Source organism: Bradyrhizobium sp. 199 (assembly GCF_023073355.1).
Classification (GTDB): domain Bacteria; phylum Pseudomonadota; class Alphaproteobacteria; order Rhizobiales; family Xanthobacteraceae; genus Bradyrhizobium.
On record NZ_JADPJI010000008.1, the window covers coordinates 623,480 to 736,768 of the forward strand.

General features: G+C 63.0%; 106 protein-coding genes and 2 pseudogenes (1 of these 108 running past the window's edge). 41 read left to right on the top strand and 67 right to left on the bottom strand.

The window, feature by feature from the left end; all coding sequences use genetic code 11:
* On the top strand, window positions 1-101 hold the final stretch of the coding sequence (locus IVB28_RS25390; protein ID WP_247529810.1) for a TonB-dependent receptor. It extends 2,269 nt beyond the left edge of the window; only the last 101 of its 2,370 coding nucleotides appear in the window; the start codon falls outside the window, past its left edge; its stop codon occupies window positions 99-101.
* A gap of 200 nt (window positions 102-301) precedes the next feature.
* Here the strand turns inward: IVB28_RS25390 and IVB28_RS25395 are convergent, their stop codons facing one another.
* From IVB28_RS25395 to IVB28_RS25410, 4 genes are all read right to left on the bottom strand, one after another.
* The gene (locus IVB28_RS25395) at window positions 302-817 is read right to left on the bottom strand and encodes an N-acetyltransferase (RefSeq protein ID WP_247529812.1); all 516 of its coding nucleotides are present in this window, start codon (window positions 815-817) and stop codon (window positions 302-304) included.
* Window positions 818-873: 56 nt separating this feature from the next.
* Complete coding sequence (locus IVB28_RS25400; protein WP_247529814.1) at window positions 874-1,809, bottom strand: glycosyltransferase family 2 protein; 936 nt, start codon at window positions 1,807-1,809, stop codon at window positions 874-876.
* Window positions 1,806-2,957, bottom strand: a complete 1,152-nt coding sequence (locus tag IVB28_RS25405; protein WP_247529815.1) for a hypothetical protein — start codon at window positions 2,955-2,957, stop codon at window positions 1,806-1,808. The genes IVB28_RS25400 and IVB28_RS25405 overlap by 4 nt, the downstream gene beginning before the upstream one ends.
* 148 nt (window positions 2,958-3,105) lie before the next feature.
* A complete protein-coding gene (locus tag IVB28_RS25410; RefSeq protein WP_247529816.1) occupies window positions 3,106-3,597 on the bottom strand; it encodes an NUDIX domain-containing protein in 492 nt (163 codons plus the stop codon).
* 89 nt (window positions 3,598-3,686) lie between these two features.
* Here IVB28_RS25410 and IVB28_RS25415 point away from each other — a divergent pair, with 89 nt between their 5' ends.
* A complete protein-coding gene (locus IVB28_RS25415; protein WP_247529817.1) occupies window positions 3,687-4,568 on the top strand; it encodes a metallophosphoesterase in 882 nt (293 codons plus the stop codon).
* Between the two features lie 221 nt (window positions 4,569-4,789).
* Here IVB28_RS25415 and IVB28_RS25420 read toward each other — a convergent pair whose 3' ends face one another.
* From IVB28_RS25420 to IVB28_RS25430, 3 genes are all read right to left on the bottom strand, one after another.
* Window positions 4,790-5,344: a hypothetical protein gene (locus IVB28_RS25420; RefSeq protein ID WP_247529818.1), complete on the bottom strand. Its 555-nt coding sequence runs from the start codon at window positions 5,342-5,344 to the stop codon at window positions 4,790-4,792.
* 183 nt (window positions 5,345-5,527) lie between these two features.
* A complete protein-coding gene (locus IVB28_RS25425; RefSeq protein WP_018323282.1) occupies window positions 5,528-5,737 on the bottom strand; it encodes a hypothetical protein in 210 nt (69 codons plus the stop codon).
* Between the two features lie 30 nt (window positions 5,738-5,767).
* Window positions 5,768-7,402: an isocitrate lyase gene (locus IVB28_RS25430; protein ID WP_247529819.1), complete on the bottom strand. Its 1,635-nt coding sequence runs from the start codon at window positions 7,400-7,402 to the stop codon at window positions 5,768-5,770.
* Between the two features lie 225 nt (window positions 7,403-7,627).
* On the opposite strand from IVB28_RS25430, the gene IVB28_RS25435 reads away from it, so the two are divergent.
* From IVB28_RS25435 to IVB28_RS25450, 4 genes are all read left to right on the top strand, one after another.
* Window positions 7,628-9,073: a short-chain fatty acyl-CoA regulator family protein gene (locus IVB28_RS25435; RefSeq protein ID WP_247529820.1), complete on the top strand. Its 1,446-nt coding sequence runs from the start codon at window positions 7,628-7,630 to the stop codon at window positions 9,071-9,073.
* A 132-nt stretch (window positions 9,074-9,205) separates the two neighbouring features.
* The gene (locus IVB28_RS25440; protein ID WP_247529821.1) at window positions 9,206-9,442 is read left to right on the top strand and encodes a hypothetical protein; all 237 of its coding nucleotides are present in this window, start codon (window positions 9,206-9,208) and stop codon (window positions 9,440-9,442) included.
* A gap of 227 nt (window positions 9,443-9,669) precedes the next feature.
* The gene (locus IVB28_RS25445) at window positions 9,670-10,470 is read left to right on the top strand and encodes a hypothetical protein (RefSeq protein WP_247529822.1); all 801 of its coding nucleotides are present in this window, start codon (window positions 9,670-9,672) and stop codon (window positions 10,468-10,470) included.
* A gap of 176 nt (window positions 10,471-10,646) precedes the next feature.
* A complete protein-coding gene (locus tag IVB28_RS25450) occupies window positions 10,647-11,000 on the top strand; it encodes a hypothetical protein (RefSeq protein WP_247529825.1) in 354 nt (117 codons plus the stop codon).
* 237 nt (window positions 11,001-11,237) lie between these two features.
* Here the strand turns inward: IVB28_RS25450 and IVB28_RS25455 are convergent, their stop codons facing one another.
* Window positions 11,238-11,879: a tetratricopeptide repeat protein gene (locus IVB28_RS25455; protein WP_247529828.1), complete on the bottom strand. Its 642-nt coding sequence runs from the start codon at window positions 11,877-11,879 to the stop codon at window positions 11,238-11,240.
* Window positions 11,880-12,016: 137 nt separating this feature from the next.
* Window positions 12,017-12,976 carry a zinc metalloprotease HtpX gene (gene htpX / locus IVB28_RS25460; RefSeq protein ID WP_247529830.1) on the bottom strand — a complete coding sequence of 320 codons (960 nt, stop codon included), beginning with the start codon at window positions 12,974-12,976 and terminating at the stop codon, window positions 12,017-12,019.
* Window positions 12,977-13,162: 186 nt separating this feature from the next.
* Between htpX and IVB28_RS25465 the strand changes: the two genes are divergently transcribed.
* The 3 genes from IVB28_RS25465 to IVB28_RS25475 all read left to right on the top strand — a co-directional run bounded on the left by IVB28_RS25465 (window position 13,163) and on the right by IVB28_RS25475 (window position 16,358).
* Entirely contained in the window at window positions 13,163-14,464 is a 1,302-nt protein-coding gene (locus tag IVB28_RS25465; RefSeq protein WP_247529832.1) for a lytic murein transglycosylase, read from the top strand.
* Between the two features lie 109 nt (window positions 14,465-14,573).
* Window positions 14,574-15,077, top strand: a complete 504-nt coding sequence (locus IVB28_RS25470; protein WP_247529833.1) for a DUF1993 domain-containing protein — start codon at window positions 14,574-14,576, stop codon at window positions 15,075-15,077.
* 177 nt (window positions 15,078-15,254) lie between these two features.
* Window positions 15,255-16,358, top strand: a complete 1,104-nt coding sequence (locus IVB28_RS25475; protein WP_247529834.1) for an alkene reductase — start codon at window positions 15,255-15,257, stop codon at window positions 16,356-16,358.
* 193 nt (window positions 16,359-16,551) lie between these two features.
* Here IVB28_RS25475 and IVB28_RS25480 read toward each other — a convergent pair whose 3' ends face one another.
* The 7 genes from IVB28_RS25480 to glpD all read right to left on the bottom strand — a co-directional run bounded on the left by IVB28_RS25480 (window position 16,552) and on the right by glpD (window position 24,193).
* Complete coding sequence (locus tag IVB28_RS25480) at window positions 16,552-18,294, bottom strand: ABC transporter substrate-binding protein (RefSeq protein WP_247530168.1); 1,743 nt, start codon at window positions 18,292-18,294, stop codon at window positions 16,552-16,554.
* A gap of 129 nt (window positions 18,295-18,423) precedes the next feature.
* On the bottom strand, window positions 18,424-18,753 hold the full coding sequence (locus tag IVB28_RS25485) for a DUF2160 domain-containing protein (protein ID WP_247529835.1): 330 nt from the start codon (window positions 18,751-18,753) through the stop codon (window positions 18,424-18,426).
* Window positions 18,754-18,763: 10 nt separating this feature from the next.
* Window positions 18,764-19,570: a carbohydrate ABC transporter permease gene (locus IVB28_RS25490; RefSeq protein WP_194406557.1), complete on the bottom strand. Its 807-nt coding sequence runs from the start codon at window positions 19,568-19,570 to the stop codon at window positions 18,764-18,766.
* On the bottom strand, window positions 19,570-20,472 hold the full coding sequence (locus IVB28_RS25495) for a sugar ABC transporter permease (RefSeq protein WP_247529837.1): 903 nt from the start codon (window positions 20,470-20,472) through the stop codon (window positions 19,570-19,572). Before IVB28_RS25495 ends, IVB28_RS25490 begins: the two co-directional genes overlap by 1 nt.
* Window positions 20,472-21,557, bottom strand: a complete 1,086-nt coding sequence (locus IVB28_RS25500; protein ID WP_247529839.1) for an ABC transporter ATP-binding protein — start codon at window positions 21,555-21,557, stop codon at window positions 20,472-20,474. Before IVB28_RS25500 ends, IVB28_RS25495 begins: the two co-directional genes overlap by 1 nt.
* 12 nt (window positions 21,558-21,569) lie before the next feature.
* Window positions 21,570-22,646, bottom strand: a complete 1,077-nt coding sequence (locus IVB28_RS25505) for an ABC transporter ATP-binding protein (RefSeq protein WP_247529841.1) — start codon at window positions 22,644-22,646, stop codon at window positions 21,570-21,572.
* On the bottom strand, window positions 22,643-24,193 hold the full coding sequence (glpD, locus tag IVB28_RS25510; protein WP_247529843.1) for a glycerol-3-phosphate dehydrogenase: 1,551 nt from the start codon (window positions 24,191-24,193) through the stop codon (window positions 22,643-22,645). The genes IVB28_RS25505 and glpD overlap by 4 nt, the downstream gene beginning before the upstream one ends.
* 231 nt (window positions 24,194-24,424) lie before the next feature.
* On the opposite strand from glpD, the gene IVB28_RS25515 reads away from it, so the two are divergent.
* Window positions 24,425-24,709, top strand: coding sequence for a type II toxin-antitoxin system Phd/YefM family antitoxin (locus IVB28_RS25515; protein WP_247529844.1), 285 nt, complete (start codon window positions 24,425-24,427; stop codon window positions 24,707-24,709).
* A complete protein-coding gene (locus IVB28_RS25520; RefSeq protein WP_247529845.1) occupies window positions 24,706-25,131 on the top strand; it encodes a type II toxin-antitoxin system VapC family toxin in 426 nt (141 codons plus the stop codon). The genes IVB28_RS25515 and IVB28_RS25520 overlap by 4 nt, the downstream gene beginning before the upstream one ends.
* Before the next feature lie 3 nt (window positions 25,132-25,134).
* Here the strand turns inward: IVB28_RS25520 and IVB28_RS25525 are convergent, their stop codons facing one another.
* A complete protein-coding gene (locus IVB28_RS25525) occupies window positions 25,135-25,983 on the bottom strand; it encodes a DeoR/GlpR family DNA-binding transcription regulator (RefSeq protein ID WP_247529846.1) in 849 nt (282 codons plus the stop codon).
* An 89-nt stretch (window positions 25,984-26,072) separates the two neighbouring features.
* Window positions 26,073-26,759, bottom strand: a complete 687-nt coding sequence (locus IVB28_RS25530) for an HAD-IA family hydrolase (protein ID WP_247529847.1) — start codon at window positions 26,757-26,759, stop codon at window positions 26,073-26,075.
* A 154-nt stretch (window positions 26,760-26,913) separates the two neighbouring features.
* On the opposite strand from IVB28_RS25530, the gene IVB28_RS25535 reads away from it, so the two are divergent.
* Window positions 26,914-27,366, top strand: coding sequence for a nuclear transport factor 2 family protein (locus IVB28_RS25535; protein ID WP_247559169.1), 453 nt, complete (start codon window positions 26,914-26,916; stop codon window positions 27,364-27,366).
* A gap of 144 nt (window positions 27,367-27,510) precedes the next feature.
* Here IVB28_RS25535 and IVB28_RS25540 read toward each other — a convergent pair whose 3' ends face one another.
* The 10 genes from IVB28_RS25540 to IVB28_RS25585 all read right to left on the bottom strand — a co-directional run bounded on the left by IVB28_RS25540 (window position 27,511) and on the right by IVB28_RS25585 (window position 41,657).
* A complete protein-coding gene (locus IVB28_RS25540; protein WP_247529849.1) occupies window positions 27,511-27,702 on the bottom strand; it encodes a hypothetical protein in 192 nt (63 codons plus the stop codon).
* 226 nt (window positions 27,703-27,928) lie between these two features.
* A complete protein-coding gene (locus tag IVB28_RS25545; RefSeq protein WP_247529850.1) occupies window positions 27,929-28,339 on the bottom strand; it encodes an acyl-CoA thioesterase in 411 nt (136 codons plus the stop codon).
* A gap of 7 nt (window positions 28,340-28,346) precedes the next feature.
* Window positions 28,347-30,443 (bottom strand): 3-hydroxyacyl-CoA dehydrogenase NAD-binding domain-containing protein, encoded by a 2,097-nt coding sequence (locus tag IVB28_RS25550; protein ID WP_247529851.1) that lies wholly within the window; start codon window positions 30,441-30,443, stop codon window positions 28,347-28,349.
* A gap of 2 nt (window positions 30,444-30,445) precedes the next feature.
* Window positions 30,446-31,729, bottom strand: a complete 1,284-nt coding sequence (locus tag IVB28_RS25555) for an acetyl-CoA C-acetyltransferase (RefSeq protein ID WP_247529852.1) — start codon at window positions 31,727-31,729, stop codon at window positions 30,446-30,448.
* The gene (locus IVB28_RS25560) at window positions 31,729-33,996 is read right to left on the bottom strand and encodes an acyl-CoA dehydrogenase (RefSeq protein ID WP_247529854.1); all 2,268 of its coding nucleotides are present in this window, start codon (window positions 33,994-33,996) and stop codon (window positions 31,729-31,731) included. Before IVB28_RS25560 ends, IVB28_RS25555 begins: the two co-directional genes overlap by 1 nt.
* A 177-nt stretch (window positions 33,997-34,173) precedes the next feature.
* Window positions 34,174-34,797, bottom strand: a complete 624-nt coding sequence (locus tag IVB28_RS25565) for a flavin reductase family protein (RefSeq protein WP_247529855.1) — start codon at window positions 34,795-34,797, stop codon at window positions 34,174-34,176.
* 137 nt (window positions 34,798-34,934) lie between these two features.
* Window positions 34,935-35,534, bottom strand: coding sequence for a TetR family transcriptional regulator (locus IVB28_RS25570; RefSeq protein WP_247529856.1), 600 nt, complete (start codon window positions 35,532-35,534; stop codon window positions 34,935-34,937).
* A gap of 34 nt (window positions 35,535-35,568) precedes the next feature.
* The gene (locus IVB28_RS25575; protein ID WP_247529857.1) at window positions 35,569-38,706 is read right to left on the bottom strand and encodes an efflux RND transporter permease subunit; all 3,138 of its coding nucleotides are present in this window, start codon (window positions 38,704-38,706) and stop codon (window positions 35,569-35,571) included.
* A 266-nt stretch (window positions 38,707-38,972) separates the two neighbouring features.
* The gene (locus IVB28_RS25580) at window positions 38,973-40,079 is read right to left on the bottom strand and encodes an efflux RND transporter periplasmic adaptor subunit (protein ID WP_247529858.1); all 1,107 of its coding nucleotides are present in this window, start codon (window positions 40,077-40,079) and stop codon (window positions 38,973-38,975) included.
* Between the two features lie 234 nt (window positions 40,080-40,313).
* Window positions 40,314-41,657 (bottom strand): MFS transporter, encoded by a 1,344-nt coding sequence (locus tag IVB28_RS25585; protein WP_247529859.1) that lies wholly within the window; start codon window positions 41,655-41,657, stop codon window positions 40,314-40,316.
* A gap of 78 nt (window positions 41,658-41,735) precedes the next feature.
* Here IVB28_RS25585 and IVB28_RS25590 point away from each other — a divergent pair, with 78 nt between their 5' ends.
* Window positions 41,736-42,182 (top strand): DUF2809 domain-containing protein, encoded by a 447-nt coding sequence (locus IVB28_RS25590; RefSeq protein ID WP_247529860.1) that lies wholly within the window; start codon window positions 41,736-41,738, stop codon window positions 42,180-42,182.
* An 84-nt stretch (window positions 42,183-42,266) separates the two neighbouring features.
* On the opposite strand, the gene IVB28_RS25595 is transcribed toward IVB28_RS25590, so the two are convergent.
* The 3 genes from IVB28_RS25595 to IVB28_RS25605 form a co-directional block, all read right to left on the bottom strand.
* Window positions 42,267-43,433, bottom strand: coding sequence for a crosslink repair DNA glycosylase YcaQ family protein (locus IVB28_RS25595; RefSeq protein WP_247529861.1), 1,167 nt, complete (start codon window positions 43,431-43,433; stop codon window positions 42,267-42,269).
* A gap of 102 nt (window positions 43,434-43,535) precedes the next feature.
* Entirely contained in the window at window positions 43,536-43,781 is a 246-nt protein-coding gene (locus IVB28_RS25600) for a hypothetical protein (RefSeq protein WP_247529862.1), read from the bottom strand.
* Window positions 43,782-43,899: 118 nt separating this feature from the next.
* Entirely contained in the window at window positions 43,900-44,136 is a 237-nt protein-coding gene (locus tag IVB28_RS25605) for a hypothetical protein (RefSeq protein ID WP_247529863.1), read from the bottom strand.
* Window positions 44,137-44,690: 554 nt separating this feature from the next.
* Between IVB28_RS25605 and IVB28_RS25610 the strand changes: the two genes are divergently transcribed.
* Complete coding sequence (locus IVB28_RS25610) at window positions 44,691-45,332, top strand: OmpA family protein (RefSeq protein WP_247529865.1); 642 nt, start codon at window positions 44,691-44,693, stop codon at window positions 45,330-45,332.
* 48 nt (window positions 45,333-45,380) lie between these two features.
* On the opposite strand, the gene IVB28_RS25615 is transcribed toward IVB28_RS25610, so the two are convergent.
* Window positions 45,381-46,811 (bottom strand): glycosyltransferase family 39 protein, encoded by a 1,431-nt coding sequence (locus IVB28_RS25615; protein WP_247530169.1) that lies wholly within the window; start codon window positions 46,809-46,811, stop codon window positions 45,381-45,383.
* Between the two features lie 51 nt (window positions 46,812-46,862).
* Here IVB28_RS25615 and IVB28_RS25620 point away from each other — a divergent pair, with 51 nt between their 5' ends.
* Both IVB28_RS25620 and IVB28_RS25625 read left to right on the top strand, forming a co-directional pair.
* Window positions 46,863-47,564, top strand: a complete 702-nt coding sequence (locus IVB28_RS25620) for a FecR family protein (protein WP_247529866.1) — start codon at window positions 46,863-46,865, stop codon at window positions 47,562-47,564.
* 2 nt (window positions 47,565-47,566) lie between these two features.
* A complete protein-coding gene (locus tag IVB28_RS25625; protein WP_247529869.1) occupies window positions 47,567-48,727 on the top strand; it encodes a hypothetical protein in 1,161 nt (386 codons plus the stop codon).
* Window positions 48,728-48,869: 142 nt separating this feature from the next.
* On the opposite strand, the gene IVB28_RS25630 is transcribed toward IVB28_RS25625, so the two are convergent.
* The 3 genes from IVB28_RS25630 to IVB28_RS25640 form a co-directional block, all read right to left on the bottom strand.
* Complete coding sequence (locus IVB28_RS25630) at window positions 48,870-49,358, bottom strand: VOC family protein (protein WP_247529871.1); 489 nt, start codon at window positions 49,356-49,358, stop codon at window positions 48,870-48,872.
* A 38-nt stretch (window positions 49,359-49,396) separates the two neighbouring features.
* Window positions 49,397-49,825, bottom strand: a complete 429-nt coding sequence (locus IVB28_RS25635) for a VOC family protein (RefSeq protein ID WP_247529874.1) — start codon at window positions 49,823-49,825, stop codon at window positions 49,397-49,399.
* Between the two features lie 128 nt (window positions 49,826-49,953).
* Window positions 49,954-50,460, bottom strand: a complete 507-nt coding sequence (locus IVB28_RS25640; protein ID WP_247529875.1) for a cupin domain-containing protein — start codon at window positions 50,458-50,460, stop codon at window positions 49,954-49,956.
* A 128-nt stretch (window positions 50,461-50,588) separates the two neighbouring features.
* On the opposite strand from IVB28_RS25640, the gene IVB28_RS25645 reads away from it, so the two are divergent.
* Complete coding sequence (locus tag IVB28_RS25645; protein WP_247529876.1) at window positions 50,589-50,807, top strand: CsbD family protein; 219 nt, start codon at window positions 50,589-50,591, stop codon at window positions 50,805-50,807.
* Between the two features lie 182 nt (window positions 50,808-50,989).
* Here the strand turns inward: IVB28_RS25645 and IVB28_RS25650 are convergent, their stop codons facing one another.
* Together IVB28_RS25650 and ggt are read right to left on the bottom strand one after the other, a co-directional pair.
* Window positions 50,990-51,454, bottom strand: a complete 465-nt coding sequence (locus IVB28_RS25650) for an FKBP-type peptidyl-prolyl cis-trans isomerase (protein ID WP_247529877.1) — start codon at window positions 51,452-51,454, stop codon at window positions 50,990-50,992.
* Window positions 51,455-51,525: 71 nt separating this feature from the next.
* Entirely contained in the window at window positions 51,526-53,112 is a 1,587-nt protein-coding gene (gene ggt / locus IVB28_RS25655) for a gamma-glutamyltransferase (RefSeq protein ID WP_247529878.1), read from the bottom strand.
* 199 nt (window positions 53,113-53,311) lie between these two features.
* Here ggt and IVB28_RS25660 point away from each other — a divergent pair, with 199 nt between their 5' ends.
* Both IVB28_RS25660 and IVB28_RS25665 read left to right on the top strand, forming a co-directional pair.
* Window positions 53,312-54,094 (top strand): rhodanese-related sulfurtransferase, encoded by a 783-nt coding sequence (locus IVB28_RS25660; protein ID WP_247529879.1) that lies wholly within the window; start codon window positions 53,312-53,314, stop codon window positions 54,092-54,094.
* On the top strand, window positions 54,084-54,302 hold the full coding sequence (locus IVB28_RS25665; protein WP_247529880.1) for a SlyX family protein: 219 nt from the start codon (window positions 54,084-54,086) through the stop codon (window positions 54,300-54,302). The genes IVB28_RS25660 and IVB28_RS25665 overlap by 11 nt, the downstream gene beginning before the upstream one ends.
* A gap of 7 nt (window positions 54,303-54,309) precedes the next feature.
* On the opposite strand, the gene IVB28_RS25670 is transcribed toward IVB28_RS25665, so the two are convergent.
* Window positions 54,310-56,214: a diguanylate cyclase gene (locus tag IVB28_RS25670; RefSeq protein ID WP_247529881.1), complete on the bottom strand. Its 1,905-nt coding sequence runs from the start codon at window positions 56,212-56,214 to the stop codon at window positions 54,310-54,312.
* 171 nt (window positions 56,215-56,385) lie between these two features.
* Window positions 56,386-56,601: a hypothetical protein gene (locus IVB28_RS25675; protein ID WP_247529882.1), complete on the bottom strand. Its 216-nt coding sequence runs from the start codon at window positions 56,599-56,601 to the stop codon at window positions 56,386-56,388.
* A gap of 107 nt (window positions 56,602-56,708) precedes the next feature.
* Here IVB28_RS25675 and hemE point away from each other — a divergent pair, with 107 nt between their 5' ends.
* Complete coding sequence (gene hemE / locus IVB28_RS25680) at window positions 56,709-57,743, top strand: uroporphyrinogen decarboxylase (protein WP_247529883.1); 1,035 nt, start codon at window positions 56,709-56,711, stop codon at window positions 57,741-57,743.
* 175 nt (window positions 57,744-57,918) lie between these two features.
* On the opposite strand, the gene hemC is transcribed toward hemE, so the two are convergent.
* From hemC to IVB28_RS25695, 3 genes are read right to left on the bottom strand one after another with little or no spacing between them, the layout of a single operon-like run.
* Window positions 57,919-58,899, bottom strand: coding sequence for a hydroxymethylbilane synthase (hemC, locus tag IVB28_RS25685; protein ID WP_247529884.1), 981 nt, complete (start codon window positions 58,897-58,899; stop codon window positions 57,919-57,921).
* Between the two features lie 25 nt (window positions 58,900-58,924).
* A complete protein-coding gene (locus IVB28_RS25690) occupies window positions 58,925-60,550 on the bottom strand; it encodes a choline dehydrogenase (protein ID WP_247529885.1) in 1,626 nt (541 codons plus the stop codon).
* 54 nt (window positions 60,551-60,604) lie between these two features.
* Window positions 60,605-61,195: a TetR/AcrR family transcriptional regulator gene (locus IVB28_RS25695; RefSeq protein ID WP_247529886.1), complete on the bottom strand. Its 591-nt coding sequence runs from the start codon at window positions 61,193-61,195 to the stop codon at window positions 60,605-60,607.
* 99 nt (window positions 61,196-61,294) lie between these two features.
* On the opposite strand from IVB28_RS25695, the gene IVB28_RS25700 reads away from it, so the two are divergent.
* Window positions 61,295-61,660 carry a nuclear transport factor 2 family protein gene (locus IVB28_RS25700; protein ID WP_247529887.1) on the top strand — a complete coding sequence of 122 codons (366 nt, stop codon included), beginning with the start codon at window positions 61,295-61,297 and terminating at the stop codon, window positions 61,658-61,660.
* 125 nt (window positions 61,661-61,785) lie between these two features.
* Here IVB28_RS25700 and IVB28_RS25705 read toward each other — a convergent pair whose 3' ends face one another.
* The 4 genes from IVB28_RS25705 to pgm all read right to left on the bottom strand — a co-directional run bounded on the left by IVB28_RS25705 (window position 61,786) and on the right by pgm (window position 66,525).
* Window positions 61,786-62,766, bottom strand: a complete 981-nt coding sequence (locus IVB28_RS25705) for a PDR/VanB family oxidoreductase (RefSeq protein WP_247529888.1) — start codon at window positions 62,764-62,766, stop codon at window positions 61,786-61,788.
* Window positions 62,767-62,777: 11 nt separating this feature from the next.
* Window positions 62,778-63,530, bottom strand: coding sequence for a GntR family transcriptional regulator (locus IVB28_RS25710; protein ID WP_247529889.1), 753 nt, complete (start codon window positions 63,528-63,530; stop codon window positions 62,778-62,780).
* A 3-nt stretch (window positions 63,531-63,533) separates the two neighbouring features.
* Window positions 63,534-64,595 (bottom strand): aromatic ring-hydroxylating dioxygenase subunit alpha, encoded by a 1,062-nt coding sequence (locus IVB28_RS25715; protein ID WP_247529890.1) that lies wholly within the window; start codon window positions 64,593-64,595, stop codon window positions 63,534-63,536.
* 283 nt (window positions 64,596-64,878) lie between these two features.
* Entirely contained in the window at window positions 64,879-66,525 is a 1,647-nt protein-coding gene (pgm, locus tag IVB28_RS25720; RefSeq protein ID WP_247529891.1) for a phosphoglucomutase (alpha-D-glucose-1,6-bisphosphate-dependent), read from the bottom strand.
* A 145-nt stretch (window positions 66,526-66,670) separates the two neighbouring features.
* On the opposite strand from pgm, the gene IVB28_RS25725 reads away from it, so the two are divergent.
* A complete protein-coding gene (locus IVB28_RS25725) occupies window positions 66,671-67,816 on the top strand; it encodes an alpha/beta hydrolase (protein ID WP_247529892.1) in 1,146 nt (381 codons plus the stop codon).
* A 134-nt stretch (window positions 67,817-67,950) separates the two neighbouring features.
* Window positions 67,951-68,676: a transglycosylase SLT domain-containing protein gene (locus IVB28_RS25730; RefSeq protein WP_247529893.1), complete on the top strand. Its 726-nt coding sequence runs from the start codon at window positions 67,951-67,953 to the stop codon at window positions 68,674-68,676.
* Between the two features lie 42 nt (window positions 68,677-68,718).
* Here the strand turns inward: IVB28_RS25730 and IVB28_RS25735 are convergent.
* Window positions 68,719-68,848: pseudogene (locus IVB28_RS25735) on the bottom strand (DNA-binding response regulator); the annotation flags it as partial.
* Window positions 68,849-69,037: 189 nt separating this feature from the next.
* Between IVB28_RS25735 and IVB28_RS25740 the strand changes: the two are divergent.
* Window positions 69,038-70,180, top strand: coding sequence for an acyltransferase (locus IVB28_RS25740; RefSeq protein WP_247529894.1), 1,143 nt, complete (start codon window positions 69,038-69,040; stop codon window positions 70,178-70,180).
* Window positions 70,181-70,271: 91 nt separating this feature from the next.
* On the top strand, window positions 70,272-71,120 hold the full coding sequence (locus IVB28_RS25745; RefSeq protein ID WP_247529895.1) for an MBL fold metallo-hydrolase: 849 nt from the start codon (window positions 70,272-70,274) through the stop codon (window positions 71,118-71,120).
* Window positions 71,121-71,147: 27 nt separating this feature from the next.
* Here the strand turns inward: IVB28_RS25745 and IVB28_RS25750 are convergent, their stop codons facing one another.
* Complete coding sequence (locus IVB28_RS25750) at window positions 71,148-72,023, bottom strand: aldose 1-epimerase family protein (protein WP_247529896.1); 876 nt, start codon at window positions 72,021-72,023, stop codon at window positions 71,148-71,150.
* A gap of 181 nt (window positions 72,024-72,204) precedes the next feature.
* Between IVB28_RS25750 and IVB28_RS25755 the strand changes: the two genes are divergently transcribed.
* From IVB28_RS25755 to IVB28_RS25785, 7 genes are all read left to right on the top strand, one after another.
* Window positions 72,205-73,308 carry a glycosyltransferase family 1 protein gene (locus tag IVB28_RS25755; RefSeq protein WP_247529897.1) on the top strand — a complete coding sequence of 368 codons (1,104 nt, stop codon included), beginning with the start codon at window positions 72,205-72,207 and terminating at the stop codon, window positions 73,306-73,308.
* A gap of 209 nt (window positions 73,309-73,517) precedes the next feature.
* Window positions 73,518-74,696: a glycosyltransferase gene (locus IVB28_RS25760; protein WP_247529898.1), complete on the top strand. Its 1,179-nt coding sequence runs from the start codon at window positions 73,518-73,520 to the stop codon at window positions 74,694-74,696.
* Window positions 74,696-76,033, top strand: a complete 1,338-nt coding sequence (locus tag IVB28_RS25765; protein ID WP_247529899.1) for a hypothetical protein — start codon at window positions 74,696-74,698, stop codon at window positions 76,031-76,033. The genes IVB28_RS25760 and IVB28_RS25765 overlap by 1 nt, the downstream gene beginning before the upstream one ends.
* Before the next feature lie 33 nt (window positions 76,034-76,066).
* Complete coding sequence (locus tag IVB28_RS25770) at window positions 76,067-77,344, top strand: glycosyltransferase family 4 protein (RefSeq protein ID WP_247529900.1); 1,278 nt, start codon at window positions 76,067-76,069, stop codon at window positions 77,342-77,344.
* Window positions 77,341-78,732: a hypothetical protein gene (locus IVB28_RS25775; protein ID WP_247529901.1), complete on the top strand. Its 1,392-nt coding sequence runs from the start codon at window positions 77,341-77,343 to the stop codon at window positions 78,730-78,732. Before IVB28_RS25770 ends, IVB28_RS25775 begins: the two co-directional genes overlap by 4 nt.
* 511 nt (window positions 78,733-79,243) lie before the next feature.
* The gene (locus tag IVB28_RS25780; RefSeq protein WP_247529903.1) at window positions 79,244-83,152 is read left to right on the top strand and encodes an RHS repeat protein; all 3,909 of its coding nucleotides are present in this window, start codon (window positions 79,244-79,246) and stop codon (window positions 83,150-83,152) included.
* Between the two features lie 198 nt (window positions 83,153-83,350).
* Window positions 83,351-84,532: an acyltransferase gene (locus IVB28_RS25785; protein WP_247529905.1), complete on the top strand. Its 1,182-nt coding sequence runs from the start codon at window positions 83,351-83,353 to the stop codon at window positions 84,530-84,532.
* Between the two features lie 29 nt (window positions 84,533-84,561).
* Here IVB28_RS25785 and IVB28_RS25790 read toward each other — a convergent pair whose 3' ends face one another.
* Window positions 84,562-86,019 carry a lipopolysaccharide biosynthesis protein gene (locus tag IVB28_RS25790; protein ID WP_247529906.1) on the bottom strand — a complete coding sequence of 486 codons (1,458 nt, stop codon included), beginning with the start codon at window positions 86,017-86,019 and terminating at the stop codon, window positions 84,562-84,564.
* Between the two features lie 124 nt (window positions 86,020-86,143).
* On the opposite strand from IVB28_RS25790, the gene IVB28_RS25795 reads away from it, so the two are divergent.
* Together IVB28_RS25795 and IVB28_RS25800 are read left to right on the top strand one after the other, a co-directional pair.
* On the top strand, window positions 86,144-86,977 hold the full coding sequence (locus tag IVB28_RS25795) for a polysaccharide pyruvyl transferase family protein (RefSeq protein ID WP_247529907.1): 834 nt from the start codon (window positions 86,144-86,146) through the stop codon (window positions 86,975-86,977).
* A gap of 1 nt (window position 86,978) precedes the next feature.
* Window positions 86,979-88,094, top strand: coding sequence for a glycosyltransferase (locus tag IVB28_RS25800; protein WP_247529908.1), 1,116 nt, complete (start codon window positions 86,979-86,981; stop codon window positions 88,092-88,094).
* Window positions 88,095-88,113: 19 nt separating this feature from the next.
* Here the strand turns inward: IVB28_RS25800 and IVB28_RS25805 are convergent, their stop codons facing one another.
* The 4 genes from IVB28_RS25805 to IVB28_RS25820 are packed head-to-tail and all read right to left on the bottom strand — an operon-like array spanning window position 88,114 to window position 92,862.
* Entirely contained in the window at window positions 88,114-89,202 is a 1,089-nt protein-coding gene (locus IVB28_RS25805) for an acyltransferase (protein WP_247529909.1), read from the bottom strand.
* Window positions 89,199-90,305 carry an acyltransferase gene (locus IVB28_RS25810; protein ID WP_247529910.1) on the bottom strand — a complete coding sequence of 369 codons (1,107 nt, stop codon included), beginning with the start codon at window positions 90,303-90,305 and terminating at the stop codon, window positions 89,199-89,201. Before IVB28_RS25810 ends, IVB28_RS25805 begins: the two co-directional genes overlap by 4 nt.
* A gap of 9 nt (window positions 90,306-90,314) precedes the next feature.
* Window positions 90,315-91,652 (bottom strand): hypothetical protein, encoded by a 1,338-nt coding sequence (locus tag IVB28_RS25815; RefSeq protein WP_247529911.1) that lies wholly within the window; start codon window positions 91,650-91,652, stop codon window positions 90,315-90,317.
* A gap of 7 nt (window positions 91,653-91,659) precedes the next feature.
* Entirely contained in the window at window positions 91,660-92,862 is a 1,203-nt protein-coding gene (locus tag IVB28_RS25820; RefSeq protein WP_247529912.1) for an acyltransferase, read from the bottom strand.
* 611 nt (window positions 92,863-93,473) lie between these two features.
* Here IVB28_RS25820 and IVB28_RS25825 point away from each other — a divergent pair.
* The 3 genes from IVB28_RS25825 (at window position 93,474) to IVB28_RS25835 (ending at window position 96,962) form a co-directional block, all read left to right on the top strand.
* Window positions 93,474-94,040, top strand: a complete 567-nt coding sequence (locus IVB28_RS25825) for a hypothetical protein (protein ID WP_247529913.1) — start codon at window positions 93,474-93,476, stop codon at window positions 94,038-94,040.
* Between the two features lie 31 nt (window positions 94,041-94,071).
* Entirely contained in the window at window positions 94,072-96,303 is a 2,232-nt protein-coding gene (locus IVB28_RS25830; RefSeq protein WP_247529914.1) for a Wzz/FepE/Etk N-terminal domain-containing protein, read from the top strand.
* A gap of 386 nt (window positions 96,304-96,689) precedes the next feature.
* Window positions 96,690-96,962 carry a hypothetical protein gene (locus tag IVB28_RS25835; protein ID WP_247529915.1) on the top strand — a complete coding sequence of 91 codons (273 nt, stop codon included), beginning with the start codon at window positions 96,690-96,692 and terminating at the stop codon, window positions 96,960-96,962.
* 58 nt (window positions 96,963-97,020) lie between these two features.
* Here the strand turns inward: IVB28_RS25835 and IVB28_RS25840 are convergent, their stop codons facing one another.
* On the bottom strand, window positions 97,021-98,448 hold the full coding sequence (locus IVB28_RS25840; protein ID WP_346730770.1) for an undecaprenyl-phosphate glucose phosphotransferase: 1,428 nt from the start codon (window positions 98,446-98,448) through the stop codon (window positions 97,021-97,023).
* Window positions 98,449-99,058: 610 nt separating this feature from the next.
* Here IVB28_RS25840 and IVB28_RS25845 point away from each other — a divergent pair.
* A complete protein-coding gene (locus IVB28_RS25845; protein ID WP_247530170.1) occupies window positions 99,059-99,796 on the top strand; it encodes a metallophosphoesterase in 738 nt (245 codons plus the stop codon).
* Between the two features lie 84 nt (window positions 99,797-99,880).
* On the opposite strand, the gene IVB28_RS25850 is transcribed toward IVB28_RS25845, so the two are convergent.
* Window positions 99,881-100,147, bottom strand: coding sequence for a hypothetical protein (locus IVB28_RS25850; protein ID WP_247529918.1), 267 nt, complete (start codon window positions 100,145-100,147; stop codon window positions 99,881-99,883).
* 536 nt (window positions 100,148-100,683) lie between these two features.
* Here IVB28_RS25850 and IVB28_RS25855 point away from each other — a divergent pair.
* Window positions 100,684-101,013 (top strand): hypothetical protein, encoded by a 330-nt coding sequence (locus IVB28_RS25855; protein ID WP_247529920.1) that lies wholly within the window; start codon window positions 100,684-100,686, stop codon window positions 101,011-101,013.
* A gap of 312 nt (window positions 101,014-101,325) precedes the next feature.
* Here the strand turns inward: IVB28_RS25855 and IVB28_RS25860 are convergent, their stop codons facing one another.
* On the bottom strand, window positions 101,326-101,559 hold the full coding sequence (locus IVB28_RS25860; protein ID WP_247529921.1) for a hypothetical protein: 234 nt from the start codon (window positions 101,557-101,559) through the stop codon (window positions 101,326-101,328).
* Here IVB28_RS25860 and IVB28_RS25865 point away from each other — a divergent pair.
* Window positions 101,540-101,821, top strand: a complete 282-nt coding sequence (locus IVB28_RS25865) for a hypothetical protein (protein ID WP_247529922.1) — start codon at window positions 101,540-101,542, stop codon at window positions 101,819-101,821. The genes IVB28_RS25860 and IVB28_RS25865 overlap by 20 nt on opposite strands.
* Window positions 101,822-102,070: 249 nt before the next feature.
* Here IVB28_RS25865 and IVB28_RS25870 read toward each other — a convergent pair whose 3' ends face one another.
* From IVB28_RS25870 to IVB28_RS25900, 7 genes are all read right to left on the bottom strand, one after another.
* On the bottom strand, window positions 102,071-104,506 hold the full coding sequence (locus tag IVB28_RS25870; protein WP_247529923.1) for a phytanoyl-CoA dioxygenase family protein: 2,436 nt from the start codon (window positions 104,504-104,506) through the stop codon (window positions 102,071-102,073).
* A gap of 689 nt (window positions 104,507-105,195) precedes the next feature.
* A complete protein-coding gene (locus IVB28_RS25875) occupies window positions 105,196-105,615 on the bottom strand; it encodes a DUF5681 domain-containing protein (RefSeq protein WP_247529924.1) in 420 nt (139 codons plus the stop codon).
* Window positions 105,616-105,918: 303 nt separating this feature from the next.
* The gene (locus IVB28_RS25880) at window positions 105,919-106,626 is read right to left on the bottom strand and encodes a uracil-DNA glycosylase family protein (RefSeq protein ID WP_247529925.1); all 708 of its coding nucleotides are present in this window, start codon (window positions 106,624-106,626) and stop codon (window positions 105,919-105,921) included.
* Between the two features lie 162 nt (window positions 106,627-106,788).
* Window positions 106,789-108,099 (bottom strand): DNA methyltransferase, encoded by a 1,311-nt coding sequence (locus tag IVB28_RS25885; RefSeq protein ID WP_247529926.1) that lies wholly within the window; start codon window positions 108,097-108,099, stop codon window positions 106,789-106,791.
* 106 nt (window positions 108,100-108,205) lie between these two features.
* Window positions 108,206-108,718 carry a tautomerase family protein gene (locus tag IVB28_RS25890; protein ID WP_247529927.1) on the bottom strand — a complete coding sequence of 171 codons (513 nt, stop codon included), beginning with the start codon at window positions 108,716-108,718 and terminating at the stop codon, window positions 108,206-108,208.
* Between the two features lie 21 nt (window positions 108,719-108,739).
* Window positions 108,740-109,309 carry a hypothetical protein gene (locus IVB28_RS25895; RefSeq protein ID WP_247529928.1) on the bottom strand — a complete coding sequence of 190 codons (570 nt, stop codon included), beginning with the start codon at window positions 109,307-109,309 and terminating at the stop codon, window positions 108,740-108,742.
* A 514-nt stretch (window positions 109,310-109,823) separates the two neighbouring features.
* Entirely contained in the window at window positions 109,824-110,339 is a 516-nt protein-coding gene (locus IVB28_RS25900) for a hypothetical protein (protein ID WP_247529929.1), read from the bottom strand.
* Between the two features lie 181 nt (window positions 110,340-110,520).
* Here IVB28_RS25900 and IVB28_RS25905 point away from each other — a divergent pair, with 181 nt between their 5' ends.
* A complete protein-coding gene (locus tag IVB28_RS25905; protein WP_247529930.1) occupies window positions 110,521-110,766 on the top strand; it encodes a helix-turn-helix transcriptional regulator in 246 nt (81 codons plus the stop codon).
* Window positions 110,767-110,828: 62 nt separating this feature from the next.
* On the opposite strand, the gene IVB28_RS25910 is transcribed toward IVB28_RS25905, so the two are convergent.
* The 4 genes and pseudogenes from IVB28_RS25910 to IVB28_RS25925 all read right to left on the bottom strand — a co-directional run bounded on the left by IVB28_RS25910 (window position 110,829) and on the right by IVB28_RS25925 (window position 113,087).
* Window positions 110,829-111,395, bottom strand: a complete 567-nt coding sequence (locus IVB28_RS25910; RefSeq protein ID WP_247529931.1) for a calcium-binding protein — start codon at window positions 111,393-111,395, stop codon at window positions 110,829-110,831.
* Window positions 111,396-111,423: 28 nt separating this feature from the next.
* Window positions 111,424-111,645, bottom strand: a pseudogene (locus IVB28_RS25915) (ABC transporter transmembrane domain-containing protein); the annotation flags it as partial.
* A gap of 230 nt (window positions 111,646-111,875) precedes the next feature.
* Window positions 111,876-112,493: a cysteine peptidase family C39 domain-containing protein gene (locus tag IVB28_RS25920; protein ID WP_346730765.1), complete on the bottom strand. Its 618-nt coding sequence runs from the start codon at window positions 112,491-112,493 to the stop codon at window positions 111,876-111,878.
* A gap of 393 nt (window positions 112,494-112,886) precedes the next feature.
* Entirely contained in the window at window positions 112,887-113,087 is a 201-nt protein-coding gene (locus tag IVB28_RS25925; RefSeq protein ID WP_247529932.1) for a hypothetical protein, read from the bottom strand.
* Window positions 113,088-113,289: the final 202 nt, after the last annotated feature.

Below are 113,289 nucleotides of genomic sequence, written 5' to 3' on the forward strand. Positions count from 1 at the left end.
ATCTCCTCAACGAGAACATCCGCAACTCGGTGTCCTACACCAAGGACGAAGTGTTGATGCCCGGCATCGGCGTGCGGGCGTTTGCGAACTTCAAGTTCTGAGGGTGAGTCGGTCGGGGCCTGCGGCCCGGACCTACCATGTCATTGCGAGGAGCGTTTGCGACGAAGCAATCCAGACGGTCACTGCGGCAAGATTCTGGATTGCTTCGCTTCCGCCGTCGCTCTTCGAGCTATGGCGGACAAGCCGCTCGCAATGACGGCGTATGAGGCGGCGCTCTCGTACTCTTCATGCAGAGTCGTAGCTAATTTCTCGCCTTGCTCCAGTCGGGGCCCACCGGGCCCGACACGCCCTCGAAGGCGCCGTCGACGAGCTCGAACACCAGGATGCGGGCGGCATCGACCGGGCCCGGCATGGTGACGCGGCCCTTGGGGACCGGCTTGAAGCCGACACGGCTGTAATAGGGCTCGTCGCCGACCAGCAGCACCAGATGGTGGCCTTTCGCCTTCGCGTCCTTGAGCGCGCGTTCCATCAACAGACGGCCGACACCGCGGCCGCGAAACGGCGGCTCGACCGTGAGCGGCCCGAGCAGCAGGGCCGGCGTCTCGCCGACCAGCACCGGCAATTGCCTGACCGAGCCGACCAGCAGCGTGCCGACACGGGCGGTGAAAGACAATTCGAGCAGATGGTCGACGTGCTCGCGAATCCGGTAGGCGCTGAGCACGAAGCGGCCGGGACCGAAGGTGCGTTCATGCAGCCGCTCGATCGACTGGGCGTCGCCTGCGGCCTCGGGAAGGATGGTCAGTGAGAGATCGGTCATGTCAATTCGCGGGATAGCACCTGAACGCAGCGCGGTCCATCGGGCAGCGAAGGCGTTCAGCTCCTTTTCAAGGTCGGTTGGGACAGATAGGCGAGCATCTTCATTTCCCGCCGCCCTCGAGTCACGGTGTCGAGCACGAGTCCCGACGACAGCGCGAGCAGGGCCATGATCATCAGTCCCATCGACAGCACCGCGGTGGGCAGGCGCGGCACGAGGCCGGTCTCGATGAAGGTGATCACGATCGGGATCGCGAGGATCACCGAGGCCAGCGCCAGCAGGATTCCGATCACCGTGAAGAAGCGCAACGGCCGCTCCGAACGATAGAGCTTCAGCATGGTGCCAAGGATGCGAAACCCGTCGCGCCAGGTGTTGAGCTTCGAGAATGAGCCTTCGGGACGCGCGTAATAGGGGGTCTCGATCTCGGCAACCGGCAGTGACAATTCCAGCGCATAGACCGCGAGCTCGGTCTCGATCTCGAAGCCGTCGGAGAGGACCGGGAAGGATTTGACGAAGCGGCGTGAGAACACCCGGTAGCCGGACAGGATGTCCTTGAACGTGTGACCGAAGGTCGATGCCAGGAAACCGGTCAGCATACGATTGCCGGTGCGGTGGCCGAGCCGGTAGGCGGCCTGGACCTGATCGACGCGAAGGCCGACCACCATGTCCAGATGATCATCGAGCAGCCTGTCGATCATGCGCGGCGCGCTCGGCGCATCGTAGGTGGCATCGCCGTCGACCAGCACGTAGACGTCGGCTTCCACGTCGGCGAACATGCGACGCACGACGTGGCCCTTGCCCTGCCGCCGCTCGCTGCGCACGGTCGCGCCCGCCTCGCGCGCGACCGCCGCGGTACGGTCACGCGAATTGTTGTCGTAGACATAGATCTCGGCCGACGGGAGCGCCTTGCGGAAATCGGTAACGACGGTCGCGATCGCCGCTTCCTCATTGTAACAGGGCACCAGCACCGCGATGCGAGGTTGCGTTGAGGTCATCGCGACGGCACTCCGAGGCTTGCCGGCTCACGCGTGAGCGGCGCGGCCTGCCGGGCCTGCTCCGGCTGCATCAGCCAGGCGAACGAGACGCTCCACAGCGAGAGCATCGCGATCGGCACGATGTAATAGGGCGTGAAGATCGGGTGGCTCAGGAAGAACACGAGGTTGACGACGAGATTGCCGGTGACGACAAGCGCCACCTGCCGCGCGCTCCCCTCGCCCACCCGCAACAGCCGGACCGTAGAGCCGATCGCCAGCACAATCAGCACGAACTGCATGTCGTGCAGATACTGGCCGAGCACGGCGGGATCGAAGGCCGGCGCGACCACGTCGGCGCTGCCATAGGTGGTGGCCAGCGGACTGCCGGCGTTGACGGCCTGCGCCATCAATGTCGGCGTCACGCCGACGAGCGCACCAACACCGAAGGCGAGGCCCTGTAGGAAGTCCGCGAGCGTCCGTGACCGCAGGAACGCGATCGCCAGGAACAAGCAATAACCAGCCATCAGCAGCGCGTTCGGCAACCTGCAACTGACGGACGCACCGAGCAGCAGGCCAATCAGCGCGATCAGCAGCACGCTGCGTTTGCGCCTCGTCAGCCACAGCGCGGTCAGAAATCCCGCGACAGCGCACAGCGCCATGCTCGGCGCGATCGAATAGCTCGCCTTCGCCGGATTGATCATGAGATAGATCGCCAGCGCGCCGAACAGGCCCGCGCCCACGGTCGATGGCAGCGTGCGCGCCATGAAGATGCCTGCTAGCGCGAGGCCGCAGACGATCAGGCTGGCGGCAATGTAAAGCGATACCACCTGATGGCCTTCCGTAAACAGCGCCAGCAGGAAGCCGGTGCCCGGCGGATATTGTATGACGAGCTTGCCGCCCGGCATGGGAGTGTGGCACGGCCAACGAGCCGGGTCGCTCCACTCGGCGTACGAAATTTCCCTCCACTTGCCTTTGGCATAATCATCGTAATCGAGCGCGGCATTGGTGTTGAGCCCACCGATGCCGAGGCGCTGGAACAGATGCGCCTGCCGGAGATAGCAGATGTCGTCATAGACGCCGCGCGCCTCGTTCCAGCGCGACATCGTGGCGATGTTGCTGGCGAGGATCGCGAGGCAAATCAGACCGAAGGCGAATTTGGCGATCTTCATCCGGTGTCCGTGGCGGCCCTTTCGGGCTGCTTACTAAAGCGCGATGCGGTTTGGATGAATCGCCATCGCACTTTAGGTGTTGTTTAAGCATGATCTTTCGGAAAACCGCTGCGCACTTTTCCGGATCATGCTTTAGCACAGGCCGCCCTCAGCGCCACGTCGCAATCAGGGGCCGGCCGTCGAGTACTTCCGCGATCCGCAGCCGCGTACCGCGCGTGGTGCCTTCCGGAAGCCGCGTGGTCGCGAAGAACCCGCATTCGACGATCTCGCGGTTGGGCTCGGGCAGGCGCTCCTGCCTGAACTGCCTGACCACATAGACCGCGACGTGGTCGCGCCGGGAGACGTGGCTGTTAAGGAAGATGCCGTGCAGCGAGGCAGCTCCGGTGAGGTCGATATTGCCCTCCTCCTTGAGCTCGCGCCGCATCGCCTGCTCCATGGTCTCGCCATGGTCGACGCCGCCGCCGGGCAGGTACCAGCCGCTGACGTAGCTGTGCCTGACCAGAAACACGCGGTTCTCGGCGTCCAGCACCACGGCGCGGACGCCGAGTGTCATGCCGCGGACGAGGAGGAAGTAGGCGTGGAAGAATCGCCGCAGCAGCGGCTCGAATTTCCTGCGAACGCTATTCAGACGATCTTCCATCAGGCTTCCTCAAAGCCGCTGTCCGGGCCCGCTTGCACGTTGCCTGCGACCTTGCCATTACAGTGGAGCAATAGCGAGGCAATCGCGCCATGGCCCCTTTCACGCTCGCCCATCTGTCCGACCCACATCTGCCGCCCTTGCCGAAGCCGCGGCCGATCGAGCTCGCGGGCAAGCGCGTGCTCGGCTATGTCAACTGGACGCGCAACCGCCACAAGTACCAGCGCCGCGAAGTGCTCGACGCGCTGGTCGCCGACATGAAGGCACAGGCGCCCGACCACATCGCAGTGACGGGCGATCTCGTCAACCTGGCGCTGGAAGCGGAGTTCGCTCCTGCCCGCGCCTGGCTCGACAGCGTCGGCCCGCCCGACCGGGTCACTACGATTCCCGGCAATCACGACGCCTACGTCCGCGCCACCTCGCATCGCTTCGGCGAGACGTTTGGCCCCTATCTTGCGGGCGATGACGGCAGCATCGGTTTTCCCTCGGTGCGCCGGCGCGGGCCGCTCGCGCTGATCAGCCTGTCGACAGCGGTGCCGACCCCGCCGCTGATGGCGACGGGCACGCTCGGGCGCGATCAGCTCGCCTCGCTCGCAGCAGTGCTCGAACGGCTCGCGACTGAAGACGTCTTCCGCGTACTGCTGGTGCATCATCCCCTGAAGTCCGACGCGCGGCAGAAACGGATGACAGATTCGGCCGCGCTGCTGGCGCTGCTCAAGCGCCACGGCGTCGAGTTGATCCTGCACGGGCACGACCACATCCATTCGACGATGTGGTTCGATGGCCCGAACGGCAACATTCCCGCGCTCGGCGTGCCCTCGGCCTCCGCGCTCGCGCACGGGCGCTACCCCGCGGCGGCGTATAATCTGTTCACGATCGAGAAGCACAATGCCGGCTGGCGCTGTGAGCAGACGGTGCGGAGCCTGGGAGCCGGATTTCAGATCGGGCAGATCAAGCATGTGAGCTTGATCTAAAGCGCGATGCGATTAGGATGAATCGCCATCGCGCTTCAGGTTGTTGTTTAAGCATGATCTTTTCGGAAATCCGCTGCGCACTTTTCCGGATCATGCTTTAGACCCGCTGTCATTCGGGGCATGCGAAGCATGAACCCGGAATCCATCGCGCCGCAGTACGTGCTGATGAAGGGATTCCGGACTCGCGCTTCGCGCGTCCCGGAATGACAGCCGAGCAAGCCTCACCAGCTCCGCAGGGCCGCAAGCACGGCGACCCCGAACAAGGCGGCGGCACCGAGGACGAAGCCGAACACGAACGGCCACACGCGCGAGCGTCGCCGCGGCGGCGCGATCACGGCCTTCGGTTCAGGCGCGACCACCATCGCGTGCTCGCGCTCGACCATGCGGCGCGCGACATAGTCGGTGACGGCTTCGACGATCACGGCGGTGTCGTGCGATTCGGCCAGCACGATGCGGCCGAAGCGGGTGTCCTGGACGAAGCGGTACATCCGCTTGTCGCGCCCCATTACGATGTGGGCGACGACGTCGATCCACAGCCTCGGCGTATCGCCCTGGCTGATGCCGCGGTCGAACAGGTCGACCTTATCAGGCACCTGCGCGAACAGCGGATCGAGTGCGTCGTTGAGGATCTCGAGCCGCGCCACCTCGGCGTCCCTGAGATCGACCACGACGCCGGTCCGGTCGGCGGCCTCGATCCGCGCGCGCAGCAGCGCATCGCGCAGCCGCACCGGGCGCGGCTGGCCGGGATGGATCCCGCTGGTTTCGGGCTCTGACATTGTCGGCCTTGTCCTCGACTATCCGCCATTAACCTATCAGCAACCAAACCCTCCGCAAAGGCCTACAATTCCAGATACTTACGGCGCCCACAGCCGTTTGACCTGTGCCAAAAACAGACGATCCCACCCAGGCAGAGCCTGGATGGGACCATCCGTCCTTGGACGTCTTCTTAATTCAGGGCGTCAGGCCGAGACCCGTGACGGCTCTTCCACGATCGAGAAGCGGACGCCGGCCTTGTGACGGTTCTCTTCCGAGACCGTGCGCCAGGCATCCTCGGCCTCCTTGCGGGTCTTGAACGGACCCTGCACCTGGGCCGAGCCTTCCACGAGCTTGTGGAAATTCATCGAACCGAACTCGCCGCCGATCACCCAGAAATTGCTGCCTTTGGTCATTGTCAGTCTCCTGTTTCGGTGCGTGCTGCGTTAGCCGAACTGGTTCATCGTATTGTGGGCTCCGCCCGCCTTCAGGGCAGCTTCGCCCGCGAAGTACTCCTTGTGGTCGTCACCGATGTCGGAGCCGGCCATGTTCTGATGCTTGGCGCAGGCGATGCCCTGACGGATCTCGGCGCGCTGCACGTTCTTGACGTAGCCGAGCATGCCCTGCTCGCCGAAATATTCCTTCGCCAGATTGTCGGTCGAGAGCGCCGCCGTGTGATAGGTCGGCAACGTGATCAGGTGATGGAAGATGCCGGCACGCTTGGCTGAATCGGCCTGGAAGGTGCGGATGCGCTCGTCGGCTTCCTGCGCCAGCGGCGTATCGTCGTATTCCGGCTTCATCAGTTCGGCACGGTTGTACTGGCTGACGTCCTTGCCCGCCTCCTTCATCGCGTCGTAGACCTGCCAACGGAAGTTAAGCGTCCAGTTGAAGGAGGGCGAGTTGTTGTAGGCAAGCTTGGCGTTCGGGACCACCTTGCGGATCCGGTCGACCATCTTGGCGATCTGCTCGATATGCGGCTTCTCGGTCTCGATCCAGAGCAGGTCGGCGCCGTTCTGCAGCGAGGTGATGCAGTCCAGCACGCAGCGGTCTTCGCCGGTGCCCGGGCGGAACTGGTAGAGGTTGGAGGGCAGCCGCTTCGGACGCATCATCTTGCCGTTGCGGCTGATGATGACGTCGCCGTTACGGGCGTTCTCCGCCGTCACTTCGTCGCAATCGAGGAAGCTGTTGTACTGGTCGCCGAGGTCGCCGGGCTTGTGGCTGACCGCGATCTGCTGCGTCAGGCCGGCGCCGAGCGAATCGGTGCGGGTCACGACGACGCCGTCTTCGACCCCGAGCTCGAGGAAGGCGTGGCGGCAGGCGCGGATCTTGGCGAGGAAGACGTCGTGCGGCACGGTGACCTTGCCGTCCTGGTGGCCGCACTGCTTCTCGTCCGAGACCTGATTCTCGATCTGGAGCGCGCAGGCGCCCGCCTCGATCATCTTCTTGGCGAGCAGATAAGTCGCCTCGGCGTTGCCGAAGCCGGCGTCGATGTCGGCGATGACAGGCACCACGTGGGTCTGGAAGTTGTCGATCTTCGCGATCAGCTCCTTCTCACGGGTCTTGTCGCCTTCCTTGCGCGCCTTGTCGAGCAGACGGAAGATGTCGTTGAGCTCACGCGAGTCCGCCTGACGCAGGAAGGTGTAGAGCTCCTCGATCAGCGCCGGCACCGAGGTCTTCTCGTGCATCGACTGGTCGGGCAGCGGGCCGAACTCGGAGCGCAGCGCGGCGATCATCCAGCCCGAAAGGTACAGATAGGTGCGATCGGTCCTGCCGCCGAAGTGCTTCTTGACCGAGATCAGCTTCTGCTGGGCGATGAAGCCATGCCAGCAGCCCAGCGACTGGGTGTACTTGGTCGGGTCGTTGTCATAGGCAGCCATGTCGGCCCGCATCAGCGCCGCGGTGTAGCGGGCGACGTCGAGACCGGTCCTGAAGCGGTTCTGCAGGCGCATGCGTGCGACGGCCTCAGCCGACACGCCGTTCCAGGTCGGCTGGGTCTCAAGGAGCGCCTGGGCGGCCTTGACCTCGTCCTGATACGAACCCGGGCCCTGAAGGGTGCTGATGCCGCGCGGCTGGTAGTTCATGTGCCAAATCCTTTTCGCCAAACGATGGACGGGCCATCGACAATCTTGACAGTGCATTGCGATATGCGTGTCAGGAGATAAACGCGAAAACAGAAACTTCGTATAGATGGCTTGTTTGAGATTGGTGATGTCATGTAATACTAGGACATGTCTTATTGTTATGTTGTAAATCTTGTAAATTATAGGTCAGTTAAACTGTCCTTTTGAGCGCGCGGAGATCTGAGCATGCCCTCGAATTCCGGCAAGAAACTCTTCGTGGGCCCGCGGTTCCGGAGGATTCGGCAGCAATTGGGCCTGTCGCAGACCCAGATCGCCGAGGGGCTCGGAATCTCGCCGAGCTACGTCAACCTGATAGAGCGCAACCAGCGGCCGGTGACGGCGCAGATCCTGCTGCGGCTGGCGGAGACCTACGACCTCGATTTGCGCGACCTTGCCACTGCCGACGAGGACCGGTTCTTCGCCGAGCTCAACGAGATCTTCTCCGATCCGCTGTTTCGCCAGATCGACGTTCCCAAGCAGGAGCTGCGCGATCTCGCCGAACTCTGCCCCGGCGTCACCCATGCGCTGCAGCGGCTCTACGCCGCCTATACCGAGGCCCGCCAAGGCGAGACGCTGGCGGCGGCCCAAATGGCCGACCGCGACGTCGGCACGCGCTTCGAGGCCAATCCGGTCGAGCGCGTGCGCGAGCTGATCGAGGCCAACCGCAATTTTTTTCCGGAGCTCGATCAGGCCGCGGAAAATCTTCGCGACGAGTTGAACGTCCCGGCCGAGGGACTCTATGCAGCGCTCGCGGCGCGGCTGCGTGAAAAACATTCGATCCAGACCCGCATCATGCCTGTCGACGTGATGCGTGAGACGCTCCGGCGGTTCGACCGCCATCGCCGCCAGCTGCTGATCTCCGAGCTGGTCGATCCGCCCGGCCGCGCCTTCCAGCTCGCCTTCCAACTTGGCTTGGGTGAATGCGCGCAAGCCCTGGAAACCATCATCGGCCGTGCGGGACCGCTCGACGACACACCGCGCCGCCTGTTCCGCATCACGCTCGGCAACTACTTTGCGGCTGCCGTGATGATGCCCTACCCAGCGTTCCTGGCGGCTGCCGAAGCGCTCAATTACGACATCCATCTGCTGGCGCAGCGCTTCAATTCCGGCTTCGAGCAGGTCTGTCACCGGCTCACCACCCTGCAGCGGCCGAACGCGCGCGGCATCCCGTTCTTCCTCTTGCGCGTCGACAATGCCGGCAACGTCTCGAAGCGGTTTTCGTCGGGCACGTTCCCGTTCTCGAAATTCGGCGGCACCTGTCCCTTGTGGAACGTGCACTCGACCTTCAACACGCCGGATCGCCTGCTCAAGCAGGTAATCGAGCTGCCCGACGGCACGCGCTATTTCTCGATCGCGCAGATGGTGCGCCGCCCGGTCGCGCCGCACCCGCTGCCGCAGCCGCGCTTCGCCATCGGACTCGGCTGCGAGATCCGGCACGCCGCGCGCCTGACCTATGCCGCCGGCATGGACCTCGAGAAAACCGAGGGCACGCCGATCGGCGTCAATTGCCGCCTCTGCGAGCGCGAAAACTGCGCCCAGCGCGCCGAGCCACCGATCACGCGCACGCTGATCCTGGACGAGACGACGCGGCGGGTGTCGAGCTTCGCGTTCTCGAATGCGCGGGAGCTGTGAGGCGGCAATCATTTGCCAGCACGCTTGCGGTGCAGAGAGCATGAGTGATGGCCGGCACAGTTGTTCCCTGTTGCCTGATACATGGTTGCGTCCAGGCCGGCTGCATCGGGCAGCCGCAAGGGGAATACGGACATGAAGACCGTCACACTTTTGATCTGCTCCGCTCTGGTCGCCGTCGCGTCACTCGGCGGCTCTGCCCAACTCACACACGCCGCCGCCGGGAGTCTCGATTGGCTGGGCAATGACAATTACGTGCGCTGTCTGAAATATGTCAGCGCGCTGTCCCGTGGCGACGCCGCGGCCTATGACCGCGGGCGCAGGGCCTGCAATCGCCAATACTATCCCGGCCATCCGGGCTATGACTACTGAGCCGGTCAAGGCTGTGACCGAGGCCGCGCGACCCGCGGCCTCTTCGCAGGAGCGCTTCTCCGCCCGCGGAGGCAAGCCTCGTGGTTAACCTCGCCCTAATCCGCGCGCGCGATCTGCAACCAACGATTAAGCACGCCTCAACATCGGTGCCTTAGTCTTGCCCCACTCACTTTTCGCAAAGGCAGGTGACCTATTCTGCCGGCCGAAGTGACATCAGGGGGTTCATCATGCGCATTGCGTTGCTGCTGACGGCGACCATCCTCGGCGCGCTCTTCGCCAGTCCATCCCATGCCGGATCGCTCGATGCCGGCGCGGCGCAGTCGCTACCGCCGGGCTTCCAGAGCTACCGCGGCTACATGTTCGACCTGTCGGAGAATTCCGACCGCAAGGACGTCGAGAAGCTCACCGACAATCTGAAGCAGCAGATCGATCTCGTCGAAGGCGCCGGCCTCTCGCCACGCGTGCTGCGCTTCTTCCATACCGTGCCGATCGTCGCGAGCGAGCTCGCCTGCCTCGACGAAGGTGCCGCAACCGCATGCTACGGCCGGGTTACGCCGGAGATTCAGCGCACCGCGCCGCGGACGCTCACGGTGTGGGACCCGAACAAGCAGCGCTGGACCAATCCGAACGCGGTCGACCTCGCGGTCGATTCCGGGCTCGGCGTGATCATGCTGCGCCCGGACATGATGCGCTACGAGAAGGAGGCCGTGCTGCTGCACGAGCTGCTGCACGCCTATCACGCCCGACTGCTGCCCGACGGCTATGCCAACAAGGGCGTGATCGCCTACTACGCCCTTGCCAAGTCCAAGGATCTTCTTCCCAAGGACTCCTATGCGATGAAGAATCCGATGGAGTTCTTTGCCGTGACCGCCAGCATATTCCTGGCCGGAAAGAGCGAATTCCACGATCCGAAGTCGCGCGAGACGCTCAAGGAGAAGATGCCGGACTATTACAAATATCTGGTCGGCGTGTTCGGCTTCGACCCCGAGCCGGCTGCGGCCAACGGCCCGGTTGCCTCACTGAAGTGAGGCGGACGTAAACCTGCTTTAAGCCGAACCGGCCAAAGAGCCGCGCGAAATGCGCGGCTTTTTTTGTTTTGCAGTCTGGAAGCTGCGGATGACGCCCCGGCGGGAATTGCCAAGGCAGGGCCCGATCTGCATAGTCCCGCCGCATCGATACCGTTTTTCGAAGAGGATAGAACAACATGGCGGACACCGACCTGGATGTCGTGATCCGGCAACTGGCCAGACAGCTGCATACGGGCCTGATGACCCGCGCCAAGGAGCGGCGGGATCGCTTCAACGGCCTTGCGGCCAAGGCCAGAGGCAAGGAGACCGCCGGCCGCTTCAAGATGATGGCCAAAGCCACCATGGAGCAGGCCACCGCCGCCGCCAAGCGCCTCCAGATGTCCGCTGACAACGTCGCCGACAGCTACGCGCGGTCCATGCGGATTGCCGCCAGCACGCCCGTTGCGGTGAAGGTGGAAAAGAAGGCGAAGGAAAAGCCGGAGAAGAAGGCGGCGAAGGCAAAGAAGACCAACGCCAAGAAGGCGAAGTAGTCGCGGCGTTCTTCGTTCTCCCCTTCCGGAAGAAGGTGGCGCGAAGCACCGGATGAGGGTCTCTATCCCCGACGACAGTATCCGCAGGTGGGCAAAGCCCAGCGTGCCCACCACTTCTGTCGCCGTATTGGATAGATTCCAAGCTCGCGGAGAGATACCCCGTTTCGCCGCTAGTCTAGCGGCGAGCCCCTCGCTCACAAGATGAGCGGGAAACAGGGCCGAAGCGACACGAGAATCTCATTGTCTCGGCGCGGCGATCCGGGTCGGCTCGGCGCTCGCGAGCTCGGCGAGCTTTGCGCGCGCCGCCTCGCGCGCGCGGCCGTCCTTGCCCGCGGGCAGCGCCAGCGCCGCCTCGAAATCGGCGCGCGCGTCGTCGGCTTGGCCGCGGGCGAGGAGCGCCAGGCCACGGTCGAGGCGGACCACGGCATCCCTGGGATCGAGGCGGATCGCCGTGTTGTAACTCAGGATGGCGCGATCGAGATCACCGGTGGCGGCGAGCGCGAGACCACGCTGGTGATAGGGCGCAGCGACTTTGGGATCATGGGCGATCGCCTCGTCATAGTCGGCGATGGCGAGCGCGAGGTCGCCGTTCCGACGACGCGCGAGCGCGCGCTCGCGATAGAGCGAGGCGCGGTTGGGATTGAGGTGAATGGCCTCGTCGAAATCTGCTATCGCCCGCTTGAAGTCGCCATGGCGCAGCGCGATTCGTCCGCGCCCCTCATAGGCAAAGGCGATCAGCGAGCCGCGCAGCGGCGAGAAGCCGATCACGGCCGAGCAGATGTCGGGATCGTCCTCGTCACCGCAATTGACGACCATGTGTGTGGACAGGCCGACAAGGACGCATATGACGATCAGCAATGGTAAGGCAGTTCTGGTCATCTTCGACGGTGGCCGGCATTGGGCCGGCCACGCATCCCCTTTCGAAGAATTGGTCTCGCCGGGGTGTTAGCACCGGCTCCGGCGATCCAATGTGCGCCAGGTCACAAAGCCGGAGGCAAAATCCAGCCGGCTTCGCGTCAGCCCCAAGGGCCACGTGAAGGACCAGGTGAAGGGCCGCGTGAAGACGAGCGGCCCCACGGGCCCCGAGGCGGATAGTTCTCGTTGGCTCCGACCGACGGGGCCGCCTGCGTGCCGAGCTCAGCCGCGAGCTCGCGCAGCGCGGCGATGCGGTTCTGTGTCGAAGGATGGGTGGCGAACAGATTGTCCACACCGTGGCCCGACAACGGATTGATGATGAACATGTGCGCGGTCGCGGGATTTCGCTCGGCCCCATAATTCGGCACCTGATGCGCGGCGCCCTCGATCTTCACCAGCGCGGAGGCCAGCCACATCGGTTGTCCCGCGATACGCGCACCGAGATTGTCCGCGGCATATTCACGGGTACGGCTGATCGCCATCTGCACCAGCATGGCGCCCAGCGGCGCGAGGATCATCAGCAGGATCGAGCCGACGATGCCCGGACCGTTGTTGTTGTCGCGATTGCCGCCGAAGAACATGCCGAACTGCGCCAGCATCGAGATCGCGCCCGCGATGGTCGCAGTGATGGTCATCAACAGCGTGTCGTGATGCTTGATATGCGCGAGCTCATGCGCGATCACGCCGGCGAGCTCCTCGCGGCTGAGTTGGTTCATCAGGCCCGTCGTGACCGCGACTGCGGCATTTTCCGGGTTTCGTCCGGTCGCGAATGCGTTGGGCTGCGGCTCATCCATCAGGAACACCCGCGGCATCGGCAAGCCCGCGCGGCCCGCAAGCTCGGCGACGAGTCCGACCAGTTCCGGTGCGCTTCTGCGATCGACTTCATGGGCGCCGTACATCGAGAGCACCATGCGGTCGGAGTTCCAGTAGGTGAATAGATTGGTCGCAGCGGCAATGACCAGCGCGATCATGGCGCCGGAAGCACCACCGATCAGATAGCCGACGCCCATGAACAGGGCGGTGAGGCCTGCGAGCAGCATTGCGGTACGAAAATAGTTCATGGCCGTCTCCTGGGCCGGCCGCGGCAGGCTGGAAGCGCCAGCAGGCCGGCAGACATGAGGTAGGAATGACCCCCGCCCGCGTGCAAGGTTTCAAGGTGCGTCGCGGAGCCGCGGCACTGGCTTGCGCACCATACTTCCATTAAACTTCGGCCAGAATCCAAGCGTCCCCTCCCCGCCGGAAACTCCATGCTCAAGACCCGATTTGCGATCGCGGCCATCGCTTTGGTTGTGCTATCCGCTCCCGCCTCCGCCCAGCTCCAGCCGCCGCCCGCCAGGCCCGCTGCCCCCAAGGCGATCGCGCCCTCGCCGCGCGCGGCCTCGTGCCATAATGGCGCGAGCTTCGATCGCTTCCTGGCCGACGTGAAGGGCCAGGCGGTCGCGGCCGGCGTGTCGCAGCGGACGATCATGGAGGCCTCGCCCTATCTCCTCTACGACCAGGGCATCGTCAACCGGGACCGCGGCCAGCGCGTGTTCGGCCAGCTCTTCACCGAATTCGCCGGCCGTATGGCCGCGCCCTATCGGATGCAGAACGGCCAGCAGCACATCAAGCAATACGCTGCCGCATTCGCGCGCGCCGAGAAGGAATATGGCGTGCCGCCGGCCGTGATCGCCGCGTTCTGGGGGTTGGAGAGCGATTTCGGCGCCAACATGGGCAATCTGCCGACGCTGAAATCGCTGGTGTCGCTCGCCTACGACTGCCGACGCTCCGAGATGTTCGTGGGCGAGACCATCGCGGCGCTCAAGATCATCGACCGCGGCGATTTGCATCCCGACGAGATGATCGGCTCCTGGGCCGGCGAGCTCGGGCAGACGCAATTCCTGCCTGTACATTACGTCAACTACGCCGTCGACTATGACGGCGACGGGCGACGCGACCTTTTGCGCTCGCCGGCCGACGTGATCGGCTCGACCGCGAACTACATCGCCAATGGCTTGAAATGGCGGCGCGGCGAGCCGTGGCTGGAAGAGATCAAGGTGCCGCCAAACCTGCCCTGGGATAAGACCGATCTCACGGTGCGCGAGCCGCGCGCGACATGGGCGCAACTCGGGATCACCTATCCCGACGGCCGTCCCTTGCCGAACGACAATCTCGCGGCATCCGTGCTGCTGCCGATGGGGCGCTTTGGGCCGGCCTTCATGGCCTATCCGAATTTCGCGGCCTACACCGAGTGGAATAACTCGCTGATCTATTCGACCACCGCGGGCTATCTCGCCTCGCGCATTGCGGGTGCCGCGCCAATGCGCAAGCCGGCGGCGCCGGTGGCGCAATTGCCATTCAACGAGTTGAAAGAATTGCAACAGCTGCTGGTGCGCGCCGGCTTCAATGTCGGCAAGGTCGACGGCGTGCTGGGGCAGCAGAGCCGCGCGGCCGTCAAGGCGATGCAGATCAAGTTCGGCCTGCCGGCAGATTCCTGGCCGACCGCGGAGCTGCTGGCGCGCATGCGCGGCGGCACGGCACAGGCGCAGCCCCAGGCGACGGCAAGGTAGAATTTTCGCACCGCACAAGCCGCTCCCCGCAATTGTATTTTTCCATGAGGCTCCCATGTGAGTGGCTCAGGTTTTCTCCTGAGATTTCCCATTTACAAGCGAGCATCACATGTCCTTCTACGACGCAGCAGTCCCCGCCTATTTGCAAATGCTGAACAGCGTGACCGGGCTGCTCACCAAAGCCGAAGCGCATTGCGCGGCCAAGAAGATCGAACCCGGCGTCCTGCTCGGCTCGCGCCTGTTTCCGGACATGCTGCCGCTGTCGAAGCAGGTCCAGCTTGTCAGTGATTTCGCCGCCAAGGGATGTGCCCGGCTGACCCATAGCGAAGTGCCCTCGACATCAGACACCGAGACCAGCTTTGCGGAATTGAAGCAGCGGCTGGCAAAGACGATCGACTACGTGAAGTCGTTCAAGCCCGCGCAATTCGAGGGTGCCGATACCAAAGACGTCACCTTCCCGGCCGGCCCGGATAAGTCCATCACCATGAAGGGCCAGCAATTCCTGAGCGCGTTCTCGCTGCCGAACTTCTATTTCCACGCCGCGACCGCCCACGGCATTTTGCGCCACAACGGCGTCGAGATCGGCAAGCGCGATTTCATGGGCGCGAACTGATTTGCAAAATTGCGTGGCCGTTTAGCGGAGTTCTCCTGCCGCGGCCGAAATTGCACATGAATTATGCTACGCGGCCGTGCCGCGTAGCTCGCCTGCAGTTTGCGTATGGCTCAGCTCTTGCGCCTGATGTCGCGATGCACAAGTGTTCCAGACCTCTCATCGCTGGAAACATTGCCAATGAGCCGTCCAACCAAATTGTTCGAGACCTATAAGCTTGGTCCGATCACGCTTGCGAACCGTTTCGTGATGGCGCCGCTGACGCGCAATCGCGCTTCGCCCGGCACGTTCGTGCCCAGCCCACTCGCCGCCGACTATTACGGCCAGCGCGCCTCCGCAGGGCTTCTTATCACCGAAGCGAGCCAGGTCTCGCAGCAAGGGCAAGGCTACCAGGACACCCCCGGCATCTACAGCAAGGAGCAGGTCGCTGGCTGGCGCAAGATCACCGACCGCGTGCATGAGCGTGGCGGCAAGATCTTCATCCAGCTCTGGCATGTCGGCCGTATCTCGCATGTCGATCTGCAGGCCGGTGGCGCAGCCCCGGTGGCGCCGAGCGCGATCCGCGCCAAGGGCAAGACCTTCGTGAATGGCGGCTTTGCCGATGTCTCCGAGCCACGTGCGCTCGAGCTTTCCGAGATTCCAGGAATCATCGACGACTTCAAACGCGCGACGAAGAATGCCCTCGAGGCCGGCTTCGACGGCGTCGAGATCCACGGCGCCAACGGCTACCTGCTCGAGCAGTTCGCCAAGGACGGCGCCAACAAGCGCACGGATGCCTATGGCGGCTCGATCGAGAACCGCGCGCGGCTGATGCTGGAAGTCTCCAAAGCCGTCGCGGCCGAGGCCGGCGCCGAGCGCACCGGCATCCGCATCTCGCCGGTGACGCCGGCCAACGACATCTCGGATTCCAATCCGCAGGCCCTCTACGACCACATCGTCGACGGCCTCAGCGCGCTCAAGCTGGTCTATCTCCACGTTGTCGAAGGCGCCACCGGCGGGCCGCGCGACATCGCCCCGTTCGACTACGCGTCCTTGCGCAAGGGCTTCACCGGCGCCTACATCGCCAACAACGGCTACGATTTCGATCTTGCGACCAAGGTCCTGGACGCGAACGCAGCCGATCTCATCGCCTTCGGCAAGCCCTTCATCTCCAACCCCGACCTCGTCGAGCGGCTGAAGCAGGGCGCAGCGCTGAACGAGTGGGACAAGACCACGTTCTACGGCGGCGGCGCGAAGGGCTACACGGACTATCCGACGCTGGAGACGGCTGAGGCGGCGGAGTAAGGGGTCGTGGTCGCTCCATCTCCGTCATTGCGAGGAGCAACGCGACGAAGCAATCCAGACTACCTCCGGGGAAAGACTCTGGATTGCTTCGCTTCGCTCGCATGACGGTGTGGCAACAGAATCCGCGACACAAAAGAAAAAAGGCCGGGATCGCTCCCGGCCTTTCGTTTTTTGATGTCGCTCTACGCGCCGCTTACTTCGCTTCTGCGCGCTTGGGCGGGGTGGCCGGCCACGACTTGATCAGGGTGTCATAGTCGACCGTCTCGCCCTTCGGCTTCTCGTTAGCAAGCTTGCGCTGGGGCGCGATGGTGCCGTCCTTCTCGGCCTTCGCGAACCAGTACTCCGGCTTCTCCTTCTTGTGCAGCTTCGGACCGCAGGCGCCCTGCACGTTGGACTTCTCCAGGCGCTCCATGACGGAGTCCTGAGCCGCCGCAAGGGCGTCCATCGCGGCTTGCGGCGTCTTCGCACCGGACGACGCATCGCCGATGTTCTGCCACCACAGCTGCGCGAGCTTCGGATAGTCGGGCACGTTGTTGCCGGTCGGGGTCCACTGCACGCGCGCGGGCGAGCGGTAGAACTCGATCAGGCCGCCGAGCTTCGGCGCGCGCTCGGTGAACGACTTGTCCCAGATGTCGGATTCACGGATGAAGGTGAGACCGACATGGCTCTTCTTCAGGCTCACCGACTTGGAGATGATGAACTGGAGATAGAGCCAGGCCGCCTTGCGGCGATCCGCCGGGGTCGACTTAAGCAGCGTCACGGAGCCGGCGTCCTGATAGCCGAGCTTCATGCCTTCCTTCCAGTACGCACCGTGCGGCGAGGGCGCCATACGCCATTTCGGCGTACCGTCCGCGTTCATCACGGCGATGCCCGGCTTCACCATGTCGGCGGTGAAGGCGGTGTACCAGAACATCTGCTGGGCGATGTTGCCCTGCGCCGGCACCGGACCTGCCTCGGAGAACGTCATGCCCTGGGCCTGCGGCGGTGCGTACTTCTTCAGCCAGTCGAGGTATTTGGTGATCGAGTAGACCGCAGCCGGACCGTTGGTGTCGCCACCACGTTCCACCGAGGAGCCGACCGGGCGGCAGCCTTCCATGCGGATGCCCCACTCGTCGACCGGCAGACCGTTCGGAATGCCCTTGTCACCGTTGCCGGCCATCGAGAGCCAGGCGTCGGTGAAACGCCATCCGAGCGAGGGGTCCTTCTTGCCATAGTCCATATGGCCGTAGACCTTGACGCCGTTGATCTCCTTGATGTCGTTGGTGAAGAACTCGGCAATGTCCTCATAGGCGGACCAGTTCACGGGCACGCCGAGCTCGTAGCCATACTTGGCCTTGAACTTGGCCTTGTAGTCGGCGTTGGTGAACCAGTCGTAGCGGAACCAATAGAGGTTCGCGAACTGCTGGTCGGGCAGCTGATAGAGCTTGCCGTCGGGACCGGTCGTGAACGACTTGCCGATGAAGTCGTTGACGTCGAGCATGGGATCGGTGACGTCCTTGCCCTCGCCGGTCATGTAGTCCGACAGTACGACTGTCTGGCCGTAGCGGAAGTGGGTGCCGATCAGGTCGGAGTCGTTGATCCAGCCGTCATAGACGTTCTTGCCGGACTGCATCTGGGTCTGCAACTTCTCGACGACGTCACCTTCCTGGATGAGGTCGTGCTTGAGCTTGATGCCGGTGAGCTCGGAGAACGCCTTGGCCAGCGTCTGCGCCTCATACTCGTGAGTCGTGATGGTCTCGGAGACGACGTTGATCTCCATGCCCTTGAACGGCTCGGCCGCCTTGGCGAACCACTCCAGCTCCTTCTTCTGGTCTTCCTTCGACAGCGTCGAGGGCGTGAATTCCGCGATCCACTTCTGGATCACGGCGTCGTCGGCGGCGCGCACCGGCGCCGTGACAGCGAGCGACACCGCAATAATGGCGGCGGCGCTCGACATGGTCAGAAAACTGCTCTTGGTCAATGGACCTTTCCTTCTCCTAAACTGTCGCATGTTGTTCCTCCGTTGCAGCGACAAAATATTATACAGATCCGGATTGCCCCCGGATCTGGCCGTCCCTTCGCGAGCTCAGACCGTGCGAAATATGAGCACAGCCGTCACCAGCGAAATTGCACTTGCGAGCCACAGGCGCGAGATTTCAACGCCGTCCTCGCCGATCGGCAGCGTAGCGATCGCGTCGGTGCCGAGGAAACCGATCCAGAGAAGGTGGATGACCGCCGCCGTGATCAGCGAAATGAACAGGCGGTCGCCACGCGTGGTCGGGATGCGGAGCACGCCGACGCGCTCGGCTTCGGGATAGACCGCCGCAAGCCACGTCATCACGGCAAGCGTGGAGGCGAGCGCGACGAAGAAGATTGCCGTCGGCGGGGTCCAGGCCATCCATGCGATGGGTTCCATTGATGCCTCCTTACACGCGACCGAGCGCAAAACCGCTCGCGATGTAGTTGCGGACAAACCAGATCACGAGCGCGCCCGGGATGATTGTGAGCACGCCGGCGGCTGCCAAGAGGCCCCAGTCCATGCCCGATGCCGACACCGTGCGCGTCATGATCGCGGCGATCGGCTTGGCCGACACCGAAGTCAGCGTGCGCGCGAGCAGGAGTTCGACCCACGAAAACATGAAGCAGAAGAAGGCGGCGACGCCGATGCCGCTCGCGATCAAGGGCACCAGGATCTTGATGAAGAAGCGCGGAAATGAATAGCCGTCGAGAAAGGCGGTCTCGTCGATCTCGCGCGGCACGCCGGAGACGAAGCCTTCGAGGATCCACACCGCCAGCGGAACGTTGAAGATGCAATGCGCGAGCGCAACCGCCCAAGGCGTATCAAACAGGCCGATCGCCGAATAGAGGTTGAAGAACGGCAGCGCATAGACCGCGGCCGGCGCCATGCGGTTCGACAACAGCCAGAAGAACAGATGCTTGTCGCCGAGGAAGCGGTAGCGCGAGAACGCGTAGGCCGCGGGCAGCGCCACCGAAATCGAGATGATGGTGTTGAGAACGACGTATTCCAGCGAGTTGATGTAGCCGGAATACCAGCTCTCGTCAGTGAAGATGCGCTTGTAGTGCTGGAGCGTCGGCGTGTGCGGCCACAGCGTCATCGTCGAGACGATCTCGGCGTTGGTCTTGAAGCTCATGTTGACGAGCCAGTAGATCGGCAGCAGCAGGAAGATCAGAAACAGCCCCATGATGAGGCGGCGGCCGGGGATCGAGTGCATCACGCGGCTCCTTCCTGGGGCTTCCGCTCGGCGCCCGCATTGGTCATGACGGTATAGAAGATCCAGCAGACGATCAGGATGATGAGATTGTAGACCAGCGACAGCGCCGCGGCCTTGCCGAGGTCGAACTGGCCGAGCGCGATCTTGACGAGCTCGATCGACACGAAGGTCGTGGAGTTGCCGGGTCCGCCACCGGTGACGACGAACGGCTCGGTGTAGATCATGAAGCTGTCCATGAAGCGCAGCAGCACCGCGATCAAGAGCACGCGGTTCATCTTCGGCAGCTGGATCGCCTTGAACACGGCCCAGCGCGAGGCGCCATCGATCTGGGCGGCCTGGTAATAGGCTTCGGGAATCGACTTCAGGCCGGCATAGCACAGCAGCGCAACGAGGCTGGTCCAGTGCCAGACGTCCATCACGATGACGGTGACCCAGGCATCGATCTCGTTGGACACGTAATTGTAGTCGATGCCCATGGCGTTCAGCACATAGCCGAGCAGGCCGATGTCGGGCCGTCCGAAGATCTGCCAGATCGTGCCGACCACGTTCCACGGAATCAGCAGCGGCAGCGCGAGGATGACGAGGCAGGCCGCCACCGTCCAGCCCTGGCGCGGCATCGACAAAGCGACGAGGATGCCGAGCGGCACCTCGATCGCGAGGATCACCAGGGAGAAGAACAGATTACGGCCGAGCGAGGCGAGGAAGCGGCCGCCGAGATCGGTCGAGGGATCGAGCAATTCCTTGAACCAGCCGACCCCGTTCCAGAAGAACTGATTGTTGCCGAAGGTGTCCTGCATCGAATAGTTCACCACCGTCATCAGCGGCAGCACGGCCGAGAAGGCAACGACCAGAAACACCGGCAGCACCAGGAACCAGGCTTTTTGGTTGACGATCTTGTCCATCAGGCGGCTCCCTCCACCAGAAGGCTGTCGGCATAGACGTGGACATGCGACGGATCGAATTTCAGCCCGGCCGTCCCGTCCACGCTGGCGAATCCCGCGGGCGCCCGCACCGCGAGCTTGGCATCACCGAGACGCGTCCGCGCGAAACGGATGCGGCCGAGATCGTCGATGCGCTCGATCTTCGCGGTGAGCAGACCAGGCGCAGGCGCGACGGCCTCGACGAATTCGGGACGGACGCCGATCTCGATCTTCGCGCCCGAAGGCAGGTTGCCGTAAGCGCGGTCAAGCGCGATGACGTGGCCGCCGACGTGGGCCTCACGGCCCCTCACCTCGGCCGGAATGATGTTCATGCCGGGCGAGCCGATGAAATAGCCGACGAAGGTGTGCGCCGGCTTGTCGAACAGCTCGGCCGGAGTGCCGCTTTGCACCACGCGGCCGTCGTGCATGACGACTACGGTGTCGGCGAAGGTCAGCGCCTCGGTCTGGTCGTGGGTGACGTAGATCATCGTGAGATCGAGCTCACGATGCAGCGCCTTCAGCTTGGAGCGGAGCTGCCATTTCAGCTCGGGATCAATCACCGTCAGCGGCTCGTCGAACAGCACGGCGGCGACGTCGGAACGGACGAGACCGCGGCCGAGCGAGATCTTCTGCTTGGCGTCGGCCGTGAGGCGCGTCGCCTTGCGGTTCAGATAGGGTTCGAGATCGAGCAGGCGGCCGATCTCGGCAACACGCTTGTCGACCTCGGATTTCGCGACGCCGCGGTTCTTCAGCGGAAACGCCAAATTCTGCCCCACTGTCATGGTGTCGTAAATCACCGGAAACTGAAACACCTGGGCGATGTTGCGCTTCTGGGTTGACAGCGGTGTGATGTCCTTGCCGTCGAACAAGATTTTGCCCCGCGACGGCGTGATGATGCCGGAGATGACGTTAAGCAGCGTAGTCTTGCCGCAGCCGGACGGGCCGAGCAACGCGTAGGCGCCGCCCTGCCGCCAGGTCATGGTGACAGGCTTCAGCGCAAAGCTCTCCTCCGGCGCATCATTGCCGCCGTAGGAATGGGCGAGATCGACGAGGTCAATGCGGGCCATATCGCACCTCCCTCAAGAGCTCGGCGCCGCGACCAACCGGTCGGCGGCATCGAAGACAAAAACGTCGTTGGGGTCGAGCACGGCGTCGAGCGTCTGGCCGGGCTCGAACTCGTGCACGCCGTGCAGCACCGCCACCCAGTTCGATCCGTCGCGGGTCAAATGCACAAAGCTCTCCGAACCGGTGATCTCGGTCACCGTCACCATGGCATGGAAGGCATGGCGGTCAGTCTCGCCATTGGCAAGCGCGAGCTGATGGGCGCGAAATCCGACGCGATAGGCGCCGTCCGCCAGCGAGGAATAGAGACCGGACGCCGGCGCGGCGATGCCGCCGGCATATTGCACGGAGCCGTTCTTCTTCTCGATGCCGACAAGATTCAGCGGCGGATCGGAGAACACCTGCGCCACCCGCAAGGTCTGCGGATGACGGTAAACGTTCGGCGTCTCGCCGATCTGGAGCGCCTTCCCCTCCCACATGCACACCGTGTTGCCGCCGAGCAGCAGCGCCTCGGTCGGCTCGGTGGTGGCATAGACGAAGATCGCGCCGGACGCCTCGAAGATGCGCGGCAGCTCGGTGCGCAGTTCCTCGCGGAGCTTGTAGTCGAGATTGGCGAGCGGCTCGTCGAGCAGCACGAGATCGGCGCCCTTCACCAGCGCGCGCGCCATCGCAGTTCGCTGCTGCTGGCCGCCGGAGAGCTGGAGCGGCGTGCGCTTCAGGAACGGCTCGAGCCGCAGCAGCTTCGCAGCCTCCGCCACGCGCGCTTCGATCTCGGCGCGCGGCTTGCCCTGCACCCGCAAGGGCGAGGCGATGTTCTCGTAGACCGACAGCGAAGGGTAATTGATGAACTGCTGATAAACCATGGCGACCGAGCGCTGGCGCACGTCGACGCCGGTGACGTCCTTGCCGTTGACCAGCAGCTTGCCCGATGTCGGCTTGTCCAATCCGGCGAGCAGCCGCATGATCGAGGTCTTGCCCGACAGTGTCGGCCCGAGCAGCACGTTGAGCGTGCCGCTCTCGAGCGTCAGGGAGACGTCGCGAATGTGCGGGATCCCGTCGACAGTCCGGGTCACGTGATCGAGTGTCACCGTCATGAGCGTCCTCCCGCTTCCAGCAGAGGACTTTGCTGCACGGCGTGGGTTCTGATCCAGTCGTCAAGCGCCGCGATCTCGTCGGCACTTAGCCGCAGGCCGAGCTTGGAACGGCGCCAGACCACATCTTCGGCCGTGACGGCCCATTCGTTGGCCATGAGATAGCGGACCTCGCGCTCGGTCAGCGTCGCGCCAAAGGGCTGGCCGAGATCGGCCGCCGATTTCGCGTCGCCGAGCAGCTTGACGGCCTTGGTGCCATAGGCACGGGCGAGACGTCGCGCATGCTCGTGGCTGAGGAAGGGATAACCACGCTGAAGCTCGGCGATCAGCCCGTCGATGTCGGACACGTTCATGTCTCCGCCCGGCAGCGGCCATTTGCCGGTCCAGCCCTCCCGCGCTTTTGCGCTGCGGAGATATGGCGCGAGCCGTTCCAGCGCTTCTTCGGCGAGGCGGCGATAGGTCGTGATCTTGCCGCCATAGATCGACAGCAGCGGGACACCGCCGGGCGTGTCGAGCTCGAACACGTAGTCGCGCGTCGCGGCCTTGGCTTCGCTGGCGCCGTCGTCGTAGAGCGGGCGCACGCCGGAATAGGTCCAGACCACGTCGTCCGGCGTCACAGGCTTTGCCAGATATTCACTCGCCGCCGTGCAGAGATACTGGATCTCCTCAGTCGTCGCCTTCACCTTGGCGGGATCGCCGTCATAGTCGCGATCGGTGGTGCCGATCAGCGTGAAATCGTCCTGGTACGGGATCACGAAGATGATGCGGCCGTCCGCGTTCTGGAACATGTAGGCGCGGTCGTGGTCGTAGAGCTTCCTGACCACGATATGCGAGCCCTGCACCAGCCGCACCTTGGCTTTCGCGTTGACGCCGGCGCCGCGGCCGAGCACGTCCTCGACCCAGGGGCCGCCGGCATTGACCAGCGCCTTCGCCTGGATCTGCGAGCGCTCGCCGGTCAGCGTGTTGACCATGCCGACGGTCCAGAGGCCGCCGGACTGGCGAATCTCGGTCGCGCGGGCGCGGGTGCGAATCTCTGCGCCCTTGTCGGCGGCATCCCGTGCGTTGAGCACGACAAGGCGCGCGTCGTCGACGAAGCAGTCGGAATATTCGAAGGCGCGGCTGTAGCGATTCGGGATCAGCGGCTTGCCGACCTCGTCGCGTTTGAGGTCCACCGAACGAGTCGCGGGCAAGAGGTGGCGACCGCCAATGTGGTCATACAGGAAGAGGCCGAGACGCAGCAGCCAAGCCGGCCGAAGGCCGGCATGATGCGGCAAGACGAAACGCAGGGGGCGGATAATGTGGGGCGCGATGCCCCACAGGATCTCGCGCTCGATCAGCGCCTCGCGGACCAGACGAAACTCGTAATATTCGAGATAGCGCAGGCCGCCATGCACCAGCTTGGTCGACCAGGACGACGTCCCGCTCGCCAAATCGTTCATTTCGCACAGGAAAACCGTGTTGCCGCGGCCCACCGCGTCGCGCGCGATGCCGCAGCCGTTAACACCGCCTCCGATGATGGCGAGGTCGAAAATACGCTCCAACAGACGCATCCCCCGACGACCGCCCGTTGCTTGGAGCGGTTACTTTCGTTTTTGATTAGATCACACCCAAAACCGAAAGCAAGATGAAAGAGAGGCGAAAGAAAGTGAAAGCGGAACTATTTTGAAGGCAAGGCGACCGCGGAAGAGGGAGCTTGGACGACAATTCGAGAGCCAGCAGCGTCCTTGTTTGGTCAGCATCGCAGAATTATAGTCATTATAGTCATCTTGGACTTTTGTCGCATGGCCGATCGCAATACTGCACCTGACAGACTTCCGGCTGATGACACCTGGACTTTGGCCAACGCCAAGGCGCGGTTGTCCGAGGTGATTGATCGCGCTCAAGCCGGCCCGCAGGTCATCACGCGGCACGGCAAGCCCAACGCGGTCGTCGTCTCCGCCGAGGAGTGGGCGCGCAAGACCGTACGCAAAGGCACGCTGGCCGAATTCCTGCTGGCCTCGCCGCTGCGCGGCACCGACTTTGAACTCGACCGCGTGCACGATGCCCCACGTGACGACGTGCCGTGAATCTCTTGCTCGACACCAATGTGCTGTCGGAAGTTCAGCGCCCAGCGCCTTCGCCGAAAGTTCTGGCGTGGCTGGATACGATCGATGAGGACCGTGCGTTCATCAGCGTCGCATCGATCGCCGAGCTTCGTCGCGGCATCGCGTTGCTGGAGGATGGCCGCCGGCGCGCCGCTTTGGCCGCGTGGCTTGCCCACGATCTCCCGGCGCGATTTGCCGAACGCGTCTTGCCGATCGATCACGCGGTGGCTGAGAACTGCGGTGACCTGATGGCTCAGAGCCGCAGGAGCGGCTTTGCATTGTCAGTCATGGACGGCTTCTTTGCGGCGACCGCACTTGCGCACCACCTCACCCTCGTCACGCGCAATGTAAAAGACTTTGCGGCGTTCGGCGTCCCACTGCTCAATCCGTGGGACGATGCCTAGGATCTATCTCAGCCGCACCACCGGCGCGGCTTCCGGCACTGCGTCCTGCGCTTCGGTCTGCGCATCATCGATCTCCCCCGCCTCCTTCGGCATTGCCGCCATCACCTCGATGCCCTTGCTGTGGCAGATGGTGGCGAGGCGCTCGGGCAGTTCCTGGTCGGTGACGAAGGTCTGGATCTGCGTGATGTGGGCGATGCGCACCGGCGCGCTGCGGCGCAGCTTGGTGGAATCGGCGACCAGCATCACGCTGCGAGCATTGGCGATGATGGCCTGCGCCACCTGCACCTCGCGATAGTCGAAGTCGAGCAGCGCGCCCTCCTCGTCGATCGCAGACGCGCCGATGATGGCGTAATCGACCTTGAATTGTCCGATCAGCTGCGTCGCCGTCGAGCCGACCACGGCGCCGTCGGCGCGCCGCACCGTGCCGCCGGCGACCACCACCTCGATGCGTGGATGGCGGTACAGCAGCATCGCGACGTTGAGATTGTTGGTGATGACGAGCAGATCCTCATGCGAGGTCAGCGCGCTCGCAACCTCCTCCGTCGTGGTGCCGATATTGATGAAGAGCGAGCAGCCGTTCGGAATCAGCGACGCCGCCGCAGCCCCGATCGCCTTCTTCTCGTCGGCGGCGACGAAGCGGCGCGCCTCATAGGCGAGGTTTTCCACGCCGGAGGCGATGATGGCGCCGCCATGGATGCGGGTCAGCGATCTCCGTTCGCACAGATCGTTGAGATCCTTGCGGATGGTCTGCGCCGATACCTCGAACCGGCGCGCGAGCTCCTCGACCATGACGCGGCCGGAAGCGCGCGCGATGTTGAGAATTTCGGCTTGGCGATGGGTCAATCCGGTCACGGCAACGGCCTCAATCAGAATGATGCATGGTGCGGCGGTTCGTAGCTGCGGTCAATGCGCGCGCCGATCACGGTTAACGGATGCGGCCCTTACCACGCCATGACCCGCGCGAGGCGCGCCAGCAGCGCCGGATCGTCGAAGGCGCTGGCGGAAGTGACTGCGCCGGCGCCAACAAGGTCAGCGTGGCTGAGGCTGGTCCGGATGCCGACGGTCGGAATTCCGGCCGCCGCGGCCGATTGCACGCCGGTACGGGAATCTTCGAATGCGATCGAGGCCTCTGCCTTCGCGCCGACGAAACGCAGGCCTTCCTGATAGGGCAGCGGATGCGGCTTGCCATGCGGCAGCTCGGCGCCGATCACAAGCGCCTTGAAGCGGTGCGTGATGCCAAGCCCGGAGAGTAGCAGCTCGGCGTTGAGACGCGGCGCATTGGTCACGGCAACCATGGGAATGCCGGCAGCGTCCGCCCGATCGAGCAATGCCATCAGGCCAGGGAGCGGTGCGATCTGCCCGGCCACGAGCGTTCGGAAAACCTCTTCCTTCTCATCGAGGATCAGAGCGCGCCGCTCTGGCACCTCGTCTGGCAGAAAGCGCTCGCCAATCGCGACATTGGCGAAACCCTGCAGCTCCCTGGGGAAGCGCGCGTGATCGAAGACATGGCCGTGAGGGCCGAGCACCTGGTTGAAGGCCTTCAAGTGCAGCGGGTCGGTGTCGGCCAGCGTACCGTCGATGTCGAACAGCAAAGCCCTGCCCATCGCTTCCGTTTTGGCTCCGATCATGTCCGTACTTTCCCAAATCCGCAGCGCATTGATGCGCGACACGTATCAATATGGCCTCAACCGCGCAATGACGCATGCACATGACGTCGACGTGCCACTCGACAAAGCCGCGCGCGGCTGCAACACTCGCCGCAAGATCAAAAAGGAGGAAACGATGACGATCAACCGACGCGATCTGGCTCTCTCGACTCTCGCCGTCTCGGCACTCGCGCTCACGACACCCGTGCTGGCGGCCTCGGCCGACGACGAGGCCGTGGCGAAGAAGGTCGAGGCCTTCCGCCTCGCCCAGATCGCGGCCGATCCGAAGGCGCTCGGCGCGCTGTGCTGGGACGATCTCAGCTACAGCCATTCCAGCGGCAAGGTGGAGGACAAGGCGACTTTCATCGCCAACGCCACCGACGGCAAGTCGAAATTCCTGTCGATCGAGTACAAGGACCCGACCATCAAGGTCGTCGGTCCCGCCGCGATCGTTCGCTTCCACTGGCTGGGTGAGCAGGAGATGGCGGCCGACGGGAAAAAAGTATCGACCAACCTTCACATCCTGATGAACTGGCAGAAGCAGGGCGACGAGTGGAAGCTGCTCTCAAGGGCCGCGACGAAGTTGTGATCAACGACGTCATTCCGGGACGCGCCGAAAGGCGCGAGCCCGGAATCCATCGGTCGGCAATTTCTGCAGCAAGCTAGATTCTCAGGTGCGCAATTGCGTACCACAGCTCGCGCTTCGCGCGCCCCGGAATGACGAGCGGCAGGCTTACGCCGCCTCCTTCATGTCACCATTCACCAGCTTGCGCGCGGCCCGCTCGGCTTCGCGGGCGTTGCGGAAGAGCTGGCCTTCGAGACGGTTGAAGCGGTGGGACGAGGCGAAGAAGCAATAGCCTCCGGAAGAACGAACGACGATACCTGCGGTCTGCGAATCGACTTCGATGATGTAGCTGTCCGGCATGGTCCCTGTATTCCTCAGTGCGGGCAAATAACGGAGCTCCTGCCCAATGGTTCCAAAGGGCATTTGAGGCCGTTTCCACCCCGAATCGACACGCAACTGAGTACGCCGGGACCTCATCTGTTTTATGACTGGTTTTTGGCGAAGCCGCGACGGGGATGACTCAGTCGCGCCGGGTTTCGCGGCCCTTGCCATGCATTCGTGAGATGAGCCAAAGCGTCGCGCGCGATTACGTCGCGATCGTCGCGTCGGTGGCGCGAACCGCTTGCGGGCGACCGTGTTCGTCGATCGAGACGTAGGTGAAGTTGCCGTCGGTGACGAGAAACGGATGCTCCTCGCCGCGACGCAGCGCCCATGCTTCCAGATGCACGGTAAGCGAGGTGCGGCCGACGCGGACGAGATTGGCGTAGACCGACACGAGATCGCCGACATAGACCGCTTTGCGAAAATTCATCGCCTCGATCGCAACCGTCACGGTCCGCGACTTCGCGGCCTTTGACGCAAACACGCCGCCGCCGACATCCATCTGGCTCAGCAGCCAGCCGCCGAAGATGTCGCCATTGGCGTTGGTGTCGGCAGGCATCGCCAGCGTGCGGATGCAGAGATCGCCGCTCGGGCCGGTGTTCGCCTGGTCGTTCATGCCGGTTTCACCTGAAATTGTCCCAGCCCGGATCGGGCGCAAAGCGCGCCCCGAATCGCTCAGCCAGCCCGCGCAGGGTGGATACAATGTTTTCCACGCCGCGTGTGCGGGCGTAATTCAGCGGACCACCGCGGAATGGTGCATAGCCGGTGCCGAAAATCATGGCCCCGTCGACGGCGTCGGCATCATCGACAATGCCCTCACGCAGCGCCGCGACGCAGACATTGGACATCGGCAGCACCAGGCGATCGACCATCTGGTCGGTAACGCGCGGGCCGGTCTCCGCTAGCTGCGCCTTCTCCGCCTTGCCGTTCTTCCAGGTGTAAAAGCCCTTGCCGGACTTGCGGCCGAGCTCGCCCTTGGCGACCTTGTCGCGCAACCAGGCCGGCGTCGGTGGCAGGAGATCGCCGAACTTCGTGCGCAGCATGTCGCCGACGTCGAGGCAGATGTCGAGGCCGACCTGATCGGCGAGCTCGATCGGTCCCATCGGCATGCCGAATTGCTCCGCCGCCGCGTCAATCAAGCGCTGGTCGATCTTCTCGTCCAGCATCACCATTGCCTCCAGCATGTACGGCGTCAGCGCGCGGTTGACGAGGAAGCCGGGCGAGCTCTTCACGGGCAACGGCAGGCGGTCGATCGCACCGACGAAGGCGAGCGCCTGCTTCAGCACCTGCGGGTCGCTGCCATCGTGACTGACGACTTCGACCAATTGCAGCCGCGACACCGGATTGAAGAAATGCAGGCCGACCAGCCGCTCCGGTCGCGCCAAGCCGTTGCGCAGGTCCTGAAGCGGGATGCTCGACGTGTTGGTGGCGAGGATCGCGCCCGGCTTCACCCTGGGCTCGAGCCCGGCATAGACCTTCTGCTTGAGCTCAAGCTTCTCCGGCACCGCCTCGATGATGAGATCGGCATTTCGCACGCCCTCCCCGTCCATGTCGGGGATGAGGCGATCGAGCGCGTCGCGCACTTCGGTCGGCTTGCGGATGATCTTGCCGTAGAGCTCGGCGGCTCGCGCCACCGCACCCGCGATCGGCTCCGCCTTCATGTCGGCGAGCGAGACGCGCAGCCCCTGGCCAGCTACCCAAGCCGCGATGTCGCCGCCCATGGCGCCGGCGCCGATGACATGGACGTGCTTGATGGTGTTGCCGGAGCCGGCGGCCTTCTTCATCTGTTCGCGCAGGAAGAAGACGCGGATCAGGTTCTGGGCAGTCGGCGTCACCATCAATTTGGCGAAGGAAGCCTGCTCCGCCTTCAGCATCGCGGCCTTGCTGCCGCCATGGGTCTCCCAGAGGTCGATCAGCGCGTAAGACGCGGGATAGTGCTCGCGGGACGCGGCCTTCGCCGCCTCCGAGCGCATCCGCTTCGCAAGCAGCCCGCGCACGGGTCCGAGATTCGCCGCGCGCGTCAGCAAGCCAGGCCGCGCCCGCTTCAGCCGGCCGAACAGCGCGTCCTTCACCGCGCTCCGGACATGGCGCTCCTGCGTCACGGTATCGACGAGGCCGAGCGATCTGGCTCGGCGTGCGTCGATGGTGCGGCCGGTCAGCATCAGGGACATCGACTGAGCTGGATTGACCAGCGCGGTGAAGCGCGCGGTGCCACCGAGGCCGGGATGCAGGCCCAGCATCACCTCCGGGAAGCCGAAGCGGGCGCCGTCGATGGCGATGCGCGACTGGCAGGCCAGCGCGACCTCGAGCCCACCGCCGAGGCAGAAGCCGTGGATGACCGCGACCGTCGGCAGCTTCAGGGCCTCCAGATGGTCGATCACCGCATGCGCGGCGCGGATGCGCGTCTCCACCATGTCGGGATCGGATGCGCCACGGAATTCGTTGACGTCGGCGCCGGCGATGAAGCCGGACGGTTTTGCCGAGCGGATCACGAGGCCGGCGGGACGTTCGGTCTCGATTGCCGCAAGCGCCGCGTCGAACTCCTCCATCACCTCGGAGGACAGCGTGTTGGCGCTTGTCTCCGCGCGATCGAACAAGAGCCAGGCGACGCCATCATCGTCGCGCGTCAGCTTGAAGTGCCTGTACGGCCTGTCGGGCGCGGGCGTTGGCCCGAGCGTCAGCGCGCGATCAGCGAGTGCGGTCATGATCCGGGAATCCATTGTCACACCGCCTCGACCAGCATAGCGCCGCCGAGTCCGCCACCGATGCATTCGGTGGCAATGCCGCGCCGCGTGCCCAGCCGCTTCATCGCATTGACGAGATGCAGCACGATGCGGTTGCCGGAGGTGCCGACGGGATGTCCGAGCGAGATCGCGCCGCCGTCGACGTTGAGCCTGCCACGGTCGATCTCACCGGCCGCGCCGTCGAGACCAAGGATCTCCCGGCAGAATTCGTCGTCGTTCCAGGCGGCAAGACAACCAAGCACCTGGGTGGCGAAGGCCTCGTTCAGCTCCCAGGTCTCGACGTCCTGGAGGGTAAGGCCGTTGCGCTGGAGCAGCGGCGTTACCGACATCACCGGACCGAGCCCCATGATGCCGGGATCGAGCGCCGCCCAGTTGCTGTCGACGATCGCGGCTTTCGGCGTGAGCTTGTGCTTTGCGACGGCCGCGTCGGAGGCGAGGATCACCCAGGAGGCGCCGTCGGTGATCTGCGAGGAATTGCCGGCGGTGACCTGGCCCCAGGGGCGTTCGAATACCGGCCGGAGTTTTGCGAGCGACTCTGCCGTGGAGTCCGGACGCACGCCGTCGTCATGATCGAAGAATTTTCCGTCGCGGGAGAACGCAGTCTCGACCTCGCCCTTGAGAAAACCCGCGCCTTGCGCATGCGCGAGCCGGCGATGGCTCTCAGCGGCATAGGCATCCGACTGTGCGCGGGTGATGCCGAAGAGATGGCCGACGACCTCGGCGGTCTGGCCCATGTTCAGATCGGTGATCGGATCGGTCAGCCCGCGCTCGAGGCCAATGATCGGCTTGAGGTCGCTCGGCCGCAATTTGAAGGCAGCCGCAAGCTTGGCGGCGATCCCCTTGGCGGTGGCGAGACCAGCGAACCAGCGCACACCCGAATTGGGCCAGACCAGCGGCGCGTGGCTCAGAGCCTCGGTGCCGCCGGCGAGGATCATGTCGGCATGGCCTTCGCGGATATAGCGGTAGGCGGTGTCGATCGACTGCATGCCGGAGCCGCAATTGATCTGCACGGTGAAGGCGACCATGTCCTCACCCATGCCGAGCCGGAGCGCGGCGACGCGGGCCGGATTCATCTCGTCCGCGATCACGTTGACGCAGCCGAGGATGACCTGATCGAAGCTATCGGGCGCAAACGGCTGGCGTGCCAGAAGTGGCCGTCCGCACTGCACGGCGAGATCGACCGGCGTGAACGGCCCGGGCCCCGAACGTGCCTTCAAAAACGGGGTCCGGCTGCCGTCAACGATGAATACCGGTCGCGCCATCAGCTCGCCGCCCTCTGTTCACCGAGTTCCTGGAAGAACTGATGCACGTCGCCGGTTTTCCTGTAAATCGGCGACAGCGCTTCCGGCGCAAAATCGTCGACCTCGATCACGTCAGTGACGGCTTTGCGGGCAGCAGAGAGCTGCTCACCCTCCGCCTGCGTGATCACACCCTTGCTGACCGCCTCCTCCCAATCGGGGACATTTACAGCGCGCATGCGCCTGGCGATGGCGTCCGCGGCGGCGACCAGCTTGAACGCGCGCTCCAGCCGGGCAAAGCCGCCGTCGTCGTCGACATGGGCCAGATCCGGGGTGAGGCGCTCGCGTGCCGCCGAGGGCTCCAGCACGATGCCGGCGCATTGGTGCACGACGCGGTCGGAAGGGCCGAGCACGCGGGCGCCGAACGGCTGGACCACGAGCTTGAGCAAGGCTGCGACGAAGCGGTTCGCCAGATTGGCGAGGATCTCGGCGAGCCGGTTCTCGATGGTCTTGAAGCCCGTCGCCATGCACCATTCCAGCACGGCAAAGTCTTCCTTCTGCCGACCTTCGTCCTGCCAGCGCTTCAGCGCAGCCGAGAGGAGATAAAGTTCAGACAGGATGTCGCCGAAGCGCGCCGACAGCATCTCCTTGCGCTTGAGCGCACCGCCGAGCGTCAGCAGCGCCATGTCGGCGCAGAGCGCAAAGGCGGCGGAGTAGCGCGAGAGCTGGCGATAGAATGGCGTGGCGTCACCCGCATCAGGCGCCAGGGCGAAGGCACCAAACGTCCAGCTCCGGCCGAAGGCGCGGAACAGCGTCTCGAAGCTGTGGCCGACATGCTTCCAGAAGGCTTTGTCGAATGCGGTGAGCCCGCGCTCGCGGTCGGTGTCGGCGAGCGCGTTCATCTCGTCGAGCAGGTAAGGATGCGCACGGATGGCGCCCTGCCCGAACACGATGAGATTGCGGGTCAGGATGTTGGCGCCTTCCACCGTGATACCGACCGGCACGGCGCGGTGCAGATTGCCGAGATAGTTTTGCGGCCCGTCGATCACCGCCTTGCCGCCATGGATGTCCATGGCGTCGTCGATCGCGGTGCGCATCCGCTCGGTCGCATGCAGCTTCATGATGCCGGAGATGACGGCGGGATGAACGCCGGCATTCAGCGCCGCGCAGGTCAGTCGCCGCGCTGCATCCAGCTGATAGGCGTTCGCGACGATGCGCGCGAGCGGCTCCTCGACGCCTTCGAACTTGGAGATCGAGATGCCGAACTGCTCCCGGATTCGAGCATAGGCGCCAGTGGTGCGGGCCGCATAAGCGGCGCCGGCCGCCGACAGTGACGGCAGCGAGATGCCGCGGCCGGCGGCAAGTGCGGTCATCAGCATCTTCCAGCCTTGCCCGAGGCGCTCCTTGCCGCCGATGACATAGTCGAGCGGAATGAAAACATCGCGGCCCCGGTTCGGGCCGTTCTGGAAAACCTGCATCGAGGGCAGATGGCGCTGGCCGATCTCGACGCCGGGCAAATTGGTCGGGATCAGCGCCACGGTGATGCCGAGCTCTTCCTGGCTCCCCACGAGGTGATCGGGATCATAGGCCTTGAAGGCGAGACCCAGGAGCGTCGCGACCGGGCCGAGCGTGATGTAGCGCTTATGCCAGTTGAGCCTGAGGCCGAGGACTTCGTGGCCCTCGAACTCGCCCTTGCAGATGATGCCGGTATCGACCATCGAGGCGGCGTCGGAGCCGGCTTCCGGGCTGGTGAGGCCGAAGGAGGGAATGTCGCGGCCGTCGGCGAGGCGCGGCAGCCAGCGCGCCTGCTGCTCTTTCGTGCCGAAGCGCATCAAGAGCTCGCCGGGACCGAGCGAGTTCGGCACCATCACGGTGACGGCGGCAGCGATCGACCGGGTCGAGATCTTGCGCACCACTTCCGAATGCGCATAGGGCGAGAAGCCGAGGCCGCCGAATTCCTTCGGAATGATCATGCCAAAGAATTTTTCACGTTTGACGAAATGCCAGACGTCCTGCGGCAGGTCGCGCCATTCCCAGAAGATCCTCCATTCGTCGAGCATGGCACAGAGCTCGTCGACGGGACCGCTCAGGAAGGCGTGCTCCTCGCTGGTCAGCGTCGCCTGCGGGATCTTCAGAAGCTTCGACCAGTCGGGGTTGCCGGTGAAGAGGTCGGCGTCCCACCAGACGTCGCCCGCCTCCAGCGCCTCGCGCTCGGTGTCGGACATCGCCGGCAGCACGCCGCGAGCCCAGGAGAAGATCGGCTTTGTCAGGGTGTCGCGGCGGAAGCTCATGGCTGACCTCATGCATCGGCGCGGTTGTCGGGCATTTTAGCGGAAAGCGGCCGGCGGCGGTGAACACTTCGCTGGCGAAAAGACGCGAATTGACGCGGCCGGGCGGCCGCCCAGAGGCCATAACGGCCAGAGCGTGGTGCCAGTTCCGGGAGGGGGATGGCTTCGAGGTGGCCCGGCCTAATCCGGCCGCACCATCTCGAACATGTTTTCCGGCTTGATCTCGAAATAATCACCGCTGCGGCCGGCCCGGACGATCGGGCGGGCGGCGGCGGTCTGGTAGACGCCGTCCTTGATCATGGCCTTGTCGATGTGAACGGCAACGACCTCGCCGAGCGTCAGCCAGGCGTTGGCTTCCTTGCCGTCGGCGCTCTTGAGGCGGACGATGTCGGATACCTTGCACTCGAACGCGACGGGACTCTCGCCGACGCGCGGCACGTTGACGAGCCTGCCGGGCACGGCCGTGAGGCCGGCGACCTCGAACTCGTCGACCTCAGGCCCGACGTGCGCGGCGGTCGCGTTCATATGCCTGGCTAGGTCCATGGTGGCAAGATTCCAGACGAACTCGCCGGTCTGCTGGATGTTCTCGACCGTGTCCTTCCAGTTTGTGGAGGAAAAGCCGATGATCGGCGGCACGTAAGCGAACGCATTGAAGAAGCTGTAGGGCGCAAGGTTGACGTGGCCCTTGGTGTCGCGCGACGAAATCCAGCCGATTGGCCGCGGCGCGACGATGGCGTTGAAGGGATCGTGCTTGAGGCCGTGGCCCTTGGCGGGCTCGTAGAAGTGCAGGTCTTTGTCGGTCACGCGCTTGGCTCTCCGCTGTTCGTCATTCCGGGAAGACGCGAAACGTCGGACCCGGAATCTCGAGATTCCGGGTTCGGTCATGAGGATCGCCCCGGAATGACTGCGAAGCAGCTTATAGGAGGAAACCCACCGGCCCGTCAGTGGCGCGGCGACAGACCCGCGATGACGAAATCGATCATCTGGTCGATGGTCGGGCCCGGCTTGGTGGCGCACTGGGCGATCATCTGGGGATGGAAAAAGCGCATCATCGCGGTGCAGGCGCAGAGCGCCGCCAGTTGCAGGTCCGGCGCCTCGAACTCGCCGGAGGCCACGCCTTGCGCGATCATCTGGCCGATGACCCCGGCAATGCACTCCATGTGGTTGACGCAGACGTCCCAGTCCTCCTGCATCGCGATCTCGACCATCTCGTGCAACTTGGAATCGCCGACATAACGCTCGGTGTTCATGCGATGGATGGTGGTGAGCAGTTCGCGGAAGCGCGGCAACACCGGACCGGGCGTCGCCACGATCCGCTGCGCTTCAAGTTCGACCTCGCCCATCAGCGAGCGGGCCACCGCCTGATGGATCGCCTTCTTCGATTCGAAGAAGCGATAGACATTGGCGGGGCTCATCCTGAGCTCCTTGGCGATGTCGCCGACCGTGGTCTTCTGATAGCCGATATGGCGGAACAGCCGCTCGGCCACCTCGAGGATACGGTCCCGGGTGTCGCCTTCGATTTGTTCCGAAATCAGGGCCATCAATCAGGACTCGTCCATCAGTACTTCATCTCACTTATTCAGCTGCTTCAGCAAGCGGAATAGCGTGCGGGTCATTGCTCCCATGCTGCGGCGCGGCAGGCTGCTCGGGGGTGCCCGCCTCGTCCAGGCTCTTCCGGAACCACAGCGCATAGAGGCCGGGTAGGTACAGCAGCGTCAGGAAGGTCGCGACGAACAGGCCGCCCATGATGGTGATCGCCATCGGGCCCCAGAAGGCCGAGCGCGACAGCGGGATCATGGCAAGGATCGCGGCGAGCGCCGTCAGCACCACCGGACGGGCGCGGCGGACCGTTGCCTCCACGATCGCCTCACGCCGGGTCATGCCGTGGGAGACGTCGGTCTCGATCTGGTCGACCAGGATGACCGTGTTGCGCATGATCATGCCGGCGAGCGCGATCAGGCCGAGCAGCGCCACGAAGCCGAACGGGGCATTGGCCACGTTGAGGCCAAAGGAGGCGCCGACGATGCCGAGCGGCGCGGTCAGGAACACCAGGATCAGGCGCGAGAAGCTCTGAAGCTGGATCATCAGGAGCGTCAGCATCACCATGACCATCAGCGGGAAGAGGACGAAGATCGAGGCGTTGCCCTTGGCGGATTCCTCGAACGCGCCGCCCGCCTCGATGCGGTAGGCCGGCTCGAGGTGATCGGTGATCGCCTTCAGCTTCGGCGTGATCTGGCCCGTGACGTCGGGCGCCTGCACGCCGTCGACGACGTCGGAGCGCACGGTGATGGCCATGTCGCGGTTGCGCCGCCACATGATCGGCTCCTCGTGAGAGTATTCGATCTTGGCGATCTGCTGCAGCGGCACGGCAACGCCATTGCGAGAGGTGATGGTGAGATCACCGACGCCGCCGAGATCGAGCCTCTCGGACGGAATCGCACGGGCGACCACGGCCACCTTCTCGATGCCGTCGCGGATGGTCGTAACCTGCGCGCCCGAGATCAGCATCGCGAGCGCCTGTGAGACGTCCTGCGGGGTCAGGCCCATGGCGCGGGCGCGGTCCTGGTCGACGACGAGCTTGAGGTAGGGCGATTGCTCGTTCCAGTCGAGCTGGACGTCCTTGACGCTCTTGTTCTGCCGCATGACGTCGCGCACCTGGTAGGCGATATCGCGCACCTTGTTGGCATCGGGGCCGATCACCCGGAACTGGACGGGGAATCCGACGGGCGGTCCAAAATTGAAGCGGTCGACGCGCACGCGCGCCTCGGACAAGAAGCCTTCTGCAGCCGCGCCCTCGATCTTGGCCTTGATGCGCTCGCGGGCCTCGACGCCCTTGGCGACGATGACGATCTCGGCAAAGGCCTCGTTCGGCAGCTGCGGATTGAGGCCGAGCCAGAAGCGCGGCGAGCCCTGGCCGACATAGGACGTATAGGTCTCGATGTCCTTGTCGTCCTTCAGCAGCGTCTCGGCCTTCTTCACGGACTTCTCCGTAACATTGAAGGCGGTGCCCTCGGGCAGGCGCAGCTGGAGGAACAGCTCGGGCCGCTCCGACAGCGGAAAGAACTGCTGCTGGACGTGACCGAAGCCGACCACCGAGGCGATGAAGACGCCGACCGTCGCAACCACCACCGTGATGCGGTGGTTGACGCACCATTGCACGATCGCGCGCAGGCCGCGGTACATGCGGGTCTCGTAGACCGCGTGCGGATCGTGGTTGTGGTGCACCTTGATCTCGGGCAGCAGCTTGGCGCCGATATAGGGCGTGAAGATCACCGCCACGAACCAGGAGGCGACCAGCGCGATCGCCACGATCCAGAAGATGCTGCCGGCATATTCGCCGACCGCCGAATTGGCAAAGCCGATGGGGAGGAAGCCAGCGGCCGTAACCAGCGTTCCCGTGAGCATCGGAAACGCAGTCGATTCCCAGGCAAACGACGCCGCGCGCATGCGGTCCCAGCCCTGCTCCATCTTCACCACCATCATCTCGACCGCGATGATGGCATCGTCGACGAGCAGGCCGAGCGCGATGATCAGCGCGCCGAGCGTGATGCGGTGCAGGTCAAGCGACATCATGTTCATGACGACGAAGACGATGCCGAGCACCAGCGGCACCGAGAGTGCGACCACGATGCCGGTGCGCCAGCCCAGTGCCAGGAACGAGACAAACAGCACGATGACGAGCGCTTCCATGAAGGAGTGCACGAACTCGCCGACGGCGTGCTCGACCACCTTGGGCTGGTCCGCGATCAGCTTGACATCGACGCCCTGCGGCACCGCCTTCATGAAGTCGGCCGTCGCCTTTTCGACCTCCTTGCCGAGATCGAGGATGTTGGCGCCCTTGGCGGTGACGACGCCGATGCCGATCGCGGCCTTGCCTTCCTGTCGGACGACGAAGCTCGGCGGATCGACATAGCCGTGGGTGATGGTGGCGATGTCGCCGAGGCGGAACACGCGGCCGTTGCTCTCGACCGGCGTTTCGGCGACGGCCTTGGCGCCGTCGAGCGCGCCGGTGACGCGCAGCGGCACGCGCTGCGACGAGGTCTCGACCGTACCGGCCGGCGTCACGTTGTTCTGCTTGGCGAGCGAATCGAACAGCGCCTGCGGCGTGATGCCGAGAGTGGCGAGCTTGGCGTGACTGAACTCGACGAAGATACGCTCGTCCTGATTGCCGTAGACGTCGACCTTGGTCACGCCCGGCACCTTGAGGAGGCGCTGACGAAAGCCTTCCGAGACCTTCTTGAGCTGGGCATAGTCCGCGCCGTCGCCGGTCATCATATAGAGGATGGAATCGACGTCGGAGAACTCGTCGTTGACGACGGGTCCGAGAATCCCTGCGGGCAGCTGGCCCTGCACGTCGACCAGCTTCTTGCGCAGCAGATAGAAGAGATAAGGCACGTCCTTGGGCGGGGTCGAGTCGCGGAAGGTCACCTGGAGCGCTGTGAAGGCGGGCTTGGAATAGGTCTGCACCTTCTCGAAATAGGGCAGCTCCTGGATCTTCTTCTCGATGGGGTCGGCGACCTGCGTCTGCATTTCCTGCGCGGTCGCGCCCGGCCAGATCACGGAGACGTTGACCACCTTCACCGTGAAGAACGGATCCTCGGCCCGGCCGAGCTTCTCATAGGAGAAGAAGCCGGCGACGCCGAGCATGATCATCAGGAAGAGAACCAGCGTCGGATGGCTGACGGCCCAGGCCGAAAGGTTGAAGCGCTTCATCGCTCTCTCCGAAAAAACAATCCAATTGCCAAAAAACGACAGCCACTCTGTTCAAACCATCATCGCGAGGCAGCGAAGCAATCCAGGGGGCTGGGCAGATTCTGGATCGCTTCGCCGCTTCAGCCTTCGCATTTGCGCTCGGGCCGAAACTCGCCTCGCAACGAGGGAACTCACTCTTCTCGTCATTCCGGGATGGTCCGCAGGACCAGGCCCGGAATCTCGAGATTCCGGGTTCGATGCTTCGCATCGCCCCGGAATGACGAAAGTTAAAAAGACAGCGACGACACGATCCGCACCCGCTGGCCCGGATCGAGCTTCTGCACGCCGAGGGCAACGATCTTGGCGCCCTCTTCCACGCCGTTGGTGATGACGACGTCGCCGCTCTCGTAGGACTTCACCGTCACCGGCTTCAGCGTGAGCGCACCGTTGTCATCGACGACGTAGAAGGACGGCTTGCCGCCTTCGTTGAACAGCGCCGACAGCGGCAGCCGTGCAACGCGCTCGGTCGCGGCGTCCGACAGCGTCAGAGTCGCAGTCATGCCGAGCGCGACCTTGTCGTCGGCCTCGGGCAGCGAGAACTTTGCCAGATATGTGCGCGTGGCCGGATCGGCGGCCGGCGCGATCTCGCGCAGCTTGGCCGTGTACTTCTTGCCCGGCTCGGACCACAGAGTGACGCTGGCGACGCCCGACTTGGCGCGTCCAACCAGCGTCTCAGGAATCGCGACGACCGCTTCCTTTTCGGCAAAGCGGGCGACGCGGATCGAAGCCTGGCCCGCGGCGACCACCTGGCCGGGCTCGATCAGCGTTGCGGTGACGACGCCACGGGCGTCGGCGTTGAGCGTCGCGTAGGAAAGGGAATTCTTGCTCAGTTCGAGCGCGCGCTCGGCCCGGTTCAGGCGCGCGCGGGCTTCGTCCGCGGCGGCCCGGCTCGAATCCATCTGCGCGTCCGTGGTCCAGCCCTTGGCCTTCAGGTCCTTGGCGCGCTGCTCGGCGGCGGCGGCCTGGGCCAGCACGCCGGTTGCCGCGGTCTGTTCAGCCAGCGCCTGCTCAGCCTGGAGCTTCAGGTCAATCCCGTCGAGGGTGGCGAGCGGCTGGCCGATCTCGACGGTCTGGCCGACTTCCACGAGACGCTTTGCAACTTTACCGGCGACGCGAAAACCAAGGTCGCTCTCGATCCGCGGCCTGACGGTGCCGACGAAGCTGCGCTCCGGGGTCTCGGCATCATAATGTGCGGTTGCGACCAGAACCGGCCGCGGCGGCTCGGCCTTCTGGGCGACGGTGTCATTGCACCCGGCCAGCGAAGCCGCCATCAGGGCCAGCGATACGCCTGCCATTAGCCTGGAATAGCTCGACAAAACCGACCGAACGAACATCGAAGGACACTCCTGCATCTCGAATGAGAGGAATGTCGACTAATCACTGATAAAAGTCAATAATCGTCAGTCATCAGGAATGCGTGATCGTTACCGGTGAGAAGGGTCGGGGGTGGCAGCCGATAAGGTATAATGGTAGGGTAGTGAGGCGCAGCGTGGCCACCACCTCTTCCCTTGACGGGCAATATGCGGGGCACGGAGCGAAGAGCCCCTGCCCACCCTTCGCAGAACCCTCTATCGCCCTTGGTCGGCGAACTCATGCTTGCTGTCATGACCGCCCACGAACACCAAAATGCCGGCGAGCAGCGGCAGCACCGCGAGCACGAGCAGGCCGGTGGAGGTCTGGCCGGTGGCTTCCTTCACCCAGCCGATCAGGTAAGGACCGCCGAAGCCAGCGAGATTGCCGATCGAGTTGATCAGCGCGATGCCACCGGCGGCCGCGGTGCCGGAAAGCCAGGCCGTCGGCAGAGTCCAGAACACACCGAAGCAGCAGAACACGCCGATCGCCGCGACCGTCAGCACCACCATCGTCATGGTGGGATCGGTGAGATAGCTGGAGACGGCGAGCGCGACGGCGGTGAGCAGCAGCGGCGCACCGACATGCATCACGCGCTCGCGCATGGCATCGGAGTGCCGCGCCCACAGGATCATGGCGATGGTGCCGAACAGATATGGGATCGCGGTCACGAAGCCGGTCTGCGCATTGGTCAGCCCGAACGCCTTGACGATCTGCGGCAGCCAGAACTGCATGCCGTAAAGCGCCCCGACGAACCCGAAATAGATCAGGCTGAGCGCGATCACCTTGGGCGAGGACAGCGCTTCGCCGAGCGAGAAATGCTTCACCGCCTGCTTGGCCGCGATCTCCGAATCGAGCTTGGCCTTGAGCCAGGCCTTCTGCTCGGCCGAGAGCCACCCCGCCTTCTCCGGCCTGTCGGTGAGGTAGAACCAGGTGACGATGCCGAGCAGCACGGAAGGAATGCCCTCGATGATGAAGAGCCACTGCCAGCCCCTCAGGCCCATCATGCCGTCGAGCCCGAGCAGCAGGCCGGAGACCGGTGCACCGATGACGGTCGAGACCGGCACGGCGATCGCGAAGGCCGCAAGGAAGCGGGCACGGTATTCGGCCGGATACCAGTAGGTGAGATAGAGAATGATACCGGGAAAGAAGCCGGCCTCGGCGACACCGAGCAGGAAGCGCAGGACGTAGAAGCTCGTCACGCCGCTAACGAGCGCCATCAGGGCGGAGATGATGCCCCAGGTCACCATGATGCGGGCGATCCAGCGGCTGGCGCCGAATTTCTCCAATGCCAGATTGCTCGGCACCTCGAAGATGAAATAGCCGATGAAGAAGATGCCGGCGCCCCAGGAGAAGATGAGTGGCGTGAACTTCAGGTCCGCATTCATGGTCAGCGCGGCAAAGCCGAGATTGACCCGGTCAAGATAGGAGAAGAAGTAGGCCAGCACCAGGAACGGAATCAGACGCCATGAGATGGCGCGAATCGTCGACGTCTCGATTTCGCTCTTGTTGACGTTCTTGGCACCGCCGGCGGAACCGGCATAGGTGGTGGTCTGGCTCATGGCTTCCCCCGGGTTGTTGCTTTTGTGGGCTGGTTAGCGGTTTTGAGCATCGCGGGCAGAGAGTCAATGGAGCGAGCAATGCACCGGACGCAGCCGGATAAAGCTGTTGCGCTGGTACGGACATCGCTGATCCGCGCCACCCTCGCCTTCGCGGTGATCGTCTGCGGGCTGTCGCTGCGCTGGTACGGCTTTCCACTCGGCCTGCCTGCATTCGTCGTGAAGTATGGCGGCTCGCTGTTGTGGGCCACGATGGTGTTTCTGCTGGCGGGGGTCTTGCTGCCGCAGCTGTCGCGCAACCAACTCTCGGCCATCGCGGCGGTGATTGCGGTCGTGGTCGAGTTCTCCCGCCTGGTGCACACGCCATGGCTTGATGCGTTCCGGCTGGCGACGGCCGGCGCGCTGCTGCTCGGGCGCATCTTCTCGCCGTGGAATTTGGTCGCTTACGCTGTCGGGATTGTGTTCGGCGTCTGGATCGACCGGCTCGCCGGGATGCGCGCTCTCGTAGGTTGGGCAAAGGCGCCTTAGCGCCGTGCCCACGATTTCTCTCCACGTGAGACAGGCTTGGGCACGCTTCGCTTTGCCGACCCTACCAGACCGGTGTTTTGCAACTCACTCCGCCAGCTGAAACCGCTCGAACCTATCAAGCTCGTCCTCGATCACCCGCTTGAGCTCCTTGCGCCCTGCCGTCTTCTTCCCCTGCCCGACCCAGGTCCATTTCTGCATCAGCAACCTCTTGGCCTGCCGGTCCGTCTTCAGGTCGAGCGCGGCGACGATCTCGTCGCCGACCAGCACCGGCAGCGCAAAATAGCCGAGCCTGCGTTTGGCCTTTGGCACATACGCCTCGAACAGGTGGTTGTAACCGAAGATGAGATTGGTGCGCTTGCGCTGGATGATCAGGGGATCGAAGGGCGAGAGGATGTGGACGAGATCAGGCGAGATCGCCTGACCGTTCGTCTCGAGCAAGGCCGGCGCCGCCCAATGCTCCTGCTTGCCGGCGCCATCGATCGCAACAGGCAGCAGCTCGCCGCGACGGACCCGGGAGGCGATCAGGCTCGCGACCGCCTTCTTGCGCGGCGCGTCGAGGTGGCAGATGGAATCGAGGCTCACCACGCCTTGCGAGCGCAGCGCACGGTCGAGCACATAGGCCGTGATCTCCTTCGTTGACGCGGGCTTCGGCAGCTTGTCCCAGCCGAAATGACGCGTCGTCAGTTCGTAGGTCTTGAGCATGCCCTGCCGCTCGCTGATGGTCACGGCACCGGTATAGAAGGCGAGTTGCAAGGCCCGCTTCGAAGGCTTGCGGCTCTGCCACAGATGCTCCTTCTCGGTGAGCACGTCATCCTCGATGTCGCGGATCGTCAGCGGACCGGCGCGCACCAGCCGCATCACCTTGCGCGTGTCGGCCGGCTTCACCGAGGCGAACCATTTGTGCCCCTCGCGGCGGTGCTCGCGCATCGCCGGGAGGAAGAAGCGGAAGTCGTCAGCCGGAACGTAAGAGAGCGCGTGCGTCCAATATTCGAACACGGTTTTGTCGACGCTTTGGGCGTGGCGCAGATCGGCGCGGCGATAGGACGGGATCCGGCTGAACAGGATATGATGATGGCAGCGCTCGATGACGTTGATGGTGTCGATCTGCACATAGCCGAGATGAGCGACCGCGTCGGTGACGGCCTGCGCTCCGTCGCCGAACGGCGTGCGCTGATCCAGCCGTTGGGCGTGCAGCCAGATCTGCCGGGCCTGTGTCGCGGTGATCGGAAGGGGTTTGGGCGGGCGTGACATTGCAGGAGGCAATGTAGCGGGATTCGCGGCGAGGCAAACAATAGAGACAAAGAAAACCGCGCTGCCATCTGCTGACAGCGCGGCCGGTCAACGAACGCTCAGCTATTTCGCGCTCATCTTCTGCGCCTTCATGTAGTGCTTGCAGGCACCGCGCATATTGCCTTTGCTCATCTCGGAGTTGGCTGAAGCCATTTCCTTGGCCATCCCCTGTTTGGCCGGCGAATCCACGGTTCCCATCGCGGTCAGCGACTTGCCGATCGCCTCGCCCGTACAGGGCTGCATCTTTGCTGCGGAAGCCGGCGAGGCTGCGAACGCGGCGAGCAGAACGGCCGAAAGCAAGATCTTCATCGAATGTTTCCTCCCTGAAACAGAACCGGCGCTATGCCGGCCACACGAGAACCATTCTTCAGCGACAAGTTTTCAGGGAGAAGACATTTCGTTGCTGCGCCGCAGCGCCAGCCCGCTATCAGCGTGCGGCTTTTGGGCGCTCCCCGACGCTGCCCGTGGCGACATCCGGCTCGCAGAAGGCCCTGCCGCGCCCCTCCGCCTGGCAGCGATAGACGTTGCCGGTGAGGCGGTCGACCAGCCACACATTATCGTCGGTCGGCCCTTCGATCCCGACATAGCGGGAGGTCAGCCCCGTGATCAGCGTCGACAGCAGGATCGCCACCGCAATCATGGCTGCACCGATATAGATGGGCATCGAATTCAGGAGCACTGTCCGATCCGGCGGGCCACTGCGATAGGACTGGTAATCACGCTGATAATCACTTGGCCTCGGCACTGGTCGGAACTCGGCTCCTTCATTCACGATGGCGGGCAAACATCCCGCTAGGCGTGCATCTGGCCGATTTGTTGTTCGCGAACGGGCCATGCGGCGACGGCATTGCGACGATCGGTGTGCAGAGGTTTCAGCCAAGTCTGCCCGCGCCTCGTCAAGTCGCAATCTCTGGCTGACCGCCTCCCCGCGACACCGGGGAATGGGCTCGCGCAGCTCAACGTGATTTCAATCACAGGGGCGGCCCCCGCTGCATGAACCACGCCGCGGGCAGCACGACCAATTCTGTTGGCGCGATCGGTCCCTGTTCCCGAAGCGGCCGCGAAATGCGCCGGTCCGCCGCCCGGAACGTCCGGAATGCGCTGGATGGGCCTGGAAGCGTCTGTCGCCTCCGTGACCAAGATCACATCAGGGCCTTTGAACCTGCTTTAGGCTCGCAGCATCAAATCGCTATCAGGCGTAACACCGAGGATATGACAATGACCCGTTTTGATAAGTTCTTTGGACTGAAGGCGATGACTCTCACCGCGGCGCTGTCGATGACCGCGGGCCTGGCCCTGGCCGGCGACAACAGCGTCTCCACCGACAAGATCCTGGATGCTCTGAAGCCAAAGCCGGCGACCCGCGGCCTGTCCGTCGGTCCGCAGGCCGACACGGCCGTGCAGGCCAAGGAAGCGAGCTTCCTGAACACCGTGCGCAACCGCTCCACGCGGTCGCTCTCGACCGGCGAGCGCGAGCAGATCGCCGAGCTCGCCGCGACCAAGCCGAAGATCGACCTGGAGATCCAGTTCGACTACAACTCGGCCGACATCGCCAAGACCTCGATGGCCTCGGTGCAGGCGCTCGGCAAGGCCCTGTCCGATCCGGCGCTCAAGGGCTCGACCTTCGTGGTCGCCGGCCATACCGACGCGACCGGTGGCGAAGCATACAATCAAGGGCTCTCTGAGCGGCGCGCCGACACCATCAAGAAGTATTTGGTGCAAAACTACGGCCTGAACGGCACCGATGTCGTCACCGTCGGTTACGGCGAAACCAAGCTGAAGGACGCCGCCAACGGCGCCGACCCGATCAACCGCCGCGTCCAGGTCGTGAACATGGACACCAAGACCGCGTCGAAATGACCGCAAGGTCACGAAGCACGCCGCCTGCCGCCCCGGCAGGCGGCAGTGTCATATCCAGCTCTGAAACAGCATCAGCCGGCCGAATGTCCGCATGGAAGTGCCGACGAAAGCTGCGGAAACCGGCAGCATGGTCGCAAAGCCGGCCGCGGCGACGCCGACATAGACCCACAGCAGCCAACGCGGCAGCCCCTCCCGGCGCAAAACATAGACCAGCGCGAGCGACGCCGCGGTGGCAGCCGGCAGGTAATAGTAGATGAATCCCAGTGTGCGCGGCAGCAACGCCCAGGCGAGCCACGGCCCGAAATAGAACGCCGCGATCAGGAAGGCATCCCAGCGCCGCGCCACGATGAAGTCGCGCAGCACCACAGTGAGCGCGATCAGCGCCGGCCACAGCACCAGCGGATTGCCGAGAAAGACGATCGCGGCGACGTTGTCCTCCGCGCCCTTGTCGAACAGGAACCAGACTGGACGGGCGAGCAGCGGCCAGGACGGCCACGAACTCATATAGGTGTGGCCGGCGATCGCAGTCGTCGTGTTGTCGGCGAAGATCCGGCGCTGCGCCTCGATCAGGTCCGGCAGCGACACGCCGTAGAGCGGAACGAAGGCGGCAAGGTAAGCCACGCCGGGCAAGACGGCGAAGCACAGCGCGACATGATGCAGCCTGAAGCTGGGCCAGAGGTCCGGCCGATACCAGTCGTCCGGCTTGGCGTCGGCGAACAGCGTGCGCCAGCCCTGCATCAGACGGATCACCGCGACGATGAGGATGCAGACGCCGAGCGGAAACAGGCCGCTCCATTTGCAGGCTGCGGCCAGACCGAACAGGCCGCCGGCGAGCGCGAACAGCGCCTGCGGCCGCTCTCGTCGAAAACCATGCATGAAGGCTGCGGTCGCGAGCAGACCGAAGGCGAGCGCAAAGATATCGAGCATGGCGATGCGCGCCTGCACGTACAGCATCTGGTTCGACCCCGCGATCAGCGCCGCCGCGATGGCCGGTCCTTGCGCCGAGAACAGTGCGAGGCCGCACAGATAGATCGCGACGATCGCCAATGCGCCGAACAAGGTCGCGGGATAGCGCCAGCCGAACGCATTGTCGCCGAACGCCGCGATCGAGGCCGCGATCAGCTCCTTGGCCAGCGGCGGGTGCATCGGGTTGAGCATCGGCTGCGACATGGCCGGCGCCAGCATCTGCCGCGCCGCCGGCACATAGTGCACCTCGTCGAAGACGAACTTGTCCGGCGTCGTCAGTCCGATCAGCAACGCGAGATGGGCGACCAGGAAGATCGCGACAGAAATGACTGCGCTCCGCGACATCTTTGGAACTGCGGACGGCTCAAGCGGCTGCTGTGGGGATGTTTTGCGTGGCAAATTTGCGTCACCGCGGACAAAAAAAGAGATCGCGATTTTCATTGAACGCATTCTGCCGCAACTGTCACTAAGCATAGCGCACGTCCCGCGCTGCTTGTGATAATTCCGCCACATCGCAAGCATGCGCGATCCGGTACGATCAGGGACAAATCGATCGGTTGCGAAATGAATTTGCGTTTCTGGCTTCTCCCCACCCTGTTGTTAGCCGCGTTATGTGCGGCGCCGTGCGCGCTGGCGCAGACGCGCGTCGGCGAAGCCGTCCTGATCCAGAACGAAGTGGTGCGCGTGGCCGCGACATCCACGCCGATCAGTGTCGGCGACAGCATGCTGCGCGACGAAACCGTGCGCACCGGGGCCGACAGCGCCGCGCGCTTCGTGATGGCCGACAGCACCAACCTGTCACTGGGCCCCAGCGCGACACTCAAGCTCGACCGCACCGTGTTCAACGACGAGCACAGCTATCGCGACGTCGCGATCCGCATGACCACCGGCGCATTCCGTTTCGTCACCGGACACTCCGAGAAGACGGCCTACAAGATCACGACGCCGCTCGCGACCATCGGCGTGCGCGGCACCACGCTCGACATCCTCTCGCAGCGCGGGCGCTCCGTCGTCGTGCTTCAGGACGGCGCGGCCAGCGTCTGCACGACGAGCTCTCAGTGCGTGCAACTCACTCAGCCGGGCGACACCGCGATCATCACATCGACCGGCGGCAAGGTCAGCATCACCAAGTCCAACACGCCGCCCTGGACCTTCGCCGCCAACTGTGCAGCGAGCGCCGGGTTGTGCGCGGTGAACCAGTACGCCGGTGCCTCGCCGACCATCACGCCGGCCGTCCAGGACGACGGCATGCTGTGCGGGCGCTGACGATGGTGGAGCTCTGCTTGAAGCGCTTTATCCTTGCGGGGCTTCTGACCTTGGCCGCTGCGCTTGCGTATGTCGCGTTCGATGTTCGTCCGGCCGCAGCCCAGGCGACGTGTGGATCCGAATGCGGCGAGCCGACGCCTTACCCGAGCTATTCACCGTCCCCAACGCCGACATATTCGCCGTCGCCCTCCCCCTCGCCCAGCCCCTACCCGTCATCGTCGCCGAGCCCCTATCCGTCATCCTCGCCGAGCCCGACGCCGACGCCGACCGGCGCGGATTCCAGCGGCAATTCGATCGGCGGCCTCGCCAACCAGCGCTTCAACCAGATGATCACCAACCGGGTGCTCGGCACGGTCCTGCTCGGCGTCAACGAGCAGGTCAATTGCAGCGACTGCATCAGCGCGTTCGGCTCGGCCGGCTCGTTCTCGGCCGGCATCCACGGCCGCAAAGAGCTGACGAATAATCTGTCGCTGCTCGCGGGCCTCGCCTACACGCACTACAACGAAGGCGGTTACAAAATCACGAGCGCACCGATCGGTGCGTTCGCGCTGCGCTACGACTTCACAGATTGGGGCTCCTCGCGCCCATTCTTCGATGTCGGAACGATCCTGACACCATGGGAGAAGGCGCGCTATACCCGCAGCTACAACACCAGTCTCGGTCCGGTAAGCGTGACGAGCTCGACCAACGCCTCGAACTACGCGGTCTACGGCCGCGCCGGCTGGATGAGCCGCGTGTCGCCGCGCGACGAGCTCGCAGCTTCGATCGAGGTCTGGCAGCTCTGGCAGCGCGTGTCCGGGTACAGCGACAATGCGGTGGCCTTCAATCCGTTCGACGCCACCATCGCGACCGGCACCGACCGCACCAGCCTGGTCAAGATCGGCGGCCAATGGACGCATCTCTACGGCAGCAACATCGAGGCCAACATCAATGGTGGCTGGGTGCAGTCGTTCGCGAGCCGCAGCGGCATCGTCGCCACCGTGACCGGCAACGGCGTGGTGGTGCCGACCATGGGCAACCAGGGCTGGTTCGAATATGGCGGCCGCCTGGGCTTCCGCGTACAAAAGGGCTGGGTCGTGGATCTCTTCGCCAACGGCACGCTGGGCCCGCAGCCGGTCGGCAACACCATCCACGGCGGCGTGGGGCTGCGGATCAATTACTAATTCCTCATGGTGAGGAGGCGCGCGAGCGCCGTCCCGAACCATGCAGCCCCGCTTTGGCAGCTTGGCCATTCATCCTTCGAGACGCTTGCTGCGCAAGCTCCTCAGGATGAGGAGCGCCGCCTTACGCCGAACCGCCACCGCCTCACGCGGCCGACTTGCCCTCGAACGCACGCCGCAGCACGTCAACGTCCAGCTTGACCATCTTCATCATGGCCTGCATGGCACGCGCGGCGGCAGCCTTGTCGGGGCTCGAGAGGAATTCGAACATCACTTTCGGCACCACCTGCCAGGCTACGCCCCAGCGATCCCTGAGCCAGCCGCATTTCTCTTCTTTGCCGCCATGGGCCAGAAACGCATTCCAGACGTGATCGACCTGGGGCTGGTCGTCGCAGTGAATCATCAGCGAGATGGCGTGGGTGTATTCCATCTTCATCCCGCCGTTGAGCGCGACCAGCGGCTGGCCGGCCACCGTGAACTCGACGACGAGCACGGAGCCCTCCTTTCCGGATGGGTTCTCCGAAACATTATGCTGGACGTGCGTGATCGCCGAATCCGGAACGAGCGAGACGTAGAATTTCGCGGCTTCCTCGGCATCGCCGTTGAACCACATGCAGGGCACGAGCTTGGACATCGGATGCTCCTCTTCAGTTAGCGTTCGGCGGATGGCGGTCAGGCAGTCGCCATGGCGGGCTGCGGAGGGGCTGCCGCCAGATCCATCCAGTTCACACCCCACATGTGACCATCGAGATCCTCGAAGCTGCGGCCGTACATGAAGCTGTATTCGTCCTTCGGACTGGGATCAGCCACGCCGCCGGCAGCCGCGGCCTTGCCGATGATATCGTCGACCTCGCTGCGGCTGTCCGCGGACAGGCAGAACAGGACCTGATTCGAGGTCTTGGCATCCGCGATCGGCTTCGGCGTGAACTGACGGAATTTGTCGTGGGTCAGCAGCATGGCGAAAATGGTCTCGGAAAAGACCATGCAGCTCGCCGTGTCATCGCAGAATTGCGGGTTCTTGACCGCGCCGATCGCCTCGTAAAAGGCGGTCGCGCGCTTGAGGTCGGTCACCGGCAGGTTGACGAAGATCATCTTGGGCATCGGAGGCTCCTTGGGCGGGTCTGCCCAAGGACGGACGACCAAGCTGCCATCCGACACGGCTTTTCGATTATTTTTCGGACCCCGCCTGCGAGGTTCTGCCGCACCGAGCCCGGCGCGTTGAGGCAGCCTCACTTCTTCTCGTTCGGATCGCGGTGCACCGGGTCGATCCACAGCACCGTTTCGGGCTTCTCGACCGGCTCGATGTCGAGGTTGATCGCCACCGCCTCGCCGTCGCTGCGCACCAGCACGCATTCCAGCACCTCGTCGGGACTGGCGTTGATCTCCTGGTGAGGCACGTAAGGCGGGACGAAAATGAAATCGCCGGGGCCTGCCTCCGCGGTGAATTGCAGGCTCTCGCCCCAGCGCATCCGCGCCTTGCCCTTCACCACATAGATCACGCTTTCGAGATGGCCGTGATGATGCGCGCCGGTCTTAGCATCCGGCTTGATGCTGACGGTGCCGGCCCACAATTTCTGCGCGCCGACGCGCGCGAAATTGATCGCGGCGGCGCGGTCCATGCCCGCCGTCGACGGAACATTGGTATCGAGCTGATTGCCGGGGATGACGCGCACGCCATCATGTTTCCAGCGCTCGTCATCATCGTGATCATGGTGCGTGTGATCATGGCCGTTCATTGGATTTACTTTCTGCTAGTTCCGCGCGCAACAAACTAACCAAAGCGGCCCTATCAGGCCATACCCAAAATCGGAACCCCCACAGAAGTCGGGCGTTGTCCTTGCGAGCAAACCGGATGGAGAATTTCATGAGCAGCACCACCGATAAAATCAAGGGCGCCACCAACGAGGCAATGGGCAAGGCCAAGCAGGGCATCGGCGAAGCCACCGGGTCCGACCGCATGAAGGGCGAAGGCGCAGTCCAGGAAGTGAAGGGCAAGGGCCAGCAGGCCATGGGCGACGCCAAGGACGCCGCGAAGGATGCGATGGATCGCGCAGCCGCAGCGACAAAGCGCGCAACGGAATAACGCAAGCGAGTTTGCGAACGAAGAGACCGGCCGAAAGGCCGGTCTTTTTCTATGCGCTTTCGAAGGCACCATCATTCCGGGGCGGTGCGAGAGCACCGAACCCGGAATCTCGAGATTCCCGGGTGCGCAATTGCCCACCTGAGGTCTGGTCCTTCGGACCATCCCGGAATGACGCTGCGCCGTCACTTCACCGCGAGCAATTCCACGTCGAACATCAGCGTTGCATTCGGCGGGATCACGCCGCCGGCACCGCGGGCGCCGTAGCCGAGCTGCGGCGGAATGATCAACGTCCGCTTGCCGGCAACCTTCATGGAGGCGACGCCCTCGTCCCAGCCGGCGATGACGCGGCCCTTGCCGATGGGGAATTCGAACGGCTCCTTGCGATCGACGGAGCTATCGAATTTCTTGCCCTTCTGGCCGTTTTCATAGAGCCAGCCGGTATAGTGCATCACGCAGGTCTGACCGGCCTGCGGCGAGGCACCGGTGCCGACCGTGGAGTCGATGATCTGCAAGCCTGAAGCTGTGGTCATGGTCTTTCCTGCGGTCTGGGCCGAGGCCGTGGTGGAAACGAAATGCGACACGCTGCTGATCATGGTGATCGCAAGTGCCGACATGATGGCGAGGAGCACGCGCTGGAGACGCTGCATAACAGACCTTCCGTTTGAGGCGGAAGGTGTCTAGCGCAACGCCGACGCGGTTTCCACCCCTCAGTCGAAGATCAATATCCCAGCGCGCAGCCGTCCTTGCGCGGATCGGAACCGCCGGTCAGCGTGCCCTTGTCCCAATCGATCCAGATCGCCTGGGCGCCGCCGAGCGGGCCGACCACGCTGGTGGTCTTGTGCCCGAGCTTCTTCAGGCCTTCGACGATGTCAGCCGGGACGCTGTCCTCGAGCTGATACTGGCCCTCGTAGTGCAGGCCGCGTGGCATATCGATCGCCTCCTGCACGTCGCAGCCATAGTCGAGAATGTTGGTCACCACATGGGTCTGACCAACCGGCTGGTACTGCCCGCCCATCACCGCGAACGGCATCACGGAGCGGCCGGCCTTTGTGAGCAAGCTCGGCATGATCGTGTGCAGCGGGCGCTTGCCGCCGGCGATGCAGTTGGGGTGGCCGGGCTGGATGCGGAAGCCGCCGGCGCGGTTCTGCAATAAGACGCCGGTCTTGTTCGAGACGATCGCCGAGCCGAACGAATGCGCGATCGAGTTGATGAACGAGCAGACGTTGCGGTCCTTGTCCACGACGGTGATGTAGATGGTCGAGGGATTCATCGGCGGCGCAACGTTCGGCAGGTCGAGCATGCCGTCCATGCGGATGTTGGCGATGTGCTCGTCGCAGAACTCCTTGGCGAGGATCCTGGCGACCTCGACCTGCATATGGTCAGGATCGGCGACATGCAGCTCGCGATGCATGTAGGCGATGCGCGCGGCTTCCGCTTCGAGATGGAAACGCTCGATGCTGAGCGGCGCGTATTGCGTCAGGTCGAACCGCGACAGGATGTTCAGCATCAGCAGCATGGTGAGGCCGGGTCCGTTCGGCGGGCACTGCCAGACGTCGTAGCCCTTGTACAAGGTGCCGATCGGCGAGGTCACTTCGGTGGTATGCGCAGCGAAATCGTCGAGCGTGTGCAGCCCGCCAATTCCCCTGAGGGTCTCGACCATGTCTTCCGCGACCTCGCCCTTGTAGAAGGCATCGCGGCCGTCCTTGGCGATCGCGCGCAGCGTCTTGCCGAGCTCGGCCTGTCGGATGACGTCGCCGGCCACCGGCGGCTCGCCGCCCGGCAACAAGTAACGCACGGTGTTGGTGCCACCCTTCAGCTTCTCGAACTGGTTCTTCCAGTCGAAGGCGATGCGAGGCGCCACCACGTAACCTTCCTCCGCCGCCTTGATCGCGGGCTGGAGCAGCCGGTCGAAACCGAACTTGCCGTGATCGCGCAAAACGGTCGCGAAGGCATCGACCACGCCGGGGATCGAAACCGCATGCGCCGAGGTCAACGGCACTGAGTTGATCTTGCGTTCGAGATACCAGTCGGCGTTTGCCGCCTTCGGCGCGCGGCCGGAGCCGTTATAGGCGATGATCTTGCCCTCACCCCGCGGCTGGATCAGCGCAAAGCAGTCGCCGCCAATACCGGTCGACTGCGGCTCGATCACGCCGAGCAGGGCCGAGCCAGCAACCGCGGCATCCACCGCCGTGCCGCCCTCACGCAGCACCTCGATCGCCACGAGCGAAGCCTGCGGGTGCGAGGTCGCCACCATCGCGTTGGTGGCGTGGACCGTAGACCTGCCGGGGAAATGAAAGTTTCTCATCGAATTTCTTGCTCTCTTGGCGGTGGATGCGCGCGCCGCGCCGTCTTAGGAAAAACCGGGTCTACATGACACATTCCGGCTGGCCGGGGCAATCCTGGCATACCAGGGAAATGGCTGCCATCCGCTGGACGTATAGGCTTTTGGAGGCCAGCGACTATGCGGGTTTTCCGAGCGGCGATCGCCTGCTAAACGAGCCGCCATGTCTGATCCGAATTCGCTCACCAAGGTCGCCGCCTTCTATCAATTCGCCGCCCTCCCGGATTGCCGCGAGCTGCGCGAGCCGCTGCGTGCGTTCTGCGCCGGCCTGAAGCTGAAAGGCAGCGTGCTGCTGGCGCAGGAGGGCATCAACGGCACCCTCGCCGGTGCGCCGGAGGCGATCGATGCCCTCGCTCATGAGCTGGCGCACGGCGATATTTTCGGCGGCAGGCTCGACCATCTCGAATTGAAATTCTCGGCCGCCGGAGCGATGCCGTTCGGGCGGCTCAAGGTGCGCCTGAAGAAGGAGATCGTCACGCTCGGCGATGAGGCTGCCGATCCGACCCGCCAGGTCGGCAACTACGTCGATGCGAGCCAATGGAACGCGCTGATCTCTGCACCCGACACGCTGCTGCTCGACACCCGCAACGCCTTCGAGGTCGCGATGGGCACGTTCGAGGGCGCCGTCGATCCCGGCATCAGGAGCTTTGGCCAATTCAAGGATTTTGCCGCAGTTGCGCTGGATCCAGCAAAGCATCGCAGGATCGCGATGTTCTGCACCGGTGGCATCCGCTGCGAGAAGGCGAGCGCGCATCTGCTCGCGCGCGGCTTTGCCGAGGTCTATCACCTCAAGGGCGGCATCCTCAAATATCTGGAAGAGGTGCCAGAGGCGCAGAGCCGCTGGCGCGGCGAATGCTTCGTGTTCGACGAGCGCGTCGCGCTTGGCCACGGTTTGCGCGAGCGGAGCTTGCTCGAACAAGATATGGAGCAAGGCCGTGACGAATGAGATCAAAAGTCTGGGCGAGCGCATCGACACGCTGGAAACGCGGCTCGCCTACCAGGACGACACGATCGAGACGCTGAACCAGACCATCACTGCGCAGTGGAAGCAGATCGATCTGCTGACGCGGAAGATCGCAGAGCTCGGCGAGCGGCTGCAGGAGGCCGAGGCGAATGCGCCCGGAGCTGCCAACGAGCCTCCGCCGCACTATTGAGCCAGTCTTACTGGCCGGATGCCTTGGGCAGCAGGTCCACGAGCTCGCCGGACATCATCAGGCGGTTGCGGCCTGCGTCCTTGGCGGCGTAGAGCGCCCGGTCGGCAGCTTCAACCAGCGAGGTCACCCCGGCCGTGCGCTCCAGCGCCGGCCGGCAGGTCGCACCGCCGACCGAGGCGGTGACGCATCCAGACGTCGGGCTGCCGGCATGAACGAGGCCGGCCCCGTGAATGGCAGCGCGGATCCGTTCCCCGACCCGGGCGCAGCCGGCGGCATCGGTGTTCGGCAGCAGCATGGCGAATTCCTCGCCGCCATAGCGCGCCGCCAGATCGTCGGCGCGTTGCGTCTCGGCCGCGACGATCTTTGCGACCAGGCGCAGGCAGGCATCGCCGGCGGGATGGCCGTATTCGTCGTTATAGGCCTTGAATTGATCCACATCGATCATCAGCAAAGCGAGGCTGGAGCGGTCGCGATAGGCGCGCGCCCATTCCTCCTTCAGCCGCTCGTCGAAGCGGCGGCGATTGGCAAGGCCCGTGAGGCCGTCCTCGATCGCAAGCGTCTCGAGCCTGGTTTCCAGCTTCTTGTGCTCGGTGATGTCGCGGGAGATCGCGACCACGCCGTCGACGCTGCCATTGTCCTTGCGCGTCACCCGCATGGTCGATTCAAGCCAGACCTCGCCGTTCTGCCGGTGCGCGTTGCGGTAGGTGAGGCGCGCCTCCTCCCTCTCGCCGCGTTTCATGGCGTCGACGACCGCCTGGACCTCCGGCAGATCCTCCGGATTGATGCCTGCCAGCGCCGGCGTGCCGAGCAATTGAGGGGCGCGCCAGCCGACGACGCGCGCGGACGAGGGCGAGACATAGCGCAGCCGCTCGTCGAGCCCGATGCGGGTCACCATGTCGCTGGAGCCTTCCGAGAGCAGGCGGAAATGCGCCTCCTTCTCAACCAGGGCCGCAGCCATGCGCTGGCCCCGCTGCAACTGCCGCACCAGCACGGCACCGATGACCGCAATCAGCATCACCAGCGCGATGACGTAGAGCATGCGGGAGATTGCGGCGGCGCGCCAGGGGGCGAGCAGTTCGGCCTTGTCGACGGTGGCGAGCAGGACAAGCGGATAGCGGCCGCTGCGCTTGAAGAAGCTAACGCGCTCGGCGCCGTCCAGCGGCGACTTGAAATGATAAGCGCCGCTCGACTTTTGCAGGCCGGCGTCGCGGAATAGGGGGGTGTCGGCGACGCTGCGGCCGACGAACTTGTCGTTGCTGGGGTTGCGCGCGATCATCAGGCCGTCGCCATGGGTGAGCGACACAGAGCTGTTGCGGCCGATCTCGAACTGCTCGTAGAAATGCGAAAGATATTTCGAGCTGATCGTGGCGAGCACCACGCCACCGAAACTGCCATCCGGCTTGTTGAAGCGGCGCGACAGGGTGACGACCCATTCGCCATCGAGCAAGCTCTTCACGGGGCGGCCGACATGGGCCTCGCGCTTGGGGGAAAGCTGGTGATAGCGGAAGAAGGCATCGTCAGTGAGGGTCGAGGCGATCGTGCCGGGCGAGGTCAGCCAGTTGCCCTGGTCGTCAATGATGGCAAGGCTGTGAATGCGCTCGATCGCCTTCTTGCGCGCATCCAGCAGGGTGCGCAGCTTTGCGATCGTGGCAGGCCCGGCGCCGTCCATCTCCAGCCGGCTGACGACGCCGACGACGCCGGAATCCAGGAGATCGAGGCTGTCCTCGGCATGCTGGGTGAGCGAACGGGCGACGTTCGCCATCTCGGTCTCGGCACCCCTGAGCACCGCATCGCGCGCGGCCCATTCGCGCCAGCCGCTGACGCCAAGGATGGTCGCGCAGGTCAGCGCGACGAATGCCGCCGCGCGTAGCGGCAGGCGGCTCCATCCAGCTCGTTGGGTAGCAGCATTCATGCAGCAAGGTTCTCCGACGTTCGGAACCTCTGCCGCTTCTGTTATTGAACCCTGAAAGTACCACCGGAATCGGCCGCGATGTGCCGGTATTCCGTAGTCGTACGGACGCAAGGATCAGCGCATCGCTAACAGGATATTAGCAAGCCGATCGGAATCCGGCGTCGCCCTCCGCTAGCTGAAGATGGCCTTAACCTTGGCCCAGAGCGAGGGATTGTCGGCATCCGCATCGGCCTTCGAGGGCGTCGGCTGGGTGGCGCTCACGGGATCGGACGCTGGGAACGTGTCTTTCAGCCCGGCGTCGAGCTTAGACTGGCGGTCGGCAGCGAGCGCTTCGTGCAGATCGTCGGCGTGCTTGTCATGCGGCGCGGGATTGAATGTCTCAGCCATGATGTCCTCCATCGGCTGGTCAACGCGGCCCTGTTGCGCTTGGTTCCCCTGTTCCGCTGCGGGCCGAGGCGGTGTATCAGGTGCCATAACCCTGTTCAGGACTATTTGTGCCCCAATCTGCAAAAAAGCCGTTCATCGACGTGCTCTCCGGCCAGCGCCAGAGCATCCCGCCCATGTGGATGATGCGGCAGGCAGGCCGCTATTTGCCGGAATATCGCGAGGTGCGCGCCAAGGCCGGTGGCTTCCTCGATCTCTGCTTCAACCCCGAGCTTGCGGCGGAGGTGACGCTGCAACCGATCCGCCGGTTCGGCTTCGATGCTGCGATCATCTTCTCGGATATTCTGGTGATCCCCTATGCGCTCGGCCGCTCGGTGCGGTTCGAGGTTGGCGAGGGTCCGCGGCTGGATCCCTTGGATGATCCCGCAAAGGTCGCGACGCTGGCACCGCGCGCCGAGCTCGGCAAACTCGCGCCGGTGTTCGAGGCGCTCAAGCTCGTGCGCCGCGCGCTGGATCCGAAGATCGCGTTGATCGGCTTCTGCGGTGCGCCGTGGACGGTCGCGACCTACATGGTCGCCGGCCAGGGCACGCCCGACCAGGGGCCGGCACGGATGATGGCCTACCGGCATCCGGAGGCGTTCGCGAAAATCATCGACGTCCTGGTCGAGAGCTCGATCGAATATCTGCTGGCGCAGCTCGCCGCCGGCGCCGATGCCTTGCAGATCTTCGACACCTGGGCCGGCGTGCTGCCGCCGGCCGAATTCGCGCGCTGGTCGGTCGAACCGACGCGGCGCATCGTGGAGGGCGTGCGGGCGAAAATGCCGGACGCGAAGATCATAGGCTTCCCGCGCGGTGCCGGCGCACAGCTGCCAGGTTATGTCGAAGCGACCGGCGTCGACGCGGTCAGCATCGACTGGACCGCGGAGCCGGCCTTCATCCGCGAGCGCGTTCAGAGCAAGGTCGCCGTGCAGGGCAATCTCGATCCGCTGGTGCTGATCACAGGCGGCGCCGCGCTCGACCGCGCGGTCGACAACGTGCTGGCCAATTTTGCGCAAGGTCGCCTGATCTTCAATCTCGGCCACGGCATCCAGCCGGAAACGCCGATTGCCCATGTCGAGCAGATGATCAAGCGCGTGCGGGGCTAATCCGTCCCCCTTCCTAAGGGGCGGAAAACATAAAACGCGAAAACAACCCCATGCACAGTAGACAAGTCATTGATAAAGCTGGGCGTGCATCACGCGGCTCAGACGCACGTTTGACGCGTCGGGCAAAACAGGCGCAGAATGCCATCGTCCCAGCAATGATCGTTTCGTAAGGCAGCTAGCGCGGCCGGCTGCGCTCGATGATCTCGGCGGCGCCCTTACCCAGCAGATCCAGTCCCACGGCACGCCCGAGCTCGCGCGGGCGATTGGCGGGACCTGCACGCGAGGTTTCGATCATGGTATTGCCGGAGAGATCGAGCACCGATGCGGCAAGCGACATTTGACCGCCGGCGATGGTCGAGAAGGCCGCCACCGGCGAATTGCAGTGGCCGTTCAGCACCCACAAGACCTCGCGCTCGGCGTCCGCGCTGGCATGCGCGGCAGGATCGTCGATCGACGACAGGATTTTTCGCGTTTGCCAGTCCTGCGCAGCACATTCGACGGCGACGATGCCCTGCCCCGCCGCGGGCAGCATCTCCACCGCCGAGAATTCGTAGGCGATACGGCTAGCGAGGCCGACGCGGTCGAGGCCCGAGCGCGCCATGATCAGCGCGTCGGCCGGGCCGACGGCGCCGCCATCCGGCAGGCGCTGCTTCTCGCCATTGTCGAGCTTGCGCACGCGCGTGTCGGCGGCGCCGCGGAAGTGGATGATCTCGACGTCGGGAAACAGCCGTCGCGCATAGGCAGCGCGGCGGACGGCATTGGTGCCGATCTTCAAGCCCTTGCCGCGGGACTGGCGCAGCGCCTGCAGTGTTACGCCGTCCCGCAACACCAGCGCGTCACTGGCCGGATCGCGCGACAGCGTGGCGCCGATGACGAGGCCCGGCGTGTCCTCATTACCCGGCATGTCCTTCAGCGAATGCATCGCCGCGTGCAGCTCGCCCGACAACACGGCGGCGCGGATCTGCGCCACGAAGGCGCCGCCCTTGCCGCCATGCGGCAACAGCTTGCTGGTCTGGTCAAGATCGCCCGTGGTGTCGAACTTGACGATCTCGACGTCGAGACCGGGCACCGCGGCGGTCAGGCGGCGCGCGATCTCTTCCGTCTGTGCCAGCGCCATCGCGCTCTTGCGGGTGCCGATCCGAAGTCGAATAGTCAAGCTGTCGTCCTTTCACTGCGCGAGACTACCGCGCATCCTCCAATATCATGTCGGAGGCCTTTTCGGCGATCATGATGATCGGCGCGTTGGTGTTGCCCGAGACAAGGTCCGGCATGATCGAGCCGTCGACGATGCGAAGGCCTTCGAGCCCCCTGACCTTCAATCGCTGATCGACCACGGCGAGCGCGTCGTTGCCCATACGACAGGTCGAGGTCGGATGGTAGATGGTGCTGCCGCGCTCGCGGCAATAATCCAATAGCTCGGCATCCGTGGATACCTTCGCGCCGGGATCGTACTCGCTGACAACAAACGGCTTCATCGCCGGCGCATTCAGGATCTTGCGCAGGATCTTCAGGCCCTCGACGTTGGTGCTGCGGTCGGTCTCGGTCGACATGTAGTTGATCCGGATCTCCGGCGGCACCGTCGGGTCGGCGCTCCGGATGCGCAAGCTGCCGCGACTTTCGGGGCGAAGCTGACAGACGGACGCCGTGAAGCCGGAGAAATCGTGCAGCTTCTCGCCCATCTTGTCGGTCGAGAACGGCAGGAAATGCACCTGGATGTCGGGCGAGGCCAACCGCGGGCTGGTCTTGAAGAACGCGCCGGCGGTGCCGGCCGCGATGGTCAGCCAGCCCTTCCGGAACAGCGCATAGCGCGCGCCGGCCATGGTGCGGCGAAGCGGATGATTGACGGTGTCGTTCAGCGTGATCTTTTGCGAGCAGCGCATGACGATGCGGACCTGCATGTGATCCTGGAGATCGTGGCCGACGCCCGGCGCGTCCAGCACGACATCGATGCCGTGCTTGCGCAGGAGGTCGCCGGGGCCGACGCCGGAGAGCTGCAGCAGCTGCGGGGAGTTGTAGGCCCCGCTCGACAGCACGATCTCTCTGCGCGCGCGGGCGCGGCGCAGGTTCGCGCCTTGGCGGTATTGGACGCCGACGGCGCGGCGGCCCTCGAACAGCACGCGCTGGCCGAGCGCGCCAGTTTCGATCTTGAGATTGCCGCGGGTCTTTGCCGGGCCGAGATAGGCCACCGCGGTCGAGGCGCGGCGGCCGTTGCGCGTCGTGGTCTGGAACAGGCCGACGCCTTCCTGCGTGGCGCCGTTGAAGTCAGGATTGTACGGCAGACCGGTCTCGACCGCAGCGTCGATGAAGGCCTTTGACAGCGGATCGGTCACGACCATGTTGGACACCGGCAGCGGACCGCCGCTGCCATGATACTGATCGGCCCCCCGCGACTGGTTCTCGGCCTTCTTGAAATAGGGCAGCACGTCGTCATAGCCCCAGCCGGTGTTGCCGAGTTGGCGCCAGCGGTCGTAGTCCTCATGCTGGCCACGGACATAAAGCAGACCGTTGATCGAGCTCGATCCGCCCAGCGTCTTGCCGCGCGGCTGGAACACCTGCCGTCCCTTCAGCTCGGGCTCCGGCTCGGTCTGGTACATCCAGTTGACGGTCTTCTCCTTGAACAGCTTGCCGTAGCCGAGCGGCACGTGAATCCAGATGTTGGAGTCCTTCGGGCCGGCCTCGAGCAGCAGGACGCTGTGCTTGCCGTTCGCCGAGAGTCTATTGGCGAGGACGCAGCCGGCGGAGCCGGCGCCGACAATGATGTAGTCGAATTCGGGATCGCTTGGTGCGAGAGAGGAGTTTGCGGTCATCTGTTGCTAGTCTTCTTGTTGCGGTGGACGTTTCCGTTTCGTGACTTAGCACAATCATTCCCGCACGCGCAGCGCCTCGACCAGCGACTTGAACGCACGGGCATATTCCGCGCCTGCCCTTGCGATATCCGTGCGTCCGGCGCAGGCGACCGCGGCCTCCGTCACCGCGCCGAGCAGCAGCCGCGCCAGCGGCTCGACCGGCTGGCGCGCGATCAGGCCGGCATCCATGGCCGCTGCGACCGCGCGCGGCAGCTTGCCACCAAAATGCTTGGCGTCGATTTCGCGCCAGCGCTCCCAGCCGAGCACGGCCGGGCCGTCGCGCAGGATGATCTGGCCTGTCGGTCCCTTCGCGGTTGCGGCAAAGTAGTGCTGGGTGCCGGCGACCATCGCGGCGAGCACGTCCTTCTCGGCGCGCGCGGCACCGTCGATCTCCACGACGAGGTCGCGCGAGACTTGGTCGAACACGGCTTCGAACACCGCCTCCTTGTTCCTGAAGTGATGATAGACCGCGCCCTTGGCGATGCGGGCTCCGTCCGCGATCTCGTCCATGGTGGTGGCGGCAAAGCCTTGCGCCCCGAACAGGCGGCGTGCCGCCGTCAGGATCGCTTCCAATGTCGCCGCCCGCCGCTCCGCCTGTTTCGCCATGAATATCGTCTAAAGCAATGGTGCGCGGGCCGCCAGTTGACTTTTCGACTGTCGGTCGGTATTTACCGACTATCAGTCGGTTTTATCGTGAGGTGCACCATGCCGAGCCGTGACATTGTCGAAGCTTTTGCCAAGCAGCTGGAGGCGGGAGATTTCATCGGCGCAATCGAGCAATTTTACGCGCCCGATGCCGCGACTTATGAGAACAATGCCGAGCCGACGGTGGGGCGGGACAAGCTCGTCGCCAAAGAACGCGGCGTGCTTGCAGCATCCAGGGAGGTCAAGGCCGTCCGCATCGGGCCGAGCCTGATCGAGGGCGACCATGTGGCGACCCGCTGGAAGTTCAGCTTCACCAACGCCGAAGGGATCATCCGAACGTTGGACGAGATCGCATGGCAGACGTGGCGAGGCGATCATTTGATCGAAGAGCGGTTCTATTACGATCCGAAACAGCTAGGGCGGTGATCCTTCAGCCATTTGAAACTCACAGGAGGTGGTCATGCCGGGGCTTGTCCCTGGCATCCACGTTCTTGATGTGAGGGCAAGCCGTCTATGGCCGGGACAACAAGCCCGGGCATGACGATCTCACCTCAAATCGCATCCGCCCGCAGCAGCGTATCCACGGTAATCGTGCCCCGTGCGCGGGAGACGCAGGCGCAGATCTTCTGGTTGCTTTGCTTCTGATGGTCGCTGAAGAAGACGTCGCGATGGTCGATCTCGCCGTCGACTTCGACCACGTCGATGGCGCAGAGGCCGCATTCGCCGCGCTTGCAATCGTACATCACGTCGTGGCCGTTGGCATTGAGCACGTCCAGCATCGAGCGCTCCCGGGGGATTTCGAGTTCGACATTCGAGCCCTTCAGGCGCACACGAAAGGTCTCGGTCGGCAGCGTGCCGCTGGAGCCGAAGGTCTCGTAGCGCAGATCGGGGAGTGGATGGCCGGCGCCGATCCAGGCGTGGCGTGCGGCGTCGAGCATCCGCATCGGGCCGCAGAACAGCGCCAACGCGCCCTTGGGGAGCGAGGCGAACAGCGCGTCGAGATCGAGGCGCTTGCCTTCATCGCTGGCATGAACGACCAGGCGATCGCCGAGCATCGCGGCGAGATCGTCGAGATAGGCGGCCTCGCCGCGCGAACGCACCGCATAATGGAGCGTGACGTCGGCTCCGCGTCGTGCCAGCGCCTGTGCGGCGCCGAGGATCGGCGTGATGCCGATGCCGCCCGCAATCAGGCAGTAGCGTTCGCGCGCCCAGTCGACGGCAAGCAGCGAAGCGGGCTGCGTGATATCGAGCCGCGCGCCCGGCGCGAGCTGCCACATGTAGCGCGAGCCGCCGCGGGAATCATCAGCACGGCGCACCGCAATCTTGAATCCATGCGACGTGGCCTCGCCGACCAGCGAATAGGACCGCGTCTCCGGCAGGCCGTCGATGGTGACGCTGACATTGATGTGACTGCCGACCGGATAGGCCGTGACGTCGAACTGATCGGGCCGGATCAGGAATTCGCGGATGCCGGGGGCGAGATCGCGGCTCGAGACCAGCGTTGCGGGTATCCAGGTTTCGATGAAGCGCATGGCTGCTGCCCTCAATCGGTTGCGGTTTTGATCAGCGCGAGCGCCGGCAAGAGACCGAGATGGGTGCGGTTGCGCAGCGCAAGCCGCAGGTTTCGCACGGCGAGCCGCGCGTGCTCGCGCATGATCGCTTCGGCGCGCGCGCCTTCGCGGTTCTCGATGGCGTCGATCACGACACGATGGTGCTCCTGGCCGATGATCAGGATCTGCTGCGCTTCCGGCAGCGCCGACTGCGCCATCACGAAGCCGCTGGGCGAAGCGAACGGCAGCGCCGAGGCGCGGTCGATCTGGCGGATCAAGGGCGGGCTGCGCGATAATTCGGTGAGTAGCGCGTGGAACCGCGCATTCAGCGCGACATAGGACGAGAAGGCATCGACCGAGATCGGCACCTGGCGCAGCAATCCGTCGATCGCGGCGAGGCACTCCTTCAGCGGCTCCAGCTCGCGCGCGGAGACGCCGCGCTCGGCGGCAAAGCGTGCCGCGAGGCCTTCCAGCGTGCCGCGCAGCTCGATGGAATCGGAGATGTCGCGCTCCGAAAACGCCTTCACCATGAAACCGCCGGAAGGGATCGCTTCCAGCAGGCCCTCCTCCTCGAGCCGCACCAGCGCCATGCGCACCGGCGTGCGTGAGGCGCCGGTGGTTTCCACAGCCTGGAGCTCGGAGATGCGCTCGCCCGGCCGTAAGACGCCCGAGAGGATCTGGTCGCGCAGCGCGAGCTGCGCCTTCACGGTCTGCGAGACCGAGCGGTCGACCTCACGCTCGGCCATGACCTACTCCGCCGCCTGAAGGTGCTGTGGCCCGTTTTCCTTCGCCACCATCTTGTCGATCAGCTTGCGCGTCCACATCGCGCCGGCGTCGATGTTGAGGTTGTAGAAGATGCGATCGGGGTTCTCGTCCATGGCGCGCTGCTGCGCCTCGAGGATCAGCTCGTCCTCGTGGAAGATGCCGGAGACGCCCTCGCGGATCTCGCTGGTGATGCGTTGCTCGCCGAGCTGATAGTTGCGCACGAAGGCCCAGAAATAGTGACAGGTCTTCTCGGTCTCGGGCGTAATGGTGTTGAGCACGTAGCCGTTGACGCCCTGCGAGCGATCGCCTTCCGGCGCGCCGGTGCCTGTCGGCGCCACGCCGACGTCGATGGCGATGGTGCACGGCGCTTCGAAACGGATGATCTGCCAGCGGTCGACGAGACCGGTCTTACCAGGTTGCTTGCCGAGCTGCTTGGCCCAGAACGGCGGCGGCTCGATGCCGCGCATCCAGCGCGTCACCGTGACCGTCTTCTCGCCATGGGTGACGTCGAACGGGGCTTCCGCGACGGCCTCGTTCCCGATCGAGGAGCCGTGCACGAAGGTCTCGTGGGTGAGGTCCATGAGATTGTCGAGTACGAGGCGGTAGTCGCATTTGACGTGGATGGTCTTGCCGTCGCCGGCCCAGGCCGGATCGTGATTCCAGTGCATGTCCGGGACCAGCGCGGGATCCGCCAGCGCGGGATCGCCCATCCACAGCCAGATGTAGCGGTGACGTTCGACCACGGGATAGGCGCGGACGCAGGCCGACGGGTTGATGGTCTCCTGCGAGGGCATGAAGGTGCAGCGGCCCTGCGCGTTGTATTTCAAGCCGTGATAGCCGCAGACGACGGTGTCGCCTTCGAGCCGGCCCTTGGACAGCGGCACCAGGCGATGCCAGCAGGCATCCTCCAGCGCGGCGACCGAGCCATCGGCTTTGCGGTACATCACGACATGCTTGCCGCAGATCGTCCGCGGCAGCAGCGCCGGCTTCACGTCCGCGTCCCATGCCGCGGCGTACCAGGCGTTCATCGGGAAGGGTTTTGTCACTGGTCTCACTCCCTCAAGCTTATGAATACGTTATGTATACAATAGCTGATGAGCGGGATCGTTCAAGGCGAAATTAGACCTACTATAATACCTTTATCTTTCACTCTGTATACACATCTCGGCGCATGCCGAGCGGTGGAGGGCCGATGGACCCAGCAGCGTCATGACCGCGCCTGTCCGGCCATCCGACTGTTTGCCGCGGCTCGAAGACGTGGATGCCAGAACAAGCGCGGGCATGACGACTGTCGCGAACGCTCTAATCCGGGTTCCGCGCGTAGAACCGCTACGCCCCGAACACCTTCGCCAGTCCCGCCTGGGCTTCCTCCTGGATCCGCTTCAGGTGCTCGGTGCTGCGAAAACTCTCGGCGTAGATCTTGTAGACGTCCTCCGTGCCGGAGGGCCTGGCGGCGAACCAGCCGAAATCGGTCTCGACCTTGATGCCGCCGAAGGACTGGCCGTTGCCCGGCGCCTTGCTCAGCGTTGAGCGGACGGGATCGCCGGCAAGATCCTTCAGGCCGAGTTGCTCGGGTGTGACGGACTTCAGAATGTTCTTCTGCGGTCCTGTCGCCGCGACATCGATGCGCGCGTAATGCGGCACGCCGAACTCGGCAGTGAGATCGTTGAACAACTGGCTGGGGTCGCGGCCGGTCTTGGCCATGATCTCGGCGGCAAGCAGGCCGAGGATGACGCCGTCCTTGTCGGTGGTCCACACCCCGCCGTCGCGGCGCAGGAACGAGGCCCCTGCACTCTCCTCGCCGCCGAAGCCGAAGCCGCCCGTGAGGAGGCCGTCGACGAACCATTTGAACCCGACCGGCGTTTCGACCAGCTTGCGGCCGAGCTTCTTGGCGACGCGGTCGATGATGGAGCTCGACACCACGGTCTTGCCGATCGCGGCATCCTTGCTCCAGTTGGGACGATGCGCGAACAGATAGGAGATCGCGGTCGCAAGATAGTGGTTCGGATTCATCAGGCCGCCGGTGCGCGTCACGATGCCGTGGCGGTCGGCGTCGGTATCGTTGGCAAAGGCGACGTCGAAGCGGTCCCGCATCCCGATCAGGCTCGCCATCGCGTAAGGAGAGGAGCAGTCCATCCGGATCTTGCCGTCCCAGTCGACGGTCATGAAGCGGAAGGTCGGGTCGATCGCCTCGTTCACCACGGTGGCCTTGAGGCCGTAGCGCTCGATGATCGGATGCCAATAGTGCACGGCGGCGCCACCGAGCGGATCGATGCCGATATTGATGCCGGCGGATTTGACCAGGTCGAGGTCGACGACGTCGCCGAGATCGGCGACGTAAGGCGTCATGAAGTCATAGGCGTGGACGTTCGCGGCTTTCTTCGCCTTGCCGTAGTCGATGCGCTTCACGCCTTTGAGGCCGTCGGCGAGGTAGGCGTTGGCGCGCTTCTCGACCACGCCCGTGACGTCGGTGTCGGCGGGACCGCCATGCGGGGGATTGTATTTGTAGCCGCCGTCTTCGGGGGGATTGTGCGAGGGCGTGATGACGACGCCGTCGGCGAGGCCGGAGGTGCGGCCCTTGTTGTAGGTGAGGATCGCGTGCGAGATCACCGGCGTCGGCGTGTAGCCGCCGTCCTTGTCGATCATGATGTCGACGCCATTGGCGGCGAACACCTCGACCGCACTGACCAGCGCCGGCTCGGCGAGCGCATGGGTGTCAATGCCGATGAAGAGCGGACCGCTCAGCCCCTTTTCCCGCCTGTAATCGCAGATTGCCTGCGTGGTCGCGAGGATGTGGCCTTCGTTGAAGGTGTTCTTGAACGAGGTGCCGCGATGGCCGGAGGTGCCGAACGCCACGCGCTGCGCGGGATCCGCGACATCGGGCTTGCCGGCGAAATAGGCCGTCACCAGCCGCGGAACATTGGTGAGCGCGTCCGGCAAAGCCTGCTTGCCTGCCGCGGGATGAACATCAGCCACTGAAGTACCTCGTCCTGTCGCAAGAGATCGCGGGGATACCATAGCATCGGCCGGCCCCCCGCCAAGGTGCACAACTCGCGCGGCGGGGTGGCCGTTCCTGAGATCATGCTATGGTCGTTGGATCGGGGCTTTTCGAGTCGGGGGAATGACGCTGTTTCACAGGCTCTTGGTTGTTCTGATGGCTTGGCTTGCGACAGCTGGCGCCGCGCGCCATGCGACCGCCGCGGAGTTCTACACCGAGGATCTCCGCATCCCCATGGCCGAGGCCGGGCCGCAGGGGCTGGAGGCGTTCCTGGTCCGTCCGACGGGAGCGAAGCGCTATCCGCTCGCGCTGCTCAGCCACGGCTCGCCGCGCAGCTTCGACGACCGCGCGGCGATGTCCGCGCACAGATATTACGGCTTCGCGCTCGAATACGCCCGGCGTGGCTTTGCCGCGCTGATCGTGATGCGGCGCGGCTACGGCACCTCGCCCGGCGGACGCGTCGACAGCGTCGGCGGTTGCGCGAAGGCCGCGTATCTGCCCGCAGCCGCAGTTGCCGTTGCTGACTTACGGGCCGCGATCGATGCGATGGCGCACCGCGCCGACGTCACGACAACGGGCATGATCGCGGCCGGCCATTCCGCCGGCGGGCTCGCAACGGTTGCGCTCACCGCGCAGGCCCCGCCCGGCCTCGTCGCGGCGATCAGCTTCGCTGGCGGCCGCGGCTCGCGGGACGACGGCGACGTCTGCAATCCGGATGGGCTGGTGCAAGCCTTCACCACCTTCGGCAAGAGCTCGCGCGTACCGATGCTCTGGGTCTATGCGACCAACGATTCCTATTTCGGCCCCGATCTCGCGCGCCGCCTGCACGACGGGTTTCGCGCCACTGGCGGCAACGCGACATTCATCGCGGCGCCGCCCTTCGGCGACGACGGCCACTACCTCTATTCGGTGGCAAGCCGTCCGCAATGGACGCCCTATCTCGACGCCTTCCTGCGCGATCGCGCCCTTGCCGGCCGCGACATCCTGAGCCCGCCCGATTCGTTGCCGCCGCCGCGCCAGCTGAGCGAGGCCGCGCAGACCGAGTTCGCGCGCTATCTCGCCAGCATGCTGCCGCACAAGGCTTTCGCAGTGTCGCCGAATGGCAGCTACGGCTGGCGCACCGGACGCGCCACGGCCGACGAGGCCCAGCGCGACTCGCTGGCAGCCTGCATGAAATGGTCGCCCACCTGCACGCTCTATGCGGCCGATGACCATCTGGCCGGCCCCTCGCAACCGACGTCCACCGATCAGAGCGCCCGCGCGCGCTAGTCGCCGCGCGTCGGAAACCGGTTTGTTAACGCCGGAGCCGTATGAGGGGTTCATGCCGTGGGACCGGACACGCTTCAATCTCGACGCGACGTGGAGACACGTGGCCGTCGTCCTGCTGTTGTCGGCCCCGCTCTGTGCCCACGCCGGAGCCGGCGGCATGGACCAGCCCCGCGCGACATCGGCAATCCCGAGCGGCCGCGCCGGAGCTCGGCGCCGGCGAGACGCCGTCATCCCGGGCCGTGATCCGAAAGATCATCGAGCGGGAAACCGCGAAGACCGATTTACCCGCCGATATCGCCGAAGCGGTCGTCTTCGTCGAAAGCGGCTACAATTCGGCGGTCGTCGGCAGCGTCGGCGAGATAGGCCTGATGCAGGTGCGGCCGGAGACAGCGGCGATGCTGGGCTTCCGGGGCACCGAGGCGGAACTCGCCGAAGCCGACATCAACATCCATTATGGGGTGCTTTATCTCAGCCGGGCGTGGCGCCTGGCCGGCGGGGATATCTGCCGCGCTCTCATGAAATACCGGGCAGGCCACGGCGAAGACGAGATGACGCCGCGGTCGCACGTCTATTGCAATCGGGCCCGTAACCGTCTTGTTGCCATGAATTCGAAGGCTCTGGAAGCCGAGGTCGCGGCCGTGCCGGATCCGGCACCCCGGCCACCCCCCGCAGCTGCTGCGGCGGCTTCGGCCAAACTGACGAGCCGTCCGAAGCTGTCGGTCCAGCCCAAAACGGTCTATGCGCGCTATCGTCAGGGCACCGCGTCCGCAAGCCGCGCCTATTGGGCCGCCCACGAGGCCCGGATCAGCGTCATCAAAGCTCGCATCGAATCACGGTGGAAACGCGTCGCATCGCGTTGACGACGATGCGGCGGGCGTCGGCCGCTGTTGTTTGCGCATGATCACTTCCTGGCGGCATTCCGCGCAAGCGCCGACCACGTCGAAATTGTTGTCGCTGAAATAGCCGACCAGCATGGTCCGCGTCTGCTGATGGTCTTCAACTATTAAGCATGAATTGGCCCACAATTCTCAAATCTACGCATCATAGCGCAGGATGGCCCCTGGGGGGGCCGCGGAGGCCAATCCTGGACATTCGGCTTCGGACTCAACCGGCGGTTAACGTAAAAAAGGCCTTCGGCTTCGGAAAGCCCGGCTGCGCCCCTATTGTCCCGCCTGCACAATGCGAAACCACGGAGCAGGCGTGATGGAGGGGCAGGCCCGGTTGGCTGCCGGTCGAACCGAGCAAGGCACGGCGCCGTTCAGCCGTTCGCACACGCTCGATGTCCTGCGCGGCCTCGGCATTGTCGGCGTGATGGCAATCCACGTCTCGCAAGCGTTTCCGTCGAACATCCACGCGGTCGATTTTGCCTTCATGTGCGGCTGGACCGGCGTCAACGTGTTCTATTTCGTCAGCGCCATGACGATGTGCCTGATGTGGATGCAGCGCACCGGCGAGACGAATCGGACCGTCAAATTCTACATCCGACGCTTCCTGCGCATCGCGCCGCTGTTCTGGCTCGCGATCCCGGTCTACCTTCTCATCAACGGCACCGGACCGAGTGATAACGCGCCCAATGGCATCGGGCCCGTTCAGGTGATCCTGACCGCGACCTTCCTGCACGGCTTCTGGCCGGACAGCGTCAACAGCGTGGTGCCGGGCGACTGGTCGATTGCGGCGGAGATGACCTTCTATCTCGTCTTCCCGCTTCTGATCACTGCGTTCGGATCGCGCCGCCATCTCTATGTCGCGCTGGCGATCGTGCTGCATCTGGTCAATGTCTGCCTGTTCAAGCCATGGGCCTTCGCGCTGTTCTCGGCCTATTACGGCCCCGGCCACGAGGCCTTCGTCTGGACCACGCTCCACATCAGCTTCCTGAACCAGCTTCCGGTGTTCCTGATCGGATGCGCGCTGTTCTTTTCGCTGCGCGACGGCTTCACCAGGTCCGACGCCGCGATCTACGCCGTCTTCGTCGCGCTGTCCTTTGCCGCCGACCGCGCAACCGGCTCGCACGAATTCAATTATCTGATGATCAACCTCGTGCTCGGCGCGCTGGTGGTCGGCTGCATCAAGCTTGCCATCCGCTTGCAGCCGCTCGAGGCGCTCGGCCGCAATTCCTATTCGATGTACCTGTCGCACTTCGCGGTGATCTACGGCCTGCGTCAGCTCTGGCCGTTCGCGGATGGACTTGTCTCGCTGCTGATTGCCTATGTCGTCACGGCCGGGCTGAGCTATCTCGTCGCAGGCGCGACATGGCATCTGGTCGAACGACGCGCACAGGATCTGGCGCATCGCCTGACAACAGCGGGAGCGGACCGGTCAAGCGTCCGGCCGACCATCGCCGCTACCGCGGCCGGCATGCGCTGACGCCCTGCTCCGCCCCTGCCGGCCCGATGCAGCTTGCTTCGTTGCCGCCTTCGCATCTACTGTGAAAAATCTTCACGCTGGAGTGGGCCCCATGGAGGTCATATTGCTCGGCACCGGCGGCCCGCGCCCGGATCCGCGCCGCATGGCGACGACCACACTGATCAGGCTCGAAGACGAGAACATCCTGTTCGACGCCGGCCGCGGCGTCGTGGTGCAGATCAGCAAGGCCGGCGTTCCGCTCGGCGCCATCAACACGGTTTTTCTCACCCACCATCATTTCGACCATATCGGCGACCTCTACGACGTGATGCTGAATTCTTGGATGCACGGACGCAAGGACGCGTTGCGCATCTATGGACCGCCGGATACCGAGCGGCTCGTCCACACGCTGGTCACGCAGGTCTACGACAAGGACATCACTTGGCGGGATAAGGGCGAGCCGACCTTCGGCGGCTGGAAGCCCGTCATCGCAACGGACATCGTACCGGGTCCCATTCTCGACACCGGGCGATGGAAGATCAGCGCGGAGCTGGTCTCGCATGGCGATCGCCTCGACATGCCGCCGGCCTTCCTCGCGCGATGGATGTGCCTCGGCTACCGCTTCGAGGCGGAGGGCAAGGTCATTGCAATTTCAGGCGACACGGTCCCCTGCCCCGGGCTCGAGCGGCTGGCACAGGGAGCCGACCTGCTGGTTCAGTGCTGCTTCCTCGCGACGCCGGAGATCAACAACGAGCACCTTCGCCGCCTTGCGAAATTCACGATCGCCTGCGGCGATACCGTCGGCAAGATCGCGGCCAAGGCCGGCGTGAAGAAGCTCGCGCTGACCCACCACCGGCCGCGCACCGACGATGCCATGCTGGATGCGCTGCTTGCGGATGTCGGGCAGGGCTATGCGGGTCCTGTCGTGCTCGGCGAGGACCTCACGCGGATCGAGGTTTGAGGGCCATAGACCAACTCGCCTTCGACTTCAGGACGAGCCGACCTCGATCCGGAACGACAAGCTCTCTTCCGCGCCTGCAGCGATATGCATCAGGCCCGGCTTGTCGCTGAACTCGCCGTCGAAGCCGGCGGGACTGGCATAACCGCGCCAGGGCTCGATACAGAGGAACGGCGCGCCGGACGGTTTCGACCAGACGCCGAGTTCGCGAAAACCGCGCCATGACATGTTGAGCCAGGGGCCGGAGGACGCGGCATAGCGGACCGCGCTGCTCACGATCTGGTCGAAAATGATGGCGTCGTCGGTGAACAGGGGTTCGGACAAGGGGAGCACCGAACCTTTGACCGGGCTCGGCTCCGTCGCCGGGCGCAGCAATCCGCCGTCGAGACGGCGGACGGGAGACGATTCCGCGCTGGCGAAGGTCAGCGCGTAGCTCTCCTTGGCAAGTCCCGGCTGGAGCGGCCAGTTGAACGCGGGATGCCCGCCGATCGAAGCCGGCAATGTCTCCTTGCCGGTATTGGCGATCACGAGCGTCAGATCGAGGCCGGAATCGTCGAGCGTATAGACTGCGGTCAGCTTGAACGCGAACGGGTAGAGCGCACGCGTCGTCTCGCTGTCTTCGAGCACCAGCGCGCAGCGGCGCTCGCCGCGTTCTGCCCACGCAAAGCGGCTGTCGCGCGCAAAGCCGTGCTGGGTCATCCGATATGTCCTACCCCGGTGCCGCAATTCGTCCTTGGCGAGGCGCCCGACGATCGGAAACAGCAACGGCGCATGGCGCGGCCATTCCGGCCCCGCCTGCCAGACGAACTCGATGCCTTCGTCCTTCAACGAACACAGCTCGGCGCCCTGCGCCTTGATGGTCGCGGTGAGCCCGCCGCTGCGGAGGGAGTGGCTGTCATCGCTCATGCGGGACATCTACACCGCGACCTCACACCCAGCAAGGCGGCGCCAGCCATGCAGCCGGCGCCTTAGCGCCCTGCAGAGCAGCGTCATATTTCTGTACCTAACGGTTGCTCCTTTGCGGTTTGTCCGCCGCCAGCTTTTTCGGAAAGGCGGCCGGATCCCCAAGAACAATTCTGGTAGCCAATTGAAATTCTTCATCAACGGCCGCTTTCTGTCGCAAAAGCTCACCGGCGTTCAGCGTTATGCCGCGGAAATCGTCAAGGCGATCGACGCGCAGCTGGCCTCGGAGCAAACGCCGGCCTCGCTGCGGACCGCCGACTGGCAGTTGCTGACGCCCGTAGATGCAAGCGAAGAGCTCCACCTTAAGCGAATCAAAATTTGCACCGTCGGCCGCTTGCGCGGGCACGCCTGGGATCAAATCGATCTGGCGCGCGCCGCTGCGGGAGGCCGCCTGATCAGCCTGGCCAATTCCGGCCCGGTGTTCCATCGCGACCACATTGTCGTGATCCACGACGCACAGGTCTTTCGCAGGCCCGACTTCTTCAACTGGCGCTATCTGGCAGTTCACCGCACCATGGGCCGGCTGCTCGCCCGACAAGCAACCATCGCAACCGTATCGGCGTTTTCGCGCAAAGAGCTTGCCGAAGTGCTGAATCTGTCGGCAACGGCGGTCCCGGTCTTCCCCAACAGCGCAGAACACTTCGCCAAGACGAAGCCGGATCCCGGTATTATTGCCAGGCTTGGGGTTCAGCCGCAGAAATTCTTCCTCTACGTGGGCTCGAGGACCAAGAACAAGAATCTTTCCGTCGCGATCCGCGCTGTCGAGCTGCTCGATCGGGCCGATGTTCCGCTGGTCATCGTCGGCGGCGACAACAGCAAGGTCTTCCAGGACAATTCTGGCGACGGGGCTTCCGGCCTGCTGCTTGCCGGACGTCTGACGGACGGTGAGATCGCAGCACTATATGCGCACGCATCGGCATTCGTGTTCCCCTCGCTCTACGAGGGATTTGGCGTGCCGCCGCTCGAAGCCATGATCTTCGGCTGTCCAGTGATCGCCTCGACCGCCGATGCGGTCGTTGAGACCTGTGGTGATGCAGCTGCGTATTTTCGCGCCAGCGATGCCGAAGCATTGAAGCAGCTCATGCTCGAAAGATTGGCAACCGGCGCCATTTCTGATCAGGAACGCATGAGGCAGCAGGACCGCGTTGCATTCTATTCGTGGAAGAAATCCGCGAAGGCTCTGCTCGATCATCTCGCGGGGCCGGCCAACGTCGCCAGCGCTGCTTGAAACCGGACGCAACTCGCCTTTCGCGCGCATAAGCTCGCGAACAAACGTTCGCAACTCACTGCCCGTCGCCTAGTTCCGAAGGCTTTTTGTTTTTGTGACGAACGCATGCGCGCAGAGCTTGGCGCAACATCACCACATCGTTGCCCCATTATCGCTACGTATTCGAGGAACTGTATCTCGCATTAGCGAACTCAGAACAGGGATACACGATGTCCGGCTCTCCGACGCAGCCCTATGCAAGGCAAACGATGAAAGTGCTGCACATCGCCGAGACGATTCGGGGCGGGATTGCGAGCTACCTGAACGAGTTGCATCCACAGCAACAGGCAAGTTTCGGCACGGAGAACGTGCACTATGTCGTGCCCTCGGATCATCGCCGCGATCTTCCCGCGGTCGATGACAAGCAGATTACGACGTTCGAACGATCCGGCCGCAGCGTCGCCGGACTATTCCAGATGTTTCGCGCGAGCATGCAGGCGCTGGACGCCTTCAAGCCCGACGTGGTGCATCTGCATTCTTCGTTTGCAGGCCTCGTGCTCCGCCCCGCCCTTGCGGCCCGCTCGGACGGTCCGCGCGTGGTTTATTGCCCGCACGGCTGGGCATTTACGCGCGAGACCGGCCGCCTCAGTCATGTGGTGACAAAGGCGGCGGAGAACCTTCTGGCCCGGACCTCGGACCGAATCATCTGCATCTCCGGCGACGAGTTCAACGAAGCGGTCCGCGCGGGAATTCCGGCCGACCGCCTCACTCTCGTTCACAACGGCATCTCGAAGACGCGCTCGCCGCAGCCCGTCGCGGCGGACTGGACCTCCAAGAAGGTCAAGGTCCTCTTCATCGGACGCCTGGACCGCCAGAAGGGATTTGATCTCCTGATCGAAGCGGCGCGCACACTCGAAGATGTGCTCGATATCCGCATGATCGGCGCCTCCGTCGTCAACAGATACGAAGGTCCGAGCGTCCCGTCCAACGTGTCGCTGCTGGGCTGGCTCGACCGGCCGACGATCGAGACCCAGCTCGAGGCCGCCGATCTCGTCGTGATCCCGTCACGATGGGAGGCCTTTGGCCTCGTTGCCCTGGAAGCGATGCGCGCCGCAAAGCCCATCCTCGCATTCCGGAGTGGCGCATTGCCCGAGATCGTCGTTGACGGCGTCACCGGCGTGCTATGCGAGCCCGTCGCCGTTCAGCCGCTTGTTGACGGTTTCCGGCGGGCGCTCGATTGCGATCTCAGGGTGCTGGGACAACGCGGCTACGACCGGTTCAAGCAGCTTTATGACGTTCAGAAGACGCATGGGCAATTGCAGCAGGTCTATGCCGAGCTCCTGCATGACGATCGGACGCCGGTCGAGGCGAAGGCGGCGCTGCAATCGGACCTCTCCAAGAATTTCTGATGGCTCCACCGCTCCCACGCACCTTGGTTCGCGACGGTCTCCGCCTCGCGAGCCTCATCGCAGCCATTCTCCTGCCGGTCCCTGCCTGCGCCCAGCACGCTGAACCGCTCGATACCCGACTCCTGCTGGGGGTCGGCACGCATCAGGGGCTGGGTGGTCCGGTGAGCGCGCGCGGTTACGTGCCTTCGGAAAACGTCGCCCAGATCAAGCAACTCGGCCTCAATGCTTTCCGCGACGATTTTCCCTGGTCCGATTTCGAGGTGGGGGGACGCCGGATGGGATTCACGCCCAGGCTCGGCAGGCTCGAGGCGCAAGTCAGATCCGGCGTCGCGCGCCCTCTCCTGATCCTTGCATTCGGCCACCATCTGGTTCCGAATTCGTCGCCACCGACAACCGATGACGCGCGGCAGCGGTTTGCCAACTATGCTGCTGCGGCCGCGCAATCGGTCGTGGCACAGCATCCGCTCTTCGAGCTCTGGAACGAGTGGAATCTGGCGGCGAAGAAGGATGCCGCGTTCTCGCCGGAAAACTATCTGGCGCTCGCCCAGATCGCGCGGCCAGCGGTCAAGCGGGTCGCGCCGAATGCGCCTTTCCTGGTCGGAGCTCTCGGCGATGATCCGGGCTGGACATGGACGGAGAAGATGCTGCGGACCGGCATCCTTCAATATGCGGACGGCGCTTCGATCCATCTCTACAATTTCTGCATGGGCCCGAGCAAACGCACCTCGGCCGAAATCATCGACCGGCTCACGGCGTTTCACCGTCTCGTCGGCCAGGCCAGCGGAAACCCCGACTTTCCGATCTATGTTACCGAGACGGGCTGGACCACGGCGACCAACAAATGCGGCGTTAGCGAGCAGGCCCAGGCCGACAATACGGCGCAGCTCATCTTGTGGGCATCGACCGCGACGCGCTGGCTCAAGGGCATGTGGCTTTACGAGCTCAAGGACAGTGGAAAGAATCCATCGGAACTGGAGGACAATTTCGGGCTCTATCGTTTCGACAATTCGCCAAAGCCGGTTGCCTGTGCCGCCCAGGGCGCCTGGGCGTTCGTTCGCTCCAGCCTGAGCGCCGAGCGACGCGAGATCGCCAGCGGGGTCGTATCGATCAATGCATCGACGGCTTCCGGCGGCAGAGTTGCGGTCTGGTCCGAGGCTCCGGACCGACGCTACGAAATTCGGCTCAAGGCCGATCAACCAGGCGCAAGCTTTGCGATGCCGTGCGACCAGACGGCAAAGCCTGCGTCCGGGATCTGGATCCCCGTCTCGAGCACACCGGTCCTGATTGCAGCCAATGACAGTGCCGTTCCCGCCCTGGAGATAAGGCCGGCGCGGTAGACGCGATTTTTTTGCAGACATGAGGTTGACGCGATGAAAGTTCTTTTGACGTCCACGCTTTATCCGACGCCTCAGGCCCCAAAGATCGTCGGCGGCGCAGAGATCTTCGCGCGGCGTTTCGCCGAAGGCTTGGTGCAACGCGGCGACGAGGTGGAGGTGATCCGGGCTGCATCCTCGCCCGAGCAGGCGCGCGAAAGCTGCAACGGCATCAACGTCTATTCCGCGCCGGTGCAGAACATCTATATGCCTTTCACCGAGCAGAAGAACGTTGCGCTACGCAGCATCTGGCATGCCGTGGATGACTGGCAGATGCAGGCCCCCCTGATCGCGGAGCGCATCCGGGCTTTCAAGCCGGACGTATTGCACTCCAACAATCTGTCGGGCCTCACGACAGCGATCTGGCGCGTTGCCGCCCAGCTCGGGGTTCCGGTGCTCCATACGCTTCACGACTATTATCTGACCTGCCCGCGCTGCTCGCGCTTCGAGAACGGACGGTCTTGCGAGCACACCTGCACGAGCTGCGGAATTCTGACCTTTCATCGCAGGCGTGCCACGCATTGGCTCAGCGCCGTCGTCGGCGTGAGCGAGCGCGTCCTGTCCATTCACACCGACATGGGCATGTTCTCGGAGACGCCGATCCGCACCGTGATCCGCAACGCCTCGACCGAGCCGCCACATGCGCCCTATCCTCGTCCGGTCTGCACCACGGAAGTGACGTTCGGATTCATCGGCCGCCTCACGGAGGAAAAGGGCATCGACAATCTGATGCGGGCACTGGCTTTGCTGCCCCCGGATCGCATCCGCATGATGATCGCCGGCCGTGTCAGCGACGAGGAGCAACGGCGCCTCAGGTCGCTCGCGCCGGCTGCGCGGATCGAGTTCATGGGCTTCGTGGTGCCGGACGACTTCTACAAGCAAGTGGACGTGGTGATCGCCCCGTCGATCTGGCACGACCCCGGCCCGCTAGTCGTCGCGGACGCCAAGGCGGCCGGCAGGCCGCTGCTCGGAACGCCCTTTGGCGGCATGCCCGAAGTCATCGAGCACGGTATCACGGGCTGGCTGACTGAAGCCGATCCGCAATCCCTGGCCAAGAGCATGCTTGCGGTCGCGGCCGATCCGCACAAGATCGACGAGATCAGCCGGCGCCTGATTGCCGATACCAACAAGTGGATATTTGCCGACGTGTTGTCTTCGTACAAAGGCCTGTATGAACAATTGCGAGAGCAGCGGATGTCGCACGTGCGCGCAGCCACGACCGAAGCGCACCAGGGATCGGCCGTCGTCGGCAAGGAACGCCTCATTCCGCGATGACACGCCTCCTCGCCATGGCGGGCTACGTCTATCAGAGCGCCGCGGCGATCATCCTGATCTTCGCGATCAGCCATCTGTTGCCCGCGGCCGACTACACCAGCTTTTCGCTCGCGCTGGCCTCGAGCCAATTGCTCTGCGTCCTCATGTTCGAATGGCTGCAACTCGCCGGGCTGCGGTTTCTGGCCGCAGCCGGGGAGAACGAAGCGGCCCGGTTGAGGTGGTCGCTGTTTGCAGCAGGCCTGTCGAGCGCGGGCGCGCTCGTCGTGGTCGGGAGCTGCGCATCCATCGCCAGCGCGCTCCCGGCGGGGATCATCGCGTTGGGTCTGGGCATATCCATCCTGCAGGGCTTGACGGATCTCTACTTCCTGTCGGTCCGTCTGTCCGACCGGCTGGGCGTCGCGTCCTCTCTTCTGGTGGTGCGTGCCACTGCGCTTCTGGCCGGCGCCGCTGCGGGAGGAGCGATTTCACGGACGGCTGAAGCTGCGCTGCTCGGGATTGCGTCGGGTCACATGCTGGGGCTCCTCGCGGGCCTCGTCTCGTATCGTACGCCGCTAGAGCGCCCCCCGTTGCAGACGATGCTGTCCGACTGGAAGACTTTCGCCCGCTACGGCATGCTCGCGGCGGGCGCATCCGTCATCCATTTGTCGGTGCCGGTGCTGCTCCGTGTCATCATCATCGGCCGGCTGGGCGCGACGGGGGCGGGTGCCGGATTTTCGATCGCGCTCGACCTGCTGCAACGTCCGTTCTGGGTTCTCAACGCTGCGATCCACACCGTGAGCTATCCGGAATTGGTCAAGGACTTCGAGCACGGGACCGTCCTGAAGTCGGTTCAGTCGGCGCGACGGATGTTCGAATTCATGATCTGCACGACCCTCGTGCTGCTCGGCGGCCTGATCGGCTTCATTCCAGATGCAGCCCGTATCCTGGTGCCGCGGGAGAGCCTCGACGGCTTCCTGGCGACGGCGCCCTCGGTGGCCGCCTTCTATTTCCTGCACACGCATCTCCAGGCGACCATCGCGGTGGTTCCACACCTGGAAAAGCTCGCGACCAGGCTGGTGGTCGTCGCGGCCGGCCAGCTCGCGATCGTCGCAGCCGTCGCGCTGGCCGCGGTATGGGCCGGCCTCTCGCCTCGACAGGCGGTCGGCTGCGCTTCGCTCGCCACCTTCGCAACGATCCTGGTCGCGCTCGGTCCGACCCTGCGGTTCGAGGCATTCCCGCGCTGGTCGCTGGTCGTGCAGGCATTGCTGGCCGCAATCCTGATCGGATCGCTCGGTTCGATGCCGACGGAGCCCGCGACATGGCTCGCCGGTAAGATCGTAATCGCCGCTGTCGCAACGGCGGTCATCGGATGGCGCGGAGACTTTCTGATGCTGGCCCGCCGCAGCTGATCGGTCGCACCGGCACGACCGAATCAAACCGTGTGAGCGGCTGAGCCATTGAACGAGGCGGGCTATTGAGGTCTGGAATCGTCGCACTTTGCGAAACGATCGAACGACGGCATCCGGTAAATTACGGATACAGCCTTCACGTTTAAACCAAATGATTTACATTAAATCGGAATCTGCCGAGGCTTTATGCAATCGGATGATTGGCCGCAACTCCGAGCACCGCGATTCCATCTACATGCTCTCAAGCCCAAGCGTTGGATCGAATCCGTACCGCGTGCGCACATGTTCGGCAGCGCAAATCGTGGAAATCACGAAAGCGCCTTCCTCACGTCATCCTGCCCCGGCATCGCATTCCTATTCTGCTGCAAAGAGCGATTCTGTTCCTGCACAAGGAACCTCACTTCGCTCGCGATTTGTAGCTTCGATTTTTATCTGAAATTCACACTCGACAGAGAAGCTTGAACGCAAATCCCTGCGAGCAATTTTGTTCGCGCTGAAACTCGAGTGTGAAATGTCAGACCAGACCATTCTCTCCGCCAGCGGCTTCATCAACTCCATTGGCGTCAACACGCACGCCGGCTTCGGGTGGACCGGCTACAACAATCTCGCTGTGATGGTCGATGACCTCGAGTATCTCGGCGTCACCCATCTGCGCGACGCGATGGGGACCAGCCCGGCTGCGCAACCGGTCGTCGAGGGTCTCGCCGCCGCCGGCTACAAATTCGATTTCCTGGTGTCGTCCGCGCTGCCCCAGACAGGCACGGTCGGGCTGCAGAACTACATCGCCTCTCTCCAGAAGTTCGTTGCGAGCCACCCGGGCAGCATCAGCGCCATCGAAGGGCTCAACGAGGCCAATCACCAGCCGTTCAGCTACAACGGCAGTTCGAGCCTCACTGCCGCGGCTCAGTTCCAGAGCGCACTCTATCAGGCCGTCAACGCCAACGCCGCGCTCGGCAGCATCCCCGTGTACAATCTGTCACTGGCCTACAACGATCCCCAGGGCTACAGCCAGCTCGGCAACATGTCCGGCTCGGTCGACTACGCCAACGCCCATGCCTATGTCAGCACCAGCCTGACAACCGGCAGCTCAATTTCGGCAACGCTGAGTGCGGTCATGACCGCCGCACCGGGAAAACCTGTCGTCATCACCGAGACCGGCTACACCACGCAGGCCAACACCCAATATCTCGGCGTCAACGAGACGGTGCAGGCCAAATCAATCCTGAACACCCTGGTTGATGCCTACAAGGCCGGCGTCAGCGCGACTTATCTCTACGAGCTGTTCGACCGCGACTCGTCCGCCGGCAATACCAATCCCGAAGCCAATTTCGGGCTGTTCAATTCCGACGGGACGCCGAAGCTCGCCGCGACGGGCATTCACAACCTGACGACCATTCTGGCCGACGACGGCAAGGGCGGCCTGCAGCCGACTGATCCGTTGAACTACACCCTGAGCAACATGCCGGCCACCGGCAACAGCATGGTGCTCGGCAAGAGCAACGGCGCCTACGAGCTCGTCGTTTGGGCCGAGCCGAAGCTCTGGAACGACCCCACCGATACCGAGGTGTCCAATAGTGCCCAGACGGTCACAGTGAATCTCGGCGCCGTCCATCATTCAGTGAAGGTGTATGACACGCTGACGGGAACCACGGCGATCGCCAGCTACACCGATGTCAGCACGATCACCATCGCGGTTAGCGATCACCCGCTGATCATCGAGATCGACGCGCCCCCGACCACTGCGACTCCGCCGGACACAAGGACTACCATCACCGGCACGGCTGCCGAGATCGTGCCGCAGCTGTCCGACCTGAGCGAGTCGACGGCGCTGCAGACCATCACGCTGACCGACTCTCACGTCCTGCAGGTCGCCTCGAAGGCGACCATGGACTACATGATCGCCCACTACGGCAGCGCTCTCTCCAAGATTCAGGGCGGTTATTCGTTCTCCGTGACGAACTCGGCGGCGACCTGGATCAACACGAAGACTTACGATGCGAGCGGAAAGCTGCTGTCGCAATCCGACACCGGCCTCAATTCAAGCGGGCAGCCGACCTCGACCACCGTCGTCTACACCGACGGCTCCAAGGACCTGATCAGCTACACCGGCGGCGTGCAGACGAAATTCGTTCATATCGGCACTGACGCAATCCGGACTACCGACACCTACAATACCGCCGGAAAACTTCTGAGCGAAATCGTGCAGAAACCGGACGGCTACTACTCCACAACGCTCTACACCAACGGCCTGAAGACTGCCGCCTATGTCAAGAACGCTGATGGTTCGCAGGACAACTATTCCTACAACGTCGCCGGAAAGAGCTTCACCACCCAGGTGCAGCACCTTGACGCGTCGGGGAAGGTCACCTCGGTCATTCGCAGCCATGCCGACGGCTCGTTGGATTCAACCCAGGTCTACAAGAGCGACGGCGGCAGCGTGATCACCACGTACAGCGCCACGGGCGTGAAACTGGTCGAGACCGCCTACCATGCCGATCGCAGCAAGGACGTCTGGACCTACAACATCAAGGGCCAGAACTACACGACCGAGCACGACGTTTACAACGCGGCCGGCTTCCTCACCACGCTGACCCGCCTGCACAGCGACGGCAGCCTGGCCTTCAAGCTGATGCAGACCGCGGACGGCACCAAGACGACCGACTGGTATAATGCCGCCGGCAGCCTCACCAGCGAGGTGGTCGAAAAGGCCGACGGCTTCACCTCGACAACCCTCTACAGTAACGGTGTCAAGACAAAAGCTTATATCAAGAACGCCGACGGTAGTCTGGACAACTATGCCTATGGCGTCACCGGCCAGAGCTACAGCACGCTGATCCAGCACATCGATCCGTCCGGCAAGGTCACGGCCGTAACCCGCAAGCACGCTGATGGCACGCTCGACTATACCCAAGTCGTCAACAACGACGGAAGCAGCGTGGTCACCACCTATGACTCGAAGGGAGTACAGACGAAGCAGTCCCAGTATCACGCTGATGGCAGCAAGGACGTCTTGCTCTTCAACATCACGGGCCAGAACTACACGACCGAACGCGACGTCTACGATGCAGCCGGTTTCCTCACGACGCTGATCCGGACGCACGCGGACGGCAGCATGGCGTTCAAGCTGATGCAGAGCAAGGATGGGACCAAGGCGACGGACTGGTACGATGCCAAGGGCGTTGTCACCAGCCAGGTGATCGAGAAACCGAGTGGGTACAGCTCGACCACGGTGTACACCAATGGGGTGAAGACCGCGGCCTACATCACCAATGCCGACATGAGCCGCGACAACTACGGCTACAACATCACCGGCCAGAGCTATACCACGCAGCATCAGCACCTCGACCCGACCGGCAAGACGACCGAGGTGACGCGCTGGCACGCCGACGGCTCGCTCGACTACACGCAGGTCGTCGACAGCGACGGCAGCAGCGTGGTCACCAACTACGATGCGGCAGGCGTCAAGAAGACGGAGACAGACTACCACGCCGACGGCTCGAAGGACGTCTTCCAGTTCCACATCGTCGGCCAGACCTACACCAATGAGCACGACAGCTACGATTCGACCGGCTTCCTCACCGACATCGTTCGCACCCACGCCGACAACAGCCTGGCCTTCACGCTGGTGCAGAGCGCCGACGGCACGAAGACCTCCGACTGGTACGACGCCAAGGGTGTCATCACCAGCGAGGTGACGACCAAGAGCGATGGTTACAGCTCCACGACCGTCTACAGCAGCGGTGTGAAGTCCGCTGCCTATATCAAGAATGCCGATGGCACGTCGGACAACTGGAACTACAACATCACGGGGCAGTCCTACACCACGCAGCATCAGCACCTCGATGCCTCGGGCAAGATGGTCGAGCTCACCCGGACCCACGCGGACGGCACCCTGGACTATACCCAGGTCATCCACGACGACGGCAGCAAGCTGACCGACATCTACAACAGCGCCGGCACCAAGACGCAGGAGATCGCCAACAATGCCGACAGCTCGAAGGACGTCTTCCTGTTCAACTTCAACGGACAGACCGGCACCACGCAGCACGAGAATTACAACTCCGCCAGCGCACTCCAATTCGTCGATCAGACCAAGGCGGACGGCACCCACAACGTCACGGCCGTTGCAAGCGGCGTAACGATCCACGGCGGGGCCGGCAACGACGTGTTCTCCGCCGCACCGGGCTCAACAACGGTGGCTTACGACCATGGCCAGGATCAGATCCTCAATTTCCAGGCCGGCGATGGCACAACTCACGACGTGGTCCAAATCTCGAAGCTGCTCGCCGCGGACTACAGTCACCTCCAGATCACGCAGTCCGGCACCAACGCACTCATCACGTTCTCGGCCGATGATTCGATCCTGCTCAAGAACGTCTATGTCTCCAGCCTGACGAGCCACGACTTCGTGTTCGTCTGAGCACTCGAAATACTGCCCAGACGCGCGCCACGTCGCTGGGGGCCGGGACCATGCAGGGGGTTCCGGCCCCCCATTCTTTTGCCGGGCGCCTGCCTCGTCGATGAGCAGCGAACTGGTTGCCATCCGCAATTGGATGGGCCCCATGAATTCTGGCGGACTGCCGCGATTGCGCCGCATCGGCGCGCGCGCTCTGCGAACTTGCGTCACAATTCGCCTCTAGAACACAGCGGAACCGCGCAAGGACTCCGAGGCCCGATGCAAGCCAGTGAAGCAAGACGTTTTGTCGTTCTCGACTTCTACCGCTTCGTCGCCGCGCTCGGGGTCTTCATCTTCCATCTGAAGCTTATCGACACGGGCATCTCGCCGGCCTGGAACGGGTCCTATGGGCTGTTTGTGGACATGTTCTTCATCCTGTCCGGCTTCGTGATCTCCTATTCCTATCCTTCAACCTCGACAGGCCTGCGTTCCTACGTGCGCTTCCTCGTCAGGCGGATCGCGCGAATCTACCCCTTGCATCTGCTCACATTGTTGATATTCGCGGCCCTTGCGCTCATGGGCACATCTGGTCCGACCCCGCACGCGAGTTGGCCGGATTTCGTTCAAAACCTCTTCCTCGTGCAGGCGTGGGGCATCACTGATCATCTCAGCTTCAACTCGCCGGCCTGGTCCATCAGCGCCGAGCTTTTCTGTTATTTTTTGTTTCCACTGTTCATGCTGCTGGCCGGCAGGATCTCGCCGATGATGCTCGCGATCGTCGTCGCGCTCTCGTATGGGATCCTCGCCCACGCTCACCTGCCGATCTGGCAGGAACGCTCCCAGATGTATGGGGCAACCTTTGATTTCGGGATGTTACGGGCCCTTCCGAGCTTCCTGAACGGGATTCTCCTCACTGTCCTGTTCCGGCTCTCTAGCGACTATCGCAGGAAGCCCGTCGCATTCGCCGGAATAGCGCTGTTTGCCATCTCGGTTCTGGTCCTCAATGTGTATGCCAAGCCCGACCTTGCAATCATCCTGTTCTCTCTTGCGATCCTCGTCACAGCCACTGGAGAAAACGCTTTCACCAGGTTTCCCGGCTCTGACTGGCTTGGGCGCCTCGGCAACACATCATATGCGATCTACATGGTGCACGAAGTGCTGCTGATCCTGCTTTTCAAGCCGGCTTGGCACTTTCTCGGCCTTCAACCAAGCATGTTTCCCGTGTTTGCGTTGGTCTGCTGCATCGTTCTGACAGTCGTTGCCGACGTGACATATCGCTATGTCGAAAATCCCGCTCGAAAATTGATCAATCGGCTTGCGCCCGGCGATGCAAGATCAGCCCGCATCCCGAAGCCGGAGCCGCTCGATCTTTCCGAGACCGGACAGGCGGCCAAGGCAAGCTAAGTGTGTGCAGGCCAGATCTTGCAGCCGAGCTAGGTCCGCCGCACACGATCCAAGACTTCCCGGCATATCCGCAGCACGGCCGGCCGGGCGACCGCGACAACAACGACAAGGTAAACCGAAGAACCAAGCAGCACGAGCGCGGCGAGACGCAGCCATGGCGACGTGGCTGGAACGGTAACGGAGGCACCAACCACCGCGCATGCCATCACCGCGGAGCCCGCAAGTGCGGGCATCAGCGCCGCGGCATAGGGTCTGATGCCGAGCGACAAGATCCGCATCGAGGCTCCGGCGGATAGTGGATACAGGAACACGGCGCGAGCGACGTAGCCGACAGCAATCGCGATAAGGCCAAACGGCGCAGCGAGGATGAAGATTGCTATGTTCGAAACGGCGTAGATCAGTGTCAGCCAAGTCTGCCAGTGCGGTTTGCCGAACGCCAGGATCACAGAGTGATTGTACAGGCCGATCGTGGTCAGGAATCCGGTGACCGACATGATCGCGAGCAGAGGGGCGGCCTCGCCCCACTTGGACCCGAAGAGATCAACGATTAGGTCCGGCGCTAGAACCGCTATGCCAGCGAAAATCGGCGCCGTCAGCAGCGACGTGTACATGACGAAGTCAACCAGCGTCGAACGCGACGCTTCCCGGTCATGCTGGAGGCCAGCGATGGCCGAAAAAAACACGCGGTTCAACGCCGTTCCGATCACGGTACTCACGGCGTTGACCAGGCGCTTGGCGAGGCTGTAGAGGCCCGCGCCGGCGGCGCCGGTATACCAAGTGACGAAAATCAGATCGGAATTGGCATTGGCGAAGTTCGTGATTCCCGTCAGCGCGACGTAGCGCGCATAACTCAGGAGTTCGATAACAGCCCGACGGCTGACCCGGAGCCGAGGGCGCCAGGGCGTCAGGATCCAGAGGCTGACCAGCGAGATCAACGAAGTCGAGACGAGCTGTCCGACCAGCGCAACCACCCCGTAACCTTGGCTCGCCAGCCCGATCCCAACGGCCCCGCCAACCGAGATCGAAAAAAGCGAGCGAATGGCGAGGGATCGAAAGAGCTGATTGCGCGTCAACCAGGCTTCGTGCGTCCGTGAGAGGCCTTGCACGGCCACCACGATACAAAATCCCTTGAGAACGATGGCAAGATCCGAAAGACCCGACATTCGTTCGACAGCGCCGCTCGAGGCGAACAGTGCGAGCGCGGCAAACAAGGAGAGGCCGGCGATGAGCCAAAACGAGGCAGTATAATCCTCGTCCTTCGGTTCGGCGCGCGCCTGGACGGCAATCGCGATGCTCTCGATCAGGACTGCCCGGCAGAATTCGAGCGCCAGCGCCCCCGATGCAACGATGCCGAGAATCTGCGGCGACAGCAACCGCGCCATGATCATGTAGATTGCGAGCGTGAGAGCCTGCCCGACTGCGGAATCGAGTGCGGACCAAATGACACCCGAAACGATCGAGCGCGGCTTGATGATCTCGTGGCGCAATTGGAAGCCTGTCACAATTTCGAGTTAGACGACGTTCGTCAATGAGCCATCGGCTGCAATGGTCCAATAGTCGCCTTGTTTACGAGGACACTACGGCAAGAAAGCAGCTACAATCCGAGGCAGCATGAATTTCCGAGGCAATCTACGACGGCTGATCAACGAGGTCGGTTGCGACTTTATTCATCAGCTGCCGTATCCGCATGTGGACTTGTTCTTCTGGCGTCCCGACGACGGAACGATAAATTTCGGCGACTATCTTTCGGTCGTCGTCGTTGACCATCTGTTGCGGCATTTCGGCTATACGCTCGCCGACGAGGTGCCACGGCAAACGCGCTTGTTCGCGATCGGCTCCGTACTCCACTACGCGCGAGATGGCGATGTGATCTGGGGAACCGGCGTGAACGGGCGCCCGGGCCAGGACGACCTCAATCGCCGCGTGCAGAACTTGGATGTGCGAGCGGTGCGCGGTCCTCGTACACGAGAGGTTTTGCAGCGTCGGGGCATCGAGGTACCCGAAGTGTTCGGAGACCCTGCGTTGCTGCTTCCTCAGCTGTTTCCGAATCGCTTTCACCCTACTGCCAAGAAGCCGTGGGTGTTTGTTCCGAATTTGCATGATTTGACACTCGTCGACCGGGCCGCCGATACAATGGTCTCACCGCTGGGATCCTGGAATCGGCGAATTGACGCTATTCTCGAAGCAGAACTGGTTCTGGCCAGCTCGCTCCACGGCATCATTGTCGCCGAGGCATTCGGGATACCCGCTCGATACGTGCGCCTGAGCAGCGGAGAGTCCGAGTTCAAATATCGTGACTATTATGAGGGCACCGGCCGGTTCGCAGTCGAGTTTGCCTCAAGCATCGAGGAAGGGCGCGAGATGGGTGGGGCTGCGCGGCTCAACTTTGACCATCGGGCCTTGATGAATGCATTCCCGATCGACCTTTGGAGCGGGCAGAGCTGACATGGCCAAGCGCCTCCGCGTCGCCATCTACGCGCCGCATTTCGCCGAATATTCCTACCGGCTCGCATCTGGATTGGCGCACCATTGCGACGTGCGCCTGGTGCTCAACGCCAAGGACGCGAACCAGCAATGGGAACTTGCCGATATCGCTGTGGCGGCGCCCTTCGAGACACGGGTCCGCGACCTGAGCCTGCGCCGCGGCGGCGCGATCGGCATCCCCGCGTCCTTCATCGACATAATATCGTTTCGTCCGGACATCATTCATTGTCACGAAGTTCCGGAGATCTACACGTCCAAACTAGTTCAACTGCTCCGCCCATTCGGTATTCCTCTGGTGCTGACGGTTCACGATGCGATTCCGCATTCGGAGGGCGGCTCCGGCACCTCGCCACGTGAGGATGCTTGGCGCGGACGCATGCGCGCCGCGGCATCGGTCGTCACGACGCACGGCGAAAGCTGTATTGCCGATTTTCGCCGCGCCTCGCCCGACTTCAAGGGTGAAACAGTTTCCAGCATGCACGGCGTGCTCATGGTTCCGGCAGCCAAGGGCGCACTCGCCGAGCCGGAATCCGCGCGAATCCTGTTCTTTGGACGGATGTGGGCTTACAAGGGCCTGGACGTGTTCATCGATGCGATCGACATATTGGCTCAGCGTGGCGTGGCGCATGAAGCGATCGTCGCCGGCCGCGGCCCAGAGATGACACGGCTCGGTGCGCGGATGGAAGCGATGCCGACGGTCAAGACGATCAACGCCTATATTTCGCCTGCGGAGACCGGACGATTGTTTCAATCCGCCACCGTGGTCGCCCTGCCCTATAAGGATGCAACGCAGAGCGGCGTGCTTGCATCAGCTTACGGCAACTCTCGTCCAGTCGTTGCCAGCGCCACCGGCGGCATCCCCGACGTGGTAACCGACGGAGTCAACGGGCTGCTGGTTCCTCCGGGCGATGCGGCGGCACTCGCCGACGCACTCGAGCGCGTGCTGACGTCAAAACCTCTCGCCGCGACATTAACCGAGGGCGCACGGCAGACCGCTGCTGGCCCGCTGAACTGGGACCGCATCGCCGAGCGGCTACTTGGGTCCTATCACAGGCTTGCCGGTCGTACCGTCAGCTGACCGCGACAGGCGCTGCGGCTCAAACCGATTGCTCGATCTGGCGTCGAAAGAACATTCCGCGGATCGCGCCATCCAGCAGGCGCCTCAGCCTGACCTCGATCAACTCATAGCTGATCGCGCTCGCGACCAACGACATCACCAGCCCGAGCACGATGAAGGCGGCCCATAGCAGCCACCGATCGACGCCGACAGCGACCAGCTTCAGGCCGATCACCTGCAAGGGGAACAGCACGAAGGGATGCACGAGATAGAGGCTGTAGCTGATCTTGCCGACATATTGCAGGGCGGGCGCGCTCAGAACCTTGCCGAAGCCTGATTCCGGAGCGAGCACCATGCCGAACAAAAGAAATCCGGGAATGAGCCCCACGAAGGGGTGAAACAGCACGAGGCTCGCATACAGGGCGGCCCCGCAAGCCAAGCCCGTGAGCAAGCCGAAGGGCCCGGGGATCGAGATACGAAATCCGGTCGCGCTGAACAGCATGCCGATGCAGAAGAACGCGGTGATCGGCCAATGCATCAGGCAGGCGACACCCAGCAGGATCAAGGGCCCCGCTAGCAGCCTGCCCCCACCGCGCCACATCGAGAATGTCAGCGCAAACCAGATGTAGAACGCCCACTCATAGGTCAATGTCCAGGCGTTCTGCTGGGCAATCGGCAAGCCGAGCGCGTCCTGCACGAAGAACAGGTTGGCCGCGAAGATCGCGAGATAGCTGGTCAGATCAATCCCGCGGAAGAATTTGTAGCCCACGATCGGCCCGATCGCGAACAGCGCCAGATGCAGGACGACGAACACCGGCATGATGCGCAGGACCCGGTCGTAGAAGAACCGCGACAGCGACCCGTGACGCACGAGACTTGCCGGGATCAGGAAACCGCTGATCATGAAGAACAGCTCGACACCATGGCCGCCGACATTGATCACCGATTGCAGCCAAGCCCAGAGCGGCGGCAGGAATCCTGGATTCGGGATGTCGTACATGCCGGCCTTCGGCATGTCATAAAAATGGTCCATCAGCACGCTCAGCGCCGCGATGCCACGAAGGCCCTGGACCGAAGGAAGGAACGATCCATCGTACGCAGCGCCCTGCTGGTGCGGTGCCTTGATCACTCTGCCGCACCCTGGGTACTGAGCGCAGGCTCGAGGATGACCGGCTTTCTTCGCGCGGAGCGGAACCTCTGTCCGAAGGAAATACTGGGCTTCTCGATGAATGCGTATGTCATCCAGCTCACCAGGATCGACAACGCCAGGATCACGATCAGGAAGATCGACCATCCGAGCGGCCCGTCGCCGAACCAGACGAGGCGATGGACGAAGACGATCACGAACGGCGACATCAGGTAGACCGAATAGCTGATCACGCCGACGAATGCCATCGGACGCCAGGCCATTCGTTCGCCGAACAGGGCAAAGCCGATGAAGACCAGCGCCGCGCAGACATAGGCCGATCCGATCGAATAGCTGTAGAAGAAATTCTCGTGATACACGCCTCCGAACCGGCGGTCGGACAGGGTGATCGCGAAGATCGCATACGTGAGCGTGCAGACGGTCACATGGGTCCATCGCAACTTTCCGCCGATGACGGTGTCGCGGATGATCTTGCCCAGGAACATCGCCGAGAGGTTCAGCCCGACCTCCATGACCGAGGAGACTGCCCTGCTCTCAACGAAGAGTGCAGCGCTGGTTCCGACCACCGCGGCCGCAACGACGATGGTCACCGCCGTGAGGCGCCGGTTCAGCAACCCCATCGCAAAGAGAAGCGTACATCCGGCGTAGAACAACAGCTCGATCGCCAGGGTCCAATAGAACACCCAGAGGTTCGGGACGTTCACGAAGGTCTGCAACATCGTTACGTTGGCGGCGATCTGTCCGAGCGGATAGATCTTCGAATCCAGCAGTTGCATCGTCACGAGCCCGACCACGAGCGAGGTCCAATAGGCCGGGTAGAGCCGGAAGAAGCGGCTGATCGCAAAATCCCGCACGGGCGTGGCGCTGTCCGGGAAGCTGAACGGAATGACGAAGCCGCTGACGAAGAAGAACAACACCACGCCGAACCGGCCGAAGTTCATGTAGTAGCCGAACACATCATGGATGGGCCAGTAATAGGAACCCGTCGGGTGCTTTTCGACGATCACCTCGAATACATGCTGGACCAGGACCGACAATACGGCGATGCCGCGCAACGTGTCGATGAATGCGAGCCGTTTATGCATTGTTCGTTCTCACCTGCTTCCGCTCGCCGCCGGCATATCCGGGCGGAAGCCTTCCAGTGACGGCATCGGCGGCCGCATCACAATTGGCACCGTGTCGCCCGCCCGTGCGGAGGCCGTACGCCGCGAGAACACCTCGCTGAAGCTCAATGCGATGATCAGGAGGCCGGAGGCCGGGCCGTAGTTCAGCACCGTGATCGTGAACAGATTGACGACGAAGAGCAGCGTCAGCTTGTAGACGTCGGTCGCACCGAAAGTCGCGCGAAACACCATCACCATGAACGCCGCGAAAGGAAGTCCGAACATCAGGTAGGTACCGATGTAGAAATTGTCGACCGGTACCCAGAAATGGGCGAGCGGCGAGAACAGTTTTTGCGGATAGTTGAAGCAGCCCGCCCCGCAGCCGGTCACCAGACCGATCGGCATGAGCTGGTTCATGTAGACGAACGGCAACTGCCAGCTGTTGTTGATGCGATCGACGATGCTGAACAAGGTCGAATGCGGCACGGCCGCGGTGCCGGAGGCGACCACGATCATGAAGAACGGAACCAGGATCGCGGCAAACGACCACAGCGCGATGGTCCGGATCGCGGGGAAGCGCGATCTCTCGGGAAGCATTCGCACGAACACCAGCAAGATCAGGTACAGAACGAGGACGATCATGGTCGTCTTGCTCGTGGTCAGGCGAATGGCATAGATGGCGATGGAGCCGAATACGAGGCACCACGTGGTGCTCATGCGAATGGACGTGATCGCAAACGACACCAGGATGAAGAACGCAGCCATGGTATTGTCGGCTGCAAAGCCCATCAGGCGCTGGTCGTCACCGCCATAGGCCCACCACAACCGGCCAGCCTCGCGCACCGCGCCGAAGGACTCGTATTTGAATCCTACCCAGGGCATCAGGTAGAATTTCGTCAGGAAAACGCCGATCACGGACAGATAGAAGGTCACCGCGATGACCGACAGCAGCTTCCGGTACGAGCCAAGGCTCGAATCGCAGAAGCAGAATCCGACGAACACCGGGAGCATCATCTTGAACGACGAAATCGCAGCGTTCATCGTTCCCATAAAGAAGTAGCCGAGTACAAGCGACAGCATGATCTGGACCAGCACCAACAGCGCCAGGGTGCTGCGATTGCGCAAGATGCAATGCACAAAGAACTGGGCGAGACACAGAAGCGCGACGCCATCAGGCAGGTACCAGAGCGGATCCACGTGATAGATGCTGGTGTAATAGCGGATCACGCCGCCGAAGGCGTCGCGGACCAGATAGACCCCGAGCGCGATTGCCTCGATGTTGAGGCTGATCAGCGTGATTCTGGGCCGTTGCAGCGCGAGCATCGTCATGTCCGGCTCAGTTCGTCTGCCGCGCGGGGGACGCCGAGAAGTCGGATCGGCTTCCAAGAACGTTCCGCATCAGCCTGCCGCCACCGATTTCGACATAGAGATAGGTGAAGTGGGACACTGCCAGCACGGCGGCCAATGAGACCACGAGATTCAGCGTGGCCGGCAGGCCCGCCCAGACCGAATCCAGCGCAGCGATCCGCCCCGCCCCCACCGCCCGCACGAAATATTCGGCCAGCAGCACCACAAGTGCGTGTACCATATAGATCGAGTAGGAACGGCGCCCGAGCCAGACCAGCGGCTTGGCCACCAGCATCCGCGGCACCAGCAGCGCATCCGGAAAGGCCAGTAAACTGCCAAGGAAGATCGCGAACGTCACTGGCGCCAGGAAGGTTGACGCAGGACTGGTCTCCGCCAGGGACACCAAAGCGATGCTGGCTATCATGGCGACGAATTGCAGCATGCCCTGCACGGCAGGGCTCGGCTTGGCCGGCAGGCGATCGACGATCCTGACCGTCAGCACGCCCAGGAAGAAGCTCACGAAGCAGCGCAGGATGCCGAAATCGGTCTGAAGCCCGAGGCTCCTCTTGTCGAGCACGAAGATGATGAAGACCAGACTTCCGACCGCAATCGCGCCGCAGAGGACGTAGAACCACAACAGCGAACGCATGCGCTGGGCAAAGAGGACGACCAGGCCGAACACCAGATAGGTGTAGAACTCGACGCTGATGCTCCAGCTCGGCGCATTCCAGCTGAGATAGTCTATAAACCCCATCGAATGCAGCAGCAGGACGTTGAGAACGAAGGAGTATGCATTGTTCACTTCGAACGCCGCCGGCGCGGCCACAACGACGCCCGTCATGACCAGGCTGATACGCAGGAGGCGAAACAACAGATTTGCCATCAGCATGACGATGTGCAGCGGATAGACCCGCGCCAGCCGCCGCACCATGAACTCGCGCAGCGAGAAGCGCCCGAAGTCGCTTTCGACGTAGCTGAGCGACATCACGATCCCGCTGAGAACAAAGAACAGATCGACCAGCAGCCAGGAGCTTCTGAAGAACGCGCAATTGATCCACGCGTTGTGCGGGAACGCCGCGAGGAATGTCGGCATCAGCAGGAGATGGTGAATCACGACCGATGTCGCGGCGATACCCCTGATACTGTCGAGCGGCAGGACATGCGCCTTCTCACGATGAACCAACTCCGTCACATCAACATTCCCAGCTATTGCACCGCAGCAGTGTGTATCAGGACTTGCACATGTTCAATCTCTGCGATCGCGGAGTCGCAATCGACGCATGACGATCGACGATAAATTCAAGGCTCGCAGTCATTCGGACATGCGAGCGCCAAGTTCACGCCACTTTTCGCCGAGACCAGCCGGCGTCGGCGCGCAAATTCGGGCGTGATGATTGCGGGTGTTTGCGTGCAAAGTGTGCGCGAAATTCGGCACTGTTGCGATCAAGGCAGCCGCAGTTGCGCTAATTTTTTTCTCACGCTGATGTCGCACATGTTGCACTGATAAATTTCTCGCGGACGGGAACCAACGAGTAGCCGACGACTTGTGTCGGTTTTGCGACGCCGCTCGCGAGGCCTGCACGCGCAAATGCCTGATATGTTTTCAAGCTGCAACATTCCTAGGCGCAAGCATGCCGATCTCGCAGTCATTGCATATCCTCATTTTGCAACCGACCGAAAAGCAGGCAGTGCAGCCGTCGTCGTCGAGCACCGCACTCAGCTTTTGCGTCGCACAAAAATTGACACAGTTACCTGCCAGGTTTCGCCTGTTCTCCTGTTTGCAACAGTGAGAAAGGGACACGGATGGGCTGCGGACCGACAATTCGTCATGCAAGGCGACGATGGCTACCGATCGTCTTGGCAGCTTCTGCCTTGACCATGTCGAGCATCGATGCTTGCCGCGCTCACTGCGTCGAATTTTCGGATCGTGCCTCGCAGCTCGAACTCGACACGTTCGTGAAATCGCCCTCCTCGCTTCTGGAGCGACTGCGCAACGACAAGGAGAAGCTGAGATTTCGGCTCGCCACCTACATCGCCACGAACCCCTCGGTGTTGCCGTCCGTCCAGACACTCATCTCGGCCTCGGCTTCGAGCGATCGTTCAGCTATCGGCGCGGCGCTGAGGATTGCGGAAGGACGGTGCACGTCGACGCAGCCGGACGCGGCGCGCAAGATCAGGGATTTTGCGCAACGGGTCGGTGATCTCAACGTGCAAGCGGGCTATTCCGCCGCAGGAGAGGACGCCTCGGGCGTCCCGGCTCGGCCGCAAGCCAAGGGCCCGGCGCAACCGGCCCGAGGCGGCGCCCTGCTCGAGGGTGAATTCAAAACCAAGCTGGCGAACCCATTCAAGCCCGTCCCACTTCCGAACTGATCAGCGATCGTCAAAGGACGCGAATTCAAAAATGTACCAGCCCAGAGAACATTTCCAGTCGGGACACAGATTCGGCATCGAATTCGGCGGAGCCGTCCTCAGCTTCGAGCGCGTGGCCGACGTCCTGCGCCGGCAGTGGCCGATCATCGCGGCGTGCACCGGAGCTGCGCTGGCCCTGGTGATCGTCTACCTGGTCATGGCACAGCCGATGTACACCGCGAATGCCCGAATCATGATGGATACGCGTCAGGCGCAGGTGCTGGACAAAGACAGCAACGCCAACAGTGCCCTCATCGATACCGGCTACGTCGATAGCCAGGTCGAGGTCATCAATTCGGACGACCTGATTCTCTCGGTCGTCCGTCGCCTGAAGCTGACGGATGATCCGGAATTCAATGGCTCCAGTCCAGGCTTGCTGTCCATCGTTCTCGGCAAGCTCATGTCGCCGTTTGGCTCTGGCGAAGCTGCGTCCCAGGAGCGGCTCGAACACGCCGTGGTCGAGCAGGTTCAGAAGAACCTGAGAACGGAACGCGTCCTGACGACGTATGTCTTGTCGATGAACTATCGCTCGCGAAGCCCCGAGAAGGCCGCCAAGATCGTCAACGCGATCGCCAATGCCTACCTCGTCGGCGCCCTGGAAGCCAAATATCAGTCCACCAAGCGGGCAACCGAATGGCTTCAGCAGCGCAGCATCGAGCTGAGCGAACAGGCAACGGCCAGCGACCGCGCCGTGCAAACCTTCAAGGCCGAGCACAACATCGTCGGGACCAGCCGCGGGCTGATGTCAGAGCAGCAATTGTCGGACCTGAATACGCAGCTGGTTCAAGCGCGGGCGGCGACCGCCGAGGCCAAGGCTCGTCTCGACCGGATCGACGCGATCTCCGACCAGGATGTTGCGCAATCAACCGTGACGGACGCTCTCAACAACTCGGTCATCACCCGCCTGCGCGCCCAATATCTCGACCTTCAGGCCCAATATGCGGATTGGTCGCGACGCTACGGCAAGCAGCATCTTGCGACGGTCAATCTGGCCAACAAGATGGAGGAGCTGCGCAAGAACATCGCCGACGAGCTGCGTCGGATCGGAGATGCCTATCGCAGCGACTATGAGATCGCAAAGAGCCGGGAGGCATCGCTCGAGAAAAGCGTGAAGGAACTCGTCGCCCAGGCCGGCGATTCCGGCCAGGCCGCAGTCAAGCTGCGCGATCTCGAAAGCGCCGCCGACACCTATCGCAACCTCTACAACAACTTCCTCGAGAAACTGCAAAGCGCGACGCAGAATCAGAGCTTCCCGCTCAGCGAGGCGCGCCTCATCAGCACCGCCACCAAGCCGGATCGCAAGAGCTCGCCGCGTACGGTTCTGGCCCTCGTCGGCGGCCTGGTCGGCGGCCTCTGCCTCGGCTTTGGCGTCGCATTTGGGCGCGAACTGCTCAGCGACGTCTTGCGGACCCCCGCCGAGGTCGAGGAGGAGCTCGGGGTCAAGTGCCTCGGCGTGCTGCCCGACATTCGTCCGCCGACGACGACCGGCGCGTTGCTTTCCGCGTCAGGCAAGACGAGTTCACCGGATCTGTCCCGCTACGTCGTCGATCATCCATTCTCGCGATTCGCCGAGACGCTGCGCAACATCAAGGTATCGATCGACGTTGCGCGCCTGACCCGCGAGATCAAGGTCATCGGCATCGTGTCTTCCCTTCCCAAGGAAGGAAAAACCACGGTGGCGGCCAACTTCGCGCAGTTGATCGCCCTCACCGGACATCGCACGGTCCTGATCGACGGCGATCTGCACACGCGCTCGCTGACCCGAGAGCTCGCCCCCAACGCCAAGAGCGGACTGGTGGAAGCTCTCGCCGACCCGGCGAGCCTCGGCTACCATGTGCAGCGAAGCAAGGAAACGGGCCTGGATTTCCTGCCGTCCGTCGTGGCGTCCCGCATGGTCAATTCGGCCGACGTCATCGGATCGAAGGCGATGGCCGAACTGCTCAAGGTGCTGAGAGAGCACTATGAATACATCGTGATCGATCTTGCCCCAGTGATGCCGGTGGCGGATTCGAAGGCCTTCAGCCTCCTGATCGACGCCATGGTCTACGTGATCGAATGGGGACAAACGACGCGAAGCGCTGTTCAGGAGTCGGTTTCCGGCTCGGAAGTCCTCCAGAAGAAACTGCTCGGCGCCGTGCTCAACCGCGCCAACCCGAAGATGCTCAAGCGCATCGAGGCGTACAAGGGCAAGCACCACAACAGCTATTACGTCGAGCACGCCTAGGCGGCGCGGCGCCGCGCTCGGCCGAACTGTAACGCCCCCGGGCCCGCTGCCCATTTTGGCAGCGGGCTTTTTTGCGTCTTGCGGAGCTGTCGCTGGAAGGCGATCGAATGGGCCTTCGCGCACCAGCCGGGGATTGGCCACCGGACTGCCCAGGCCTCCGTATTCGTCCGGAATCCACAACTTGCAGCTATTGCTCTAGCCAAAAGCAAGGATTGACGAAGGCGGTGCTGGCTAGGACAGTGCGCTAATTGGCAATCATCTCTCGATAAGACGAGACAATCCGGTCCTCAATGCCTCAAAATGCCGAGACTTTGGGCATCTTTCTTTCTGAGTTCCCTGGGGCTAATCTCGGCTCATATTTGTAGTTCTTTTCCGGCGGGCTCGGAATGCTGATCGTCCTGACGATTTTGACTATTTGGGTTCTGCTCAACATTCTGTTCGTGTTGATCGTGGTTCCCCCACGCAAGCCGCGTCGGCAGTCGACGGCGACGACGCTTTCGCCGGCGCCCATCGACCCCAACCAACGAGAGATCGAGCAGGACGAACCCTTCTCGGTTCGTCATGTCATCGTCTCGGTCGCGATGGGAGCTTTCTTCGTGTTGGTGCCGCCGTTGCTCGCGTTGCGCGATGCGATCATGCGGCTCTTTGGCAGGTCGTAGCGAGATGAATCCTGATCGGGCTTAGACGGCGGTTCCAGATTATCGGCAAATTGAGCGGCTAGTACGCTTCCTGGAACATCACTGCGGATGCGGTGCGGGCCATGATCTTCAGATCGAGCCAGATGCTCCAGTTGCTGACGTACCAGACATCGTACTCGACCCGCTTCTCCATCAGATCGATCGTCGGCGTTTCTCCTCTGAACCCGTTCACCTGGGCCCAGCCCGTCAGGCCAGGCTTCATGTGGTGCCGGTAGACGTATTTGCTGATGAGCTCGTCATAGTAATTGTCATGGGCCAGCGCGTGCGGGCGCGGCCCAACCAGTGACATATCCCCGCGCAGCACGTTCCAGAGCTGCGGCAGTTCGTCAATGCTGGTCATGCGAAGGAACCGTCCGATCTTTGTGACCCGGGCATCCCTCTTGGTCGCTTGCGTAACCGTCTCGCCGTTCTCGCTGACGGTCATGGTTCGGAACTTCCAGATCTCGAACGGCCTCCCGTTAAAGCCGCGCCGCGACTGCCGGAAGATGACGTTCCCCGGGGAGTCGAGCTTTATCAGCATGGCAACGGTCAGCAGCAGCGGCGTCAGCATCACAAGCGCGAACACGGCCACGCCAACGTCGAGACAGCGCTTTTGCAACCGCTCAAAAATCGAGAGAGGCGGCCGCTGGATTTCGACCGCGACGGTTCCACTGACCGGCAGAAATGGGCGGGCTACCAGATCAGCGACCGGATCGTCCGGCAGCAGGCGTATGGGCTGTGGGACGGCGCGCAAATATGGCGCCAGCTTGCGGAGCATCGGCAATTCGTTCCAGTCGAGCGCAACCAGATATTCGTCGACATCGGCCGAGCGCGATTGCCGGATCACGTCGCGAATCTGTCGCTCCCATTGGCCGTCGTCCCGATCGGCGCCGAGCACGAAATGGCGGGTGACATCGAAACCATTCCTTCGCAGGTCCTTGAAGCGGCTCGAGGTGAAATCGAGCGGCTTGAGGCTGAGCAGGATCACCTTGCGATCGACCAGCCGGCTCCTCGCAAAGTTCGTGCCGAATACCGCCTGCCAAACGAAGCGAAGGCTGATCAAGCCAAATCCGCCGATCACGGCGAACACGAGGACGGTGCCGCGGGAGAGATTGTCCGTCGATTTCAGCAGGAAGGCCGCAACGGCGAGGATCGTCAGCGACGTCAGCCAGATAAACACGGCCTTGCGCAGCTGCCAGACGACATTGAGCAAGCGGTGCGTGGCATAGACGTCCCGGAAATAGGCGACCGCGACGAACACGACGCCGACAAATAACCCCGCCCCTACCGAAGCGCCATCGGGCGAAGCAACGGCCGCGCCGTAGAGCGAAGCTCCGGCGGCATAGCTCAACAGGATCAGCAGAAAGTCGGCAGCCATGACGACGATTTGAAATGGCCTCTGAAGCGAGCCGCCGCGCGTCGACGATAACGCGTGGGCGCTTTCAGAACCATAAGTTGCAACAGCCATTCGTACCTCTGTCAATCGAGAGAGTGCCTGACGCCCATCGTGATGCTGAAGACTCGTCAACTTCTCCGCACGGAAAGTGTTGGCTGATCGCAGCGAGATTGTGGCGCTGCACGCAAAACTTTTGCGGCGCATGGATGATGCGCGATGTTGAAATGCGCAGCAAAATTCGATGCGCTGAAAAAGTCGTCACAGTGATGACATACGAGCGAACGTGTTGCCCTATTTTGAATCAAGTTCCGCGTCCAACGCGACGTCCGGTGGTCGCGCGAGCGCCTCGTCGCTCATCTTTCAGGCGATGCAATCTTCCGATCGGGCGCAAAGAATCATTTGCGAGAATTTCGAGGGATTTCTACCTTGGCGTGCGCCGCGAGATTTGCCTAGGCATGCATCTTTGCCGCGCTCTCGCGTTCAGCGATGCAATCCTGCGGACCGATCGTTGGTGCTGCCCAGCGACAACATGGTGGGCAAGAAGTACCGCCCTTCTTTTGGCGTGATCGAACCGGAGAACAAGGACGCTCCCTCACCGCACTCACGTTGTTCGTGTTGGATGGAAGCTCTCCGGTGCCGGCGACTTGGGGAAATTTTTCGACGACCCAATCGATTGAGTGCCATGATATCTCTCGCCCGACCACGCCCGCCCTTCCCCAAACCTCAATTGCCGGAGGGAGTTCGCATCTATGCGATCTCCGATATTCACGGATGCGCCCATCTGCTCCAGCCTATGTTGCGGGTGATCGACGCCGACGTTGCCCGCAGCCGGCCGCGCTATGCGATCGAGGTCTTCATGGGCGATTACATCGATCGCGGCCCGGATACGCGCGCCACTCTCGACGTCCTGGTCGAACGGAGCCGCCGGGGAAACGCAGTTTTCCTCAAGGGAAACCACGAGGCATTCCTCGTGAGGGTGTTCGAAGATCCTTCGCTGTTCGAGGACTGGATTGCCTTCGGCGGGACCCAGACGTTGATGTCCTACGGGCTTGCCCCACCGGACCTGAAGCGCGACGAGCCGGCATCGATATTGCGCAATTTAATTCGGGCAATGCCAACCGAACATCTGGAATTCCTGGACAATTTGCGGCTGAGCTTCAGTTGCGGCGACTTCTTCTTCGTTCACGCCGGCGTCCGCCCGGGCGTTGCACTGGCCGAGCAGACGGAGCGCGATCTGCTCTGGATTCGCGAAGAGTTCCTGCGGAGCGAGGACCAGTTCGGCAAATATGTCGTGCATGGACATACGCCGGTCCGCAGTGCCGAATTCCTGGCCAACCGCGTCAACATCGACACCGGCGCCTATGCAACCGGCAACCTCACCCTGATGAGCATTCAGGGCAGCCGCATGCTCGCGGTGTGAGGTGGCGACAACCGCCCGGCGCTGACGCACGAGACGGCTTCGCAAGGAAATGACCGGGTTTTATCCGCAACTCCGGGTCAAACCCTAGTTGAGCAACGGCGGCTTCTCCAGCCGCGCACGCGTGTGCGCCATCCAGTCGCTCCAGGCACGTTCGTGCTTGATGTAGAGTTCCACCCAGCGTTCGCCATGCTGGGCCTGACGGACGCGCGCCGCTTCGCCCATCAAGTCGGTATCCGGCTTGTCTAGCGCTTCGAACTCGATGGTTTCCGAGATCGTCAGACCAACGAGCACGCGCTGTCCGGCGCCATCCACGATGTAGCGTCGCGGAGCATCCTTCTTAGGCTCGCTCATCTCGTCATGCCCCGTCGTTTCGGTGTGTGAAGCTGGATGCCGACAACGAATTGGACGACATCTAAAAGGCACGCCGGGCGTGGCCGAACGTCGAGGTGGGTTGGGACGCCCGGTGTGAGGCGCCGTAGGATGCGTGCGCACCTCTTCGTTGGACGCGCCAAGCGCTCAGCGCGTATCCAAGAATGAGGCCAGCGCCGAAAATGGAAGCGGAGACAAACGCAGAAGTCATGGAGTCGCCCTGGATAGTCCTGTTCACATCAAGAGCGATCAGTGTGTCGACATCATGGTTCTTGATCACTCATGGGCGCCGAAAAATTGTTCAAGGTCCGATCCCTTGTGTGCATGAAGCACTCGTGCCGAGCCCGCAGGGCTCCGCCACATCTGCCTCGATCGGAGACGATCACCGAACACTCTGCATAGCGACCACTTTGTAAGAGGGAAGGACACGCTCCGCGGCTCGGCCGCACATTGGCCGAGCAGATGCGTCGACCAGACCTCGTCCCAGGACGAGGAATTTCGGGCAGTTCGATCGAGCCATGCCCTTGCAACCGTTCGGCAGCCGTCGCATTATTTCCCATCGCATTTCAGAGGGATTCAAACCAATGAACTTCCGCGCCCTTATTCCAACCATTGCCCTGGCCGCCCTTGGCCTTACCGTGACTGCATCCGTCGCGTCGGCCGCCGAGCTCGCGCTTGCTCCGTCACATCGGGCGGCCGCCGTCCAGGGCGGTGTTGTGCTGTGGGATGACGTTTACCCGCCCGCGATCTATGGTCCCCAGCTTCGCCCGGTCGAGGAAGTCGCAGCCATGAAGGCGCAGGCACGGCCCGTGTCCCAGCGCTGGTGGGGATATTGGTACGTCCGGTAAGCCGAACCACTTTGGCCAGCTAAGCCCGTCCCAACTCACGATCACCGCCACACCGGACATCGGTTGGCGGTTTTTCTTGCTCACGGTCACGCGGAGCGGGCCGCCTATGGCGGCTTAGATTGGTAGAGGCCGCCCTCGAACAGCAAAGGCGCCCGGATGACGCCGACATGCTGGAAACGGCGGAGCGTACCCGCGATGCCAAAAAACTGGACCATCGATACGGCGCCGAACAGGAAACCGTCGTTGCGGCCGTAAGCACCGCTCGGCGGGAGCAAACGCCGGGCTTAAGCCCGGCGTCGCCTGGCATCATCGTCATACGAACCGGAAATTGCCGTTCGTGATCGCTCCGACGTTATTGGTGAGGTGGATCTGGATGTCGCGACCATCCGTGCTGCCGTCGCCGTTGGGCCCCTCCAGATTGAGCGTGTTGTTACCGTCACCGAGATTGATCGACGTGCCGTTTTGGTCGTTCGACAATGTCAGCACATCTTTGGCCGGATTGAAGCCGCCGAAATCGCTGCCATCGATGGCCGAAATCGCTGCCATTGATGAAGGACACGTTGCTCACGCTCAGCGTGTTGGCGCCGCGGGCGAGGTGCAGGAAGTTGCCTCCCGCCCCGAGATCGACGGAGAGTCCGTTGACGATATTCCCGATATTGATCGTGTCGTTACCATCGCCGGCTACGACATTGGCCACATTGACGAGGTTGAAACCGTAGAAGCCCCCGGTGTTGCCTACGTCGACGGTGTTGGTTCCCGCCGCGAGATGCGCGCGCAAGAACGCTGCCGTGCAATGAGTGGCGCGTAAGGCGATATGACAAAGCTTGGGTGCGCCTCCCCCAACCCGCCGCGAGCCACACCACGCGAGGGGACACGACCGGCTCTCCTTCGAAAGATCGACGGCGAAAGCCTCCGCATCGATGCCCCGTTTCTCGATCCTCCCTACAACGTCAAGATCGCAGGCAACGCAAAGCCGGCGCGGCCGCCACAGCGAGTTTGTGATGGCCTCGGGAGAGATGGACGGAAACATCTGAGCCTGATCACCGGGCACCGAGAGTCACTCTCCGGCGCCAACTGCCGAGACCGAGACGCGGCGGATGCCCAGGCCGAGCGAGCGTTTATCGGGGCTCGCCGGATCGACATCGCACGGTCGCAGCGGCTTACAGCCCTCTAGATGAAGACGGAGCCGATCGGAGCGCAGCCGCAGCACCCGAGCCGGTAGGCGCGCTTCGAGCACGACTGCGCTGCCCTCCTGTCTGCGCTCGGTCTCCAAGGCAACGCTGTTCGCATGCAACACGGCCTCCTGGATTGCCGCCGGTGAGATCGCATGCACCACTTCCCAGCGCACCACGTAATCACCGGGCTCGGCTGGCCGAAAATCCAACCACGCTGTCGGCTCCAGCCCGGTCCATGCGAATTTGGTGGTGCCGTCGTTTTCGAGCAGATGCCATCCCATACCCGGTATGGGCCGGTCGAACTCGAACACATGCTCAAGCGGCAACGATGCCAGCCAGTCTGCATCGGGCTCGTCGCTGGGCGGGCTGGCATAGCGGTTGAAGCCCATTCGGTCCTCGCCGGCGACCAACACACATGGGAATGGCTCGCTGACCTTGACGATCGGTACGGTCACACGGATTGCGAGCCCCAGACGGTTCTCGGTGGTGCGGTTGGGATTTGAGTGATGCAGCAGACGTTCGGTGAACAGAAAAAACTGACCCGACTTCAGCGGCAGCGAGACTTTCTTGGCTTCGTCCACATAGCGGGGGTCTGACGCAATCCCGCCAAATCGCAGGCTAAGGTCGGGGTTGGTATCTGTCACGGGCGGAATGATCTGGCGGTGCGAACCGGGGATCACCTGGACGCAGCCGTTCTCTTCGGTGGCTGGCCCGATCGCGAGCCAGGCCGAGATATTGAGAACCGGCTCCATGTTCCAGTTGTAGTGGTCCTGATGCCACGGATATTCCTCGAGGTGGCTGGGTTCGGCTGGCGGCTTGTTGAACAAGTTCGAATTCCAGAGAACCAGATCAGGTCCATAGATAGAAGCCATGCGGCCGAGTATCTCCGGCGAAGAGCAAAGGTCGGAAACGGTCCGGCTATCGAGATGCCGCACCCGCAAGCCGAAGGGACAATAGCGCGAAGGGGTAGTTAGCACGCGTTCAAGAATCGTCTGCCGCACTTGCTGCATGTAATCCGGACTGAACGCGGTAAACGGTCCGAGATAACCCTGCCGCCGGAATGTTTCGATTTCTTCCTCGGAGAGTGACGGCAGGTGGGCTCGCTGCATCTTCCTTGGTGTCTCCGAAGGCTTCGCCGTTGCGGCTGGGAATAGTGTAGCAGAATTGAGTTGTATGTCCCACTCAGCTGCCGGCTCTGCGATCGCGTCAGCGGGGCCAACGAGGTCATGCAGGCGTTGGTACACACGATGGCATTTCGCGATCTGTTGCTCGGTGGCCCGCAACAAAGCTCCACGTACCGTAGGCGCCTCTCGCCAAGCTTCAGAGACCGCCTCAGTCAGCACGTCCTTGGTCTCTGCACGGCCCAATTCCACAATGCGCAGCCCAATTCCTGAAAAGCCGGCCTGCAATCCGCGGAACTTCGACCGATAATGCGGCGAGGCAACCATTGCCACCACGGAGACCCCCTGCGCCAGGGCAAATACCGCAGCGTGGTAACTGCCCGTGACGACGATGCGGCAATCGCCGGCACGAGCGACGATTTCCGCAGGATCATCAACCCCGCGGCGATCATCGACCCGGTCCGCCAGATCGCCGATCAGTTCGCGGATAGCATCAATATCGGAGGGGCCCGAGACCGAAATCGGAATGGGGACGAGTGGTGCATGGATATCCGCCACCGCGGCATGCAGCATTTTGCCTAAATCGGCTATGGTGCCGAGGCCGACCCCGGCGTATTCAGCGCATCGGATGTTGATGCCTAGCCCCGAGGCCAACTTGGCTGGGCGCTTGCAGAATGCAAATTCGAGCGCCTCGTCGCCCGCGATCAGCAGCCGGTTCATGTGAACGCCCATGGAGAGGAGCACGTCCCGGCTTTGCGCGGGCTCGCGGCAGGCTACCAATCCGATCTTCGGCAGAACCTCCAGCATCTTTGAGGCGAGCGAACGGTCGCTTATCGGCTCGAACCCGCAACTCAATATCGCGGTAGGTTTACCAAGCTGCAAGCCAGCCTCAAGCGTTTCGAGCACCGCGCGAGCGTGAGAGGCAAAACTGTCGGTGAAGTATCCGCCGCCCGTCGCTAGCACGAGGTCTGAGTTGCTTAGGGCTCTACTCCGGCCGGCAGCGTCGGAAGCGAGGATCGGGGTAACGCCATCGCGTTGCGGCGCCCCCACGCCGCCCTCACCAGTGACCCAACAGATCTCGCAGCCCGGCCAGGTGGCGCGAAGCTTTGCGGCTATGCTAAGGAATATCGCGCGGTCGCCGTGATTGCTGTTATCCGCGAAATAATTCCCGGACTCGACGAAAACCCTAATGGTCATTCTTGCCGACATACCGTGGTTGAGCGGCCCTGGTGAACCGAGGGATCCTATGGATCTCTCGCAGCGAGCGGCCTACTCGGGTTGGGAGGGGACTTGGTTTGGGCCGCAGGGAGATCACTTTTGGACGCGGCTTGGACCCAGCGGCACAGCCATGAGACGAGTTGCCACTGCATCCCAAGAATCGGAGTAATCAAGAAGAAGAGAAACAGTAAGCCGCCCATTGAAGAGCAGCAAGGGCAATCGCGGCAGAGCAACCAACGTGAGCGGCCCGCGACCCGTTCGGGGACCGCGTTTGCGAGCTCAATGGTCGCCCTATCTTCAAACCACGGCTGGGACATTTGTTTGCCCTGAACCTGACCAGATAACCCTGAAACAATTATCTCACAGCGCTCTGCTGGCAATGTGCAGGAGAAAGCGTCGACTTTCGAGCTGCTTACGAACTGACGGCAGAGCGGAAGGGGGATGCGAACAGGATGCCGAACAGGAGGCGATCAGGGCTGTTACAGCCCTTGAACACGGGCTTAGCAGGGGCGACGCAGGCGCGAAAAAGGGCGCACCGACTCGAAGCGAGGATACTTGAGGGTTCCGACCAGCATTGGGTGACAAGCTCAAAAGCGAAAAAAAGAGGAGTGCAATGATGCACTCCTCTGGTGGCAAGCCTGAAAAGAGGCTGTTGGCGTTCGAACCGGCTAGAGCGGATAGTAGTATCGATCTATACTCTGCTTCAGCAAATTCAGCGCCCTCTTGAATTCGTCAGTCACGTCTTCCGGGAATTCACGCAAACGGTCTTCAGCTTCAACAATAACACGCAAATTGTCGAGCTGCTGCTTGACGTGCTCAAGCGTGAAGCGGTCCTTGCGCTTATAGTACAAATCCCGAGCTCGGGCGTCACCTGATACCGCCTTAATGACCAGCTGCTTATCTATAGCGACCCGCGCCGGAATCATCTCGCGCTTATTTCCCACAACGATCGGAACAAGCATTTCCGCGGCTTCGAAGAAATCGCGGCGAACCTGATCGTCCGAAACAGGGTGGGGCTGCTTCCGCGGACGCCCCTTCGGATTGCCGGTCGTCCCCTTTTCGTACTGTCCCTTGCGATTACGCTTCATATTTCTACTCCTCAAAAACCAGTTCAAGGAGGCCACCCAAACGCAAATGGCGTGACCTCCGGGGTTACCAAATTCCTGCGAGCAGAAATTCGGACCCATCAGGCGTCACGCCATCATTTACGCACTACTTGCCGGGTTTGTGCTTCACGCAAAGCCCACATGGGCTCAACCGCAGCTCTCGTGCGAGGTGACTTCTGTATAGCTCAGATCAGTGATTTGATCAACGATCGTGCCCAGCTTCCTGACACGGCGATCGCGCGATTTCGTTGCCCAAGCTCGATCGCTCAGGATTCCCGAAATCAATTAAGATCGATCTACAGGGTCAATTGCTGTACCAGTCCCAAGCGTGCGAAAATGGCGACCAAGATCTGCCCAAATCAACTCGACCGCTTGCAGGCCTCCCGCGTTCTTCGTCCCCCAACTGCCGGTGTGAGGAACGCCGTAAAGTTCGGTGGCGTCAACCCGTGTGGGCGCCGAGGGGATGCAGGCATCCCGCAATCTCAACGGCTCCAAGCCGAGGGCGGTTCGAACGGAATTGAACGTCTTGGCACCGAGGCATAAAGCCATGCGCGGCTTCACGATGTCGAGCTGAGGAAGCGTGTAGGTTAAGGCACAGTAATTCAGATCCCTTATAGGGACGCTACTGCTCATCCCGCCTGGCTTGATGAAGACCAGCACGTCGGTGGCATAGGTCTCGGAAAAGCTTAGACCAAAATGCTGGGCCAGCAGACGCTTCAGGTTCTGATTGGTCGCAAGATGCGCGTCCTGCCCCGTCAGTGCCCGCCTCGCGCGCATTATTGCATCGTTGTTGCGTCGGAGGTAATCCTCAGACGCCCAATCTTGACCAATAATCATGAGGTCGGCATCTAAACGACAGGCGGATTTGGTCCAAGGCACAACGAAGTCGAAGTCCCAGCTGCCGTCATCATACTGGTGCAGTTGATGATAGCGGCCGTCGGCCTCCGCGCGGCGCTTTGCAACCAGCATCGTCATGGCGGCGTGCTTGTCCATTCTCTCCATCCTCCTCGACAGCCCCACAAGATCGGCACAAAATATTGCCGAACAGTAAGCATGCCGCTCGCTAAGCGACACCATGGCTTATGTATCGAGCCAAACATGCGGTCGAGCGAAGAGGGCTGCGACCCTCCTTAGCCGTGAAGATTCTGGAGCCGTCTACTGAAGCGGGTCGGACCGGCGCTGCTCGGCGTCGGCGAAGGTTTCGCCCGTCAATGCCATGGTCGCCGGCTGCCCCGTATAGGCCTGCCAGCGGCGGATGGCGACGTCGACATAGAGTGGGTCGAGCTCAATCCCGCGAGCCTGCCTCCGGCACTTCTGGGCCGCCATGATGGTGGTGCCGGACCCGGAGAACGGGTCGAGCACGATCTCGCCGCGGCGCGAGCAATCCTTGATGGCATCGATCACGAGTGCGGTGGGCTTCACCGTCGGGTGCATCTCGAGCTCGCTCGCGCGGCTCGCGCCAAAGCTGTTGATGCCGGCGTAGTCCCATACATTGGTGCGGTAGCGGCCGTGCTTGCCGAGCTCGATCGTATTCACATGCGCTCCCTGGCCCACCTTGTAGACGAACACCAACTCGTGCTTGGAACGGTAGAACGAGCCCATGCCACCATTGCTCTTGTTCCAGACGCATAGATTCTTCAGCTCGGAATAGGTGTCTGCGGCCGCCTTCAGCACCTCGTCCATGTGCCGCCAATCCATGCAGATGAAATGCATGGCGCCATCCACACTCGCCTGCGCCATGTTGCCGAACACCACAGCCAAGAACCCGGTAAATTCGGCCGAGCTCATTTCGCCCGAGGCCATCTTGAATTCGCGGTGCTTAACCGCGCCGAGCCCGCTGACATGCCCGTCGATCGGCACGTTGTAGGGAGGATCGGTAAAGACCACCCGGGCTTGTTCGCCGCCCATCAGATCGGCAAACGAAGCCGCATCGCACGCATCGCCACACAGCAGACGATGCTCGCCCAGAGTCCAGAGATCGCCGAGCCGCGACACTGCATCAGAACCGACCGGTGGAACCAGATCGCTGCGATCCGGCTTCTCGCGGATCGTTTCGCCATCGACCAAGAGGTCAATCTCGGCAGTCTCGAAGCCGGTCACTTCCACATCGAAATTGATCTCGGCGCCCATCAGCTCGCGCCAGAGCACGCGGAGCTGGTCCATATCCCAATCGGAATTCAGAGCGATCTTGTTGTCCGAGAGCGAGAACGCGGTCTTCTGCGCGGGCGTCAAATGGCCGACCCGCAGAACCGGCACCCGCTCCAATCCCGCAAGGCGGGCGCCCTCGACCCGGCCATGGCCGACCAGGATCACCCCCTCCTCATCGGCCACAACGATGCTGTTGAACCCGAACTCGCGAATCGAGGCTGCGATCTGATGCAGCTGCTTGCGCGAATGCCGCCTGGCATTGGCCGGGTTCGGCTTCAAATCGGCGATGGGCAGATGGTCAACGCGGAAATCACTCATGAGACCTCTCCAACAGACAAGGTCCCAACTATACCATAATCTTTACATATACTTCAAATATACTCGGTAGATACATAGCCCGCGATCGCGCCGTTGGTTAATTCGGTCACCCCTTGATCGTGATCTCAACATCTTCGGGCCGCACGCCAAAGGTGGCCGCCAACGCTTTCTTCGCCTCGGCGATGGTGAGCCCCCCTCGCGCCTTGTCAGAGCCGGTTGACGCGTCGGGCACCGGTTGAAACTTCAGCCGCTTGAGCTGGATTCCGAGCTGCTTCAGGCCGGCATAGGCGACCGGGTTGCGCAGCTCCTTGCGCCAGACTTCCGCGACCGCAACGTCGGCGAACTCCGAGATTCCGATGCGAAAACGAGCCTGCCCTCGCGAGTTTTTAGTCTCGTCGAGACGCGTGAGCGTTGAAATCCGGCCGACCAGGAATGCAGTCCGAGGTGCGATGCCCTCGGCTTTGTTTTCCCAATCCTGCCGGCGGCAGCAGACGAGATAGGGGCAGTGCTCGACACTCTTGGGACTGAGAACCCAGCCCCGCGACCCCGCGTGAGCCAAGATCTCTTGACGCGTCTCAGAGGTAAAGACGACCAGGGCGGCGTCATCGGTCTTGGTCATACCCAATTTCAATCCAATTCCTCAGGGCCGGTCACCCGCGGACTCATTCTGGGCGCCGTGAGCGACCATCATCTCGTTTCCGGCCTTCTGGAGCAAGCGGCTCGGCTTCAAGGATCCGTAAGCCCCCCGCTCGTTCCGTGCGCCGTGCACCAGCAGAAGCAGCTTATCTGCAAGCTCTAAGGGATCGCGCAGCTTTGCGGCCCTGCAGAGTCCGACCACCCGCCGCCGCTCCGCCTGCCAATAGTCCTCGATTTCCTTCAACAAGGGATGATGCTTGAGCGGCTCGAACAATTCCGCCGCGGTGCGCGACAGCAGCACCGCGGGCTCCATCATGTAGCCTGTCTGATGTCCTTCGTAGGCGAGCCATTCCCGCAGCTGCGACACAGGATCGTTCGGATACGCCTCGGAGCGACCGCGCCAATATTCTTCCGCGTCCGCAACCAAAGACTTGATGAAGCGACCCACCAACGGATCGCCATGGCCGAAATACTTGATCAGGGTGTCCATGTTCGTATGCGCATCGTGAGCGATCAAGCTTGGTTCGACCCTGATCCCGAGCAACCGGAAAAACCTGTCGGCGGCTTCGATCAATCGCTCCTTGGCGGGCTTTTCGAACTGGGTCGGAGGCGACTGTACCTTTTTGGGAGGCTGATGCATCAAACTGGCTCCTCAGCAATGTATCCGCCAACTATAGCATAACTTGTGCCAATTCCCCAGTGTCGGGCCGGCGCCGGTAGCAGCCCGCGTTTGGCCGGCGAACGGGTGAAAGAACGCCATCCAGGCCACTGAGCCGCACCTAAACTATTGTTTCCGCTTGAGATTTATATAAACCATGGGCGCACCGCGTAGGCTTCGCTTGAGGTGCGATTTAAAGGATTCCGGACCTGTCGATGTGCAGGGAGCAGACAAATCCCCTCCACGGCCTTCCCTGGGGCTTGGCGAGGCTACCGACTTTTTCGCTCATAATCGGGCACGCCACGATCATCCGCGGCCGCCGCCACCCCTGAACCCACCAGGTCAGGCGGCCGGCCTAAAACGAGCGGCCTAATCGACTACGCGAGCTGCCGCTCGCCCCCAGGGGGCGCGTCGTCTGTCGTCCCTAGAGCTAACCGAACAGCCTGGCGAGCAGCTGATCTGCACTATCGAGACGCTCAAAGCAGGCCTTGCCCAGGTCGCGATGCATCGGGCGCTCGGGCTTCAGCCCGGTACTATCGCCGCGGGAGTGCCGGCTGATCTTCGAGCCCAGATCCGGCAGCCTTGCTCCCGGCTCGCCGCCGAACCAGAGGTAGCTCTCCAGCGCCAGCGTCCGCTGATCGACCTCAAGCCAGACCACGCACCCGCTCGGCTTCTCAAGCAGCCGGGTACTGACGGTCACATGTCTGACCGCGGACCCTGATAAGGTCGACTTCAACTGGACATGTCGAAGGATCCCGTTGGCTTCCAACACGATGTCGTAGCCGCCCCTATCGACCTCGCTCTTGAGCACCTCGATATCGTGGCAGCCCTGCTGCCAGCGGGCGGCCATGAGCTCTCCGAGAAGCAGATGAAACAGCGCCTGCTCGCGGATGCTCGAGGCGCGGGAGTGAGACGTAAGCGGATCCTGATGCAGTTCGGCCAGCACTCTGAAACTCCTTGAGTTTGGGATGCCCGGCCGCCATTGCGCTCCGCTCACCGCACAAGTCCAGCGCAACCGGGCACCCCGCCAGCCAGCTTCGCACGGCAGAGTTAATACTATCCTATTTTGGGATAATCCCAACCTGGGATCAGATTGATCGCCGCCGAATCGCAAGCGCCCGGCGGCCATGGAAAAATCCCTCAAATCCGCCGAATATGCCCGCCTCATCGCCCTTCTTGTCGCAACGCGACATATGGCCGGCATCCGCCAGCAGGCGCTCGCCAAGAAGCTGCGCAAGCCGCAATCCTTTGTCGCCAAATACGAGGGCGGCGAGCGCCGTCTGGACGTCGTCGAGTTCATCGCCATTGCCGAGGCACTTGGGGCCGATCCGCTGAAACTGCTGCGCCGCTTCATGCACGGAAGACAACAATAGCTGTCGGGGCCAGCGCCCCCCGTTGAGGCCATGTACCCCGGTACATGGCCTCAATTACCTCCCTACGCGTGCCACGCCGCCGTCACCGCTCCTTGGAGCGCCGTGTCGTTTGGCAATGTATGGATGCTCGAGCTTGTCGGGTCGAATCCTGTATTATTGGCGGAATAGGTCGCCATCGCCTGCACCAATTGTGAAATCTGGCTATCGATCTTGAGGCCGCCAGCTTCGATTTCCTGCAACTGGTTGGCGCTATTCGAGAACCAACCCTTGACCGTGACACTGCTATTGGTTCCGAGGACATCGATCGTAAGATCGTTGCCAGATTGGACAAACCAGAGGTTTTCATCGGTAATGCCCCCGATGAAATCGAGCTCGTTGAACGAGCCAGGCTTCTCGTTCGGATAAATGATCGCCTGGCCGGTCGCAGATGAAGCAATATAAGTGTTGTTGCCGTTGTTGCCGCCCGTGACCGTCTCGACGCCGCCGTTGAGTTCAAACGTATTCGCCCCGAAACTAGAACCTGTGACCGAATAGCCCGCCGAACCGATCCAGGTGAATGTGGAAGGGCCATGGGTCAGGTCAACGACCGTGCCGTCGCTGAACTTGAGCGTCTTGATCGCGCTGGTCACGACACCATTGGTGAGATGTAGATCATTCCTGGTCGACCGAGAGGTTGCCTTCGATGACCAGGTGCGCGCCGAAATAGAGTGTCAGCGCGGTGACGAGCTTGCTGATGAACTGCACCGACTGGCTCGCCCAATTGCCGAGCGAGAGCACGTCGAAGCTGGCGCTGACATAGCCGGCGAGCTGCTCCTCCCACCGCCGCTGCATCTGCGGTTCGATCGCCATCGCCTTCAGGGTCTGGATCGCGCTGACGCTCATCGTTCGACGTCGACAAGGACGGCTTTGCCGAGCGCGTCGGCTGGGTGCGCGGCGGCGACGGCATGCTGGTATCGAACTGCACCTCGCCGACCGTACCCGTGGAGCATCGCATCGTGCGACACGCTGTCTGGATGGCGGCGACGGAACAGATACGCTTGATTATAGCGAGCTTGGCTCAGGGCTAACCCTGACTTTCAAGTCAGGCGCGAGCTGGCTCAATGAGACCGTCACAAAAGGTTCTGGCGCCACAGAAGCCCGAACACCAGCACGTCGAGCGTGGTGTAGCCGCGATGCGCTAGCACCTTGTCGGTCACGACCTGGAAGAACAGGGGCGTTACCAATGCAAGCAGCTGCAGGAAGAACGAGGCGATCAGCACTTCACCGAGCAGCCGGCGGTATTTGTGCATGGCCTGGAGGAACCAGGTAATGTCGAACTTGCGCGCCAGATCCGAAAGGGAGGCCCGCCGCGTCATCAGCACGATGCGGCCGGTCCAGCCCTGCTCGAATTCGGCGCGCTTGATGACCTGCGGACGGTTGACCGCAGGGTCGTGAATGAGCACGTCATCGCTTCCGGCCTTGCCAAGAATCGCAAAGGACCCATCGTGTCGTTCGACGATGGCGGGCAGTGAAAGCTTTGAAAGGCCAACCCAGTTTTCGCGGATTGCTCGCGCCTTCAACTTGAGCTGCTTGGCGCAGCGGAGCATTTCCTGGACGCCGACCGCTGAGCCGGCGAACTGATGTGCAATCTGCGCGGGGTCAACAGCGATCTGATGAAATCGCAACAACAGTGCAAGGCACTGCAGCCCCGTATCCTGACGTACGGCTTCCAAAGTCGCCCCTGCCACTACTTCCGGTCGTTATTTTCTCTATTGCACGTTTATTTCCGGGAAGCAAAATGAAATCTCGGCTGGTTGCAATGGAACTTCGATAAAGTTGTTACTAGACGACTGCGTGCAAGCACTAGTGAGGAATGCTCTCAAAATCGAAAAAGCACGGCGTCCGAAAATACTCAGATTCATCGAAGAGAAGCAAACGCGGCTCGCGGTGAAAACTGGTGCTGAGGTATCTCCTTCTAGGGCGCACCTGCCAAATAGAAGCACGGATCGATTCTCCGCATAAGATGCGGACACGTGAAGAGTGCGCGACTGCCTTCGCTTCACCATGTGCTCCAATAGGGTTGCTCCGAATTCGCTGGACTTCTGCACCGACCCGAGCGTGCATTCGATGGTTCGAATCTGTCAGGAGACCGACAAGTTATGTAAGCGGAAATCATCGAACTGGCCGTCAAGGCGTGCCTCGCGGAAATCCATGCCAAGCTTAAGGCGGCCGAGCAGACCGCCAGGGCGGCACAGGCGTGCGCAGAGGCGGGCGGGGTCGCCGAGGCAATTCAGGTCTCCATGGATATCGAGCAGCTGATCTACGAGGCCGGACGGCTTCATGATGCCGCCACGCTCCTTGCTCGAATGGCAGATAATTGAGCGACATTGAGGTCCTCGTTCGCGCGATCGAAGGTGCATGGGATCGGCAAGCTCCCTAAACGTAGTGCCCTCCGGTCGCCCGCCCTTTTCCTCTTGTCACCCTTGCTCCAGCCAGCGCTTCAGGACTCGCCGTTGCGCGGCCCGAACCGGCCTCTCATAGCGC

Excerpts from the sequence above, each read along its gene's own strand:
- IVB28_RS25395 (WP_247529812.1), bottom strand. The coding sequence starts at position 817 with ATGACCGATCTCTCACTGACCATCCTTCCCGAGGCCGCAGGCGACGCC.
- IVB28_RS25400 (WP_247529814.1), bottom strand. The coding sequence starts at position 1,809 with ATGACCTCAACGCAACCTCGCATCGCGGTGCTGGTGCCCTGTTACAAT.
- IVB28_RS25405 (WP_247529815.1), bottom strand. The coding sequence starts at position 2,957 with ATGAAGATCGCCAAATTCGCCTTCGGTCTGATTTGCCTCGCGATCCTC.
- IVB28_RS25410 (WP_247529816.1), bottom strand. The coding sequence starts at position 3,597 with ATGGAAGATCGTCTGAATAGCGTTCGCAGGAAATTCGAGCCGCTGCTG.
- IVB28_RS25415 (WP_247529817.1), top strand. The coding sequence starts at position 3,687 with ATGGCCCCTTTCACGCTCGCCCATCTGTCCGACCCACATCTGCCGCCC.
- IVB28_RS25420 (WP_247529818.1), bottom strand. The coding sequence starts at position 5,344 with ATGTCAGAGCCCGAAACCAGCGGGATCCATCCCGGCCAGCCGCGCCCG.
- IVB28_RS25425 (WP_018323282.1), bottom strand. The coding sequence starts at position 5,737 with ATGACCAAAGGCAGCAATTTCTGGGTGATCGGCGGCGAGTTCGGTTCG.
- IVB28_RS25430 (WP_247529819.1), bottom strand. The coding sequence starts at position 7,402 with ATGAACTACCAGCCGCGCGGCATCAGCACCCTTCAGGGCCCGGGTTCG.
- IVB28_RS25435 (WP_247529820.1), top strand. The coding sequence starts at position 7,628 with ATGCCCTCGAATTCCGGCAAGAAACTCTTCGTGGGCCCGCGGTTCCGG.
- IVB28_RS25440 (WP_247529821.1), top strand. The coding sequence starts at position 9,206 with ATGAAGACCGTCACACTTTTGATCTGCTCCGCTCTGGTCGCCGTCGCG.
- IVB28_RS25445 (WP_247529822.1), top strand. The coding sequence starts at position 9,670 with ATGCGCATTGCGTTGCTGCTGACGGCGACCATCCTCGGCGCGCTCTTC.
- IVB28_RS25450 (WP_247529825.1), top strand. The coding sequence starts at position 10,647 with ATGGCGGACACCGACCTGGATGTCGTGATCCGGCAACTGGCCAGACAG.
- IVB28_RS25455 (WP_247529828.1), bottom strand. The coding sequence starts at position 11,879 with ATGACCAGAACTGCCTTACCATTGCTGATCGTCATATGCGTCCTTGTC.
- htpX (WP_247529830.1), bottom strand. The coding sequence starts at position 12,976 with ATGAACTATTTTCGTACCGCAATGCTGCTCGCAGGCCTCACCGCCCTG.
- IVB28_RS25465 (WP_247529832.1), top strand. The coding sequence starts at position 13,163 with ATGCTCAAGACCCGATTTGCGATCGCGGCCATCGCTTTGGTTGTGCTA.
- IVB28_RS25470 (WP_247529833.1), top strand. The coding sequence starts at position 14,574 with ATGTCCTTCTACGACGCAGCAGTCCCCGCCTATTTGCAAATGCTGAAC.
- IVB28_RS25475 (WP_247529834.1), top strand. The coding sequence starts at position 15,255 with ATGAGCCGTCCAACCAAATTGTTCGAGACCTATAAGCTTGGTCCGATC.
- IVB28_RS25480 (WP_247530168.1), bottom strand. The coding sequence starts at position 18,294 with ATGTCGAGCGCCGCCGCCATTATTGCGGTGTCGCTCGCTGTCACGGCG.
- IVB28_RS25485 (WP_247529835.1), bottom strand. The coding sequence starts at position 18,753 with ATGGAACCCATCGCATGGATGGCCTGGACCCCGCCGACGGCAATCTTC.
- IVB28_RS25490 (WP_194406557.1), bottom strand. The coding sequence starts at position 19,570 with ATGCACTCGATCCCCGGCCGCCGCCTCATCATGGGGCTGTTTCTGATC.
- IVB28_RS25495 (WP_247529837.1), bottom strand. The coding sequence starts at position 20,472 with ATGGACAAGATCGTCAACCAAAAAGCCTGGTTCCTGGTGCTGCCGGTG.
- IVB28_RS25500 (WP_247529839.1), bottom strand. The coding sequence starts at position 21,557 with ATGGCCCGCATTGACCTCGTCGATCTCGCCCATTCCTACGGCGGCAAT.
- IVB28_RS25505 (WP_247529841.1), bottom strand. The coding sequence starts at position 22,646 with ATGACGGTGACACTCGATCACGTGACCCGGACTGTCGACGGGATCCCG.
- glpD (WP_247529843.1), bottom strand. The coding sequence starts at position 24,193 with ATGCGTCTGTTGGAGCGTATTTTCGACCTCGCCATCATCGGAGGCGGT.
- IVB28_RS25515 (WP_247529844.1), top strand. The coding sequence starts at position 24,425 with ATGGCCGATCGCAATACTGCACCTGACAGACTTCCGGCTGATGACACC.
- IVB28_RS25530 (WP_247529847.1), bottom strand. The coding sequence starts at position 26,759 with ATGATCGGAGCCAAAACGGAAGCGATGGGCAGGGCTTTGCTGTTCGAC.
- IVB28_RS25535 (WP_247559169.1), top strand. The coding sequence starts at position 26,914 with ATGACGATCAACCGACGCGATCTGGCTCTCTCGACTCTCGCCGTCTCG.
- IVB28_RS25540 (WP_247529849.1), bottom strand. The coding sequence starts at position 27,702 with ATGCCGGACAGCTACATCATCGAAGTCGATTCGCAGACCGCAGGTATC.
- IVB28_RS25545 (WP_247529850.1), bottom strand. The coding sequence starts at position 28,339 with ATGAACGACCAGGCGAACACCGGCCCGAGCGGCGATCTCTGCATCCGC.
- IVB28_RS25550 (WP_247529851.1), bottom strand. The coding sequence starts at position 30,443 with ATGGATTCCCGGATCATGACCGCACTCGCTGATCGCGCGCTGACGCTC.
- IVB28_RS25555 (WP_247529852.1), bottom strand. The coding sequence starts at position 31,729 with ATGGCGCGACCGGTATTCATCGTTGACGGCAGCCGGACCCCGTTTTTG.
- IVB28_RS25560 (WP_247529854.1), bottom strand. The coding sequence starts at position 33,996 with ATGAGCTTCCGCCGCGACACCCTGACAAAGCCGATCTTCTCCTGGGCT.
- IVB28_RS25570 (WP_247529856.1), bottom strand. The coding sequence starts at position 35,534 with ATGGCCCTGATTTCGGAACAAATCGAAGGCGACACCCGGGACCGTATC.
- IVB28_RS25575 (WP_247529857.1), bottom strand. The coding sequence starts at position 38,706 with ATGAAGCGCTTCAACCTTTCGGCCTGGGCCGTCAGCCATCCGACGCTG.
- IVB28_RS25580 (WP_247529858.1), bottom strand. The coding sequence starts at position 40,079 with ATGTTCGTTCGGTCGGTTTTGTCGAGCTATTCCAGGCTAATGGCAGGC.
- IVB28_RS25585 (WP_247529859.1), bottom strand. The coding sequence starts at position 41,657 with ATGAGCCAGACCACCACCTATGCCGGTTCCGCCGGCGGTGCCAAGAAC.
- IVB28_RS25590 (WP_247529860.1), top strand. The coding sequence starts at position 41,736 with ATGCACCGGACGCAGCCGGATAAAGCTGTTGCGCTGGTACGGACATCG.
- IVB28_RS25595 (WP_247529861.1), bottom strand. The coding sequence starts at position 43,433 with ATGTCACGCCCGCCCAAACCCCTTCCGATCACCGCGACACAGGCCCGG.
- IVB28_RS25600 (WP_247529862.1), bottom strand. The coding sequence starts at position 43,781 with ATGAAGATCTTGCTTTCGGCCGTTCTGCTCGCCGCGTTCGCAGCCTCG.
- IVB28_RS25605 (WP_247529863.1), bottom strand. The coding sequence starts at position 44,136 with ATGCCCATCTATATCGGTGCAGCCATGATTGCGGTGGCGATCCTGCTG.
- IVB28_RS25610 (WP_247529865.1), top strand. The coding sequence starts at position 44,691 with ATGACCCGTTTTGATAAGTTCTTTGGACTGAAGGCGATGACTCTCACC.
- IVB28_RS25615 (WP_247530169.1), bottom strand. The coding sequence starts at position 46,811 with ATGTGGCGGAATTATCACAAGCAGCGCGGGACGTGCGCTATGCTTAGT.
- IVB28_RS25620 (WP_247529866.1), top strand. The coding sequence starts at position 46,863 with ATGAATTTGCGTTTCTGGCTTCTCCCCACCCTGTTGTTAGCCGCGTTA.
- IVB28_RS25625 (WP_247529869.1), top strand. The coding sequence starts at position 47,567 with ATGGTGGAGCTCTGCTTGAAGCGCTTTATCCTTGCGGGGCTTCTGACC.
- IVB28_RS25630 (WP_247529871.1), bottom strand. The coding sequence starts at position 49,358 with ATGTCCAAGCTCGTGCCCTGCATGTGGTTCAACGGCGATGCCGAGGAA.
- IVB28_RS25635 (WP_247529874.1), bottom strand. The coding sequence starts at position 49,825 with ATGCCCAAGATGATCTTCGTCAACCTGCCGGTGACCGACCTCAAGCGC.
- IVB28_RS25640 (WP_247529875.1), bottom strand. The coding sequence starts at position 50,460 with ATGAACGGCCATGATCACACGCACCATGATCACGATGATGACGAGCGC.
- IVB28_RS25645 (WP_247529876.1), top strand. The coding sequence starts at position 50,589 with ATGAGCAGCACCACCGATAAAATCAAGGGCGCCACCAACGAGGCAATG.
- IVB28_RS25650 (WP_247529877.1), bottom strand. The coding sequence starts at position 51,454 with ATGCAGCGTCTCCAGCGCGTGCTCCTCGCCATCATGTCGGCACTTGCG.
- ggt (WP_247529878.1), bottom strand. The coding sequence starts at position 53,112 with ATGAGAAACTTTCATTTCCCCGGCAGGTCTACGGTCCACGCCACCAAC.
- IVB28_RS25660 (WP_247529879.1), top strand. The coding sequence starts at position 53,312 with ATGTCTGATCCGAATTCGCTCACCAAGGTCGCCGCCTTCTATCAATTC.
- IVB28_RS25670 (WP_247529881.1), bottom strand. The coding sequence starts at position 56,214 with ATGAATGCTGCTACCCAACGAGCTGGATGGAGCCGCCTGCCGCTACGC.
- IVB28_RS25675 (WP_247529882.1), bottom strand. The coding sequence starts at position 56,601 with ATGGCTGAGACATTCAATCCCGCGCCGCATGACAAGCACGCCGACGAT.
- IVB28_RS25690 (WP_247529885.1), bottom strand. The coding sequence starts at position 60,550 with ATGACCGCAAACTCCTCTCTCGCACCAAGCGATCCCGAATTCGACTAC.
- IVB28_RS25695 (WP_247529886.1), bottom strand. The coding sequence starts at position 61,195 with ATGGCGAAACAGGCGGAGCGGCGGGCGGCGACATTGGAAGCGATCCTG.
- IVB28_RS25700 (WP_247529887.1), top strand. The coding sequence starts at position 61,295 with ATGCCGAGCCGTGACATTGTCGAAGCTTTTGCCAAGCAGCTGGAGGCG.
- IVB28_RS25705 (WP_247529888.1), bottom strand. The coding sequence starts at position 62,766 with ATGCGCTTCATCGAAACCTGGATACCCGCAACGCTGGTCTCGAGCCGC.
- IVB28_RS25710 (WP_247529889.1), bottom strand. The coding sequence starts at position 63,530 with ATGGCCGAGCGTGAGGTCGACCGCTCGGTCTCGCAGACCGTGAAGGCG.
- IVB28_RS25725 (WP_247529892.1), top strand. The coding sequence starts at position 66,671 with ATGACGCTGTTTCACAGGCTCTTGGTTGTTCTGATGGCTTGGCTTGCG.
- IVB28_RS25745 (WP_247529895.1), top strand. The coding sequence starts at position 70,272 with ATGGAGGTCATATTGCTCGGCACCGGCGGCCCGCGCCCGGATCCGCGC.
- IVB28_RS25750 (WP_247529896.1), bottom strand. The coding sequence starts at position 72,023 with ATGAGCGATGACAGCCACTCCCTCCGCAGCGGCGGGCTCACCGCGACC.
- IVB28_RS25760 (WP_247529898.1), top strand. The coding sequence starts at position 73,518 with ATGTCCGGCTCTCCGACGCAGCCCTATGCAAGGCAAACGATGAAAGTG.
- IVB28_RS25765 (WP_247529899.1), top strand. The coding sequence starts at position 74,696 with ATGGCTCCACCGCTCCCACGCACCTTGGTTCGCGACGGTCTCCGCCTC.
- IVB28_RS25770 (WP_247529900.1), top strand. The coding sequence starts at position 76,067 with ATGAAAGTTCTTTTGACGTCCACGCTTTATCCGACGCCTCAGGCCCCA.
- IVB28_RS25775 (WP_247529901.1), top strand. The coding sequence starts at position 77,341 with ATGACACGCCTCCTCGCCATGGCGGGCTACGTCTATCAGAGCGCCGCG.
- IVB28_RS25780 (WP_247529903.1), top strand. The coding sequence starts at position 79,244 with ATGTCAGACCAGACCATTCTCTCCGCCAGCGGCTTCATCAACTCCATT.
- IVB28_RS25795 (WP_247529907.1), top strand. The coding sequence starts at position 86,144 with ATGAATTTCCGAGGCAATCTACGACGGCTGATCAACGAGGTCGGTTGC.
- IVB28_RS25800 (WP_247529908.1), top strand. The coding sequence starts at position 86,979 with ATGGCCAAGCGCCTCCGCGTCGCCATCTACGCGCCGCATTTCGCCGAA.
- IVB28_RS25810 (WP_247529910.1), bottom strand. The coding sequence starts at position 90,305 with ATGCATAAACGGCTCGCATTCATCGACACGTTGCGCGGCATCGCCGTA.
- IVB28_RS25815 (WP_247529911.1), bottom strand. The coding sequence starts at position 91,652 with ATGACGATGCTCGCGCTGCAACGGCCCAGAATCACGCTGATCAGCCTC.
- IVB28_RS25825 (WP_247529913.1), top strand. The coding sequence starts at position 93,474 with ATGGGCTGCGGACCGACAATTCGTCATGCAAGGCGACGATGGCTACCG.
- IVB28_RS25830 (WP_247529914.1), top strand. The coding sequence starts at position 94,072 with ATGTACCAGCCCAGAGAACATTTCCAGTCGGGACACAGATTCGGCATC.
- IVB28_RS25835 (WP_247529915.1), top strand. The coding sequence starts at position 96,690 with ATGCTGATCGTCCTGACGATTTTGACTATTTGGGTTCTGCTCAACATT.
- IVB28_RS25840 (WP_346730770.1), bottom strand. The coding sequence starts at position 98,448 with ATGGCTGTTGCAACTTATGGTTCTGAAAGCGCCCACGCGTTATCGTCG.
- IVB28_RS25845 (WP_247530170.1), top strand. The coding sequence starts at position 99,059 with ATGATATCTCTCGCCCGACCACGCCCGCCCTTCCCCAAACCTCAATTG.
- IVB28_RS25850 (WP_247529918.1), bottom strand. The coding sequence starts at position 100,147 with ATGAGCGAGCCTAAGAAGGATGCTCCGCGACGCTACATCGTGGATGGC.
- IVB28_RS25855 (WP_247529920.1), top strand. The coding sequence starts at position 100,684 with ATGCCCTTGCAACCGTTCGGCAGCCGTCGCATTATTTCCCATCGCATT.
- IVB28_RS25865 (WP_247529922.1), top strand. The coding sequence starts at position 101,540 with ATGGCCGAAATCGCTGCCATTGATGAAGGACACGTTGCTCACGCTCAG.
- IVB28_RS25860 (WP_247529921.1), bottom strand. The coding sequence starts at position 101,559 with ATGGCAGCGATTTCGGCCATCGATGGCAGCGATTTCGGCGGCTTCAAT.
- IVB28_RS25870 (WP_247529923.1), bottom strand. The coding sequence starts at position 104,506 with ATGACCATTAGGGTTTTCGTCGAGTCCGGGAATTATTTCGCGGATAAC.
- IVB28_RS25875 (WP_247529924.1), bottom strand. The coding sequence starts at position 105,615 with ATGAAGCGTAATCGCAAGGGACAGTACGAAAAGGGGACGACCGGCAAT.
- IVB28_RS25880 (WP_247529925.1), bottom strand. The coding sequence starts at position 106,626 with ATGGACAAGCACGCCGCCATGACGATGCTGGTTGCAAAGCGCCGCGCG.
- IVB28_RS25885 (WP_247529926.1), bottom strand. The coding sequence starts at position 108,099 with ATGAGTGATTTCCGCGTTGACCATCTGCCCATCGCCGATTTGAAGCCG.
- IVB28_RS25890 (WP_247529927.1), bottom strand. The coding sequence starts at position 108,718 with ATGACCAAGACCGATGACGCCGCCCTGGTCGTCTTTACCTCTGAGACG.
- IVB28_RS25905 (WP_247529930.1), top strand. The coding sequence starts at position 110,521 with ATGGAAAAATCCCTCAAATCCGCCGAATATGCCCGCCTCATCGCCCTT.
- IVB28_RS25925 (WP_247529932.1), bottom strand. The coding sequence starts at position 113,087 with ATGAAGCCGTCCGGCCTCGTAGATCAGCTGCTCGATATCCATGGAGAC.